The sequence below is a fragment of the Cutibacterium sp. KB22876 genome (assembly GCF_059728865.1).
Map to the genome: position 1 here is coordinate 692,059 of NZ_AP040858.1, position 115,343 is coordinate 807,401.

The 115,343-nt window shown below is 64.9% G+C and carries 85 protein-coding genes, 1 tRNA gene, 3 pseudogenes and 2 riboswitches (2 of these 91 only partly in view); of the genes and pseudogenes, 47 read left to right on the forward strand and 42 right to left on the reverse strand.

The window, feature by feature from the left end; translation table 11 throughout:
• The 3 genes in view from AC6I1W_RS03150 to AC6I1W_RS03160 are tightly spaced (at most 56 nt apart) and all read left to right on the forward strand, a layout consistent with a single transcriptional unit that may run on beyond the window.
• On the forward strand, positions 1–634 hold the 3' end of the coding sequence (locus AC6I1W_RS03150) for an NAD-dependent succinate-semialdehyde dehydrogenase (protein ID WP_065672959.1). It extends 824 nt beyond the left edge of the window; 634 of the gene's 1,458 nt are visible here — the last part of the coding sequence; the start codon falls outside the window, past its left edge; it ends in the stop codon at positions 632–634.
• Between the two features lie 44 nt (positions 635–678).
• Entirely contained in the window at positions 679–1,971 is a 1,293-nt protein-coding gene (locus AC6I1W_RS03155) for a chloride channel protein (RefSeq protein WP_065672960.1), read from the forward strand.
• A gap of 56 nt (positions 1,972–2,027) precedes the next feature.
• Positions 2,028–4,394, forward strand: coding sequence for a glycogen/starch/alpha-glucan phosphorylase (locus tag AC6I1W_RS03160; RefSeq protein ID WP_117188274.1), 2,367 nt, complete (start codon positions 2,028–2,030; stop codon positions 4,392–4,394).
• 118 nt (positions 4,395–4,512) lie between these two features.
• Here the strand turns inward: AC6I1W_RS03160 and AC6I1W_RS03165 are convergent, their stop codons facing one another.
• Positions 4,513–4,905: a hypothetical protein gene (locus AC6I1W_RS03165; RefSeq protein ID WP_065672962.1), complete on the reverse strand. Its 393-nt coding sequence runs from the start codon at positions 4,903–4,905 to the stop codon at positions 4,513–4,515.
• The gene (locus tag AC6I1W_RS03170; protein WP_065673070.1) at positions 4,902–5,525 is read right to left on the reverse strand and encodes a sigma factor-like helix-turn-helix DNA-binding protein; all 624 of its coding nucleotides are present in this window, start codon (positions 5,523–5,525) and stop codon (positions 4,902–4,904) included. Before AC6I1W_RS03170 ends, AC6I1W_RS03165 begins: the two co-directional genes overlap by 4 nt.
• Positions 5,526–5,694: 169 nt before the next feature.
• Between AC6I1W_RS03170 and AC6I1W_RS03175 the strand changes: the two genes are divergently transcribed.
• Positions 5,695–6,822, forward strand: coding sequence for a 6-phosphofructokinase (locus AC6I1W_RS03175; protein ID WP_249361146.1), 1,128 nt, complete (start codon positions 5,695–5,697; stop codon positions 6,820–6,822).
• Positions 6,823–6,872: 50 nt separating this feature from the next.
• On the opposite strand, the gene AC6I1W_RS03180 is transcribed toward AC6I1W_RS03175, so the two are convergent.
• Genes AC6I1W_RS03180 through AC6I1W_RS03190 form a run of 3 tightly spaced genes read right to left on the reverse strand, consistent with a single transcriptional unit; the run spans position 6,873 to position 11,378 of the window.
• A complete protein-coding gene (locus AC6I1W_RS03180; RefSeq protein WP_065672964.1) occupies positions 6,873–7,463 on the reverse strand; it encodes a helix-turn-helix transcriptional regulator in 591 nt (196 codons plus the stop codon).
• Positions 7,460–10,249: a multicopper oxidase domain-containing protein gene (locus AC6I1W_RS03185; protein ID WP_065672965.1), complete on the reverse strand. Its 2,790-nt coding sequence runs from the start codon at positions 10,247–10,249 to the stop codon at positions 7,460–7,462. Before AC6I1W_RS03185 ends, AC6I1W_RS03180 begins: the two co-directional genes overlap by 4 nt.
• Positions 10,242–11,378: a DUF8744 domain-containing protein gene (locus AC6I1W_RS03190; RefSeq protein ID WP_489687018.1), complete on the reverse strand. Its 1,137-nt coding sequence runs from the start codon at positions 11,376–11,378 to the stop codon at positions 10,242–10,244. Before AC6I1W_RS03190 ends, AC6I1W_RS03185 begins: the two co-directional genes overlap by 8 nt.
• A 406-nt stretch (positions 11,379–11,784) precedes the next feature.
• On the opposite strand from AC6I1W_RS03190, the pseudogene aspA reads away from it, so the two are divergent.
• Positions 11,785–13,273 (forward strand): annotated as a pseudogene (aspA, locus tag AC6I1W_RS03195) (aspartate ammonia-lyase).
• A 117-nt stretch (positions 13,274–13,390) separates the two neighbouring features.
• On the opposite strand, the gene AC6I1W_RS03200 reads toward aspA, so the two are convergent.
• Complete coding sequence (locus tag AC6I1W_RS03200; RefSeq protein WP_015583477.1) at positions 13,391–13,672, reverse strand: GNAT family N-acetyltransferase; 282 nt, start codon at positions 13,670–13,672, stop codon at positions 13,391–13,393.
• A 137-nt stretch (positions 13,673–13,809) separates the two neighbouring features.
• On the opposite strand from AC6I1W_RS03200, the gene AC6I1W_RS03205 reads away from it, so the two are divergent.
• A complete protein-coding gene (locus AC6I1W_RS03205; RefSeq protein WP_270236580.1) occupies positions 13,810–15,261 on the forward strand; it encodes a catalase in 1,452 nt (483 codons plus the stop codon).
• A 129-nt stretch (positions 15,262–15,390) separates the two neighbouring features.
• Here AC6I1W_RS03205 and AC6I1W_RS03210 read toward each other — a convergent pair whose 3' ends face one another.
• The 11 genes from AC6I1W_RS03210 to AC6I1W_RS03260 form a co-directional block, all read right to left on the reverse strand.
• The gene (locus AC6I1W_RS03210) at positions 15,391–17,136 is read right to left on the reverse strand and encodes an ABC transporter ATP-binding protein (RefSeq protein ID WP_270236581.1); all 1,746 of its coding nucleotides are present in this window, start codon (positions 17,134–17,136) and stop codon (positions 15,391–15,393) included.
• On the reverse strand, positions 17,133–18,767 hold the full coding sequence (locus AC6I1W_RS03215) for an ABC transporter ATP-binding protein (RefSeq protein ID WP_270236606.1): 1,635 nt from the start codon (positions 18,765–18,767) through the stop codon (positions 17,133–17,135). Before AC6I1W_RS03215 ends, AC6I1W_RS03210 begins: the two co-directional genes overlap by 4 nt.
• A 134-nt stretch (positions 18,768–18,901) precedes the next feature.
• Positions 18,902–19,894: a magnesium chelatase ATPase subunit I gene (locus AC6I1W_RS03220; protein ID WP_221268589.1), complete on the reverse strand. Its 993-nt coding sequence runs from the start codon at positions 19,892–19,894 to the stop codon at positions 18,902–18,904.
• 1 nt (position 19,895) lies between these two features.
• Positions 19,896–21,860 carry a magnesium chelatase subunit D family protein gene (locus tag AC6I1W_RS03225; protein ID WP_270236584.1) on the reverse strand — a complete coding sequence of 655 codons (1,965 nt, stop codon included), beginning with the start codon at positions 21,858–21,860 and terminating at the stop codon, positions 19,896–19,898.
• Positions 21,860–25,768: a cobaltochelatase subunit CobN gene (cobN, locus tag AC6I1W_RS03230; protein WP_065672968.1), complete on the reverse strand. Its 3,909-nt coding sequence runs from the start codon at positions 25,766–25,768 to the stop codon at positions 21,860–21,862. The genes AC6I1W_RS03225 and cobN overlap by 1 nt, the downstream gene beginning before the upstream one ends.
• A complete protein-coding gene (locus AC6I1W_RS03235) occupies positions 25,765–26,865 on the reverse strand; it encodes a radical SAM/SPASM domain-containing protein (RefSeq protein WP_016666686.1) in 1,101 nt (366 codons plus the stop codon). The genes cobN and AC6I1W_RS03235 overlap by 4 nt, the downstream gene beginning before the upstream one ends.
• Positions 26,862–27,848 (reverse strand): ABC transporter ATP-binding protein, encoded by a 987-nt coding sequence (locus AC6I1W_RS03240; protein ID WP_290127160.1) that lies wholly within the window; start codon positions 27,846–27,848, stop codon positions 26,862–26,864. The genes AC6I1W_RS03235 and AC6I1W_RS03240 overlap by 4 nt, the downstream gene beginning before the upstream one ends.
• A gap of 11 nt (positions 27,849–27,859) precedes the next feature.
• Complete coding sequence (locus AC6I1W_RS03245; protein WP_249361144.1) at positions 27,860–28,933, reverse strand: FecCD family ABC transporter permease; 1,074 nt, start codon at positions 28,931–28,933, stop codon at positions 27,860–27,862.
• The gene (locus tag AC6I1W_RS03250) at positions 28,930–30,138 is read right to left on the reverse strand and encodes an ABC transporter substrate-binding protein (protein ID WP_290127081.1); all 1,209 of its coding nucleotides are present in this window, start codon (positions 30,136–30,138) and stop codon (positions 28,930–28,932) included. The genes AC6I1W_RS03245 and AC6I1W_RS03250 overlap by 4 nt, the downstream gene beginning before the upstream one ends.
• A gap of 429 nt (positions 30,139–30,567) precedes the next feature.
• Positions 30,568–31,347 (reverse strand): AIR synthase related protein, encoded by a 780-nt coding sequence (locus AC6I1W_RS03255; protein ID WP_015583469.1) that lies wholly within the window; start codon positions 31,345–31,347, stop codon positions 30,568–30,570.
• Positions 31,348–31,408: 61 nt separating this feature from the next.
• Positions 31,409–33,193, reverse strand: a complete 1,785-nt coding sequence (locus tag AC6I1W_RS03260) for an oleate hydratase (protein WP_004810236.1) — start codon at positions 33,191–33,193, stop codon at positions 31,409–31,411.
• A gap of 181 nt (positions 33,194–33,374) precedes the next feature.
• Positions 33,375–33,469: riboswitch (TPP riboswitch) on the forward strand.
• On the opposite strand from AC6I1W_RS03260, the gene AC6I1W_RS03265 reads away from it, so the two are divergent.
• The 11 genes and pseudogenes from AC6I1W_RS03265 (at position 33,452) to AC6I1W_RS03315 (ending at position 45,913) form a co-directional block, all read left to right on the forward strand.
• On the forward strand, positions 33,452–35,032 hold the full coding sequence (locus tag AC6I1W_RS03265; RefSeq protein WP_004810237.1) for a bifunctional hydroxymethylpyrimidine kinase/phosphomethylpyrimidine kinase: 1,581 nt from the start codon (positions 33,452–33,454) through the stop codon (positions 35,030–35,032). It overlaps the preceding riboswitch by 18 nt.
• A gap of 57 nt (positions 35,033–35,089) precedes the next feature.
• A complete protein-coding gene (locus AC6I1W_RS03270; protein ID WP_004810238.1) occupies positions 35,090–36,445 on the forward strand; it encodes an MFS transporter in 1,356 nt (451 codons plus the stop codon).
• Complete coding sequence (gene thiM / locus AC6I1W_RS03275; RefSeq protein WP_004810239.1) at positions 36,442–37,212, forward strand: hydroxyethylthiazole kinase; 771 nt, start codon at positions 36,442–36,444, stop codon at positions 37,210–37,212. The genes AC6I1W_RS03270 and thiM overlap by 4 nt, the downstream gene beginning before the upstream one ends.
• Positions 37,209–37,862 carry a thiamine phosphate synthase gene (locus AC6I1W_RS03280; protein WP_004810240.1) on the forward strand — a complete coding sequence of 218 codons (654 nt, stop codon included), beginning with the start codon at positions 37,209–37,211 and terminating at the stop codon, positions 37,860–37,862. Before thiM ends, AC6I1W_RS03280 begins: the two co-directional genes overlap by 4 nt.
• A 92-nt stretch (positions 37,863–37,954) precedes the next feature.
• A pseudogene (locus tag AC6I1W_RS03285) lies at positions 37,955–38,147 on the forward strand (hypothetical protein).
• On the forward strand, positions 38,144–38,233 hold the full coding sequence (kdpF, locus tag AC6I1W_RS03290; protein ID WP_015583464.1) for a K(+)-transporting ATPase subunit F: 90 nt from the start codon (positions 38,144–38,146) through the stop codon (positions 38,231–38,233). Before AC6I1W_RS03285 ends, kdpF begins: the two are co-directional and overlap by 4 nt.
• Complete coding sequence (gene kdpA / locus AC6I1W_RS03295) at positions 38,233–39,906, forward strand: potassium-transporting ATPase subunit KdpA (RefSeq protein WP_004810241.1); 1,674 nt, start codon at positions 38,233–38,235, stop codon at positions 39,904–39,906. Before kdpF ends, kdpA begins: the two co-directional genes overlap by 1 nt.
• A gap of 2 nt (positions 39,907–39,908) precedes the next feature.
• The gene (kdpB, locus tag AC6I1W_RS03300) at positions 39,909–42,023 is read left to right on the forward strand and encodes a potassium-transporting ATPase subunit KdpB (RefSeq protein WP_004810242.1); all 2,115 of its coding nucleotides are present in this window, start codon (positions 39,909–39,911) and stop codon (positions 42,021–42,023) included.
• Positions 42,024–42,035: 12 nt separating this feature from the next.
• Positions 42,036–42,641, forward strand: a complete 606-nt coding sequence (gene kdpC, locus AC6I1W_RS03305) for a potassium-transporting ATPase subunit KdpC (protein WP_004810243.1) — start codon at positions 42,036–42,038, stop codon at positions 42,639–42,641.
• Between the two features lie 42 nt (positions 42,642–42,683).
• Positions 42,684–45,215: a sensor histidine kinase gene (locus AC6I1W_RS03310; RefSeq protein WP_004810244.1), complete on the forward strand. Its 2,532-nt coding sequence runs from the start codon at positions 42,684–42,686 to the stop codon at positions 45,213–45,215.
• Positions 45,212–45,913, forward strand: coding sequence for a response regulator transcription factor (locus AC6I1W_RS03315; RefSeq protein ID WP_252908346.1), 702 nt, complete (start codon positions 45,212–45,214; stop codon positions 45,911–45,913). The genes AC6I1W_RS03310 and AC6I1W_RS03315 overlap by 4 nt, the downstream gene beginning before the upstream one ends.
• 84 nt (positions 45,914–45,997) lie before the next feature.
• Here AC6I1W_RS03315 and AC6I1W_RS03320 read toward each other — a convergent pair whose 3' ends face one another.
• From AC6I1W_RS03320 to AC6I1W_RS03335, 4 genes are all read right to left on the reverse strand, one after another.
• Positions 45,998–46,591: a hypothetical protein gene (locus tag AC6I1W_RS03320; RefSeq protein ID WP_065672978.1), complete on the reverse strand. Its 594-nt coding sequence runs from the start codon at positions 46,589–46,591 to the stop codon at positions 45,998–46,000.
• A gap of 386 nt (positions 46,592–46,977) precedes the next feature.
• Positions 46,978–47,050, reverse strand: a tRNA-Ala gene (locus AC6I1W_RS03325).
• Between the two features lie 150 nt (positions 47,051–47,200).
• On the reverse strand, positions 47,201–48,451 hold the full coding sequence (locus AC6I1W_RS03330; protein WP_171048514.1) for a M16 family metallopeptidase: 1,251 nt from the start codon (positions 48,449–48,451) through the stop codon (positions 47,201–47,203).
• Between the two features lie 107 nt (positions 48,452–48,558).
• A complete protein-coding gene (locus tag AC6I1W_RS03335) occupies positions 48,559–49,833 on the reverse strand; it encodes a M16 family metallopeptidase (RefSeq protein WP_065672981.1) in 1,275 nt (424 codons plus the stop codon).
• Positions 49,834–50,036: 203 nt separating this feature from the next.
• On the opposite strand from AC6I1W_RS03335, the gene AC6I1W_RS03340 reads away from it, so the two are divergent.
• From AC6I1W_RS03340 to AC6I1W_RS03360, 5 genes are all read left to right on the forward strand, one after another.
• Complete coding sequence (locus tag AC6I1W_RS03340) at positions 50,037–50,456, forward strand: DUF5318 family protein (RefSeq protein ID WP_036975662.1); 420 nt, start codon at positions 50,037–50,039, stop codon at positions 50,454–50,456.
• Positions 50,449–52,830, forward strand: coding sequence for a transglycosylase domain-containing protein (locus AC6I1W_RS03345; protein ID WP_270237188.1), 2,382 nt, complete (start codon positions 50,449–50,451; stop codon positions 52,828–52,830). Before AC6I1W_RS03340 ends, AC6I1W_RS03345 begins: the two co-directional genes overlap by 8 nt.
• Before the next feature lie 171 nt (positions 52,831–53,001).
• Entirely contained in the window at positions 53,002–54,381 is a 1,380-nt protein-coding gene (locus AC6I1W_RS03350; RefSeq protein ID WP_065673078.1) for a glycosyltransferase family protein, read from the forward strand.
• Positions 54,378–55,565, forward strand: coding sequence for a putative hexosyltransferase (locus AC6I1W_RS03355; RefSeq protein ID WP_065672983.1), 1,188 nt, complete (start codon positions 54,378–54,380; stop codon positions 55,563–55,565). The genes AC6I1W_RS03350 and AC6I1W_RS03355 overlap by 4 nt, the downstream gene beginning before the upstream one ends.
• A complete protein-coding gene (locus AC6I1W_RS03360; RefSeq protein WP_270237187.1) occupies positions 55,553–56,878 on the forward strand; it encodes an O-antigen ligase family protein in 1,326 nt (441 codons plus the stop codon). The genes AC6I1W_RS03355 and AC6I1W_RS03360 overlap by 13 nt, the downstream gene beginning before the upstream one ends.
• Positions 56,879–57,046: 168 nt before the next feature.
• Here AC6I1W_RS03360 and AC6I1W_RS03365 read toward each other — a convergent pair whose 3' ends face one another.
• Entirely contained in the window at positions 57,047–58,285 is a 1,239-nt protein-coding gene (locus AC6I1W_RS03365) for a tyrosine-protein kinase domain-containing protein (RefSeq protein WP_270237186.1), read from the reverse strand.
• 237 nt (positions 58,286–58,522) lie between these two features.
• On the opposite strand from AC6I1W_RS03365, the gene AC6I1W_RS03370 reads away from it, so the two are divergent.
• From AC6I1W_RS03370 to AC6I1W_RS03410, 9 genes are all read left to right on the forward strand, one after another.
• Positions 58,523–59,755: a glycosyltransferase gene (locus tag AC6I1W_RS03370; RefSeq protein WP_270237185.1), complete on the forward strand. Its 1,233-nt coding sequence runs from the start codon at positions 58,523–58,525 to the stop codon at positions 59,753–59,755.
• A complete protein-coding gene (locus AC6I1W_RS03375; RefSeq protein ID WP_065672987.1) occupies positions 59,752–61,089 on the forward strand; it encodes an O-antigen ligase family protein in 1,338 nt (445 codons plus the stop codon). Before AC6I1W_RS03370 ends, AC6I1W_RS03375 begins: the two co-directional genes overlap by 4 nt.
• A 126-nt stretch (positions 61,090–61,215) precedes the next feature.
• A complete protein-coding gene (locus tag AC6I1W_RS03380) occupies positions 61,216–61,833 on the forward strand; it encodes an acyltransferase (RefSeq protein ID WP_270237183.1) in 618 nt (205 codons plus the stop codon).
• A 91-nt stretch (positions 61,834–61,924) separates the two neighbouring features.
• Positions 61,925–63,037 carry a DegT/DnrJ/EryC1/StrS family aminotransferase gene (locus AC6I1W_RS03385; protein WP_015583447.1) on the forward strand — a complete coding sequence of 371 codons (1,113 nt, stop codon included), beginning with the start codon at positions 61,925–61,927 and terminating at the stop codon, positions 63,035–63,037.
• Positions 63,037–64,029, forward strand: coding sequence for a Gfo/Idh/MocA family protein (locus AC6I1W_RS03390; protein ID WP_270237181.1), 993 nt, complete (start codon positions 63,037–63,039; stop codon positions 64,027–64,029). The genes AC6I1W_RS03385 and AC6I1W_RS03390 overlap by 1 nt, the downstream gene beginning before the upstream one ends.
• Positions 64,030–64,136: 107 nt before the next feature.
• Positions 64,137–65,504, forward strand: coding sequence for an O-antigen ligase family protein (locus AC6I1W_RS03395; RefSeq protein WP_270237179.1), 1,368 nt, complete (start codon positions 64,137–64,139; stop codon positions 65,502–65,504).
• Positions 65,505–65,741: 237 nt separating this feature from the next.
• Positions 65,742–67,343 (forward strand): peptide MFS transporter, encoded by a 1,602-nt coding sequence (locus AC6I1W_RS03400; protein ID WP_270237177.1) that lies wholly within the window; start codon positions 65,742–65,744, stop codon positions 67,341–67,343.
• Between the two features lie 294 nt (positions 67,344–67,637).
• Positions 67,638–68,822, forward strand: coding sequence for an FAD-dependent oxidoreductase (locus AC6I1W_RS03405; RefSeq protein WP_493536898.1), 1,185 nt, complete (start codon positions 67,638–67,640; stop codon positions 68,820–68,822).
• Between the two features lie 23 nt (positions 68,823–68,845).
• Positions 68,846–69,646, forward strand: coding sequence for an SDR family NAD(P)-dependent oxidoreductase (locus AC6I1W_RS03410; protein ID WP_270237173.1), 801 nt, complete (start codon positions 68,846–68,848; stop codon positions 69,644–69,646).
• A gap of 74 nt (positions 69,647–69,720) precedes the next feature.
• On the opposite strand, the gene AC6I1W_RS03415 is transcribed toward AC6I1W_RS03410, so the two are convergent.
• The 4 genes from AC6I1W_RS03415 to AC6I1W_RS03430 form a co-directional block, all read right to left on the reverse strand.
• The gene (locus AC6I1W_RS03415) at positions 69,721–69,978 is read right to left on the reverse strand and encodes an HPr family phosphocarrier protein (protein WP_065672993.1); all 258 of its coding nucleotides are present in this window, start codon (positions 69,976–69,978) and stop codon (positions 69,721–69,723) included.
• A gap of 52 nt (positions 69,979–70,030) precedes the next feature.
• The gene (locus AC6I1W_RS03420; protein WP_270237170.1) at positions 70,031–72,037 is read right to left on the reverse strand and encodes a PTS fructose transporter subunit IIABC; all 2,007 of its coding nucleotides are present in this window, start codon (positions 72,035–72,037) and stop codon (positions 70,031–70,033) included.
• Positions 72,038–72,050: 13 nt separating this feature from the next.
• Positions 72,051–73,001, reverse strand: coding sequence for a 1-phosphofructokinase family hexose kinase (locus AC6I1W_RS03425; protein ID WP_270237169.1), 951 nt, complete (start codon positions 72,999–73,001; stop codon positions 72,051–72,053).
• Positions 73,002–73,350: 349 nt separating this feature from the next.
• Entirely contained in the window at positions 73,351–74,112 is a 762-nt protein-coding gene (locus tag AC6I1W_RS03430) for a DeoR/GlpR family DNA-binding transcription regulator (protein ID WP_270237168.1), read from the reverse strand.
• Between the two features lie 162 nt (positions 74,113–74,274).
• Here AC6I1W_RS03430 and AC6I1W_RS03435 point away from each other — a divergent pair, with 162 nt between their 5' ends.
• From AC6I1W_RS03435 to AC6I1W_RS03460, 6 genes are all read left to right on the forward strand, one after another.
• Positions 74,275–75,573 carry a nucleotide sugar dehydrogenase gene (locus tag AC6I1W_RS03435; protein ID WP_493536899.1) on the forward strand — a complete coding sequence of 433 codons (1,299 nt, stop codon included), beginning with the start codon at positions 74,275–74,277 and terminating at the stop codon, positions 75,571–75,573.
• A 2-nt stretch (positions 75,574–75,575) separates the two neighbouring features.
• The gene (locus tag AC6I1W_RS03440; RefSeq protein ID WP_065672997.1) at positions 75,576–76,709 is read left to right on the forward strand and encodes a glycosyltransferase; all 1,134 of its coding nucleotides are present in this window, start codon (positions 75,576–75,578) and stop codon (positions 76,707–76,709) included.
• Positions 76,706–77,950 (forward strand): O-antigen ligase family protein, encoded by a 1,245-nt coding sequence (locus tag AC6I1W_RS03445; protein ID WP_270237166.1) that lies wholly within the window; start codon positions 76,706–76,708, stop codon positions 77,948–77,950. Before AC6I1W_RS03440 ends, AC6I1W_RS03445 begins: the two co-directional genes overlap by 4 nt.
• Positions 77,951–78,011: 61 nt before the next feature.
• A complete protein-coding gene (gene wecB, locus AC6I1W_RS03450) occupies positions 78,012–79,079 on the forward strand; it encodes a non-hydrolyzing UDP-N-acetylglucosamine 2-epimerase (RefSeq protein ID WP_270237164.1) in 1,068 nt (355 codons plus the stop codon).
• Positions 79,079–80,200 (forward strand): glycosyltransferase, encoded by a 1,122-nt coding sequence (locus AC6I1W_RS03455; protein WP_117188196.1) that lies wholly within the window; start codon positions 79,079–79,081, stop codon positions 80,198–80,200. Before wecB ends, AC6I1W_RS03455 begins: the two co-directional genes overlap by 1 nt.
• A gap of 322 nt (positions 80,201–80,522) precedes the next feature.
• Positions 80,523–81,470, forward strand: a complete 948-nt coding sequence (locus AC6I1W_RS03460) for an endonuclease domain-containing protein (RefSeq protein WP_117188194.1) — start codon at positions 80,523–80,525, stop codon at positions 81,468–81,470.
• Between the two features lie 307 nt (positions 81,471–81,777).
• On the opposite strand, the gene AC6I1W_RS03465 is transcribed toward AC6I1W_RS03460, so the two are convergent.
• Positions 81,778–82,074, reverse strand: coding sequence for a hypothetical protein (locus tag AC6I1W_RS03465; protein ID WP_171048497.1), 297 nt, complete (start codon positions 82,072–82,074; stop codon positions 81,778–81,780).
• Complete coding sequence (locus AC6I1W_RS03470) at positions 82,071–83,453, reverse strand: NAD(P)/FAD-dependent oxidoreductase (RefSeq protein ID WP_117188192.1); 1,383 nt, start codon at positions 83,451–83,453, stop codon at positions 82,071–82,073. Before AC6I1W_RS03470 ends, AC6I1W_RS03465 begins: the two co-directional genes overlap by 4 nt.
• A gap of 126 nt (positions 83,454–83,579) precedes the next feature.
• On the opposite strand from AC6I1W_RS03470, the gene AC6I1W_RS03475 reads away from it, so the two are divergent.
• From AC6I1W_RS03475 to AC6I1W_RS03490, 4 genes are all read left to right on the forward strand, one after another.
• The gene (locus AC6I1W_RS03475; RefSeq protein ID WP_065673002.1) at positions 83,580–84,227 is read left to right on the forward strand and encodes an NUDIX hydrolase; all 648 of its coding nucleotides are present in this window, start codon (positions 83,580–83,582) and stop codon (positions 84,225–84,227) included.
• Positions 84,209–86,719 (forward strand): ATP-dependent helicase HrpB, encoded by a 2,511-nt coding sequence (hrpB, locus tag AC6I1W_RS03480; RefSeq protein ID WP_270237156.1) that lies wholly within the window; start codon positions 84,209–84,211, stop codon positions 86,717–86,719. Before AC6I1W_RS03475 ends, hrpB begins: the two co-directional genes overlap by 19 nt.
• Positions 86,720–87,018: 299 nt before the next feature.
• Positions 87,019–87,122, forward strand: a riboswitch (TPP riboswitch).
• Positions 87,123–87,157: 35 nt separating this feature from the next.
• On the forward strand, positions 87,158–87,781 hold the full coding sequence (locus tag AC6I1W_RS03485) for an ECF transporter S component (RefSeq protein ID WP_065673003.1): 624 nt from the start codon (positions 87,158–87,160) through the stop codon (positions 87,779–87,781).
• On the forward strand, positions 87,778–89,880 hold the full coding sequence (locus AC6I1W_RS03490) for an ATP-binding cassette domain-containing protein (protein ID WP_270237154.1): 2,103 nt from the start codon (positions 87,778–87,780) through the stop codon (positions 89,878–89,880). The genes AC6I1W_RS03485 and AC6I1W_RS03490 overlap by 4 nt, the downstream gene beginning before the upstream one ends.
• A gap of 59 nt (positions 89,881–89,939) precedes the next feature.
• Here the strand turns inward: AC6I1W_RS03490 and AC6I1W_RS03495 are convergent, their stop codons facing one another.
• The 4 genes from AC6I1W_RS03495 to AC6I1W_RS03510 all read right to left on the reverse strand — a co-directional run bounded on the left by AC6I1W_RS03495 (position 89,940) and on the right by AC6I1W_RS03510 (position 97,933).
• A complete protein-coding gene (locus tag AC6I1W_RS03495; protein WP_065673005.1) occupies positions 89,940–91,115 on the reverse strand; it encodes a glycosyltransferase family 4 protein in 1,176 nt (391 codons plus the stop codon).
• Positions 91,116–91,444: 329 nt separating this feature from the next.
• Positions 91,445–92,452, reverse strand: coding sequence for a dihydroorotate dehydrogenase-like protein (locus AC6I1W_RS03500; protein ID WP_065673006.1), 1,008 nt, complete (start codon positions 92,450–92,452; stop codon positions 91,445–91,447).
• A gap of 24 nt (positions 92,453–92,476) precedes the next feature.
• Positions 92,477–96,091, reverse strand: a complete 3,615-nt coding sequence (gene nifJ, locus AC6I1W_RS03505; protein ID WP_270237152.1) for a pyruvate:ferredoxin (flavodoxin) oxidoreductase — start codon at positions 96,089–96,091, stop codon at positions 92,477–92,479.
• A 15-nt stretch (positions 96,092–96,106) separates the two neighbouring features.
• Complete coding sequence (locus tag AC6I1W_RS03510) at positions 96,107–97,933, reverse strand: NAD(P)-binding protein (protein ID WP_270237149.1); 1,827 nt, start codon at positions 97,931–97,933, stop codon at positions 96,107–96,109.
• A 249-nt stretch (positions 97,934–98,182) separates the two neighbouring features.
• Between AC6I1W_RS03510 and AC6I1W_RS03515 the strand changes: the two genes are divergently transcribed.
• Complete coding sequence (locus AC6I1W_RS03515; protein ID WP_270237146.1) at positions 98,183–98,500, forward strand: thiamine-binding protein; 318 nt, start codon at positions 98,183–98,185, stop codon at positions 98,498–98,500.
• 30 nt (positions 98,501–98,530) lie between these two features.
• Here AC6I1W_RS03515 and AC6I1W_RS03520 read toward each other — a convergent pair whose 3' ends face one another.
• Positions 98,531–99,196 (reverse strand): FadR/GntR family transcriptional regulator, encoded by a 666-nt coding sequence (locus AC6I1W_RS03520; protein ID WP_270237202.1) that lies wholly within the window; start codon positions 99,194–99,196, stop codon positions 98,531–98,533.
• A 407-nt stretch (positions 99,197–99,603) separates the two neighbouring features.
• On the opposite strand from AC6I1W_RS03520, the gene AC6I1W_RS03525 reads away from it, so the two are divergent.
• From AC6I1W_RS03525 to AC6I1W_RS03540, 4 genes are read left to right on the forward strand one after another with little or no spacing between them, the layout of a single operon-like run.
• The gene (locus AC6I1W_RS03525; protein ID WP_063279454.1) at positions 99,604–101,292 is read left to right on the forward strand and encodes an L-lactate permease; all 1,689 of its coding nucleotides are present in this window, start codon (positions 99,604–99,606) and stop codon (positions 101,290–101,292) included.
• 42 nt (positions 101,293–101,334) lie between these two features.
• Positions 101,335–102,141 (forward strand): (Fe-S)-binding protein, encoded by an 807-nt coding sequence (locus AC6I1W_RS03530; protein ID WP_065673011.1) that lies wholly within the window; start codon positions 101,335–101,337, stop codon positions 102,139–102,141.
• Positions 102,142–102,144: 3 nt separating this feature from the next.
• The gene (locus AC6I1W_RS03535) at positions 102,145–103,680 is read left to right on the forward strand and encodes a LutB/LldF family L-lactate oxidation iron-sulfur protein (RefSeq protein ID WP_063279456.1); all 1,536 of its coding nucleotides are present in this window, start codon (positions 102,145–102,147) and stop codon (positions 103,678–103,680) included.
• The gene (locus AC6I1W_RS03540) at positions 103,677–104,357 is read left to right on the forward strand and encodes a LutC/YkgG family protein (protein ID WP_117188181.1); all 681 of its coding nucleotides are present in this window, start codon (positions 103,677–103,679) and stop codon (positions 104,355–104,357) included. The genes AC6I1W_RS03535 and AC6I1W_RS03540 overlap by 4 nt, the downstream gene beginning before the upstream one ends.
• A 244-nt stretch (positions 104,358–104,601) precedes the next feature.
• Here AC6I1W_RS03540 and AC6I1W_RS03545 read toward each other — a convergent pair whose 3' ends face one another.
• From AC6I1W_RS03545 to AC6I1W_RS03570, 6 genes are all read right to left on the reverse strand, one after another.
• Complete coding sequence (locus tag AC6I1W_RS03545) at positions 104,602–104,799, reverse strand: hypothetical protein (RefSeq protein WP_270237142.1); 198 nt, start codon at positions 104,797–104,799, stop codon at positions 104,602–104,604.
• Between the two features lie 19 nt (positions 104,800–104,818).
• Entirely contained in the window at positions 104,819–105,190 is a 372-nt protein-coding gene (locus tag AC6I1W_RS03550; protein WP_333490140.1) for an MFS transporter, read from the reverse strand.
• A 763-nt stretch (positions 105,191–105,953) separates the two neighbouring features.
• Entirely contained in the window at positions 105,954–107,558 is a 1,605-nt protein-coding gene (cydC, locus tag AC6I1W_RS03555; RefSeq protein ID WP_493536900.1) for a thiol reductant ABC exporter subunit CydC, read from the reverse strand.
• Positions 107,555–109,129: a thiol reductant ABC exporter subunit CydD gene (gene cydD / locus AC6I1W_RS03560; RefSeq protein ID WP_065673014.1), complete on the reverse strand. Its 1,575-nt coding sequence runs from the start codon at positions 109,127–109,129 to the stop codon at positions 107,555–107,557. The genes cydC and cydD overlap by 4 nt, the downstream gene beginning before the upstream one ends.
• 75 nt (positions 109,130–109,204) lie before the next feature.
• Positions 109,205–110,278, reverse strand: coding sequence for a cytochrome d ubiquinol oxidase subunit II (gene cydB, locus AC6I1W_RS03565; protein WP_063279460.1), 1,074 nt, complete (start codon positions 110,276–110,278; stop codon positions 109,205–109,207).
• 13 nt (positions 110,279–110,291) lie between these two features.
• Entirely contained in the window at positions 110,292–111,812 is a 1,521-nt protein-coding gene (locus tag AC6I1W_RS03570; protein WP_016666757.1) for a cytochrome ubiquinol oxidase subunit I, read from the reverse strand.
• Positions 111,813–111,943: 131 nt separating this feature from the next.
• Between AC6I1W_RS03570 and AC6I1W_RS03575 the strand changes: the two genes are divergently transcribed.
• A complete protein-coding gene (locus AC6I1W_RS03575; RefSeq protein WP_016666758.1) occupies positions 111,944–112,507 on the forward strand; it encodes a YdcF family protein in 564 nt (187 codons plus the stop codon).
• 114 nt (positions 112,508–112,621) lie between these two features.
• Here the strand turns inward: AC6I1W_RS03575 and AC6I1W_RS03580 are convergent.
• The 3 genes and pseudogenes from AC6I1W_RS03580 to AC6I1W_RS03590 all read right to left on the reverse strand — a co-directional run.
• A pseudogene (locus AC6I1W_RS03580) lies at positions 112,622–113,602 on the reverse strand (IS481 family transposase).
• A gap of 51 nt (positions 113,603–113,653) precedes the next feature.
• Complete coding sequence (locus tag AC6I1W_RS03585; protein ID WP_063279462.1) at positions 113,654–114,430, reverse strand: MerR family transcriptional regulator; 777 nt, start codon at positions 114,428–114,430, stop codon at positions 113,654–113,656.
• Between the two features lie 13 nt (positions 114,431–114,443).
• Positions 114,444–115,343: the 3' portion of a DUF2268 domain-containing putative Zn-dependent protease gene (locus tag AC6I1W_RS03590; RefSeq protein ID WP_036975676.1), read on the reverse strand. It continues 6 nt past the right edge of the window; 900 of the gene's 906 nt are visible here — the last part of the coding sequence; its start codon lies off the right edge, out of view — the gene reads right to left on this strand; the stop codon is at positions 114,444–114,446.

Here is a 115,343-nt window from a genome sequence, read left to right on the forward strand (position 1 = left end):
GGCCATTGCCGGTGCCAGGGGAGCCAAGATGCGCAACATGGGAGAGGCCTGCATCGCTGCCAACCGGTTCATCGTCCACGAGTCGGTGGCCGAGGAGTTCACCAACCGGATGGTAGAGATGATGTCCGGCCTCACCGTCGGGGATGGCCTGGACGAGAAGTCCGAGGTCGGCCCGATGATCACCGAGAAGGATCGTGAGAAGGTCGACGGCCTGGTTCGTTCCGCGGTCAAGGCCGGTGCGACTGTTCACTGCGGCGGCGAGATCCCTGCGGGCAAGGGCTGGTTCTACCCGCCGACGGTGCTCTCCGGGGTGTCCGCCGATGCCGAGATCATGCAGACCGAGATCTTCGGACCGATCGCCCCGATCACCACCTTCAGCACCGAGGACGAGGCCCTGGCCATCGCCAACTCCGTCCCCGTCGGACTGGCCGGTTACGTCTTCACCGGCGACACCGCCCGAATCCTGCGGATGGGTCAGAAGCTGGAGACCGGCATGATCGGTGCCAATCTCGGTGTCTTCTCCAACGCGGCTGCCCCATTTGGTGGCGTCAAGGAGTCCGGTCTGGGCCGAGAAGGTTCCTACCAGGGCATTGAGGAATTCCTGGAGACGATCTACGTCGCTCTTCCGGCGTGACTCAAAGGACATGATCTCGAGGGTGGGACGGTAGCGTCTGCCGGGTGGGCACCTCACGTCTCCGACTCATCGCCGCCGTCGTCCTGACAGGGCTGGTGTCCGGACTCATCGGTGGCCTCATCGGCGAGCTGTCCCACCTCATCGAGGCCTGTGCCTTCGGTGCTCCCTTCTCCTCCTCGACGACCGGCGTCGGCGGGGTCGTCATGTGGCGACGGTTGGTCGCCCCGATCGCAGGTGCTGTCATCGCGGGCCTGACGTGGTGGTGGTTACGTCCGCGTCCGTTGGGTTCGATCATCTCGGTACGCCAGGCTGTCGACGTCGACTCCCCGAAACGTTTGCGGCCGATCGAAACCATCGTTGACGCCCTGGCCCAGCTCGTCGTCGTCGGGTCGGGAAGCTCCCTGGGCCGAGAGGCCGCGCCTCGTCAAATGGCTGCCCTGGCCGCCCAGGGGTTGTCCGACGGCTTCCGCGTCGACGCCGCGACGAGACGAGTGCTGTTGGCCAGTGCTGCCGGGGCTGGTCTGGCGTCGGTCTACAACGTGCCGGTCGCCGGTGCTCTCTATGCCTTGGAACTGACGGTGCGTCCCAACCTGCGCACCCGGCGTGGTTGGGGACAGGTTGGGATTGCCGTCGTCATCTCGGTGCTCTCGACGGTGACGGCCTGGATCTTCAACCATGATCGGCCCATCTACCGCTCCCCGGTGGCCGAGGTCACCCCTTCCGGTCTGGGATGGATCATCCTCCTCGTCGCAGTAGCCACCCCCATCGGAGCAGGGATGGGCGTGCTCTTCGGGGAGATGAAACGTCGCGTCCCGGTGACCTCCCGACTGTGGTGGACGGTGCCGCTCGGATCGATCGGAGTGACGGCCATCGCTCTCATGGCTCCCGAGGTGGTCGGAAACGGTCAGGTCATCGTCAATCTGGTACTGGCCCACCCCGTCGCCCCGGCCACGTTGGCGATTCTGCTCGTCGGGAAGATCCTCGCCACCACGATGGCTCTGAGGTCCGGCGCTGCCGGCGGTCTGCTCACCCCATCCCTAGCATCCGGTGCTCTCATCGGCACTCTCATCGCGGCAGCGGCGGGAATTGATTCCCCCTCCCAGGTCACGATGATGGCCATCGTGGGAGCCGGTTGTGTGCTGGCAATGACCCAGCGCGCGCCCCTGTTCGCGGCCGCCTTCGCCCTGGAGCTGACCCGTGCCGGGGCACTGGGTGTTCCGGTCGTTGTCGTCGCGGTGCTGCTCGGGTGGGCTGGTTTCGTCCTCATTGGCAAACGCGGGCCGGGGTTCCACGGAGGGATCGGTCGCGCTCCGGAGAATACATCAGGTTCGCGATAGTCTGACCTGGATGTACCAGCCGCCGTGCGGCGATCCTCCCAACCAAGGAAGGGCACATGACTCAGGATCTGGCTTCAGCAATCGCATTCCAGGTGCGATCCACCTCGGGACGCACCGTCACCGCGTCGACCCCCATGGAGGTGTGGCAGGGGCTGTCAGCCTCCGTCGTGGGCCGCATTGCCGACGATTGGGAGGCCACTGACGCCGTCTACAAGGCAGGACGTCAGGAGCACTACTTCTCCGCCGAGTTCCTCATGGGACGAGCCCTGCTCAATAACCTGTCGAACCTCGGCCTGGTCGACGAGACCCGGGAGGCCCTGGCCAGCTTCGGCATCGACCTGTCCCAGGTGCTCGAGCAGGAGCCGGACGCAGCCCTTGGCAACGGTGGCCTCGGTCGTCTGGCCGCCTGCTTCCTCGACTCCTGCGCCACCCTGGAACTGCCCGTTACCGGCTACGGCATCCTCTACCGTTACGGCCTGTTCAAGCAGCTCTTCGACAACGGTTTCCAGACCGAGCACCCGGACCCGTGGATGGAGGAGGGCTACCCCTTCGTCATCCGCCGCGAGGAGCAGCAGCGCATCGTCCGCTACGCCGACATGTGGGTGCGTGCCATCCCCCACGACATGCCGATCACCGGTTACGGAACTCGCAACGTCGGAACCCTGCGGTTGTGGAAGGCCGAGCCGATGGAGCAGTTCGACTACCAGGCCTTCAACTCCCAGCGCTTCACCGACGCCATCGTCGAGCGGGAGCGCACCTCCGACATCTCGCGTGTGCTGTACCCCAACGACACCACCTTCGAGGGCAAGGTGCTGCGGGTCCGTCAGCAGTACTTCTTCTGCTCGGCCTCCCTGCAGGAGATCGTCGACAACTACGTCAAGCACCACGGCGAGGACATGACGGACTTCGCCAAGTACAACTCGATCCAGCTCAACGACACCCATCCTGTGCTGTCCATCCCCGAGCTCATGCGCATCCTGCTCGACGAGCACGGCATGGGCTGGGACGAGGCCTGGGACATCGTCACCCACACCTTCGCCTACACCAACCACACCGTTCTGGCCGAGGCCCTCGAGAAGTGGGAGATGCAGATCTTCGATCGCATTTTCCCGCGCATCTCCGAGATCGTCCGCGAGATCGATCGTCGCTTCCGTGAGGACATGGGCAAGCGCGGCCTCGACGGCCAGACCATCGAGTACATGGCTCCGGTCTCGGGCAACCAGGTGCGGATGGCGTGGATCGCCTGTTATGCCTCCTACTCGATCAACGGTGTCGCCGCCCTGCACACCGAGATCATCAAGCGCGAGACCCTCAAGGAGTGGCACGCGATCTGGCCGGAGCGGTTCAACAACAAGACCAACGGCGTCACGCCGCGTCGCTGGCTCAACCAGTGCAACCCGCGTCTGGCAACCCTGCTGACCGAGGTCACCGGGTCCGACGCCTGGGTCAAGGACCTCTCGGTGCTCGCCAACCACACCGATTCCGTGGACGACTCGGTCTACGACCGCATCAATGAGATCAAGCACGCCAACAAGGTCGACTTCGCGGTCTGGGTGGCCGAGCGCGAAGGCGTCGAGATCGATCCGGATGCCATCTTCGACGTTCAGATCAAGCGTCTGCACGAGTACAAGCGCCAGCTGCTCAACGCCTTCTACGTGCTGGATCTGTACTTCCGTCTCAAGGACGACCCGACCCTCGACGTCCCGAAGCGCGTCTTCGTCTTCGGCGCCAAGGCCGCTCCCGGCTACATCCGTGCCAAGGCGATCATCAAATTCATCAACGAGGTGGCTCGCCTGGTCAACAACGACGAGGACATCAACGGCCGTATCAAGGTCGTCTTCATCCACAACTACAACGTCTCCCCGGCCGAGCACATCATCCCGGCCGCCGACGTCTCCGAGCAGATCTCGATGGCCGGCAAGGAGGCCTCGGGCACCTCGAACATGAAGTTCATGATGAACGGCGCGCTCACCCTGGGCACCCTGGACGGCGCCAACGTCGAGATCCTTGACGCCGTCGGTGACGAGAACGCCTACATCTTCGGTGCCACCGAGGAGGAACTGCCCTCCCTCAAGCGCGGGTACGACCCGCGCTGGCAGTACGAGAACGTGCCTGGTCTCAAGCGAGTCATCGACGCGCTGACCGACGGCACCCTCGACGACAACGGGTCCGGCTGGTTCCACGACCTGCGTCAGAGCCTCATGGAGCCCGGCTGGGAGGGCCCCGACGTCTACTACGTGCTCGGCGACTTCGAGTCCTACCGCACCGTCAAGGACGCCATGGCTGCCGACCACGCCGATGCTCGCGGTTGGGCCCGCAAGGCGTGGGTGAACATCACCAAGTCCGGCCGGTTCTCCTCGGACCGCACCATTCGCGACTACGCCGAGCAGGTGTGGAAGCTGGATCCGGCTCCGATCGACTGAGCGAGCGTCGGCTGACTGACGACGGCGGTAGCCGGGCTGCCCAGGGGTGGCCCGGCTTCTCCATCTCCTCGCGTGTCGAGGCTCGCGCCTCGGGACCCTTGACGTCGGTGAGGGGAGATCAGCGCCACAGGGCCTTGGTGGCCAGGGCCAGCAGGACGGCCCACAAGGCCGATGTCATCGTCCCGATGATGAACTGCTCGATGGCCGCACTGGATTCCTCGTTGGCCTCCTGAGCCCCGGTACCCGGAGTGGGTTGGGATTTCAGTTCGGCATAGCGGGCGAGGGTCTTGACGCCGAGAATGACGGCGATGCCGGCTGGATATCCGGTGAGAATGGCGGTGACGATGCCGAGTCTCTCCAGATAGCCGATCCACAGCCCGCCACGCAGCAGACCCTTGTCACCGTCGGTGTGGATCCCGGCAGCGTGGAAGACCAGGGAGACGACGTACTTCCCGGCCCACACCGCGGTGATGACGACGAGGACGGCCGCGATCCTCATGGCGATGGTCATTGCACATCCCGGGCCAGATCGACGGCGAGTTGGCGAGTCTGCACCAGGTACTCCCAGCGGGCACGGGTGAGACGTTGGCTGACGGCTGAAGTGCTGATACCCAGGGCTCGTGCGGTCTCCTCACTGGTCATGGACAGATCGTAGGACGCGACGATGTCGCGAGAGGCTGGCCGCAGTCCGCGTGCCAGGTCGACGACGACACTGGCCACCTGGGAGAACCGTCGCATGGCGTCGGTCCCGTCAGTGGCCACCTGGACACCTGCGCGACGGCGTCTGCACTCCTCGATGGCCTGACGGGCTTTGACGTATGCCGGTCCGCGTGCAGCTCTCGTGGAATCTGGCAGCGGAGTGACGACCTCGTCATGGGCGAGGCCGATTCGCCACGGCCCGCAACCGGCTGTCCACAGCGCATGGATGAGGGTGGCAGGGTCGGTCGAGAGGGCCTGGACCTCGTCCCCGGACGTGCGTTCTGGTGGAAGGGTCCAGTGTGGCGTGCCGACGCGGTAATCCGTCGGGCTGACGAGGAGTCCCGGGGAGGTGAGGGAGTCCAGGAGAGTGGGGACCTCGTCGTCATGACTGCGGCTTTCGAGCTGATCGGCCAGGATCACCCAGGCGAGCATGATCACGTCTCCCTCGTCAGTACTTGAGGCTAATGCCTCAATTATATCGGTGTTAAGCCATTCAGCTTAATAGTCTGCGGAATCAGGACGGATCCTTGTCTCCGGCAGGCCTGGTGAGGACGCCATCCGTGGGAGGATGGAGCACACCCGACACAGATCAGGAGTCGTCATGTCCAAGAAGAAGAAGGTCGGCATCCTCACCGCTGGTGGTGACTGCCCAGGTCTCAATGCCGCGATCCGTGGATTTGGCAAGGCAGCCATTCGGCAGCACGACATGGAGCTGATCGGTATTCAGGACGGCTTCCTCGGGCTGGCCGAGAATCGGACGATCACCCTGGATCCGCGCGCCCTCTCCGGCATCCTGACGGTCGGCGGAACCATTCTCGGAACCAGCCGTGACAAGGTCAATCGCATGATCATTGATGGTGAGGAAAAGGACATGGTCCCCACCATCGTCGAGAACTACGAGAAGCTCGGACTCGACGCGCTGGTCACCCTGGGTGGCGGTGGTACTTCCAAGAATGCTTACAAGCTTGCCAAGGCCGGGCTCAACGTCCTGCACCTGCCCAAGACCATTGACAACGACATTGTCGGCACCGATGACTCCTTCGGTTTCTCGACGGCCCTCGAGATCGCCACGGAGGCGATCGATCGGCTGCACTCCACCGCCCACTCCCACCACCGCATCATCCTGGCCGAGATCATGGGCCACCGTGCTGGCTGGCTCGCCCTGGGGTCTGGCATCGCCGGCGGCGCCGACGTCATTCTGCTGCCCGAGGTGCCCTACAAGGTTGACTCCATCGTCGAGGCGGTGGAGAGGCGCCGGAAGCAGGGCCTCAACTTCTCCGTGATCGCGGTGGCCGAGGGAGCCCGCGACGAGGCCGACTCCGCTGCGATGGCTGGGGCCCAGGCCCTCGTCGATTCCTCGAAGACCCCAGAGACGAAGGCCGCTGCCAAGAAGGCCAAGAAGGACCTCGAGCACTCGATGCGCGACAACACCCTCAAGCTGGCGACCCAGCTCGAGGAGGCCACCGGGCTGGAATCGCGAGTCTCCATCCTCGGCTACGTGCAGCGCGGCGGCATCCCGTGTGCCCATGACCGGCTGCTCGCCACTCGCCTGGGAACCATGGGAGCCAAGCTCGTCGACGACGGTGAGTTCGGCGTCATGGTGGCTGCCAAGGGCGGGGACACGATGACCGTTCCGCTCAAGGAGGTCGCCGGCAAGGTCAAGTACGTGCCCTCCGACCATCCGTGGGTCGAGGCAGCTCGCGAGGTCGGAACGGGCCTCGGCGACTGAGTTGTGATGCCCCTGGCCTCGGCCAGGGGCATTCGTCTGCCTGCCGTCCTTCAGGCTGCGGTGTGGATCACGCACTTTCCCCCTGGGTTGGCGTCAATGGTTGCCGTCTTCCCCGTCACACCCTCGACGACCCCGCAGTGCAGGGCACAGACCACCTGCGGGTGACCGAGGGCCAGGTCGAGGAAAGGACAGTGTCGAAGCACGATTCCCTCATCCTCGGGGGCGGGGGAGAAGCCCATCTCGTCGAGGACGGCGACGAGGTTGCCGGGGCGATGATGCCCCCAGCGCTGACCGATACGCGTGGCGGTCCCTGCCGGATCGTCGCTGGTGGCAACCTCCTCGACGAGCATCTGGGCCAGCAGTCGGTAGGCACGCGGTCCCTCGTCGTTGACGAGGGTGAAGACGGTGTGGGGTCGGCCCCGAGTGGTCCGGTGCTGGCGGGTGGTCTCCACTCGCCCTTGCTCGACGAGACGATCGAGGTGGAATCGCGCTGTCGAGGGGTGAATCCCCAGGTCAGCTGCCACGTCGGCGCTGGTGGCAGAACCGCCATGCTTCTGCAGGGCGTCCGCGACCTCGTCGATCCTCTTCTCGGATCCCGGGTCTACCAGGCTGGTGTCACTCATGCCGTCACGTTTTCTCATGCTGTCACCTGAATGATGCCCCGGGCTCCGCGCTCCATTTCCACGAAGGAGTGGTTGACGAAGGTGTAATGACCCGGTTCCTCGAAGACCATCTCGACGAAACCACCCTGGGCACTGGACAGGTCGAGAGCCTGGCAGCCACCGCCCTCCGGATTGCCACGCCTGAGGGTGTAGGCGCCCTCCTTGAACACGGTGTCGAACTGGGTGCCGACGACGTGGAAGGAGCAGCCGCGACTCGGGCCGGCTGCCAGCACCCAGATGCGTACCCGCTCACCGACCTTGGCCTTCAGTGGCTCGAAGACGTACTGGTTGGCGTGACCGTTGAACATCGTCAGGTCCGGGGTCTCGTTGGCGATCTTGCCCGTGTCGACCTCGGCCCCGTTGTGCTCGCTGAGGTAGGTCTCCGACTGCACCAGGTAGTACTCGCGATCGGCGCGCGGCAGGTCATGCGGGGGGACGATGACGGCACCGAACATGCCAGCCGCGATGTGGGCCGACATCGGCATGGTGGAGCAGTGGTAGAGCCAGATTCCGGCGCGGTGAAGGGTGAAGTTGTAGTCCAGTTCATGGCCCGGGGCAATGGTGCGCATCACCTCGTCAGGGGAGACGGTACCGGCGTGGAAGTCCAGGGAGTGACCCATCGTCCCCCTGTTGACCAGGTGTATCCGCATCTCGTCGCCGATTCGGGCGTGGATGACCGGCGCCATGTAGCGACCGTTGTAGGTCATGGCGTCGATGGTCGTCCCCGGGGCGATCTCCTGCACGGATTCCTTCGCGGTCAAGGTCATCGTGTGGACGCGTCCGGCCAGCAGCGGGGGGACGACGGCGTCACGGGTCGTGAATCCCTTGCCAGGAGACTCGGTGAGGTCGATCTTGCGGCGAGGATTGGTCGAACCCATGTGGTTGTCGTGTTCGGCACCTCCTGGCATGCCACTGACCTGAACCTTGAGCACCATGCCCATCGACTTGTGGCCGACGATGGTGCACCAGCCTTCGGTCGGACCGGTGATGACCCCGGCCTTGACGGTGGCGTGGGCCCCGGGATCCAGGCGTGGTGAATGGGCGCCATTGGCGAACTGCAGGTCGTGGACCTGGTTGGGGTCCTTGTTGGTGATCTCGACGACGAGCTCGTCACCGGCGGGGACGCTGATGGTGCTCGGGTGGTACTTCATGCCCTCGGCAGTGATGCTGACTGTCGTGGTGTGGCCGGTGGGGGAGACCTTCCCGACCACCGCGGCCGGGCCGTCGGCGTCATCGGCGGGTGCGTTCTGGTCCAGACGGTGACCAACGGCGGCTGCCGTCAGGGCGGTGGCAGCGCCGGCAAAGGCTCCGACGAAGGAGCGGCGATCAGTCGGAGCGGTGGGAGCCGGGTCGACGGTCTTGGGCGTGATGCCGGTGACGGCGGAACTGCTCGGGGCGTCGGATTCGGTGGATGTGGTGGCTGTCGGCTTGGCAGCAGGGGAGACGGCTGCCCTCTCGGGGGAGGCCCCAGGGGTTTCCCCCCTCTCGGCAGGGGTGGCCGCCCGAGCCGCCATCTGGCGTCCCTTCTCCTTGAGCAAGGGGACGCCGGTGCGCACCATCGCTGCGGTGGCAGGCAGGAAGGTGGCCAGTCCGACGACGGCCATCACCATGCCGAGGCGACGAGTCCAGGCGCCCATGGCGAGCACCCACAGCAACAGCCCGGCATTGGTGATGGTGGCTCGCAGCGCGCCGAAGGCGTGCATTTTGGCATTGGTCGCCCGGACGATCTTCGGCCCGCCACCCATGACCATCGGCATGAGATAGCTCATGGCGCCGATGAGGAGCTGGAGCAGGAAACCGACGATGACGGGCACCGAGAGGGTGAAGATGTCGTCAGCCAGCAGCCCGGTGCCCTTGGAAGCGAGTTTCCAGGCCAGCCAGACGAGCCACACCAGCATCCAGCAGATGGCCGCCCCCATGGTGAATCCGGGGAAGTCACGCGGCGGCTTGTGGACGGCACAGGCCACGAGATCTCCGAGCACGATGCAGACGCCGATGATGTGGGCAGTGACGCCGATGGCAGCGAGCCACCACAGCCCGCACAGGGCGCTGACGGTGGTGACGGCGACCGCGGCCATCATGACGTACAGGGAGTACCTGCCGTGGCGATCTTGGGCGGGTTGCATCTTGGTGCGCAGCACGGTTGGCCACAAGGTGATGAGGGTGCCGACGACGGTCAGACCGACGAATCCGAGCAGGTTGAGGGCCTGGTGGGCGACGAGCAGACGGGTTCGCCACGGCTCTACCGGGGAGAAGGCCATGATCGCACCGAGGGTCGCTCCCAGGGGCAGCAGGCAGGCGGCCGCGCAGTAGAACCTCACCGTGGAGTCGAAACGGCCGGGGAGGGCGTGGCGAACCTGATGGCCCAAGTCAAAGGCGTACCAGGTGAGCATCGAGCCGACGATCACCGCTCCTACGACCGTCACCCACGGCCAGTCCGCCACCATGCCGACACAGGTGACGATGATGCCTGCCGTCAGCAGACGGATGCGCAAGACCTGACGACTGCGATCAGCCTCGGTGAGGTTGTTGTGCAGGATCGCCTCGGTGAAGTACTGGCCCCACACCATGATCGAGGTCGTTGCGACGCCTAGGGTGACCATGTGGACCAACAGCCAGCGCGACTGCGGGATCCACCGGTTCACGATCGCCACGATGAGCAGGGCCGCCAGCCACCCGGAGACCGGACGGGACGCCTTGCGGTGCCAGCTGCGCTTGTTCGTGTCCGGCTTGCGGCCGGCCGACGCGGACGTGATCTCAGCCATGGTCCCTCCTGAGGGGGAGTGTCGTGTGTGGGGTTGCAGGCTTCGGGTGGGTGTCGGGTCGACTTCGCGAACGAACATGGGTGGCCACAACGGCCACCAGGGTCAGCAGGCTCAGCACGTTGACGACACCGCCCGCCTGCACCGCGGTGGGACGATTCAAGGCGTCACCGATGCCGATGCGCACCAGCAGGGAGGTCTCCAGGAGGAAGGCCGGCAGCCAGAACCACGTCGTCCAGCTCAGTCTGACGCGTAGTACCGCGGGGAGGATGATCGGGGCGTGGCCGAGGATCATCCCCATCGTGAATCCGAGGAAGACTGAGTGGACGACGGCGTCATAGGCCCGTCCGGTGGTGAGGAGGCCATTGATCGTCCAGATCAGACCAGCCAGACCGAGCCACAGGTAACCGATCATGAGCAACAGGCCAATGTAGGCCGACTGCCCGCCACGCTTCAGTTCGCCGCGGGCGACGTCGTTACGGCACAGCCACACCGCCAGAGCAATGAGGACGAGTCCGAGCAGTCGGTACCCGATCTGGGGGCTGGCGACCGAGACGAAGAGAGCGGCCACGACGGTCAGACACAGAGCTGGGAGGGCGCGATTGCGAGTCATCGTCAGACGGGAGAGTTCCAGCCTCTCGCCGCAGATCGTCAGGATGAGGTAGCAGGCAAGCCATCCGATGACGTCAGGGACGTCGGCCCCTGAGGTGAGCAGAGCGGCTGCACCGGCGGCGCAGAAGGCGCCGGCAATCTGGATGACGGTGGCGTCGTCCTGGTTGCGTTTCCACAGCGGGACATAAATGCCCAGCAGACCGAGCTGTGCCAGGGTGAGCAGGGTCAGGCCGAACCGGGGAGGCGTGAGGGGCACGAGGAGGACGATCACGCCAAGCCCCGAGATCAACGGAACGAGGTAGCCAGGTCTCTTCCCCAGGGCGACTGCCCGTTCCAGGCAGATGACGGTGCCGACGAAGCCGAGCACCATGAGGGGTCCGTGCCAGTCCGACAGCCGTGACGACAGCACCGGGGACCAGACGCCAAGGAGTAACAAGGCGCCGTCAAGGCCCGCCAACAGGGAGATTCCGGCCCCGACCATGAGCCAGGCTCGGCGCGATCCGACGGAGGAAGTGGGCACTGGGGAGTCCTCTTTTCGATGATCGACTCCTCAAAATACTACGTGCGCCGAGGTTTTTTCTACTTGTCCTACCGGGGATGGCAGGAGCAAGCGGGGCTCTCGGGATCATGGTTCAGGGTGTGCAGACATGGTGATCTTGCGCTCGTCGGGAGTCAGGTCGTCCAGCATGCGGAGGGGTGTTAGCATGATATATATTTGGTGTCCATGGAGAGGTGGGCATATCACTACTAATTCTGTGCTAATTTGCGATTTGCGGTTGTGTCATGTTTGAAATGATGACTAATCCATGTATCTGTGTAGTGTCATTTTCCTGACTTGCGTGAAATTAGTTCCTTGCCTTCAATGACTCCAATTATTATATATGGTGTCGAAGGATGGGCATGTGAGTCTAGATAAAAATAATATCGTGGTTAGGAGTAAAGGTGACTGGGGGCGGATCGAAGAGGACCTTCTTGGGAAACGGGAAATCTCGAATCAGTACTACTATGGAATCCATACATTGCGTGCTCTAGAGAATTTCCAAATGTCACGTGGATGCATGAACGACGAGCCTGACTTCATTCGTGGGATGGTTCAGGTGAAGAAGGCAGCAGCTCTGACGAACAAGCAGTTGAAGGTTCTGCCGAGTGATGTCGCTGACGCTATCGTCGCCGCATGCGATGCGATCTTGGATGATGGGCGCTGCATGGACCAATTCCCGACCGATTCCTTCCAAGAAGGAGCGGGAACCTCGATCAACATGAACACCAACGAGGTCATCGCCAACCTGGCTCTCGAAATGTTGGGATACCCGAAGGGTGCCTATGATGTCATCCACCCCAACGATGACGTCAACAAGTCCCAGTCGACCAATGACGCCTACGCCACCGGGTTCCGGCTTGGGGGTGTACGCCCTGCTGGAGGGGCTGAAACGAGCCGTCGCCGACCTTGCAGATAGTTTCGATGCCAAGGCCAAGGAATTTGCCGATGTACTGAAGATGGGACGCACCCAGTTGCAGGATGCTGTTCCCATGACTCTGGGTGAGGAGTTTGACGGGTACGTGCACAACATCCGTGCTGAACTGGACCGGCTTGATGTCGGAAGCGATCTTCTCGTAGAGGTCAACCTGGGCGGCACTGCCATCGGCACTCGGATCAACACCCCAGATGGATATGCCGAACTTGCCGCAGAGAAGCTGGCCAAGGTGACCGGGTACCCGATTCGTCCCTCCACTAACCTCATGGAATCGTCCTACGACAACGGCGCCTACATTGCTGTCCATTCCATCATCAAACGCCTGGCGGCGAAGATCTCCAAGATCTGCAACGATTTGAGACTGCTCTCATCGGGACCAAGGGCTGGGCTCAAGGAAATCAACCTTCCAGAGATGCAGGCAGGATCGTCCATCATGCCGGCCAAGGTGAATCCGGTCATTCCCGAGGTCGTTAACCAGATCTGTTTCAAGGTATTCGGAAACGATGTCACCTTCTGCTTCGCTGTCGAAGCTGGCCAGCTGGAACTCAATGTGATGGAACCGGCTCTGTCACAAGCAATGTTCGAGTCCATCCACCGTCTGATCAATGCCTGTGGCACCTTGCGTAGCAAATGCATTGACGGAATCACTGTAAATGCGGAGCAGTGCCGAAAGCATGTCACCAATTCCATTGGCATTTTGACCTACCTGAACGATGTGATTGGACACCATCAGGGAGATCTCATTGGCGAGGAGGCTGCCCGCACCGGAAAATCAGTTCGTGATGTCGTCCTCAAACGCGCTCTAATCCCCGAGGAAAGGCTGGATGAGATCATGTCGGCCCAGAACTTCCTTCACCCTCGATACTCCGGACGCACTTACGAGCCGAGCGACCGCGGTCTCCCGGAGGATCCCCGGACATTCGTGTCTGAGCGTCGCTGACACGCGATGATGCTCGCAGTCGGATGAATGCCGCCCTTGCACAATCCGTCGAAGTCTCCAGTGTGAGAGCGTGTGGGGGCTGAGTCTTGGAAAAGGCTTGGTCCCACCCACACACCTTTAGATAACGTTCACCGGGTGATCGGGGTGCTTGTCCAGCCATCCCCTGATGAAGGTGCAGTCCGGTCGTACCGTCAGGTTCTGGGAGGCGATGTCGTCGAGGGCAGATCGCGCCAGGGCGCTGCCAACCCCCTTGCCGCCGAAGGCGTCGAAGACCTCGGTGTGAGGCATGACGACAACGTCCCCCTCGCGGCGAAATTCTGCGAATCCGGCGAGCTCACCGTTGATATGAGACTCGTAGCGTGACTGCTGGTCGTTCTTGGTGACGATGACGTCGCTCATACTCCCATCGTCGGGCAACTGCGGCCCTATTGCCAGGGCCTTCGCAGGTGCTTTCACGGATGGCGTCATTTGCTTGGAAGTGACCGTGCCAAGGGGCAATGTGGAAGGAAGCACTCGACCTATCCGGAGAAGTCGTCATGCCCATTGATCCCAGTAAGCCGTCAACCAATACGAACGGTTCCCCCGCGCCCAGCGACGAATACTCCCTGACCGTCGGTGCCGACGGCCCGGTGCTGCTGCACGACGCCCACCTGGTTGACACCTTGGCCCATTTCAACCGCGAGAACATCCCCGAGCGCAAGCCACATGCCAAGGGGTCGGGGGCCTTCGGACACTTCGAGACCACCGCTGACGTCTCGGAGTACACCAAGGCCGGTTTCCTGCAGAGAGGCAAGGAGACCCCGATGCTGGCCCGCTTCTCCACGGTCGCCGGTGAGCTCGGTAGCCCCGACACGTGGCGTGACGTCCGTGGATTCTCGCTGAAGTTCTACACCGACGAAGGTAACTTCGACATGGTTGGCAACAACACCCCGGTGTTCTTCATGCGTGACCCGATGAAGTTCCCCCACTTCATTCGCTCACAGAAGCGCCTGCCAAACTCTGGCCTGCGCAGCCCCAACATGATGTACGACTACTGGAGCCTCTCCCCGGAGTCGGCCCACCAGGTCGCCTACCTCATGGGCCCGCGAGGCATTCCGCTCAGCTACCGCACCATGAACGGCTACTCCTCGCACACCTACTCGTGGGTGAACGCCGAGGGGAAGATCACGTGGGTGAAGTACCACTTCATCAGCGACCAGGGCGTCCACACCATGACCGCCGACCAGGCCAAGGCCGTCGTCGGGGATCACCCGGACATCCACCGCGAGGATCTGTTCAATCACATTGCTGACGGCGACCACCCGTCCTGGACCGTCAAGGTGCAGTTGATGCCCTACGACGATGCCAAGGACTACCGCTTCAACCCCTTCGACATCACCAAGGTGTGGCCACACAAGGACTACCCGCTGCACACCATCGGCAGGTTCACCCTGGACCGCAACCCGGAGAACTTCTTCGCCGAGATCGAGCAGGCGGCCTTCTCCCCGTCCAACACCGTCGAGGGCACCGGCCTCTCGCCCGACCGTATGTTGTTGAGCCGCGCCTTCGCCTACAACGATGCCGCCCGCAACCGTCTGGGCGTCAACTACGAGCAGCTTCCCGTGAACCGTCCGACCGTCGCGACGAATCAGTACGCCTTCGACGGCCAGATGACCTACGAGCATGCCGGATCGGCCCCGACCTACGCCCCGAACTCCTACGGCCGCAACTACGCCAGCGGTTACCGCGCCAGCTCGGAGGCCACCTGGGAGACCGACGGTGAGCTCGTTCGTGCCGCCCAGACCCTGCACGCCGAGGATGATGACTTCGGCCAGGCCCACACCCTGGTCCGTGACGTCTTCTCCGATCAGGAGCGTGACGAGCTGGTGGAGACCCTCGTCGACCTGCTGACGAACTTCGACATGGAGGAGCCGGTCATCGGCAACACCCTGACCTATTGGCGCAATATCGACGCTGGTATCGCTGACAGGGTCGAGTCCACGATGTGATGCCGCTCTGACCCACTCGTGGTCCCCGGGGACCCCCTCTTTCCAGCTGCGCCAGTTTCGGACACCTGCGCCGGGGCTTTTCGCGGTGCGGGTGTCCGAAACTGGCACAGCTGTGTGCCTGAGAGCGGCTCAGTGCTGGCTCGACCACACCTGCCACAGTTTGGCGAAGGGGCCGCTGCCCTCGCGCAGCTGCTCGGGAGGCCCGACCTCCACGATCCGCCCGTCCTCCATGACCGCGACCTCGTCAGCCATGGCCACCTGGGACAGCCGGTGGGCGACCAGCAGGGCCGTCCTTTCCCTGACGACCTCGACGGCGGCCCGGTCGAGGGCAGCCGCGCCCGAGCTTCCGGCTTCGGCCGTTGCCTCATCCAAGATGATGACCTGGGGATCGGCCAGCAAGGCCCGTGCCAGCGCCACCTGTTGGGCTTGGGCCGGGGAGAGCCGGGTTCCCAGTCGTCCCACCAGAGTGTCGACGCCATCGGCCAGATTCCTCACCCATTCGGCACCGACCTGTTCCAGAGCCTCCATGACGGTCTCGCGAACCTGGTCGTCAGGCCAGTTCTCGGCGGTGGCTGGTAACCCGAGAGCCACGTCGTCGAGAAGGCTGCCCGAGAAGGTGTGGATCTCCTGGCTGATGAGCACGGTTCGAGCCTTTCCAGGGGACATGACGACCTGACCAGACCGAGGTTCCAGCAGGCCAGCCACGAGTGCTGCCAGGGTCGACTTGCCAGCGCCGGATTCCCCGACGAGAACCGTGGTGTGCCCGGCAGGGATGTCCAGGCTCACCTCGTGCAGCACGTCCGGACCGTCCTGATAGCCGAAACTCAGCCCCTCCACGTGAACCGACGACGGGCCCTGGTGGGTGTGCTCGACGACGGTCGGTCCCTCGTGACGGGCGTGGATCACACCCACCACCCGCTGCAGACATACCCAGGCAGTCTGCAGGTTGTTGAGGAACATCAGCAGGAACCGCACCGGGGAGAACAGCCTCAGCAGCACCAGGACTGCCGTCGCCGCCGCACCGACGCTGAGCTTGTTGCTGGTGACGAGTAGGTGTCCGGTCCATGCGACGCCGATGGTTGCCACAGCCTCACCGGCCAGCAGCCTGACGACGAGCCTGTTCCCGAGGAACCGTCCGCGGAGGTTCCAGCGGATGGCCTGCCAGGATCCGCCCGCCACCGTCCGAATACGCAGATTCTCCAGCCCAAAGGCCCGCACCACGTCAAGACCGTGGATGGTCGAGAGGATGTGCTGGGACTGGGTTGTCGATGCCCGCCTCTCAGCGCGATACACGGGCGGGGCAGTCCGCAGGAACTCCCGGATGGCCAGGCCGTAGAGCACGGCGGCGAGGAGCACAGGGATGAAGAAGGCCGGATGCAGGCTGGCCAACGCGCCCACTGACACAATCACCATGATCATGGTGTTGACAAGGCGCGGAAGGGCGCCATTCGCCGCGTCGCGTACCGCTTGGACGTCGTCGGACGCTCGTGAGACCAGGTCGGCGGTACCGGCCCGCTCCACCCGCTGCTGGTCCAGCCCCAGGCCGGCTTGGATCATCGACTCCCGCAACCGGGTGACGATGGTCGTGAAGAAGGACGGCGTCAGCGCCTGGGCAGCGCCATTGCAGATTCCCGACCCGATCACCGCGCCGGCCATGACGAGGGCCGGGGAGAGCAGGGACGAGGGCGAACGGTGGGCCCGAGCGGCGTCGATGATCCATCCGGTCGCCACCGGCACAGCCAGGTCCAGCAGGGCTGCCGCCGTGATGACCACGATCGCGCCGACTAGGTACCCGCGCACGCCGCGTGCCGCCCGGTGGACCTCGTGACGAACCTGGTCGGCAGTGGCGAGTGGCAGCCAACGGGGAGTGCTCATGACAGCATCCCCCGGTAGTCCTCGCGGGTCAGCAACTCGCGATGTGGGGCGCGGGCGACTTCGTGGCCGTCGTCGTCGAGCATGACGACCTCATCCATGCAGTCCAACAGGGCCGGGGACGCGGTGGCGATGACGGTGGTGCGTCCCCGCCGCAACTCCTGCAGCCGTTCAGCGATGGTGGCGGTCGTGACGGCGTCGATGCTGGTGGTGGGGTCGATCAGCACCAGACCGTCAGGGGAGTGCAGTAGGGCGCGCGCCAAAGCCAGACGCTGACGCTGACCTCCGGAGACCTGGCGTCCGCCCTCCCCGACCTCGGTCTCCAGACCGCGCGGCAGCGCCTTCGCGACGGTGTCCAGGGCGGCGGCGTCGACGACAGCATCGAGTTTGGCAACCGTCGTCTGGCGATTCAGCACGATGTTAGCCCGCGCGGTGTCGTCGAAGAGTTCCGGGGTGCGTGGAGCCACCAGGACCAGACGACGTCGCTGGGACGGGTTGAGACGACTGGCCGGCACCCCATTGAGCAGGGTTTTCGGCCCGTGATCGATGGCGTCAGCCAGTGCGTCGCAGACGCGCTGCGGGGCGACGATCCCCAGGTGCGTCCCGGCCGGGACGTCCAGACAGAAGTCCGGCTCCTCGACTGGAACCCGTAGCCAGACCGGGCCGTCGCCGGGAGTGGTGCGGGCCCCGTCGTCGGGATGGACCGGCCAGGCCGCCGGGCTGTCACGCAGTTCGCAGAACCTGTCCCCGGAGGCGTTGGCGCTGGATAGTATCGTCGCGGTGTCGACGCCCAGGGCTCGCAGCGGTGGCCCAAGGGTCTGTGCCAGACCCACCACGGTGACGAGCTGCCCGACGCTGATGTGGCCCTTGAGGGTGAGCCACCCGGCCAGCACCGTGAGGGCGGTGATGAACACGCCGACCGAGGCGTTGATGGTGCCGGTGTAGACCCCCTTGATCTGACGGTTGCGCAGGGCGGCCGCCAGCCCCTCCCGACTCGCCACGCGGAATCTTTCGGTGGCGCGGTGCTCGGCCGACAACCCCTGGATGACGCGCAGCCCGCTGGTGAGATCGGCTGCGGACCCGGCCACCGCGGCCTCGGCCCGCCGCTCTCGGCGGGTGCTGCGCTTGACCGGGGCGACCCCCTTGACCGACAACAGGATGAGCAGCGGGACGATGCATACCGTCGCCAGCGCCAACCATCCGTTGATGAGAGCCATCGCGACGAGGGAACCGAGCAGGGTGACGGTGTTGCCGGGGATCGAAGTCAGGGCGATGAAGGCGCGCGACACCGCCCGGACGTCGGTGACGACGACGGCGAGAAGATCACCGGGAAGACGGGACGTCCCACCGATTCCCCCCGGAGCAGTGATCCGATCGAGGGCCTGGACACGAAGATCGTGCTCGGCCAGCCCGGCCCCGACATTGGTCTGCATCCGTACCGTCTGGGCTACCGCGCGGACCACGTAGGCCAGCGCAACCAGGGTCAGCCAGCCGGCAAGGGCAGCACCATTGGCCGCGACCACTCCGTCATCAATGGCTCCGCCGAGGGCCATCGGCATCCCGATGTTGACCAGGCTGACGAAGGCTGAGGCGATCGACCCTGGCAGCAGCCACCGCTTCCCGTCATGAGACATCTGACGCACCACGGCCCGCCCGTCGTGGACCTCGTCGAGGCCGATGAGAGGGACGTCAATGGGCGGCGGGGTCTGTCTGGGGATGTGCGGAAGCCAACTCAGCCTCGGCTGCCAGTGCCGACGGGGAGTACGTATCACGCTGCCCCCGGACCGCCGACTGACTCGAGGGGACGCCGCCTCATGCGGTGCGGCAGGACGAGCCGGGCGGCCTGGGTGAGGTCGTCGGTGATGATCTCAGTGCGTCCGTTCCACGCCGCCAGGGTGCGCGCGGCCCTCACCATCATGATGTCGGCCCGGTGGCCGTCGACATGGGCGTTGATGCAGGTGCGGGCGACCGTCGTGAGGGTCTCGTCGTCGATCTGGACCTCCTTGACGAGCTCGGTGGCCAGTCCGATCCTCTTGCTGGTCTCGTGGCCTTCCTGTTCCCACTTGCGCGAGAGGCCGGTCGGATCGTCCTCGAAGGCCAGACGGCGGCGGATGACCTCGATGCGCTTCTCGGGGTCGTCCTCACCTCCGACGGTGACGCACAGTCCGAACCGGTCGAGCAGTTGGGGACGCAGTTCTCCCTCCTCGGGGTTCATGGTGCCGACCAGGGTGAATCGCGCCGGATGGGTCACGCTGACACCCTCGCGCTCGACGGTGTTGACCCCCATCGCGGCCGAGTCCAGCAGCAGGTCGACGACGTGGTCGTCGAGGAGGTTGACCTCGTCGACGTAGAGGATCGCGCGGTGGGCCGCGGCCAGCAGACCGGGCTCGAAGCGGCGTCGCCCCTCGCGCAGGGCCGTCTCCATGTCGAGGGTTCCGGTGACGCGGTCCTCAGTGGCTCCCACCGGCAGCTCGATCACGGGCACCCGGACGGTGCGCGGCTCGGGCATGGTCTCGGGCAGTCCGAGCTCGGCAGCGTGAACCGGATACTCCTCGGGGGACAGGTGGTAGGCCCCGGGAACCTCCTGGTGCTCCGGGAGCAGGGCCGCCAGGCCACGCACCGCCGTGGACTTCGCGGTTCCTTTCTCGCCGCGGATGAGCACCCCGGACAGATCGGGGCTGATCGAGGCGAGGATGAGGGCCAGCTTCATCTCCTCCTGTCCGACGATGGCGCAGAAGGGGTAGACGGGGCGTTGTGCCATGTCAGCGGTCCTTTCGGGGTTGGGTCGGGTCGAGTTGGGAGACGACGTTCACGAGGTCGTCGGCACGTAGGTCGTCGATGCGCAGGCAGGGTCCGCCCAGGGCCGTCGCGATGTCGTTGGCCCTGGACAGTTGGATGCCGCGGGGGTCCTCAGTATCGATGACGACCCAGCTGAGACGCCGGTCGGCGCCGATCTCGTCCGCCACTTTGAGGGCTTCGTCGGTGGCGCGGGAGTTGGGTTTGCCGTCCAGGCCGACGTTGCTGCGTCCGTCGGTGACGAGCACCAACAGCGGACGCAGACCGGGGTCCTTGAGCAGCAGGGGCCGGACGACCTCGCAGGCCGTTACGAGCCCAGCCGCCAGAGGAGTGCGACCGCCGACGGGAAGCTCGGCCAGGCCGCGTTGGGCCACCTCCACCGAGGAGGTCACCGGGACGAGCACCTCGGCCCGGTCGCGGCGGAAACCGATGAGGCAGACCCGGTCACGCTTGACGTAGGCGTCGAGCAGCAGGGAGAGGATAGCCCCCTTGGAGGCGGTCATCCGGCCCCGTGACCCCATCGACCCGGAGGCGTCGACGACGAGGGTGACGCAGGAGGCCGACCGTCCGGTCCTCACCTTGGCCCGCCAGTCACCCGGCTCGACGTGGACCGCCATCGCGGGACGACTCGGGTCGGCTCGGCGTGACCTCTGGTGCACCGCGGCGGCACGCAGGGTGGCGTCCAGGGCAAGGTCGTCGGGGACGGTCGTGGGGCGGGCCGAGATGTAACGACCGCGTCGATCCTTGCTGCGGGTACGCAGGCGTCGTCCGGAGGCGCGGCGCGCCAGACGATCTTGACCGGGTTCCAGAGGCCGAATGGCGAAAGGATCCCCGACGGCAGCGACCTGTTCCCCGGGGTTGGGTTGTTGGTTCGTCTGGTCGGTCTGGTCATCAGGATCTGCGTGGTCATCGCGTTGTTGATCGTCCTGACTGCCGGGTGGCGGAGCAGCATCCTCGTTCTGAAACCGGTTTTCCACGTCGTCATTGGGATCCCGGTCGGGCTGGTCAGACTGGTGATCAGGTTGGTTGGGCTGTTGGTCCTCGGACTGCTCCTGCTGTTGCGGCTCGGGTGGCCGAGTAGGGGCCGACGGGGTTTCGTCGCGGCGACGATGCCGCAGCACCATCTCGCTGACCGCCAACACGTCGTCCTCGGTGGCGATCCCGCGACCGGCCAGAGCGGCATGAGCGCGGGTGGCCTCGGCCATGACGATGTCGGCCCGGTGACCGGCGACGTGGTTGTGTCGACACAGCGAGCCGATGAGCTCGGTGACGGTGCGGTTCAGCGCGATCTGGTCGACGATGCGCTGCGCCCTGCCGATGGCCGCGGCCTGGCGTTCCTGGTCGTCCTGCCAACGGCGTGCGAACCCACTCGGGTCGGCGTCGTGGTCGAGCCGACGCCGGATGATCTCGGCGCGAGTGTCCGGGTCCGACTCGCCGTGCACCTCGACGCACAGTCCGAACCGGTCCAGCAACTGGGGGCGCAGAGCACCTTCCTCCGGGTTCATGGTCCCGACCAGGACGAATCGGCTGGCCAGGGTGGCCGTCAGGCCCTCCCGCTCCACCCGGAACGTACCGGCGCACGCGTCGATGACGAGGTCGACGAGGTGGTCGTCGAGGAGGTTGACCTCGTCGACGTAGAGCACCCCGCCGTCGACCTCGCTCAGCAGGCCCGGCTGGAGTACTGGCCGGCCCGACGTCAGGGTGGCCTCCAGGTCGAGTCCTCCGACGAGACGATCCTCGGTGGCGCCCAGGGCCAACGTCCTCATCACCTGACTCGGCAGCAGCTCTGCCAGACCACGGACCACCGTCGACTTGGCCGTCCCCTTCTCACCACTGAGGACGACCCCGCCGATACGGGGGTTGACCGCGCACAACAGCAGGGCAAGTTTCGTCTCGTCCTGTCTGACGATGGCGGTGAAAGGGTAGGTCATCAGGCCAACCCCAGCCCGGCCAGGTCGAGCCCACCATCAGCGGTCACGGACGCAGAGCGCGTCGCAGCGGCGGACGGGTGCGGGTCGTCGGAGACCTCCTCGATGGTCCCCTCGATGTCGGCGTAGGTGTCCTGCAACTCCTCGACGGTGCCCGGGTCGGCCTGCCAGATGTTGCGCTGGGCGGCGTCAAGGAGCTTGTCCACGATGTTGTGCAGGGCGTGCGGGTTGACCTCGTGGAACCACTCCTGCATCGCCGGGTCGAGGGCATAACGACGCGCCACCTTCTCCCACAGGCCGTCGTCGACGACGTCGGCGGTGGCGTCCCAGCCGATGAGGATGTCGAGCACCTTGGACAGGTCCCCGGCCCCTTTGTACCCGTGGCGCTGCAGACCCTCGATCCACGACGGGTTGAGGATTCGGGAGCGCAGGATGATCCGGGCCTCCTGCGTGGTGGTGCGTGTGGCGATCCGGGCGGGATCGGAGGAGTCACCCACGAACGACATCGGTGCCTCGCCGCGCACCGTCGTCGCAGCGGCGATGAGCCCGCCGTAGTAGTTGTAGAAGTCGGTGCAGCTGAGCATGTCGTACTCGCGGGTGTCCTCGTTCTTGACGGTGACGTCCATTCGCGACAACGCAGCGGTGAATCTCTCGGTCTCGACGTCCCCGAACACCCCCTCGCCGTAGGCGTGGGAGGAGGCTGCGATGTAGGCCCGTCCCAGATCGGCCTTGTCCTGCCACGCCTTGGTCTCGATGAGTTCCTCCACACCAGCGCCGTATCCGCCGGGTGGGCAACCGAAGACCCGCAGTGTCGCCTTGCGACGAGCCTGCTCGACGTCGATCCCGCGGGCTGCCATGTCGGCGACGTCGGCCTCGACGTGGGCGCGCAACATGTTGTCGTCGTCGGCCTCCGGCAGGGCGGCGACCATCCGGACCGCCCGGTCGACCATCTCGACGAGGTTGGGGAGGGCGTCCCGGAAGAGCCCCGAGATGCGCGGGGAGACGTCGATGCGAGGGCGCCCCAGCTCGACCGGGTCGATGATCTGCAACCCGCTGACAAGGCCCGATGACTCCCAGATCGGACGCACCCCCATGAGGTACAGGATCTCGGCGATGTCGGCCCCGCCGCTGCGCATGTTGGCCGTCCCCCACACCACGACCCCGACGGTGCGCGGCCAGGGCTGGTCGGGGTGGGCCTCGGCGTACCCGGCGAGCAACTGGTCGGCCAGCTCGACCCCTTCCAGCCATCCGGTTGGTGTCGGCATGGCCTCGGGATCCAGGGAGAAGAAATTCCGACCGGTCGGCAGGATGTGGGCGTTACCCCGGCTGGGTGCCCCCGACGGTCCAGGAGACACGAATCCGCCGTCCAGAGCCGTCATGATCGACTCGATCTCGTCCCGGGTGGCGTCCAGACGCGGCATGAGGTCGGTGATGACCCAGGTGAGGGTCTCGACGACATCCCCGCGTTCGGCGCCGAGTTGTTCGAGACTCATCTGGACCGCCAGGTCTCGGGCTTTGTTGGCGTCGAAGCATCCGCCGTGGTGACAGGCGATGACCGGGGCCAGCAGGTCGACACACTGCTGGTGGGCAGCTTCCATGATCCCGCGTCCGGTCAGGCCATCCGGCAGGTCGGCGGTGACGGTGACCGGCTCGCCAGCCTTCGCGCTGACCTCGTCGAGGCTCGTCCCCCAGGTGTCCAGCACCGCTTCCCGCAGGGACGGCACGTGGCCGTTGGACTGACGGGTCAACTGGGCGACGTACTCCACCTCGGCCGCGGCGGGGTCGTCCTGGCCTGCGACGAGCTGTCCGAGCACGTGCAGACCGTCGGAGATCTCGCGGTCCTGCAGCTCGAGCAGGTGGTGATGGACCTTGTCGAGCAGCTCGACGGGGTCGATGTCGACGTCCTCGGGGGCCAGCCCCAGATCAGTGTCCAGACCGGCCTCCACCACGGCGCCCCACACCTGTTCGGCGACGAGACGGGCGCGCTGCGGGCTTTGTGACTCCGCCCCGGCGTGCTCGCGCAGGATCCGGTCGATCTCGGCGGTGGAGTCGTACAGACCGGCCTGACGCATGGGAGGGGTGAGATGGTCGACAAGAGCGGCGGCGCTGCGTCTCTTGGCCTGGGTGCCCTCGCCGGGGTTGTTGATGATGTACGGGTAGATGTTGACCATCCGGTCCAGGGCGAGCTCCGGGTAGCACTCCTCGGACAGGCCTAGTCCCTTGCCGGGAAGCCATTCCAGGCTGCCGTGGGTGCCGACGTGGATGACGGCGTCGGCCTTGAAGACGTCACGGATCCAGCGGTAGTGGGCCAGGTAGTGGTGCGGGGGAGGCAGCACCGGGTCGTGGATGACGGAATCCGTGATGGCCTCGAAGTTCCCGCGCGGCGGTTGGATCGTCAGCAGCACGTTGCCGTCGAGGTGACCGGCGAAGGAGAACTCGTCGTCGTGGACGAAGAGGGTTCCTGGGTGCGGCCCCCAGTTGCGGTCCATGCACTCCCGCACGGACTCCGGCAGTGTCCGGTACCAGGGGCGGGAAGTATCCAGATCGGCGTGGGCCTCGGAGCGGTCGTGCATCTGTTCGGGAGTGAGCCAGCGCTGGTCGCAGGTCAGGCAGGACAGCAGCACCTGGGCGATGTCGTCGGCATGATCGAACTGCTCCGGGACGTCGTACCCCTCATCGGCCATCCGGATGAGCAGTTGGCGCACTGACTCGAAGGTGTCCAGCCCCGTCGCACAGCCGATGCGGTCGTTGCGTGGCGGGTGGTGGTGGAAGACGATCGCGACCTTGCGCTGGTTGGCCGGGGTGCGGGCCAGGCGAGCCCAGGACAGGGCCAGCTCGGCCATCGCCTCGGGGCGTCCCGGGACGGGGATCATGCGAGGGACGACGGCTCCGGTGAGTTCGTCGACCTCGTCGGCTTCCCGGGTAGCGAGGAACTTGGTGATGAGGGCGCCGTCGAACTCCGGTTGGGCGGCCTGGGTGGCGATGTCCATCGACCCCATGCCTTGGGCAGTGGCCTCCCACGCGGCCCGCGGTGCATAGGAGGTGAGGGCATGCAGCACGCTGACGCCCAGGTTCGGGTAGGCGTTGGCATTAGCAGGGACGCCGGCCGTCATCGACATCCCGTGGACGTCGACGAGGGTGTCGATGACCCGGTTGCCCTTCTCGTCGCGTAGCAGGGTCTCCAAGGTCTGGGTCATACCCATGTTCCCGCGCCGAGAGTCGGGCAGACGCAGGCAGAAGAAGGGGACGGTGTTGGCGTCAAGCTCCTCGACGGCCTCGACGAGGGCTCGGATGTGCGCGGTGTCGTGCTCCAGCCAGTAGCTGCGCGGGAAGGTGATCCCGATGGTGGGACGGTCGGGGTTCAGGTGGTGCTGGTAATCGGCCAGGCTCGTGAACAGGCCGTGACGCGGATGCCAGATTCCCTCGGTGGGGGCACGGACGACCTCGGGGACGGGCACGTTCCCATCCGTCACCCGGTCGACGAGAACTCGTAGCGCCGCCTCGATGTTGTCCGGACCGCTCATTCCCAGCAGACTGATGAGCCCCTTCCAAGTGCCGTCGTCGAGGCCGCTGGCCCATTCCTGGGCGGCGAGCAGGCCGTCGTCGTCACCGGAGGTGGGTTGGATGTGGATCCACGGCAGCGACAGTCCGGAGTCGCGACGGTCCTGCCAGGCCTCGACCAGGTCCGACCACGCCGGGCAGGACCCCGTCCCGCCATGGAAACTCAGTACGACGGCGTCACTGCGAGCGGCTGCTCGAGCAAAGGCGCGGGACAGCTCCGGATCGATGAGTTGCTCCTTGGTGCGGCCGAAGAGGGTGACGTCGAGGCCGTCAGCCCTCATCCGTGAGAGCGCCTGGCTGACGAGGGTGAGTTCGCCTCCGGTGGCTGAGAAGAAACACAGGGTGGTCATGATGCGGTCTCCAGACGGGCGAGGGTGTCGTCGATGAGGCAGGTGAGTGGGGTGCGAGCCTGCTCCGGGTCGGCGAGGTTGTTGGCCTCGACACGGGAGGGGCAGTCGCCGGGACAGCGGCCGGCCAGGGCGCAGCGATGGCATGGTCCGCGCAAGGTGTGGACGTCCTGGGAGAAACGGTGTTTGAGGCGGTCCCAGTCAACGTCGTGGACGGTTCCGGCCCGGGATGCCGGGTCCCCGACGGACTGGGAGCAGGGGTAGACGCTGCCGTCCGGGGCCACCGCCATGGATTCCCCGACAGCTGCGTGGCAGTAGGGACGGTTGGACACCGACAGCGGAAGCAGGGTGCGACCGGAGGGGTCGACAGTGGTGGGTGTGTTCGCCGGGGAGCGATGCATAGCAGCCCGGACGGTCTCCAGTTCCCGCCAGACCAGGGGTCTCGCCCGCATCGCGTTGACCTGGGTCAGGCGTCGGTACAGGGCGGTGATCCCTCCGACGACGGCGTCATCGGAGGGGACGAGATCGCCTCTGCCCGCCGCGCTGCCGATCCCCACCAGTGGGTCGAGGCCGAACCCGGTGACATTGGGCAGTCCCCCCAGGGTGACGGCCAGTTCGTCGAGGTGGTCGATGTTGAGGGCCGAGAGCACCGTCGTCACTCGTACCGGGATGTCGGCTCGGGCCAGGGCGAGCAGACCCCGGAAGGTCGGGGCCGCCGAACCGCGGGCTCTCTCCTGCACCTGCGGTGGACCGTCGACGCTCACCCCGACACGCACATTACGGCGTGTGAACATGGCAATGATCTCGTCGTCGAGGCGTGCTGCGTTGGTCTGGATGCCACAGGTGACCCGTCCACCTCGGATGGCCGCAACTCTCTCGGCGACGTGCTCGATGAGGGAGGGCACCAGGGTGGGCTCACCACCGGCCAACTGCACATGGGCTGGCTGGCCGGTCGTACGAACCCCCTCGGCGAGAAGATCCAGGGAGGCATCGGCGACCTCGGTCGGCATCCGGCCGCCCCGGCGATCCCGGCGGTAACAGTAAGGGCAGGCAAGGTCGCAGGCGGCGGTGGGCCACAGCACGAGATAGCGGACGGTCATGACCGGCTGACCTCCTGTTGACGTCCGACGAGGTGATCATGGAGTTGTGACAGGGTTGGCAGGACGCGGTCATCCACCACCCAGCCACCGTTGGCCACGCTCACCGTGACGCTGACGTCCGCAAGGTCCTGGACCACCCGGTATCCGGATCGTGTCAAGGTGTGATGAGCAAGGTCGGCATCCACCCCTGACCCCACGACCCGCGCCGTGGGGCATCCGTCGTCGGACTGCCAGAAGGTGAGGGTGTGGAGGTCGAAGGTGATCCCCTCGGTGCGGAAGGCCTCCTCGAGAGCGCCGGTACGGGCCAGGTCCTCAGGGGCGCCGATCGTCACGTCAGTGCCATGCCCAGCCACCCACAGGGTGTCGGCGTAACGCATCACCGGCTCGATGTCGTGGCTGCACACCACGACGGCGATGTCCCTCGCCGTGCACACCTCGCGCAGCATTCCGAGCAGGGCGATACGGCCCGGCGGATCGAGGAAGGAGGTTGGCTCGTCGAGCAGCAGGATGGACGGCTCCTGAGCCAGTGCCCGAGCTACCATGACCCGCTGACGCTGTCCGTCCGACAATTCGCCAACGAAGTCCCCAGCCAACTCGGTGGCCCCCACCGCCGCCAAGGACTCGTCGATGACGGCCTGGTCATGGGGCCGCAGCCGACCCCCGATTCCGGAATGGGGGTGACGTCCCAGCGAGACGACATCCCTGGAGGTGAGGCGGGCGACCGAGACCCGGTCCGTCAACACCGTGGAGAGGGTCTGGGCGATCTGACGGCGAGACATCTTTGACGTCGGTGTGCCATTGAGGGACACCTCGCCACCCAGAATGGGCTGCAAGCCGGCCACCGACCGCAGCAGGGTTGACTTGCCGGCCCCGTTGGGGCCGACCAGCCCAATCATTCGACCGGCCTCCACCGATCCCGTCACCCCGGACAACACCGTCGTGACGTGGTGGCCCGAGGTGTAGCCGACGGACAAATCCGTCATGGCAAGACCGATCACGTCGCCTCCGCATCCCGATACCAACGGATGAGGATGACCATGACGACTGGAGCGCCGAACACCGCGTTGACGGCGTTGACGGGCAGCACGTCGTCGCCGGGCAACTGCGCCAGGATGTCGGCCATCAACGCAAGGGAACCGCCGGTGAGGATGCATCCGGGCAGCAGATGACGATGATCGGCTGTCCCCAGTACCCCACGCGTCAGATGTGGGATCGCGATGCCCAGGAAACTGATCGGCCCGCAGAACGCGGTGGCGGCACCGGCGAGGATCGCGGTACTGGCCACCAGCAGGGTGCGCACCGCCTTGAGGTTCATTCCCATCGTCTGGGCGTAGCGTTCCCCCAACAACAAGGCGTTGAGTGGCTTGGCGAGCAGCAGGCTGGCCAGGATCATGACCACCATGATCGGCACCATGACTCGTAGGTTCTGCCACGTCACGCCGTGGTAGCTGCCGAACTGCCAGCGGGTGTACTGGGCGATGAGCTCCGGACTGGCTCGCGACAACAGCACGGTGACCCCCGACGACACGAAGTACCCGATCATGACGCCGAGCAGCAGCAGGATCGTCGAGGAGTGGACGAATCGGCCGGCCAGCATGACGATGAACAGCACGACTGCCGCCCCCAGCGCGGCTGCCACCATGATCAACAGATCGGGACCTATGCCCAGTCCGGAGGCGAAGGTTGCCGCACCCGCCGACGACGCCGTGCCGAGCACGACGAGGGCGACGCCGAGGCTGGCACCCGAGGAGATGCCGAGCACATAAGGATCAGCCAGCGGGTTGCGGAACAGGGTCTGCATCTCCAGGCCAGCAATCCCCAGGGCCGCCCCGACCAGCAGGGCGGTGATGGTGCGTGGCTCCCGGACGTCCTGGACGATCGTCAGGGACACCGGGTCGACGCCGGTACCCCCGGTGACGATCGTCATGACGTCACCGATGGGAGTGTTCACCGATCCCAGGGCCAGCCCGGCCATCGCCACCAGGATGAAGATCACCCCGAGGATCGCGAAGCGGACGGGCAGCGGCAGTCCACGCCGCCGTTGCGTCGCCCGGTTTGCTGCGGTCACTTGGTCGGGGCCTTCTTGTAGAAGGTGAACTCATGGTTCGGACTGAGCTCAGGGTGCAGGATGGCGGACAGGTCTGCCAGCACCAGATCAGGACGGACGACGCCGGTCTGCCAGTAGTCGTTGCCGTGCTTCGGGTCGGCACGCAGGACGGCGTTCCAGACGGTGCCGGTGCGTACCGCCTTGAGGGCCTTCATGCGCGGGTCGTCCTTGACGATGGTCGGGATGGAGGCCTTCTGCGACTCATTGATCTGGCCATCGATCCAGAAGTCGGCGTCATGGGCCCTTTTGAGGACCGTCTCGGTGTCCAGCTTCGACGAGACCACGCCGTGGACGTCCTTGAAGACGTACTCACCGCCAGCGTCACGCAGGAACTGGATGGAGTAGTTCTCGTTGGACTTGATGTACCAGACCCCCTTGAACTGGGAGCCGTAGAGCACGATGGGTCGCGTCTTGACCTTGGAGGTGAGCTGGGCCGTCTCGTGGTACTTCTTGGCGATCTCGTCGTACTTCTCATTGGCGACCTTCTCCGCATTGACAAAGAGGGCGTCGTACTTGATCCACTCGGCCCGTCCCAGCGGGGTGTTCTCGAGGAAGTCGGGCTCGGCGACGACCGGTGTGCCCATCTCCCTGACCTTGGCAAACTTGCTGGGGTCGTCGTGGCCGCTGATGATGAACAGATCAGGACGTAGGGCGGCCAGCTTCTCGGTGTTGACCTCAGTGGTGCCGTCCCCGACGCCGAAGTCAGCGACATGAGCGTCCTTGAGGGCCTGACGGGTCTTTGGGTCACCGACCATGTCCACGCTGGCCATTCCGATCACGGCGTCCAGCTTGTTCATCATCTGGAACTTCATCGGCTCGGTCGTTGATCCAAGAGCAACCCTGGTGGTGGGGACGGTGATCTTCTGCGCTTTGGCGAGGTCACCGTTCAGCTTCGGCTGCGGAGCGCCGCACTGCACCAGGACGTACTTGGTCTCCTTGGACGAGGTACTCGACGGGTTCTTGACCGTCACCACCTTGTAGGACTTGTGGTAGGTGACGGTGAGGCCGCGGGCGTCGCTGAAGGTCGCCTTGTCGGGGAAGTAGTCCTTCGAGGAGTCGAAGTCCTTGATGCAGCCGGGCATGCTGTCGCCGGTGTTGGCGGAGGAGGATGTCGTTGGCCTGTCGCCTGAAGTGGTCCTGTCCTCGGAGCCCGAACATCCTGCCAGTGCGAGGCTGGGGGCAACGAGGAGGGTGATGAGGGCCGAGATCCTTCTCGGCGTAGTCTTCGTCTTCGGAGTACTCACGCGGTTCTCCCTGCGGTCATGCCGCAGGACTCACGGTGGCACCCGCGTCGTGTGCCCGGCAGACTCCTACGGCGAGAGTCGTTACTTGCCACTCCGTAGGGAGTCGACCGGACTGAGCTGTGAGGCATCACCGTTGCGCGACAGTGTCGGATTCCCACCGACTTCGCTCACTAAGGAGTACCCCGGACCGAGTCCGATTCGAGGCAATCGCACATTAACACCCCGTGTCAACGGCGGTGAGCAAGGGGTATGACACACGGAGCTGCCAAGAATTGGCCCAAAATCACGATGGTGACGTCACCATCGCGATTTCTTGGCAGCTCCGTGTGGTAATCCTCAGGTATCGAGTCCTCAGGATCCCGATGCGAGCCGACCGATGACCTCCCACGGCCGATGCGGGGCCACCACACCGTGTAGCTCCTCGACGTCGCCCCGATCACAGGCCAGTTCGAGGCAGGTCGAGGGCCCTCCGGAGCGAGCCAGGTCAACCTCCACGTCCCGAAACTCGGCCCGTAACCCCGCGGTGGAGGCGAGCTGTGCGGCCTCCCACGCCACCCCGTGTGAACCCACCGGGACGCAGTCGTGAACCTTCCCGGAGGCCACCAGGTCTCGCACCTCCGCGAGTGGCACGATCTCGCGCCGGCCAGGGGCGACGTCGTCATCAGGGGCCGAGACGGGAGTCCCGACGCAGACCAGCACGTCACCGTCATGGGCCCGGGGGAGTTCTCCCTCTGGCATGACGCCGATGACTGTCACGCCAATCCCGGTCTGGGTCGTCGCGACGTTGTCCTCCGTCGAGCCCGTGACCGCCGTGGGGTCAATCCCGACGGCGGCCGCGCAGCGTCGGAACTCCTCGATCATGGGCTGGGCTGACTCCCAGTCCTGGCACAGGGTGTTGACGAGGACGAGAGGACGCGCACCGGCGCACATCACCTCCAGGAGGGGTACCCGCGCTCCCAGATGAGCGCACCACACCGGGTCAGCTGGGTAGGAGTCGTCAGGACGCGGGCCGATCCCACCGATGGTGTCACAGGCGATGACCAGACGAGAAGCCGGGACATCAGCCACCAGCAGGTCACGCAGCCTCGTGACGGGTAGGGGGGATGAGGGGAGATGGTTCGGGGCGGTCACGGTGTCATTCAACCGCGACCGCCCCGAAGTTGCACTGGAAGGACGTCATGACGTCAGCACGTCACGGCAGGATGTCCTCGTAGTAGGTATTGCGCAGCAGGACCGACAACAGTCGACCACCGGGCAGGTGCCCGTCGTTGAGTGTCTTGGCGGAGGCCAGCAGAGAACGGATGTCGTATTGAGCAGGCCATGTCGGTGGGATGTCGCGGTCGAGGTTGAGCAGCCCGTAGACAGCCATCATGGCGGTACGAGCCGATCCTTCGACGGTGAAGATGCAGTCGTCCGGGGTTTCGACGAACTGGCCCAGGCAGGCCAGGTTGACGCAACCGTCCGGGATGACCTCCGGGCGATCTCCCTTGCCACGAGGCATGAAGAAGGCTGTGATCCACGGCATCGTCGCAATGCGAACCTTGGTGCGAGCCTTGATCTCCTCGAACTGGTCGAGCAGACCGAAGTGATAGCAGTACTCCTTGAGCAGTTCCTCTCCGGTGCACTCCAGCATCGGCTTCTTGACGATGTCGCCCTTCTCGAACGGGTACAGGCCGTAGGCCCAGGCGACGCCCCAGTCCTTCGGCTGATCGTGGAACTGTGGCTGACGGTTCATCGTCAGCGAGATGCACCACGACGAGTCCTCGGCGGTGATGATGCCGCCGGTGACCGTGCGTCCGGACAGTGGATCGTTGCCCGTCAGTTCCCTGATCTTCTGGAGGAATGGATGGTCCTCACCGATGAAGTTGAAGCTGATCGACTGCCACACCGTCTTGTCGGCGTCGCTGCAGAAGACGTCGGGACGACCGAACACGGCGGAACGACGGACCAGGTTGCGCCACAGCTCCCAGCCGGCGACCTCGTCCTTGTTGTAGGGGGCGGGGTGGTCCATGTCGCCGTAGCCGGTGCACTCGGTCAGTGAACCGTTCGTGACGAAGACGAGGTCCTTCGGGGTCATGTCGATGCGATGTTCGCCGCCCTCCTTGTCGCGCCACAGAATGCCTCGGGCGACCTTGCGGTGAGCAGTGATCTCCAGGTCGACGTCGTAGACCAAGGTGTCGTACTGGAACTTCACGCCGCGCTCGGTCAGCCACTTCATGAGCGGGACGACGAAGGAGTCGTACTGGTTGTAGCGGCTGAACCGCAGGCAGGAGAGGTCCGAGAATCCGGGCAGCAGGTGGAGGAAGCGGTGCATGTAGCGCTTGAACTCGGTCAGGGACTGCCACTGCTCGAAGGCGAACATCGTCTTCCACAGTGTGTAGAAGGTGGAGTGCAGGAAGTCTTCGTCGAACCAGTCCTCGATGGACTTGTAGTAAGTGTCGGACTCCTTGGCCAGCAGCAGCTTTAGGACGGCGAGCTGGCCTTTCTTGTTGATGCCCATCTTGTAGGCCGAACGTTTCTGGCCCTGGTTGTTGATGATGCGGCAGTGGTTGACGTTCGGATCGTTCTCGTTGACGATCCGGAACTCGTCCATGACGCTGTAGGGCTCGGGCATCTCGAGGGCCGGGATGTCCTTCATGACGTCCCAGAAGCACTCGAAGTGTTGCTCCATCTCACGACCGCCACGGGCGATGAAGCCCTTCTCGGTGTCGCCGTCGCCGTCGAAGGCGCCGCCGGGCTGGTGGAGCTCCTCGAGGATCGTGATGTTCTCGGCAGGCATCTTGGCGTCACGGATGAGGAAGACGGCTGCCGTCAGTGCAGCGATACCAGAGCCGACCAGGTATGCCTTGCGCTCAGCGATGTCGTCCGGGGGCACCGGGTGGTTCATGGTGTAACGACCGAGGTCGTTGTGAACGAACGAGTTGCCATCCGGGCTGACCGGGAAGCTGCGCTGATAAATCTTTTGGCAGTTCGTCATGATTCACTCCTCATACGACTTCGCCGGAAGTTCTCCGGTGAACTTCGACTAGCCTCACGATAGCGCCGGAAGGGTGTGATGGAATGCCCTCTTTTTGAGACTTTCGTAAGAGTTTTCTTGAGCGTTCTTCGTCGTCGGGACTCGGGGTGCAGTGCCTTGTCGCAGTCGGGTGCCATACTTATCGCTGGACACGGGGTGCGCCGTATCGGCGCTGAGATCACACCCGTGGAACCTGATCTAGTTCGTACTGGCGAAGGGATGTCCGAGATGGCTTCTTCCACCCCCAGAAACCCGTCGCAGGGCTCAGTCCCGCGCGTCCTCTCCATCGCGGGAACGGATCCCTCCGGGGGTGCCGGCACTGCTGCCGACACCAAGTCCATCACCGCGGCCGGTGGGTACGCGATGGCCGTCGTCACCGCCCTGGTTGCCCAGAACACTCAAGGGGTGCGCGCGATCCACACCCCACCCACCGAGTTCCTGAGGCAGCAGTTGGCGGCAGTCAGCGATGACGTGGCGATCGACGCCGTCAAGACCGGCATGCTCGGAACGGTCGAGATCATCGACACGGTCGCCAGATTCCTCGACGAGCACCGCCCGCCCGTTGTCGTCGTCGATCCGGTCATGGTCGCCACCAGCGGAGACCGGCTCCTCGCCCCTGACGCCGAGGCTGCCATGCGCGAGTTCTGTCGCCGGGCAACCGTCGTCACCCCGAACATTCCCGAGCTCGCAGTGCTGTGCGAGACCGGACCGGCGAAGGGCGCCGAGGAAGCCCTGGAACAGGCGCGCGGCTGGGCCAAGGAGACCGGGGTCGCCGTCGTCGTCAAGACCGGCCATCTCGACTCCCGGCGTGTCGACAACATCTGGGTGGGCTCGGAAGGGACGACGTACACCGCGCAGAGCACCCGGGTGGAGACGACGAACACCCACGGCACCGGATGCTCGCTCTCCTCGGCTCTGGCGACCCGGCTGGGTGCAGGGGATGCTCCCGGCGAGGCCCTGGGATGGGTCACCGACTGGTTGCACGAGGCGATTCTGCACGGGTCAGAGCTGAAGGTTGGCCGGGGACACGGTCCGGTCGACCACTCCCACCGGGCACGACGGCTGTCCGCCGATGCCTCGGCGGTGGCTTGGTTCGGGCCGATCGAGCCGCTGGAGTCTCCCAAGGCCCTCGTCGGTTCGGCGGGGTCAGCACCCACTGCTGCGGTGGACCCGGTTGGTCCGTGGACGACGGCCCTGTGGCAGGCCAGCGCGGATCTGGCCCGTCAGATCCAGGGATCGGACTTCGTCGCTGCCCTCGTCGATGGCACCTTAACGGGTCACGCCTTCAACTTCTACCTCGGTCAGGACGCCCGATATCTGGCCTGCTATTCACGAGCCCTGGCCGCTCTGGCTGCTCGCGCCGTCGACCCGCAGGACGCGGCGTGGTGGGCGCAGTCGTCCGAGACCTGCATCGTCGAGGAGGCTGCCCTGCACCGCACCTGGTTGGAGGGACGCGATCAGGCTCCGGCCGGCCCGGTGACGACGGCGTACACGAATTTCCTGCTGGCACACACTCTGGGTGACGACTACGTCGTCGGGGTGGCGTCCGTCCTGCCCTGCTTCTGGCTGTATGCCCAGGTGGGAGCCGGGTTGCCGCAGGTTCCGGAAGGCCATCCCTATGCGTTGTGGCTCGACACCTACCGGGCCCCGGGGTTTGTCGAGGCTACCTCGCACACCCTCGTCGTCGTGGAGAAGGCCTTCGAACAAGCTGGTCCGACTGCTCGGGCACGTGCTGCCCATGCCTATCTGACGGCCTGTCGTCATGAGTTGGAGTTCTTCGACCAGGCGATGCGTGTCTGAGCCGCCATCGCCCCGCTCCAGACCGCACCATCCACACTTGTTCAAGGACTTGCCCTCATGACCACGGCAACATCACTGCCCACCGTTCCGAACACCTCGTCGAAGGGGACGATGCCACCCGAAGGACGGGCCGCTCTGCGGGCCGGCGTCGTCGGCAACTGGATTGACAACATTCACGTCTTCCTACCCCTGACGGCCCTCGCCCCCGCGATGGTGGTGCTCGCCGGCCCCTCGGCCAGCGCCTCCGTCGGCGCCCTCGTCGTCATCGCCATGCTGCTGGGACGTCCCCTCGGCGGGATGATCTTCGGACGGATCTCCGACCGGCTGGGACGCACCCGTACCACCCGCCTGGCCATTGCCGGCACCGCGACCTGCGCCGGGCTCATCGCCGTCATGCCCACCCACCAGCTCATCGGGCCGTGGACGATCGGGCTCATCCTGCTGCTGCGATTCCTGGGCGGGATCTTCGTCGCCGGTGAGTACTCCGCCGCCATCCCGCTGGCGATGGAATGGTCATCTCCCAAGAAACGCGGCTTGGCGTCCGGGGTCATCCTGTCGATGGCTCCCTGGGCCCAGGCGTCAATCGCCTTCGCCGTCGCCGTCATGCTGGCCGCTCTCGGGCCGGACCGCTACGCCGCATGGGGATGGCGCATCCTCTTCGTCATCGGTGCTGCGATGAGCATCGGGATGATCATCTATTATTCCCGGCGGGTCTGCGACGCTCCTCTCCTCCACCGCACCCATGATTCCAGGGATGCCTGGAAGACCCCGACTCCCGGTGTGCGTGAGGTCATCGCCGGGGCGTGGGCGCCGGCCTTCTGGCAGGTCTTCACCCTCATGACGGGGCTGTGGCTGCTCACCGACACCACCGTGCTGATCCTCACCGCGCGACTGCGCACCGACGCCGGGCTGACGGCTACGGCGACCTCCTGGGTGATGGGAGTCGCCTCCGTTGGTCAGGCGATCTTCATGGCGCTGGCCGGGCACTGGTCCACGAGGGTGGGACGACGCCGTCTGCTGGTGTGCTGGGGAATCAGTGCCGCGGTGCTCGGCCCGCTGCTGTGGTGGGGAGCGATCAGTTCCGCATCAGCAGGCAGGGCAGCCGTCTTCGCCGTCGCCCTCCAGGTGGCGACGGTGTCGGCCTACGGTCCCATCTCGGCCTACCTGTCTGAGAGGTTCCCCACCGAGGTGCGCTCCACCGGCTACGGCATGGGGTACAGCCTGTCCCTCATCCTGCCGGCGCTGTACCCGTTCTACCTGCCGGGGCTGGAGGGCGTGTTCGGGCATCTCGGGGCAGTGCTCGTGCTCGTCGTCCTCGGTGGTTTGCTGGTAGTGCTCGGTGCCGTCCTCGGCCCGCGGCTGTCGGGGGCTGACATCGACGCTGACATCGACGAGGTGGCGAGGGTGGCATGACGATTGACGAGGTGGTGGCGGCTGCTCGACGCAATCCGCCCATGGTTCACTGCCTCACCGCGACGGTGAGTATGTCCTTGGTGGCCGATGGCCTGTTGGCGGCGGGGTTGCGTCCGATGATGACGGAGACCCTCGAGGAGGCCCCGGTCGTCGTCACGGCCGCCGACGCCCTGTCGGTCAACCTGGGCACCCTGTCGACCGATGGCATGGTCGGCATCCCCGCCACCGTCGCCGCTCGTCCTGACGGCGTCCCGTGGGTCCTCGACCCGACGGCGATCGGGCTGGCGCCGGTGCGTACCCGGATGGCTCGCGACTTCCTGGACGAGGGACCTGACGTCGTCAAGGGGAATGCCTCCGAGATCCTCGCCCTCGTGGGAGGACGAGGGGGACGCGGAGCCGACTCGGCGGATGCCCCCGAGCACGCCGTCGACGCAGCTGTCGAGGTGGCGCGACGGACCGGGGGAGTCGTCGTGGTGTCGGGGCCGACGGATGTCGTCGTCACCACCGATGGGGTGGCCGAGAAGATCTCCAGAGGCCATCCGTTCATGGCCCGGGTGACCGGGACCGGCTGCCTACTGGGCGCGTTGACCGCGGGGTGCCTGGTGGCCACCGATGATCCGGTGCAGGCCGCCGTGACGGCCGTGACCTGGTTCGACGTCGCCGGTGAGGTCGCGGCGGCCCGTGCCGGCGGACCCGGTACTTTTCGTGTGCAACTGCTCGACGCCCTCGACGAGGTCGCGAGAACCGGAGTGGAGGAGACGAGATGACCCTGGACCTGCGCTGTTACCTGGTGACCTCGGGAACCGACCGTCACACCGTCGAGACGGCTGCGTTGGCTGCTGGGGCAGGCGCCGGCATCGTCCAGGTGAGAGCCAAGACCCTGGCGACCCGAGACCTCTTGTCGCTGGTTCTCCAGGTCGGCGAGGCGGTGCGTCGTGCGAACCCGGAGACGCGGGTTGTCGTCGATGATCGAGCCGACGTCGCCTGGGCGGCGATGCGCGCCCGCGGTAACGTCCACGGGGTGCATCTGGGGGTCGAGGACCTTCCGGTACGTGACGCCAGGGCCATGCTCGGGCCCGACGCCATCGTGGGTTACACCACCGGAACCCTGGACCTGGTGAGGTCGGCCGAGCCCCTCGCGGACGCCCTGGACTACCTGGGTGCCGGGCCTTTCCGACCCACCCCGACGAAGGACTCCGGACGCCCACCGCTGGGGGTGGAGGGGTACCCGGCCCTGGTGCAGGCGAGCTCTCGGCCCGTCGTCGCCATCGGGGACGTCCAGGTTGACGACGTGGCTGCGCTGGCGACAACCGGCATCGCAGGGGTTGCCATGGTGCGCGCCGTGATGGCCGCTGACGATCCCGCCGCGGTGGTCGCGCAGGCCATCGCGGCCTTCGATCGTGGCCGGGAGGGCTGATTCCCCTGAGCCGAACGGTGACGCACGTCACACTTTCTGAACCGTTCGGGACTCGCCTGTTAGCAAATCGTTAGGATCCCGCTCACCCCCGTATGGGATCCGTAGGGGAGCGCGACAACCCGCTTACGACACGATTTCGATGGTTCCTGGTGCCAAAACCGGCACTCCGGAAACCCCGGGTCATCGTCAAGGAGCCTTGTCATGCTGGACGTTATCTGGCTGCTCGGTGTCGTCGTCCTCTTCCTCCTACTCGCCCTGTGCGTGAAGGGGGTCGACGCGCTGTGACCGTCCTCAACATCGTCGCGGCCATTCTCGGCATTGCCGCTGTCGTGTACCTCGTGATCGCCCTCATCCGTCCGGAGCGTTTCTGATGACGTGGTTCTACTTCTTGGCGAGCCTTGCTCTTCTCGCCCTCGCGCTCGGGATCGCCCAGCATCACCTGGGCTCCTACATGGCCCGTGTCTTCACCTCTGACAAGGACACCAAGGTCGAGGCCTTCTGCTACCGCATCATGGGCGTCGACCCCCGTGCCGGACAGACGTGGAAGTCCTACGCCCGCTCGGTGCTGGCCTTCAGCTTCTGCGGTGTCGTCCTCCTCTACGCCCTCCAGCGTCTGCAGTCGTGGCTGCCCTGGTCCATGGACAAGGGGTCGGTGAACCCAGCCGTGGCCTTCAACACCGCGGTCTCCTTCGTCACCAACACCAACTGGCAGGCCTACTCCCCGGAGGCGACCCTGGGGCACTTCGTCCAGCTCGCCGGCCTGTGCGTGCAGAACTTTGTCTCCGCAGCCACCGGCATCGCGGTCGCGATCGCCCTGGTGCGTGGATTCGTCGGACGTGGTGAGCACACCATCGGCAACTTCTGGGTCGATCTCACCCGCACCACCCTTCGCATCCTCATGCCGATCGCCGCTGTGGGAGCCTTCCTGCTCATCGTCGGTGGGGCTGCGCAGAACTTCATCGGCTTCATGCACGTCACCGGCATCGCTGGTGGGGACCAGATCATCCCGGGCGGGCCTGTCGCCTCCCAGGAGGTCATCAAGGAGCTCGGCACCAACGGTGGCGGCTTCTTCAACGGCAACTCATCCCACCCCTTCGAGAACCCCCAGCCGTGGACGAACATGCTGGAGATCTTCCTCATCCTGCTCATCCCATTCTCGCTGCCGCGCACCTTCGGAAAGATGGTCAAGGACGTGCGTCAGGGCCGCGCCATCCTCATCTCAATGATCGTGCTGTTCCTCATCAACCTCTTCGCGATGGCTGCTGCCGAGTTCTCCGGACACGGCACCGCCGGGCGCCTCGCCGGCGCCGCGATGGAGGGCAAGGAGCAGCGCTTCGGCCTGATCCAGTCGGTCCTCTTCGCCAACGCGACGACGATGACCTCCACCGGCGCCGTCAACTCGATGCACGACTCCTACACCGCCATCGGTGGCATGTTCACCATGCTGAACATGATGCTGGGTGAGATCAGCCCTGGCGGCGTCGGATCTGGCCTGTACGGCATGCTCGTCATCGCCGTCATCGCGGTGTTCATCGCTGGACTCCTCGTCGGTCGTACCCCCGAGTACCTCGGCAAGAAGATCGGCCCGCGAGAGATGAAGTTGTCGGCCCTGTACATCCTCGTCATGCCGGCCCTGGTGCTGTGCGGGGTGGCCCTCAGCCTGGCCATCCCCGGTATTCGGGATGGTGTCGTCAACACCTCGATCTCGAACCCGGGTGAGCACGGACTGAGCGAGCTCGTCTACGCCTTCACCTCGGGTGCCAACAACAACGGTTCCGCCTTCGCCGGTCTGGATGCCTCGACGAACTGGCTGTGCGCGGCGATTGGCGTCGCCATGCTGCTCGGTCGCTTCCTGCCGATCATCCTCGCCCTCGCCCTCGCCGGAGCCCTTGCCGAACGCGAGCCTGTCCCGGTCACCGCAGGCACCCTTCCCACCCACAACGCCCTGTTCATCACCCTCGTCGTCTTCACGGCGATCCTCGTCACGGCGCTCGTCTTCTTCCCGGTCCTCACACTGGGACCGCTGGCCGAAGGACTGATCTGATCATGACCGTCATCACCTCGAATTCGCGTTCCCGCGGCCTCACCGGGGCCCAGGTCCGCCAGGCCCTGCCCGGTGCCTTCCGCAAGCTCGACCCGCGTGCCCAGTGGCGCAACCCGGTCATGTTCCTGGTGTGGGTCGGCGCGGCCCTGACGACGATCGTCGCCGTCATGGAGCCGTTCACCCACATCACCGACGGCCGTGTGCCGACCGGATTCTCCGCGGTCATCGCGGTCTGGCTGTGGCTCACCGTGGTCTTCGCCAACCTTGCCGAATCCATCGCCGAGGGCCGCGGCAAGGCCCAGGCCGAGACCCTGAGGAAGACCCGCACCGCCACCAACGCGCTGCGCGTCGATGGTTGGGACGAGAAGAACGATCCCTCGGCCGAGCACACCACGACCACCGAGATCGTCTCCTCGGACCTCAAGTACGGCGACGTCGTCGTCGTGACGGCAGGCCAGACGATCCCCGGAGACGGGGACATCATCTGGGGCATCGCCTCGGTCGACGAGTCGGCCATCACCGGTGAGTCCGCCCCCGTGGTACGTGAGTCCGGCGGCGACCGTTCCGCCGTCACCGGTGGCACGAAGGTGCTCTCCGACCGCATCGTCGTCAAGATCACCTCGAAGCCCGGCCAGTCCTTCGTCGACCGCATGATCGCACTGGTGGAGGGATCCGGACGCCAGAAGACCCCCAACGAGATCGCCCTCAACATCCTGCTGGCGAGCCTGTCGATCGTCTTCGTCATCGTCGCCCTGACCCTGAACCCGATCGCCTCCCTGGCCGCCAGGCCGGTGGGCATCACGGTTCTCGTCGCCCTGTTGGTCTGCCTCATCCCGACCACCATCGGTGCCCTGCTCTCGGCCATCGGTATCGCGGGTATGGACCGCCTGGTGCAGCACAACGTGCTGGCCATGTCGGGCCGAGCCGTCGAGGCCGCCGGTGACGTCACCACCCTGCTGCTCGACAAGACCGGCACCATCACCTACGGAAACCGTCGAGCCAGCGAGTTCATCGCGATGCCCGGCGTCAGTGAGGAGGAGATCCGCGACGTGTCCGCCCGGTCCTCCCTGGCCGACCCGACCCCGGAGGGCACCTCCATCGTCGACCTGGCTCGCGAGCAGGGATTCGACGCCGATGCCTGGGGTGACCAGGGGGAGGTTGTCCCCTTCACCGCTCAGACCAGGATGTCCGGCATCGACCTGCCCGACGGCACCGAGATCCGCAAGGGTGCCGGTTCGGCCGTGCGAGCCTGGCTGACGGAGTCCCACATCGACATGGACATCGACACCCTCGCCCACATGGATCGTCGCGTCGACGCCGTCTCCGAGTCCGGTGGCACCCCGCTCGTCGTCGCAGTGCGCACCCCCGACCATGTCGGCAAGGTCCTCGGCGTCGTCCATCTCAAGGACATCGTCAAGGAAGGCCTGACCGACCGGTTTTCCGAGTTGCGTCGGATGGGCATCCGCACCGTCATGGTGACCGGTGACAACCCGCTGACGGCTGCCGCCATCGCCAAGGAGGCCGGGGTCGACGACTTCCTGGCCGAGGCCACCCCGGAGGACAAGCTCGCCTACATCCGCAAGGAGCAGGAGGGCGGCCGGATGGTCGCAATGACCGGTGACGGCACCAACGACGCCCCGGCCCTGGCCCAGGCGGACGTGGGTGTCGCCATGAACACCGGTACCTCGGCCGCCAAGGAGGCCGGCAACATGGTCGACCTCGACTCCGACCCGACCAAGCTCATCAGCATCGTCGGGATCGGCAAGCAGTTGCTCATCACGCGCGGCGCCCTGACGACCTTCTCCATCGCCAACGACATCGCCAAGTACTTCGCGATCATCCCCGCGATTTTCATGGCGACCTACCCGGGCCTGTCGGCCCTCAACATCATGGGCCTGCACTCCCCGGCGTCTGCGGTGCTCTCGGCGATCATCTTCAACGCGATCATCATCGTCATCCTGGTGCCGCTGGCTCTCAAGGGAGTGTCCTACAAGCCTGCCGGGGCGTCGAAGATTCTCGCCCGGAATCTGCGCATCTATGGCCTGGGCGGAGTTGTCGCGCCATTCATCGGCATCTGGCTGATCGACCTGCTCGTCCGTCTCATTCCCGGTTTCTGATCGGAGCCCATCATGATCATTTCCTCCAGGACTCGTACCCTCCTCGTCGGGCTGCGCTCGATCCTGTTGTTCACCGTCATCGTCGGCGTCGTGTACACCGGCGTCATGACCGGGCTGGGACAGCTCGTCCTTCATCGGCAGGCCAATGGCTCCCAGCTGGAGGTCAACGGCAAGGTGGTCGGCTCGACCCTCATCGGTCAGTCCTTTACCGACAAGGACGGCAAGCCGCTGCCGGAGTACTTCCAGCCGCGCCCGTCGGCCGCCGGTGACAACGGTTACGACGGGTCTTCCTCGGGTGGTTCCAACATGGGGCCTGAGAACCCGGACCTGGCCAAGACCATCAAGGAGCGTCGCAGCCAGGTGGCGACCTTCAACGGGGTGGATGCCGGTAGGGTTCCGGCCGATGCCCTGACGGCGTCGTCCTCTGGTCTGGACCCGCACATCAGCCCCGCCTACGCCGAGATCCAGGTCAGCCGGGTCGCCAAGGCCCGTCACCTCGATCCCAGTGTCGTCCGTGAGATTGTCGCCAACAACACTGACGGACGCCAGCTCGGATTCCTCGGTGCGACTAGGGTCAATGTCGTGACCCTCAATGCCGAACTGGATCGTCAGCACTGACTGACGTGATCAGTTCGTGATCATGGCCTGAAGGAGGACGAGGTGGCTGCTCGGGGACGATTGCGGGTGCTGCTCGGCGCGGCACCGGGCGTCGGCAAGACCTACGCCATGCTCGATGAGGGCAAGCACCTGAGCAAGAGTGGGTCCGACGTCGTCATCGCCGTCGTCGAGACCCACGGCCGGGCAGCCACCGCGGCCATGACTGAGGGGCTGGAGATCGTCCCCCGCCACCTCGTCGAACATCGCGGCATCGAGCTGTCCGAGATGGACCTCGACGGGGTACTCGCCTGCGATCCCGACGTCGCCCTGGTCGACGAGCTGGCCCACACCAACGCGCCCGGGTCGCGTCACGAAAAGCGCTGGCAGGATGTCGAGGAACTGCTGGACGCCGGGATCGATGTCATCTCGACGGTCAACATCCAGCACATCGAGTCGCTCAATGACGTCGTCGAACAGATCACCGGGGTGCCGCAGCGCGAGACCATCCCGGACACCGTGCTGCGCAAGGCCAACCAGGTGGAGGTTGTCGATCTCGCCCCGCAGGCCCTGCGCGATCGGCTCTCGGGCGGCAAGGTGTACCCGGCAGAGCGGATCGACGCCGCCCTGTCCAACTACTTCCGACTGGGCAACCTCACCGCCCTGCGCGAGCTGGCCCTGCTCTGGGTTGCTGACGAGGTAGACCACGCCCTGGCCGATTACCGCAGTGAGCACGGGATCGACTCCCACTGGGAGGCCCGCGAGCGGGTGGTCGTCGCCCTCACCGGTGGACGCGAGGGGGAGACCCTGTTGCGTCGCGGTGCCCGTATCGCCGCTCGAGCCGGGGGCGGTGAACTGTTGGCCGTCCACGTCACCACCGAGGACGGTCTGCGCTCCCCGCACCCGGGTGAACTGGCTCGTCAGCGTGGATTGGTGGACCAGTTGGGAGGGTCCTTCCACCAGCTCGTCGGCGACGACATCCCGGAGACTCTCATCGAGTTCGCGAAGTCGGTCAACGCCACCCAGCTCGTCATCGGGGCGAGTCGGCGTGGGAAGTTGTCGCGGTTGCTGACGGGTCATGACGTCGAGTCCGACATCATTCGGGCTTCGGGTGCCATTGACGTCCACATCGTCAGTCATGGTGCCCAGGCCAAGGGAATCCGGCTGCCACGGATGGGTGGGTCCTTGTCGACTCGTCGCCGCATCGCCGGTTTCGTCGTGCTGGCGGTCTTCGGGCCACTGTTGACCTGGTTGCTGGTGTCGACGCGCAGCCCCGAGGCCCTGACGACGGATGTGCTGACCTATGAGTTTCTGGCTGTCGTGGTGGCCCTGGTCGGCGGTGCCCTGCCGTCCTTCGTCGCGGCTCTGGCCTCGGGTATTGCCCTGGACTACTACTTCACCAAGCCCTTCTACACCGTCACCGTCAACGAGCCGCTGCACATGGTGGCTCTGCTGCTGTACCTGCTCACGGCCGCCCTGGTGAGCTTCGTCGTCGACCGCGCTGCCCGCAAGACCCGGGTGGCACGTCGCGCGGCCGCCGAGTCAGGGCTGCTGGAGTCGGTGGCCGGATCGGTGCTGCACGGTGAGGACGCCGTCGAGTCGTTGTTGTCCAAGGCGACCGAGGCCTTCGGGCTGTCGGGGGCCCGGGTGCTGACCGACGGACGCGTCGTGGCAAGCTCGGGTACGACCAGCGATGAAGTCACCGAGCAGCACATCGACGATCATTCGGTGGTCGAGTTCCACGGGCCTGAGCCGGACGCCTCCGAGCGTCGCCTGCTGTCGGTGATCACCACCCAGTTGGGGACGGCCCTGGACCAGCGGCAACTGGAGGAAACGGCCAAGGCGGTGGAGCCACTGGCCGCCACGGACCGAGTGCGAACGGCCTTGTTGTCGGCGGTGGGACACGACCTTCGTCGGCCCCTTGCGGCCGCGACCGCTGCCGTTTCAGGTCTGCGCAGCGAGGGAGCCGGTCTGTCCGACCAGGATCGTGATGACCTGTTGGAGACCGCCGATGACGCCCTGGGGAAACTGGCCAACCTCGTCACCGACCTGCTCGACGTCTCCCGGCTGCAGTCCGGCGTGCTCGGGGTCTCGGTGATGCCGGTCGACCCGGCCGAGGTCATCATGCCGGCCTTGGATGAGTTGTCCCTGGGGCCGGCGGATGTCGAGATCGATCTGGGAGCCGACGTGCCCGAGATGGTCGCCGATCCGGCCCTATTGCAGCGGGTGGTCGTCAACCTGTTGTCGAATGCGCTGAGATATGAGCCAGCAGGTGGCCGGGTTCGGCTCGCGACAAGCAGTTTCGCCGACCGGGTGGAGATCCGCGTGATCGATCATGGTCCGGGGATTCCGGAGGATCGTCGCGATGACGTCATGGTGCCCTTCCAACGGTTGGGGGACGCCGACTCGACCGTCGGGCTGGGACTGGGGCTGGCCCTCTCGAAGGGTTTCGTCGAGGGGATGGATGGCACCCTCGCGTTGGAGGACACTCCTGGTGGTGGCCTGACGATGGTCATCAGCCTGCCGAGGGTGGGCCATGCGGCGGCTGGCCACGATGATGTGGATCACGATGACATTGAGGAGGGGAGTGCTCGATGAAGATTCTCATTGCTGACGACGACCCGCAGATCCTGCGGGCGCTGCGGATCACCCTGGGGGCGCGCGGATACGAGATCCTGCTGGCCCGCGATGGTCAGCACGCCCTCGAGATGGCTGTCGATCACAAGCCCGACATCATCCTGCTGGATCTCGGCATGCCGCGTCTGGACGGGGTGCAGGTCATCGAGGCGGTGCGGGGGTGGTCCCAGGCGCCGATCCTGGTCATTTCGGGACGGTCGGGGTCGGCGGAGAAGGTGGAGGCCCTCGACGCCGGGGCTGAGGATTACGTCACCAAGCCCTTCTCGATGGATGAGTTGTTGGCGCGGATTCGGGTCCTGACGAGGAGGATTGGCCAGGACGAGGGGGATTCCGAGCCGGTTATCGCTTTCGGGTCGGTGCGGGTTGATCTGACGTCGCACACCGTCACTCGTGACGGGGCCAATGTCCGGTTGACGCCGACGGAGTGGCGGGTGCTCGAGCTGTTGATCCACAACGAGGGTCGGTTGGTGACTCGACAGACGATGCTGAGCCAGGTGTGGGGGTCGGAGCACGTCACCGACACCGGGTATTTGCGGCTGTACATCTCTCAGTTGCGCAAGAAGTTGGAGCCCGAGCCGAGCAACCCGAGGTATCTCATCACCGACGCAGGGATGGGATACCGGTTGGTGCTCGAGCCGGGAACGCCGTTCGCGTCATGAGAACCAGCCATGCAGACGCCGGTCGGCCTGGGCAGGGAGATCAGCTCTGCGGTCTTCGGTCGGGCCCCGCAGTCCGCCCTCTGCTCAAGCGTTTGTCAACCATGCGTAGGCACAAAGCTTGTCGGCGGTGAGGTTGGTGTTCATGACCCAGTGGCACGCGTTGTCGCTCGGGTCATCCGGGCCGAGAGTCTCTGCTTCGTCCGGATGGAGGGAGACGGTCAGCCCAAGTGTAGTGAAGAACGTGGTCGGGCCCAGAAGTTGCCCCAACTGCAGGCGAAGTTGCCGGGCACGGTCTGCGATCGTGGCGGCGAGTATGTCGTGCATCGCATAGTCCAAGTCGTACTCATCATCTTCGTCGTCGACGTCGATCAGGTCGTCGGGCTGCAGGAATGGCCTTTCGGCACCCCAGAGTTCCATGGTCGGCTCGTAGTCGCAGTTACAGCCCGTGTAGACCTCCTGGAACTGCCGCAGCAGGTAGCCTAAACCGGCCAAGGTCAACACGTGCTCGACGTAGTTCGGGTCATCGGTCACAAGGTGGGCTGGCACCAGTCCAGCCTCCGACATACGAGCCCAAGCCCACTTGAGCCAGTCGCACTTATCGTCATAGCTCAACTGGGCGAGCACCGCGTGAGTGATCTCGTCGGGCCAGATGGCCTCTGTCGGCTTGATGCTATTCATGGTCGGTCATCCCTCCGCCTTCCTGGCTCGCGAACGGAGCCTTGTGAACTCGCTCTCGATGGTGTCAGCGGGGTATGACAGTTCTGTGCTGTCCTCGCGGGATGATGGGCGGAACACGGACCCCGACACCGGAATGCTTTCCATCGGAGCTCGCGAGGTCGTGCCCGATCTTTGCAGCAAGTGTGAACCAGCCGTACGACGCATTCTCAACCGCGCCCTGTTCACCCACATCACCATCGACGACGAAGAGAACGCCCCCGACATCCCCGACGAGACCACCGCCAGCGTCCTCGCCCACACCACCATCGATGCCCCGGCCCACGTCACCGCAGAAACAAAACTGCCCCGCCATCAGGCGGGGCAGTTTTCGATTTTCTCTTCTTACGTGGAGCATAGGGGATTCGAACCCCTGACCTACTGCTTGCAAAGCAGCCGCGCTACCAACTGCGCCAATGCCCCGTGGACCCGAACAGTCTAGGGGAACTCAGCCCCTTTCGGCGAGTCGGGTACGGGCGAGTTGCTACACGGAGCTGCCAAAAAGTTGCTTGAAAACCCGATGATGACGTCACCATCTCGGTTTTCTGGCAGTTCCGTGTAGCAACGCGCCACCTACGACAGCACCTCGGTGGGGTTAACGACGACTGCCTCCAACCCACGCTCGGCCAACGCCGGAGCCAGGTCCTCGGCTCGACCACAGATCCCGATCCGCCAGTCGTCGGGGTTGAGAAATTGGCGCCACGCAGTGTTGGCTGACCATTCCTGACCATCCGCCTTCACCGAGGCCACTGCAGCCAGGTGATCGTCGACCCAGGTTGGCGCCAGACCCGCCCGCACCAGAGCAGCCACCTGGTGGGCCACTGAACCGGCGGTGTCGTACTGCAGCGGAGCAATCCCCACCAAGTGGTCACGGGCGGAATCAACCTCGTCGTCACGCAGGTCGTCGTCAGAGGTGAGGATGCTCAAGGCCTCGGCGATGGCGTCGGCACCTACCTCGGTCCGGAAGGACCCGGCGACCGTCGCCACCCCACCGTCAGGCAGTGGGCGCGCCGACATCCCGACTCCATAGGACCAGCCCTTGTCCTCGCGCAGCACTTGGTTGAGCCGCGACCCGAAGGTGCCGCCCAGGGCACCACACGCCACCTTGAGGGCTGCCCATCCAGGGTGGGCCCTCCCCACCGTGGCCTGCTGGATCCGCATGTCGGCCTGCACGGCGTCGGGACGGTCCACGAGGATCACTCGTGGCCCACCGACCCGAGGTGTGGCCGGAACGATCTCCGCCGCTGACCCGGTGGCCGTCCATTGCTCGAACACCGACAGATCGAGGTCCTCGACCCCTTCACCGGCCACCACCAGCACGGCGTCGCTGAGGGTCCAGTGTGCGGTCCAGAACTCCCGGGCAGCTTCGGCATCGAGCTTCTCCACCGATGTCAGAGTGCCAATGGTGGGCAGGGCCGATCGCGACCCTTCCGGCCAGAGGGCACGGGCGGCTGCGAGCCCGGACAAGGCCGATCCACGCTGGCTGGTCTGGGCCAGGGAGGCTCGTGCCATGTCGAGCTGACGGGAGATGTCGGTCTGGGCCAGACTGGTGGTCCGCAACAACTCGACGAAGAGCTCGGCGGCAGCATCGAACCTTGTCACGGGCACGTCGACACCGACGTGGCTGCCGGCCAAACCGGCTGCCCCGTCGTAGCTGGCCCCGATCGACTCCATCGCCTCGGCAAAGGCGGCGTCGGGGTGAGGTGTGGTCGACTCGTCGGCGGTGCGGACGACGAGCCCGGCCAGCCCCTCGAGGCCGGCGGGCTCGGCACTCAAGGGTGCGTCCAACCCGATTTCCATGGTGATGATCTTCTGCCCGGGCATCGGTACGCGCACCACCGTCAGTCCGGTGGACAAGTCATCCACGATGCACGTCGGGAAGGACCACGGCGAGCCTGGCTGCACGTCGGGACGATCGTTGAGGGTCTTCATCACGCCACCTCCTTGTGGACGACGGTCGATGCTTGCTCAGGGGAGAGCCACCGATTCGCGGCCTCGGTGACCTGGTCGGCGGTGATCGCACGCACCCGGTCGAGGTGCGTGTTAACGAGGTTGGCGTCGCCCAACAGGGTCTCGTGCATATTGAGCAGGTCGGCCCGTTCGTCGACGACCGCCAAGGATTCCAACCAGTCCCGTTCCACCTGCGCCCGGGCCCGCTCCAGTTCGGCCTCTCGCGGCCCGCTGGCAGCGAACTCGGCAATGATCTCGTCAACGGCTCCGGTCAGCTCCTCCTCGGGGACTCCCGGCTTGAGGTGGGCCGACACCAAGGCTGCCGAGGACCCCCGGGACAGCCCGAAGTCGTTCATCGCGATGCCGTCGACCAGGTGACGCTCCCGCTCGAGGGTGCGGATGAGACGCGAACTCATCCCGGATCCGATGGCATTGATGGCCATCGTCACGGCGAGGTTGTCAGGATCGGTGATGGGCGGGGTGGCCCAGGATCGGGTCACCGCGGTCCGGGGTACCGGGCGCTCGACGACCACCCGCGGGTTGTCGTGGCGAACTGGTCCCTGGATGCGCGTCGGGAGGTCTCCGGTGGCAGTGGGCGCCGCTCCCAGGTACTTCTCGGCGAGAACGAGACCTTCGTCAGCCTCGACACACCCGGAGATGACGAGAACAGCGTTGTCGGGTCGATACCAGGTGGAATGGAAGGCCGTCACGTCGTCGAGGCAGGCGGCGTCGAGATCGGGCACCGAACCGATGGTCGGATGCCCGTACGGATGCGTCTCCCCGAACCGTCCGTCCAGGAGCAGATCGAGCAGGTCACCATAGGGGGTGTTGTCGTAGCGCTGCCGCTTCTCCTCCTTGACGACCTCCCGCTGGGTGGCGAGGTTCTCCTCGGTGACGGCCAGATGGGCCAACCGCTCGGCCTCCAACCACAACGCCAGCTCCAACGCCCCGGCGGGAACCGTCTCGTAGTAGTTGGTGCGGTCGAAGCTGGTGGACGCATTGGCCGACCCTCCCACCGACTCGACGGTGGCCAGGTGTTCGCTCGACGCGATGCCGCTCGTGGTGCCCGAGAACATCAGGTGCTCGAAGAGGTGGGCGAACCCGAAACGGCCGACCTCCTCGTCGGCCGATCCCACCTGGTACCAGATGTTGACGGCGACACCGGGGGAGGTGGCGTCCGGATTGACGACCACGCGCATCCCGTTGTCGAGGGTCGTGCGGTGTAGCTGGAGGCCTTCTGACATGGGTTCGAGCATAGGGGCAGCCGATGACGCCGTGGGTCGGCTCGTGGTGGCGAAGTGGTTTCTGGGGCTCGGTACCACCACCCTCCGTAGCACTGCCCACGATCATCAACCCGATCACCACAGGCGGGCACAAGGACCCTCAAAATCTCTCCCACAACCCGTTGCGGAACACCACCTGCGCCGATTCGTCCTTATCACGCCGTACCCTGGAGGGTATGCAGACGCAGCGAAACGTGGTGTCCCACGCCCTGCAACGCCGTCACACCTTGGAGGCGTTGCTCAGCCCCCAGGTTGACCTCAACGCCCCCACGGCATGCGACGCCGACCCCATGTTGGTGCGTGCTGCCATGCACCACGGCGAGCCCCTCGACCACGACTGTCCGGTCTGCGAGTCGCCGCGGCTGGTCCTGCTGCGCCATGTCTTCGGCCACCAGCTGGGCCAGTACTCGGGACGCATCCGCACCGTTGACGAACTGGAGGAGATGGAGCACCAGTTCGGTGAGTTCCACGTGTATGAGGTCGAGGTCTGTCCCGACTGCTTGTGGAACCACATCCTCGTCGACTACGTCCTGGGGGATGGTCGACGTCGTCGCCCACCTCGCCATCAGCCGACCGTGGAGGACATCTATGGCTGATCACAAACCTGCCAAGCACCCAGCACACCGGGCCACCCATGCATCGAGCGGTGGCGTCCGGTCGGCGCGCCCCGCGGCCAGACCGAAACACGGACGCCACACCAAGCTGAAGAAGTTCCTGTGGGGCCTGCTGGTGACGATCCTGTCGCTGGCGATCATCGCTGTCATTGGTGTCTTCGTCGCCTATGAACGCACCGAGCTGCCCGACCCCAACCATGACTTCCAGACGAACACCTCGTTCATCTATTACCGCGACGGCAGCCGACTCGGATCCTTCTCGGTGCAGAACCGTCAGTCGATTCCTTACAAAGCGATGCCCAAGGACCTGCGCAACGCTGTCGTTTCAGCCGAGAACCGCACCTTCTGGACGGATCCTGGCATCTCGGTCAAGGGTATGGTGCGCGCCGCATGGGCCATTTCGCGCGGTGGTGAGATGCAGGGTGGCTCGACGATCACCCAGCAGTACATCAAGGTGTTGTACCTGTCCCAGGAACGCACCATGAGCCGCAAGTTTAAGGAGCTCCTCCTCGCGGTGAAGATGGGCAAGGAGGTGTCCAAACAGGACATTCTCGCCGGCTACCTCAACACCATTTACTTCGGTCGTGGAGCTTACGGGGTCCAGGCTGCCGCGAAGGCGTTCTTCTACACTGACGCCTCCAAGCTCACCTTGTCCCAGTCGGCAGTGCTGGCGGCGGTCCTCAACAGCCCTGCCAACTTCGACCCCAAAGGCGGAGTGGCCGCCCGGGAGAGGTTGCTGCAGCGTTACCGCTACGTCCTCGACGGCATGCTCGAGGCCGGAAACATCACCCAGGCCCAGCATGACGAGGCGTATCGGCAGCTGCCGAAGTTCCCGAAGGTCCCCGACTACAACCGGTGGGCTGGAACCGACGGATACCTTATGAAGATGGTCCATGACGAGCTCATCGCGAGGGGATTCTCAGACCAGCAGATCAAGGGTGGCGGGCTCAAGGTGACGACCACCCTCGATCGCAACGACCAGAAGGCAGCGGTTGCCGCCGGCCAGAAGTACAAGAGGATCGCAGGCCGCAACGCAGGCTCCAAGGGGGCGGAGAATCTTCATCCGGCTCTCGCCTCGGTTGACGTCAAGACCGGTGGTGTGTTGGCTATTTACGGTGGTGACGACTACATCTCCAACACTCGTAACTGGGCTCGCACTCCACGTCCGGCGGCGTCGACCTTCAAGACCTATGCGGCTGTGGCTGGGATGCGGCACGGTTTCAGCCTGCGCTCCCGGTTGGAAGGCGACGCCTTCACTCCCGATGGCGACACGACGGAGGTCCGCAACGAGAACAACCGGAACTACGGCACCGTCAGTATGCGGCGAGCCATTGCGAAGTCGATCAACACCGCCTTCGTCGACATGGTCTCGCGGATGAAGGACGGCCCGAAGGACGTTGTCCAGGCCGCCAATGCCGCCGGGGTTCCCAAGGGCACCGGATGGGATCTCAACAACCGCATCGCCCTGGGCACCGCCGAGGTGAGCCCACTGGCCCAGGCCGGCGGCTACGCAACGATCGCGAATGACGGTAAGAAGGCCACCCCTCACGTCGTTGGCAAGGTCGTCGACCAGTCAGGCAAGGTCGTCTACCACGCCCCATCGCCGTCTGAGCAGGCCATCGAGGCTGACATCAGCCACGATGTCAGCTATGCCCTGCAGTCTGTGGTCGAGGAAGGCACCGGTCGAATCGTGGCCGACTTCGACCATCACGTCGCTGGAAAGACGGGTACCTCCGGCGTCGGCGATGGGGTGACGGCTGCCTGGTTCGTCGCCTACACCAAGCAGATCTCGACGGCCGTCATGTTCGTCGCAGGTGACAGCGGTAATGAGAACCTCGACCCCTACGCTCGCGAGGGGGCTACCGGCTTCCATGGCGGCGATTACCCGGCGCGCACTTGGCGCGACTACATGGAGACGGCGATGAAGGGGATGCCTGATGAGTCCTTCGCCGACCCTGATTGGGTGAATCTGTCCGGCAAGCACTACGGCGAGACCAAACGTCCGGAAGTGCCAGTTGAAGAGGATTCTCGGGACACCTCCGACAATTCGGACTCGAACGATCCTGAGTCGCCGGTTGAGTCGTCGGCGCCGGTCCCCACGGCGTCGACGACCCCGAGTTCCAAGCCGTCGCCGACGGCCAGCCAGGAGCCTCCCAAGCCGTCTTCGACGATGACGAGGACTGAGCCGACCCACACCCGGCGCCCGACCCATATCCCTAGACCGACGCACACCTCCAGACCGACGCACACCTCCAGACCGACGCACACCTCCAGACCGACACACACCAGCCATCCCACTTCGGGAGAGACGACGCGCGGCGGACTCCAACCGGGTGGTCCGGGCCACAATGGGTAGCCTGACCACGTGACCATCCCCGATCAGAACGACGACGCCGTGGCGGCCAACAGTCATGCGGTCGCACGCCCGAACGGCGGATCCATGGGTTACGCAGGTCGCCGTGTCCTTGATGTCCCGAGGCGATCCCGCGTATCTCAGCTGGGGCTGGATCGCCGTATTGGTGGGCGTATGGGGCGTCATGCCTGGCCACGCGGCATTTTCTTCGACCCAGGTCCGTGGGCTGTTATGAGCGCGATCGTGGTGTGGTTGCTCACGATATACCGCGTCACTCCGTGCGTGCAGCATGTCGCGTCCAAGACCGTCGATCCGTACCAGCGGCAGTGCTACTCGGACATTCCGACGATCTATCGGTCCTCGGGAATGGGCCACGGCGGATCACTCTTCTCGAACCCCGACGTCGCCCAGACCCCTCTCGTGACTGTTCTCATGGCCTTCTGTCGCCGTGTGGTGTGGGTCTTCGGTGCGGAAGTCTCCCCGAAGGCCACTGACCAGCAGGTTCTCGACGCAGCCAACGCCTATTGGGGAGTCGCCCAGGTTGTGCTCTTCGTGGCTTTCCTGGCCGTCGTCATCTCGGTCATGCTGCTGGGGCGCAGTTCGGACACCGACCTTCCCGTCGACGAGGAGGGCCGTCCCACCCAGGCCCGACGCCGTTCCTGGGACGTCTTCTGGGTGGTGCTGTGCCCAGCGGTCTACCTGGCCGGTCTCATCGACTTCTCCATGGTCCCGGTCGCCCTGGCCACCACGTCGATGCTGGCCTGGTCCCGTCGCCGTCCATGGTTGGCCGGGATCCTCATCGGTCTGGCCTGCGCGGGAAGCCTGCAGGCCGCCGTGGTGGCCTTCGCCGTCCTGGTGTGTTGTCTGCGCGCCACGCGGCTTCCGGAGCTGGGACGATACTTGCTGTCCGGGTTCCTTGTGTTGGTGGCCTGTCATGTCATCGCGTGCTGCCTCAGTCTGACGACCTGGTGGACCTACCTGCGTTCGGCCTTCTGGTCAGGCACTGGTCTGGGCACGATGTGGTACGTCATCCAGGACTCCTCGGGCGGCACGATCCCTGGGATCGGCTGGATCACCGGCGCCTTGACGGTTGGCGGCCTGCTCGGTCTGGCATGGCTGTCGATGACGGTCCCGAGGCGTCCGCGGATCGCACAGGTCGCTTGCATGGCCCTGTTGATCCTCTTCATCACCAACAAGGTGTACTCGCCGCAATGGGTGCTGCTGCTCGTTCCGTTGGCTGCCCTGGCCCGTCCCGATTTCCGCGACTGGGCCGTCCTCATGGTGGGGGAGTGCTTTTACTCCTTGGCCGTCTGGGCCCATCTCGGCGGGCTGTCTCTGCCGGGCGGGTCCGATGCCGACATCGTCTACTGGGCCTCCATCGTGCTGCGCCTGGCCTGTGAGATCTGGTTCGCGTGGGGAGTTGTCGACGACATCCGACGGCCGTGGAATGACGTCGTCAGGGTGGGGTATGCCGACGATCCCACCGGTGGGGTGCTCGACCACGCACCAGACCCAGCGCCCGAAGGTGAACCCGCCGCGGAGGCTGCCCGGTGACGCGCACCGGAGCAATGAGGTCGACGCGAGTCGCGACGTCATTCACTCCCGCCGATGACGGACGCCTGGTGGCCCAGACATGGTTGGGGAGTCGAACGATCCTGTTCATCGTCGCCGTGGTCGGCATGACCGGGTACCACCGCACCTTCTCCCAGGTGACGGGTAACTGGGACGTCCAGCACTTCATGTCTATCGCCCGCAATGGGTACGCCGATCCCCTGGAAATGGCCTTCTTTCCTGGCCTTCCGGCACTGCTCAAGGTTGGCAGCCTCATCGGTCTACCGATGGAGGTCACCGGAGTTCTGCTCGGCCTGGTCGGGTCGGCCTTGGCGGCCTGGGCGCTGTTCCGTATCGGCGGCACGGTCCCGGCGTGTTTGTGGCTGATCGCCCCGACGGCGGTCTTCACCGTCGTCGGGTACACCGAGTCCCCGTTCTGCGCCGCCGCATTCTGGTCCTGGGAGCGTGCCCGAGCCGGGAAATGGTGGCCAGCCGCGTTGCTTGCCGGACTGGCGTGCACCTTCCGAGTGTCGGGGCTCTTCCTTGTCGGTGCCCTGGCCGTGATGGCAGTCCTTGGTGACGGGGACCAGCGCCGTCCCACCAGCCAAGCCGCTCGACGCCGCCGTAATACCGAGATCGTCAATCGGCTTTCGACCCTGCTGGTGCCAGCCGCTGTCCTCGTGGCTTTCGCAGTGTGGCTGCATCGGCTGACAGGGTCGTGGACGGCCTGGTCCCAGGCGCAGACCAAGGGTTGGGGACGCGGTTTCACTACCCCGGTCGAGACACTGCGACACACCTTGCCCGCGACCCGCCCCGAGACCTGGGAAGCCACCTACGGGTCAGGGGCAGCCGGAGTGGCGATCGTGTTTCGGCTCGAGCTGGTCTCGGTCGTCCTGGGTATCCTCGTCTTCATCTACTGCCTGATCCGTCGCCGTTGGGCCTCGGCAGCATGGGTTGGTATCCAAGTCGTGGCCTTCTCGATCGGTTATTGGTACATGAGCGTTAACCGTGCCACTCTGTTGTGGTTCCCGCTCTTCGTCGCGCTGGCTGAGCTCACTCGTGGCCCGTCCAAACCGCCCGGTCTGGTGTTGCTGTGGCGCGGAATCATGGGCATTGTCGTTGTCGTCGATCTCGCCGTCGTGGTGTGGTGGGGCTGGCGATTCTTCACCGGGGGGTGGGCCAGTTGAGGCTCGTATACGCGCGCAAGGTCTGGACTCTCCCGACCCTTGAGAAGATCGTCGTGATTGGCGTCGTGGTCGCGTTGTTCGCGATGCAACTCATCGACACCCGTCATGGTTTGTGGACCCCTTGGACAGTCTCGATTCAGCTTGTCGGGTGCGCCATTCTGACCATCTGTCTGGCCCCAGCGGCATGGCGACGACGCCATTCCATGAGTCGAACTGGCTGGATCTTCATCGTCGAGATCGCGACGGCCCTGGTCTGGGCCCTGATCTCGGCGATGGTGGCCCCGAAAGCCGTCGTGTGGCGGACGACGGTGCCACGCATCCACCAGGTGATGCCACCTGTGACAGCCCTGGTCACCTTGATGGCGGCAGTGGCGACGGTACTTGTCCTGTCACGCCCTGCTCGCCGACTGGCCGCCCTCGGAGGGTCCACCGCGGTGCTTCTCGGAGCTCTCGTGGACTGGCCGGTTCAGGCCTCCATCCACCGCAGTCCCAGGCTTGCCAGCGCGATGGGAGGTTCGGCGGTTCTTCACGTCGCGATCCTCCTGGCGGCCGGTGTCTTCTTCGACGCCTCGAGGGTGACTCGCACGCGTCCGCGACGGCTTGCCCTGGCCATGGTGGGATGTCTTGCCGTCGGCATGACGATCGCCACCGGTTCCCGTGCCGCCCTCATCGAGCTGTTCATCTTCGGCGCCTGGGCGTTGGCAGCCTGGGGACGATACCATCCCCGCATCGTGGGGGGTCTTGCGGCGGCGGGAGCGGCGATGTTGGCCGCCCTCGTCATCTGTGTACCCGCTCTGCAACGTCTGGCCACGTGGACCTCCCCTGCTCGTCTTCATGCCGCTTCGGTCGGATGGAATGCAGTCTCCGGCTCCTGGACGTGCCTGTTTCTCGGCGTGGGATCCGGTCGGGTCTTCCCGTGGTATTCCATCGAGGACAAGTTCATTGCGGCTCCGGGGGCCGGCATCATCGGCACTCCGTTCGGGGTTGCCCTCAATTCTGCCCATTCAGTCTTCGTCGCGGTGCTCACGGAGTTGGGCATCCTGATGTTCCTGGTGCTGTGTGCGTCTGTCGTCCTGGTGTGGGCCAATGCCTGGCATGACGTGCGTCGTCGCTCGGCGTGGGCGGTGACCTCGATGGTTCTGGCTGCCACCACGGCCGCCTGGGTATTCGACACCTACCTGCTGAAGAACTTCGCCGTCTCGACGTGGTGGTGGCTCATTGCCGGTTGTGTGCTGGCCTCTCACGGCTGTGATGGAGAACGGGTTGGTCCGGTGGCAGCCTCGCTGGAAAGCCCCGGCACTGTTGAATCATGAGTTGGTGAATCAGGCATCGGGCACTTCGAGTAGTACTGATTGAGGCTGCACGACGTCGCGATGGCAGCTCCTGACCGCGGCCCTCTGATGAGACGATCCTCTTGTGACAAGGAAAGTGACGGTTGCCGGAAACCGGCAACCGTCACTCAAGAGATCTTCCAGAAGCGCTTACTTCTTGCGAGCCAGCACCACGCCGTCCAGGTGAGCGTGGCACATCGACAGCAGTTCGAGGTGATCGCTGAGCTCACGCCGTGAGGTCACTCCCTCGCCTACGACGACGATCGTCGAGGCGGTCTTGGACGCAACCGTGAGGGAGTCAGAGGCCTCGAACCCTGCAGAGGTGTTGACGATCACGGTGTCGTAGCGGGAGCCCAGTTCGTGCAGCAGGGCCGTCAGCGCCTCACCGTCGAGCAACTCGCCGCCATTATCGGTGGCTGTTCCGGCCGGGACGAAGTCGGCCTCGTCACCCTTGCCGGTGACGAGGACGTCAGCCTCATGAGCCCGACCGGCGAGCAGATCAGACAGCCCCGCGGTGGAACGGTCGAGGCCGCGTGCCCGGGTTGCGCTGCCATGGGCCAGATCGGCGTCGACGAGCACCGTCCTCGTACCGGTGCGGGCCAGGCTGCCAGCGACAGCCGCGGCAATCGCTCCGGCCTGGGTGCGCTCTGAGGTGGGGCACAAAGAGACGGTACGGATGCCGTCACGGGCAGGCATGAAGGAGATGTTGTGGGCCAGCGGGGTGATCTCGCTGGTCGTCGGGGACGCCGAGACTCGCCCCAGAACCGAAGAATCGACAACCTCGGCGACGTTCTCCGGAGTGCGAATTCTGGTGTTCAGGATGGCTCGGACGAAGAGGTAGATGAGACCGACGAGGATGCCGATGAGCACACCGACGATGATGCTCTTGGTGACGGAGCGTTCACTTCCCTGCACCGGGGAGGTGATGACGGTCGCCTTGGAGATGGACAGCACCGGCTTGTTGTTGCTGGCATGCGGCACCTGAGAGACAGCCTTCTTGAGGTCCATGACCATGGTGTCGACGATCCTCTTGGTGTCGTCCTCATCGTCGCCGGAGTAGATGATCTGCAGGAACATCGGGGAAGGGGCCACCTTGATCGCCTGTTCCAACGACTTTGACGACGCCTGGGGGTCCAGGCTGGCACCGAGGGGCTCCAGCACCGCGGCCGAACTGAGGTAGTCGGCATAGGAGGTGACGAGATGGGTGGTGTATTCCGAGGCCGCCGCCGGATTCTGGAAGGCGTCAAAGGCTTCGGACGTGAACAAGACGTCGGCCTCGGCCTCGTAGCTCGCATGGGACATGGCGTAGTGACCGACCCCGGCGACCACTGCGACGATGACGGCGATAATCGCCGATGAGGCCAGGAAATGGCGCGCGTTCCGGAACACTGTACGTAGCTGCATCCAACGACCGATCTGTCAGGGGTGGAGGTGTGTATAGGCTGGAACAACCATAGCCCGTAGGACAACTGAGGAGCATCAGCCATGCAACGATCAGGCGCACTGTCTGGCGTGTCGGGACGCGCACAACATTGGCTTGCGCAGCGGGTTCGCCATGGCCGCCCTTCCCAGGGAGTTTCGGGCCAACCAACCAGCCGACACCATGACACGCCGCTGGTCGTCCTGGTGACGTCCCGGTTTCCCTACGGATCTGCCGAGCAGTTCATTGTCGCGGAATTGCCCCACTGGGCGGGTCGCGGCATCGACATGGTGATCCTGCCGGAGAAGAACGACACACCGAATGTCCAGCCCCGTGATCTTCCTGCAGGCGTCACCCTCGACACCCGCCTGGTGAAGAAGTGGGGAAGCCATGAAGGACGTGTGCTGTCAGTTCTCGATGCCCTGACGTCCGGCGTTTTCTGGCGAGAAATTCGCGATCTCGCCAGTTTGGGTCGTCTGAACCGTTCTCGCTTCGTCTTCGCCCTGCGGTCCTGTGCCCAGATCACCATGGTCCGACGCACCCTGGCCGAACTGTCGAGAGAACACGGCGGGATCGATCTCGTCTACACCTACTGGCTGGCCGTCTCGACAGTGGGTGCTGCGTTGGCGAAGAAGCAGGGGGCAGTGCGCCGTGTGGCGTCTCGGGCTCACAACGCCGATATCTACGAGGATCGTCACCCCCTGCGCCATCATCCCGCGGTGCGCCAGATCGTTGACGAGGTCGACCTGCTGGCCCCGATCGCCGCCGATGGCGCCGAATTCTGTGTTGATCGCTATGGATTTGATGAGAATAACGTGGTCGTCAGCCGGTTGGGTGTCGACATCCCCTCGCGCGAGGAGTGGTGCCGACCCAGCCCGGACGGCGTCTTCACCGTCTTCTCCGTCAGCACCATGACCCCCTTCAAGCGGCTCGACCTGCTCATCGACTCCCTGGCGGATCTGTCCCAGCGATGCGGATCAACCACCCTGCGCTGGGTTCACGCTGGTGAGGGGCGTCTCCATGACGAGCTTGCTGCCCGAGTTTCCGAGAAACTCCAGCCTCGCGGGGTCGAGGTGGAATGGCTGGGCCAGCTCGGACACGACGAGCTCTTCACCTGGTATCGCACCCACCAGGCCGACGTCCTGGTCAACACCAGCTCCTCGGAGGGCATCCCAGTGTCCATGATGGAGGCGATGGTGCGCGGCGTACCGGTCATCGGTACCGATGTGGGCGGGGTTCGTGAGATCCTTCCTCCGGACTGGCTGATGCCGTCCGATCCGTCAGCGTCGGAGGTGGCCGAGTTCATCGCGGCGCGGATGAATGACGCCAAGTCCGACCGGACTCGTCAGGAGGTGGCCCGTTTGGTGGCCGAGAAGTACGACGCCGACCACAACTTCGACGTCTTCGTCGACCGAATGGTGACGGTGGCGCAGGCATGACAACGCTGGCTCAGCGGGCCGATCTTCCGAGCTCCCAGCCTTCCCGGGTCGCAGTGTGGTTCGTGAAGTTCTTCCTCATCCTGCTGCCCTTCGCGTCGGCATGGGCCTCGACGATCACCATCGCCGGTCTGCCTCCGGTGCGGTTGCTGGTCGTCGTCCTGGTACTGGCCGCTCTGGCGGCGCGCCCACGGGTGGAGATCGTCTCCCAGGTCCTCATCGCCGTCGGCATGTTCTGGATCGCGATGGGCCTGTTCCTTGTGAGGGATGCCGCTGGGTTCAAGGAGATCCTGGGAGTTGTCGTCGGCCTGTTGACGATGATTTCGGTGACCCTTGTTGGCCACGGGCTGTCCTGGATCATCCTCATGAGCCGGGCCTGGCTCGGCGGCGTCATCATCGCGATCCTGCCCGGCTTGTTCGAGATTGCTACAGGAAAACACATGCCCAACTACCGGTTGGGTGCCTCGGCCTATGTCCGCAGGACGGCGACCGACATCGCCTCCTTCATGGTCAATCCCAACCTCTTTGCCTACTTCATCACTGCCGGCATGGTTGCCCTCATCGTCGGATGGCAGCTCGAGAAGGGCTGGCTGAAGTGGACGTACTTCATCGTCGCTCTCCTCGTGGCGCCGGTGACCTGGTTCACCGGGTCAAGACTCTGCATGGCAGCCTGTCTGGTGCTGCTGGCCTGGATGTGCGTGCGCTCTCGAGTTCTGACGATGATCGCAGCCATCGGGGTGTGCGTGGGCGCCATTTTCGTCATTGCCGCCGGGATGATTCCCCAACTCATCGACGCCTACAACACCTTCATCGTCAACCTCAACTCGAATTCCGGTCAGACCCGTCTGCACCTGTACCAGAACGCCGGATGGCTGTTCGTGAACACCAAAGGCGTCGGCATTGGACCGGGTCGGTACACGGTGGAAGTGACCGCTGCGCCGTGGCGGACCTACGGCGCCATCGATCCGCACAACGGTTTCACCGAGGTCTTCGTCGGTTACGGCCTGCTCGTCGGCGTGGTCCTCGTTGCCCTGGCCCTGGCTGCTCTCATCGCAGCCATTCGCCGCGCCGGGGGGCATCCCGGCTACACCGAGACGATCCTGCTGCAGGCGGTGGGCGTGAGCCTGCTCCTCTGCCCGGTGCTGGCCATGGCCAACAGTTCGTACCTCAAGGCCCCGGCGGTCTGGTGCCAGATGGCCACCATTGCGCTGTGGTGCCAGTACCTGCTCAGGACCAGCCTCTCTCCGCGCAGATCTGTGAAGTACCATGTCGACGACCGGCGGCTTCCCCGTCGACGCCGAGTTCTGGCTCGAGCCATCTCTGCCGACCAGAAGTGAGCCCCTTCCACATCTGAGGGCCAGTGTCCTGGGACATGTTCGGCCTACTGAGAGCGGGCCTGTCGGCGTCTTGTCCTGGGCGCGAGTACGCTGGACCCGATGCAACCGGCATGAAAGGCGTCCCACATGGGTGAACCACGGATCATCGACACCGCCGATCTGGACGACGGTGTGACCATCGGCGACGGTTCGTCGATCTGGCACCTCTCCCAAGTCCGCAGCGAAGCTGTCCTCGGACGCAACGTCGTGGTGGGCCGTGGTGCCTACATCGGCGAGGGTGTCCGCGTCGGCGACAACTGCAAGATTCAGAATTACGCGCTGGTCTACGAGCCGGCGGAGCTGGAGGACGGGGTCTTCATCGGTCCGGCGGTGGTCCTCACCAATGACCACTTCCCCCGCGCCATCAACCCCGACGGCTCCCTCAAGTCGGCTGACGACTGGGAGCAGGTGGGCGTGATCTGCAAGCGCGGCTGCGCCGTCGGCGCCCGCTCTGTGTGCGTTGCCCCCGTCACCATCGGTGAGTGGGCCACGGTGGCGGCCGGATCGGTCGTCACCAAGGATGTTCCGGCCTATGCCCTGGTGGCTGGTGTACCAGCTCGTCGAGTCAAGTGGGTGGGTCGTTCCGGCTTCCCGCTGGATCCCGACGGGGAGAACAAGTGGATCGACTCGCGAACCGGGGACCGGTTCGTCGAGGATCCCGAGACCGACACGCTGACTCTCGTCAGCGAGGGCGAGCAGGCCTGAGGTCGTCGTCCCCCCAACCCAAGTACCCCTTCGTGGGTGCCACGGCGCCCACAAACCGGACATCGTGTCCGAACAGTTAGGAGCTTTCAACGTGACTGCCCAGTTCATTCCACCTGCCAAGCCGATCCTCGGTGATGACGAGCGCAAGGCCGTCGACGAGGTCATCGCCTCCGGCATGGTCGCCCAGGGCCCCCAGGTCCACGCCTTCGAGGAGGAGTTCTCCTCCCAGGTCGTCGACGGGGTCCATTGCGTGGCCGTCAACTCGGGCACCTCGGCCCTGCACATCGGTCTGCTGGCCTCCGGCATTGGTGAGGGTGACGAGGTGATCGTCCCTTCCTTCACCTTCGCCGCCACCGGCAACTCCGTCGCCCTGTCCGGCGCCAAGCCGGTCTTCGCCGACGTCGACCCGGTGACCTTCAACCTGGATCCGGTCTCCATCGAGGCCTCCATCACCGACAAGACTGCCGCGATCATGCCGGTGCACCTCTACGGGCTGCCGGCCAACATGCCTGAGATCCTCAAGATCGCCGAGAAGCACGGCCTCAGGGTCTTCGAGGACTGCGCCCAGGCTCACGCCGCCAGCATCGACGGCAAGCACGTCGGTACCTTCGGTACCTTCGGCGCCTTCTCCTTCTACCCGACCAAGAACATGACCTCGGGTGAGGGTGGCATGATCACCACCTCCGACCCGGAGGTCGCTCGCGAGGCTGCCATGCTCCGCAACCAGGGCATGGAGAAGCGTTACGCCAACGAGTACGTTGGTCTCAACAACCGCATGACCGACATTCACGCCTCCATCGGTCGTGTTCAGCTCACCAAGCTGGCCGGCTGGACGAAGACCCGTCAGGAGAACGCGGCCTTCCTGTCGAAGAACATCACCGAGGCCGTCACCCCGGTCGTTCCCGAGAGCTACGTGCACGTGTACCACCAGTACACGATCCGTCTCGAGGGAGCCACCGGCGAGGAGCGCGACCGCTTCGTCACCGCCCTCAAGGAGGAGCACCAGGTCGGCTCGGGGGTCTACTACCCGATTCCGAACCACCGTCTGCCCTCGCTGGCCCCGTACGCCCCGGGCCTCGAGCTGCCGAACACCGAGAAGGTTGCCGCAGAGTGCGTCTCGCTGCCGGTTCACCCCTCGTTGTCCCAGGCTGACCTCGAGCGCATCGTCGCCGCTGTCAACGCTTGCGCGAAGGCAGGTGCCTGATGGCGAACCTGCGTGCCGGCATGGTCGGTATCGGCTCGATGGGCAAGAACCACGTCCGTAACCTGCGCGCCATCGACGGGGTCGACCTGGTCGCGATTGCGGACGCCTCCGGCAAGGACCCATTCGGGGTCGCCGGTGACCTGCCCGTCCTGCCCGACGTCGACGCGGTCATCGAGGCTGGAGTCGACTACTGCGTCGTCGCGGCCCCGACCAAGTTCCACGAGGAGATCGGTCTCAAGCTGGCCGAGGCGGGGGTCCACGCCCTCATCGAGAAGCCGCTGGCCTACGACACGGCCGCCGCCACCCGTCTGGCCAAGGCCTTCGAGAGCAAGGGTCTCATTGGTGCCGTCGGTCACATCGAGCGGTACAACCCGGCCCTGCAGTCGCTGCGCAAGCGTCTGGAGAACGGCGACCTCGGCGACCTCTACCAGGTGGCCACCCGTCGTCAGGGTCCGTTCCCGGCCCGTATCGCCGACGTCGGCGTCGTCAAGGACCTCGCCAGCCACGACATCGACCTCACCGCCTGGGTCACCCAGCGTGAGTTCGAGCTGGTTGCCGCCCGTACCATGTTCAAGGCTGGCCGGGACTACGAGGACATGGTCTCGGCGACCTGCCAGCTCTCCGATGGGCTCATGAGCAACCACCTCGTCAACTGGCTGACCCCGACCAAGGAGCGTCGTACCTTCGTGACCGGCGAGAAGGGCATGTTCATCGCGGACACCCTGACCGCTGATCTCACCTTCTACTCCAACGCCAAGGTTGCGACGGTGTGGGACGACATCGCCAACTTCCGTGGCGTTGCCGAGGGTGACGTCACCAGGTTCGCGATCCCGAAGCCCGAGCCGCTGCGCACCGAGCACGAGAACTTCCGTGACGCTGTGCTGGGCAAGGGATCCGACATCGTGACGATGACCCAGGGCGCCAAGGTCGTCCAGGTCTGCGAGGCAATGATCAACTCCGCCGCCTCCGGGGAGTTCGTCAAGATCTCCTGACACATCGGTCATGATCGGGCCGGGCCGTCGAGGCCCGGCCCGATTGCGTTCACCGAGGTGTTCGGCCTGGGTCGAGCGGCCGAGTCTCCAACGGCCTCGAGGGTAGGATGGCTGGCATCTTTGGTCACCACGAATTCCCTCACGGCCTGCGGGCCGTGGCATCGCGCTCGGTAGACCCCGCTCAGTGGTTCAGCGGGGCGGCCGAGGTCGTCGTCGCATGTCTTTTCCTCACGTGTACCTATGTCACGGTGGACCAGCCACTCTTCGACAATGGCGCGTGCCCACTGATGCTCCCGCTCTTCGCGGTGGCTGCCGTGGCGCTGGAAGTGTTGTGCATCGTCAGGGATGCACGGGGGATACCGACTCCGCGGGAGTGGACCCGTCCCCTCACCATCGTGGTGTGCAGTTTCCTGGCACTGCTGGCCTGGGCTGCGGCCTCGATCCCCTTCCATGACCATGTCGTCTATGACTATTCCATGGGGGTCATCAGGGGCCTGCCGCTCTATGCCCTCGTTGTGCCCCTGGCCGAGGCGACGATGACGATTCTCGTCGCTGTCTTTGCCTGCCGACTCATCGTGGTGGAGAACCTCGAGGGAGCGCTGTGGAGACTGTCCGTTCTGATGGCGATCGCGAACCCAATTGGGCTCGTCAACGAATACTCAGCAGGTCATACGACGGGATGGCGGGTTGCCACCAAGCTCGGTGGGGCCGCGATCTGTCACGTGGTGCTGATCCTCGCCGTGGCTGTCGCTGTCGACGCCGTCATCCGGAACCGTCACCGGATCATCTCGAGCGTGGCCGTCGTCAGTCACCTGGCCTGCTTGGCGGTGTCCGGGTCCCGTGCCGGGATCATCTGCCTGGCCCTGTTCATCCTCGGTCTGGTTCTCCTCGGACGCTCTCACCGCAGGAGAAGCCGTGAGCAATGGACCATCCTCGCGGCCCTGGGGATAGTGGTGGCCGGAGTTGCCATTTGGTTCGTCTCGACGGTGCGGACGGGGTCTCTGGTGGATCCGGCGAGGGCGAGGACCTGGGCCTTGGCGGGACACGTGGTCCTCGAGTCACCGGGTCGTTTCCTAATGGGAACCGGCTATGGGACCATCTGGCCGTGGTTCGTCCTTGAGTCCACTTTCATGCCCGGGTCCTCCCATGGGATGCGCCAGACCCTGTACGGCTACAGTCTTCCGCACGCTCACAGCCTGGTCGCCCAGGTGCTGGGGGAGCTCGGGGCGATTGGCCTCATCCTGCTGCTGGTCTCCCTGGGCACTGTCATCGCGGTGTGCATCAAGGGGATTCGCGGACACTTCCCGGTGTTGTGCCTCGGGGTGCTCGCGACGATCCCGGCCTTCCTGATGGACACCTACCTCATCAAGAACTTCCCGATCGCGCTGTTCTGGTGGTTCTCCACGCTGGTCGTCTGCCGGCTCGTGACGACCACGGGGAAGGATGACCGCGAGGAAGTGTCCGTCGACCACTGATTCGCGCGGGAAATTGTGTGCTCAGCCGTGATTCTTTCCGGGGCGAGTCAGCGGATGGTACGGCTGCGTACTAGCCTGAACCCGTAGTCATTACACATTCTCGACGATGACGTCACTAAGCCATGGATACCGGTGCCGCGCCCGGAAAAGGTAGGTTTCCCGGATTGCCGGGAAGGTGCCCAACCTTTCAACCGGACGGACTCGTGATGCCCGGAACATGGGAAAGGAAAAGAAGAGATGTCCCTCGATCCGCTCGACGTAGATGCCGAAGGCGTCACCGCAGCTGGAAGAGCGAGGGGGTTCAGACCCAAGCACTTGGTGACCGGCCCCTCACGCGACGACAAGTCATTCCTTGGTCATCCCGGCGGTCTGCCGTGGATGCTCCAAGTGGAAATGTGGGAGCGGTTCTCCTGGTTCGGGATGCGGGCCATCCTCGTTTACTTCATCACCGACACCTTGGCAAATGGCGGCCTCGGGCTGCCGGTCAATGCCGGTCAGGTGGTGATGGCCTCCTATGGCGCTGCGGTGCTGCTCATGACGATTCCCGGCGGTATCTTCGCCGACCGGATTCTCGGGCCGTGGGTCTCCACCCTGTGGGGCGGTCTCATCATCATGACCGGTCACGTCATCCTGGCGATACCTCAGGTGGTGACGTCGTGGATCGGCCTTGTCTGCATCGCCATCGGTACCGGTTTCATCAAGCCGAATCTGTCGACGGTCGTCGGTGGCCTCTATGACGATGGCGATCCGCGTCGTGACCAAGGCTTCTTGTACTTCTACATGTCGATCAACATCGGCTCCCTCATCGCTCCGCTCATCACCGGTCTGCTCAAGGACCACTACGGGTACCACATCGGATTCATCGCGGCAGCCATCGGTATGGCCCTGGCCCTCGTGGCTTTCATCCATGGTCGTTCCAAGCTGCGCGACTTCGCCTTTGACATTCCCAATCCGCTCGCCCCGGGTGAGGGGCGCCGGATGGTGCTCAGGACCCTGGGAATCATCGCGATTGGTGCTGTGCTCGTCATCGGGTTCAAGGCGTTGCTGGGTGAGTGGACTTCGGCTATCGCTTACTCGCTGTTCACCTTCGCCACCGTGACAGCCCTGGGGTACTTCTTGACGATGTTCCGCTCCTCGAAGGTCACCGAGCGGGAGCGTGGTCACCTGTGGGCCTTCGTCCCGCTGTGGGTGGGGCAGGTGCTCTTCGTCATGATCTTCGAGCAGGCAGCCGGGAAGATGGCCACCTTCGCCAAGGCCAACACCGACGGTCACATCGCCGGTTCCGCCCTTCTCAAGCCGGAGCAGTACCAGATGATCAACCCGGCCGCCGTGCTCATCCTTGCCGGTCTGTTGGGCATGTGGTTCCGAAGGAGGGAGGGGAAGTTCCCCAACACCCCGCAGAAATTCGCGATCTCGGTGTTCATCATCGGGCTGACCGCCCTCATGATGGGATTCGGCTTCCAGAGCTGGCCGGGCGGGGACAAGCTCGCACCGTGGTGGTTCCTGGCCGTCGTCTTCGTCATTCAGACCGTCGCCGAGCTGTTCATGAACCCGATTGGCCTCTCGACGGCCACCAAGCTGGCCCCGAAGAAGTTCGCATCCCAGAACATGACCCTGTGGCTGCTGGCAGCGGCCTGCGGTCAGGGCCTGGCATCGGTGACGATCGAGCGCACGAAGGATCTTGGTGACGTGGTGTTTTACTACGGTCTGGGCATCGTGACGATCGTCGTCGCGGTCGTGCTCTTCGCCATCGCCCCGTGGACCCAGTCGAAGATGGAGGACGTCGATCAGGTGTGCCATGAGGATGCCGGAGTCACCCCGGAATCTGAAGGTCACTGAATCTGAAAGCTACTGATTCGTCGGTAGGGTCCGTCCGGTGGGGCGGGTCCCACGTCGTGTTGGTGGTCCGTGTCGACCCGGTTCTGTGTCGGAGGCACCTTGGCAGAGGTACCTTTACCGTGTGTGGTGATCGGGTTGCTGATAGTTCCTGGTGCTATCCCAGATGGCAGTCGACGGGTTCAGAAACCGATCTTCCACCAGCGTCTTGGCCCGGTGCGAAAGCCAGCCGTGAACCCTCGAAGGGACGCTGAGGGCTGATTAACGTGGTTTGTGTGTGTACGCATCGTTTCGACGATGAACCCAACCTTGGGAGCACACATGATGACGTACCAGTACCTCATCATCGGTGGCGGAATGGCCGCCGACTCAGCCGCCCACGGCATCCGCGAGATTGACAAGGACGGGTCGATCGCCATCCTCAGCGCCGACGTTGATTCGCCGTACCCCCGCCCTGCCCTCAGCAAGAAGCTGTGGACCGATCCCGAGTTCACCTGGGGCAAGACCGATCTCTCCACCGCCGCCGACACCGGCGCCGAGCTGCGCCTCGACACCGAGGTTCTCAGCATCGATCGCGATGCGAAGACCGTCCTGACCGGTTCAGGCCAGGTTTTCGGCTACGAGAAGCTGTTGCTTGTCACCGGCCTGACCCCATCGCGCATCGACGATGACGGAGACGCCGTCCTCTACTACCGATCCGCTCGTGACTACCAGAAACTGCGTGCTTTGGCTCAGCCCGGCCACCGTTTCGTCATCGTCGGTGGCGGATACATCGGAGTCGAGCTTGCGGCCGCCCTAGTCCAGCAGGGCTGCGAGGTCAGCCTCGTCACACCCGACCCGGTCCTGGGCGGTTCCCAGTTCCCGGCCCAGATCGCGTCGGAGTACCAGAAACTCTTCGCCGATGCCGGGGTTCACCTCGTCACCGGGCATCGTGTCTCCTCGGTGCGCAAGCACGAGAACGCCGAAGTCACCTTGGACGACGGCATCATCCTCGAGGCCGACGACGTCGTCGCCGGTCTGGGGGCGACTCCCGTCACCAACCTGGCCGAGGACGCCGGTCTCACCGTCGACAACGGCGTCGTCGTCGACGAGTACCTGCGTACCGACGACCCCGCCATCTGGGCAGCTGGCGACATCGCGAACTACCCGGACCCGGTGCTGGGCCGCACCCGCGTCGAGCACGTCGACAACGCCACCATGATGGGCAAGGCAGCGGGCCGCTCGATGGCCGGTTCGGACGCCCCCTACACCCACACCCCGATGATGTACTCGCAGGTGTTCGGGGTCCGCTGGGAGGCCGTCGGCGCTCTCGACTCCAGCCTTGAGACCACTGCGGTGGAGGTCGGGGACGGCCAGGTCGTCTACTACCTCAAGGACGGAAAGCCGGTCGGCGTCCTGCTCTGGAACCTGCCTGGGCGCACCGACGAGGCTGTCAAGGTGCTTGCCGACCCGCCCGAGGACCTCTCGGACGCCATCAACTGATTTCTACTACAGGAGATAACATCATGGATCTCGGACTCAATGGGCGGGTAGCCCTCATCACCGGTGCCGACTCTGGCATCGGTTGGAACACCGCGAAACTCCTCCTTGCGGAGGGAGCGAAGGTTGCCGTCACCGACCTTGACGCCGACGAGCTCACCAAGGCCGCGAAGGACCTTGATGCGCCCGAGGACCGTCTCGTCGCCTTCCCGGCCGACGTCACCGACGCCGACTCCTTGGCCGAGCTCCACCAACAGGTGAAGGAGGCCTTCGGGCCGATCGACATCCTCGTCCAGTCAGCCGGGGTCACCGGCGCCCAGGGTAAGTTCCACGAGATCGACGAGGAGGGCTGGCGCTCCACCCTCGACATCGACCTCATGGGCCCGGTGCGGGTGCTGCGGGAGTTCATCGCCGACCTGCGCACCGGCGGGTGGGGTCGTGTCGTGCTGCTGGCTTCCGAGGATGGCGTCCAACCCTATGACGACGAGATCCCGTACTGCGCCGCCAAGGCCGGTGTGTTGGCCTTGGTCAAGGGGCTGTCGCGTACCTATGCCCGGGAAGGGTTGCTCGTCAACGCTGTCTCCCCGGCCTTCATCCACACCCCGATGACCGACGCCATGATGACCAAGCGGTCCGAGGAACGTGGCGTCAGCTTCGACGACGCCATCGAGTCCTTCCTCGACGAGGAGCGCCCCTACATGGAGCTCAAGCGCCGCGGAGAGCCCGAGGAGGTGGCTGCCGTCATCGCATTCCTGTGTTCCGACAAGGCATCCTTCGTCAATGGGTCGAACTATCGTGTCGATTCCGGGTCGGTGGCGACGTTCTGACGATCGGGTCCACGTGGAGATGGGCGAAGGCCGCTGTCGTCATGACAGCGGCCCTCGCCGTGTGTGGAGCAGGATCAGGCGTCGAGGTCGGACTCGATGAGATCAGCGATGGTGTTGACGTCATCCTCGTTGTCACCGGCGACCGTGACGGGATCACCCGCGCCAGCACCGAGGGTCATGATGAGGAGCACGGATTTGGCGTCGATCGGCTCGCCTCCTTCTGCGGCCAGGGTGACGGTGGAGCCGAGTTTGGCAGCTTCCTGGGAGATGACTGCGGCGGGACGGGCGTGAAGCCCGACGGAGGATCCGACTTTGACGATTCTGCTGGCCATGATGGTGTCCCTTTCAGGGTTGTGTGTTTCGGTGCGGTTTGGTGTGGATATTTCAGGCGGCGGCCTCGGCCTTGCGCTTGGCTGAGGTCTTGAGGACGGTTACAAGCAAGGCTGCCACGACGGTGCCGACGACGATGGCCAGAATGAACGCCCAGACCCGGTCGATGGCGAAGAAGACGAAGATACCGCCGTGGGGAGCCTTGGACGCCGCGCCCAGTGCCATCGACAGGGCGCCGGTGACGGCTCCGCCGGCCATCATCGAGGGGATGACGCGCAGTGGGTCAGCAGCTGCGAAGGGGATGGCACCTTCGGAGATGAACGAGGCTCCCAGCAACCAGGCAGCGGTGCCGTTCTCGCGCTCTGCCGGTTGGTAGAGGTTCGGACGCAGAGTCGTTGACAGGGCCATCGCCAGGGGCGGGACCATACCGGCTGCCATGACGGCGGCCATCACCTTGAGGGATCCGACGTTGGTGACGGCGAGGTTCGTCGTCGCGAAGAGGTACGCCGCTTTGTTGATGGGGCCGCCCAGGTCGGAGCACATCATGAGGCCCAGGATGATTCCAAGGATGACAGCCGATGCTCCGCTCATACCACCCAGCCAGTTGTTGAGGGCGTTGGTGAGAGCGGCAAGCGGACGGCCGAGCACCACGTACATGAGGCCGCCGGCTATGAGGGACCCGACGAGCGGGATGATGACGACCGGCATGAGACCACGCAGCCAGCGGGGCGGGTTGAGGCGAGTGAACCCATAGGCGACGAGGCCACCGAGCAGACCACCGACGATGGCCCCGATGAATCCTGCCCCGGTGACCCCGGCGACGGCACCAGCCACGAAGCCGGGGGCGATGCCGGGACGATCAGCCAGACCGAAACCGATGTAGCCGGCGAGCGCGGGTAGCAGGAAGCCGAAAGCCGCCTGGCCGACGGCAAAGAGGACCGCGCCGATGTAGGTCATGGTGGCCGATCCACCCAGGGCATGGGCGGTGGGTGCCGGAAGATTGTTGAAGGTGTTGTGGAGGGCGATGTCCATGCCGTCCTTGGCGATCTCGTACCCGCCGAAGAGGAAGCCCAGGGCGATGAGCAAACCACCCGCGGCGACGAACGGGATCATGTAGGAGACGCCCGTCATGAGGGCCTGCTGAATGCGCTTGCCCCAACCGATCTGGGAACCGGCCTGCTCGGGCTCCTGGTGTTCGCCGTGGCCCGCCGGAACACGGTGCGCGTGCGGATCCTTGGCTGCCGCGAGAGCCTCGGCGACCATCTTCTCGGGCTCGTTGACGGCACGCTTCACCCCTGACTCGATGACCGGCTTGCCGGCGAATCGCTCTCGGCCCTTGACACCGACGTCAGTGGCGAAGATGACGGCGTCAGCGGCCTCGATCTCGGATGCGTCGAGGGGCTCGGTGGCGGTGGAACCTTGGGGCTCGACCTTGACGTCAACCCCCATCTTCTTGCCCGCGGCCGTGAGGTAGTCGGCGGCCATGTAGGTGTGGGCGATGCCGGTCGGACAAGCTGTGATGGCGACGACGTGGGTGGTGGGTGTCTGTTCGGGAGCTGTTTCGTCTGTCGCGGCGGCGGTGGCGGGTGCCGGTACAGGCGCGCCCTCCTCTGGTCCGACGACCCCGCCAATGAGGTCGACGACCGTCTGAGCGTCGGGGGCCTGGCGCAGCTGCTCGACGAATTCGGGCTTGACGAGGGCGCGAGCCAACTTTGTGAGGAGCTTCATGTGGTCGGCGCCACCGTTCTCGGAGGCGGCGATCATGAAGACGAGGTCAGCAGGGCCGTCAGGTCCGTTGAAGTCAACTGCGGGGGACAGCCGGGCGAAGCCGAGTGAGGGCTGGGAGACTGCGGCGGAGCGGCAGTGAGGGATAGCGAATCCGCCGGGCATCCCGGTCGGGCTCTTGGACTCACGGTCGAGGGCGTCACGGGTCAGGCCGTCGGCGTCGGCGCGCCCGGCCCTGGCGATGATTCCGGCGACCGAGGTGATGACCTCGGCCTTGGTCGAGCCCAGGTCAGCGTCGAGGGATACCAGTTCTGGGATGAGGAGAGGGGCGTTCATCGGTTCTCCGATCTCACAGATGGGTGAGGCTGACGTGGATGGCGTCGGCCTGGGCAGGGGTCGGCATGGTCGACCCCGGGAGGGCTGCGGCGGCCGTGCCCCAGGCGACGGCGGTGCGCAGACAGTTTTCGGGTTGGTCGCCGCGGGTACGGGCCAGCAGAAATCCGGCTAGGGAGGAGTCCCCGGCGCCAACGGTCGACCTCACCTGGACTGGTTCCGGCCAGGCGTGCCAGGCATCGGTCTCGGTGACGAGTAGGGCCCCCGCGCCGCCGAGGGTGACCAGCACCTCGGCGATGCCGTGCAGGCGCCGGGCGGCAGCGACGACGTCGTGGAAATGGCCTTGCTCGGCGGCAGCCTCCAGGGAGCCGCCGTCGATTCCACAGAGCTGACCGAGCTCGACGGAGTTGGGCTTGACGAGTTCGGGAGCTGACTCGGGGAGTTTCCCGGACAGCTCTTGGAGGGGCTTGTCAGAGGTGTCAACGGCGACCTTGACGCCGGTTTCGTGCAGCCGACGGGTCATGGTGGTGTACCAGTTCGAGGGGACGCCGGGAGGGAGAGACCCGGACAGGACGACCCATTCAGCGTCGGTCGACGTCTCGAGGATGATCTCCTCGACGGCGGTCAGTTCGTCGGGCGTGAGTGCGGCTCCGGGTTGGTTGATCTTGGTTGTGGTGCCGTCGGGTTCGGTGATGGTGAGGTTGGTCCTTGCCGACGCCGAGATCGGGACGGCGACGTGTGGGATCTTGTCGTTGGCGAGGCCGGTGACCAGGCGGTCCTTGGTTCCTGCCGGTATGACGGCGCAGGTGTCGACCCCAGCTCCGCAGAGGACTCGGGAGATGTTGACTCCCTTGCCAGCGGAGACCTCAGTGGAATTGCCGAGTCGGTTCACCTGGCCGCGTTGCAGCGGCCCGGGCAGGGATGCAGTGCGGTCGATGCTCGGGTTGAGGGTGACTGTGACGATCACGGGGGGACTCCTTCGTCGCTTCTCCCAACGGTCCCTCAGATATGAGTGACCCTGCAATGTTGGGATGTGTGACACTCTAAAGCATAAAAGCTGAAAAAGCAACAATAAAACACCAAAACGGACATTTGGTGATGCGGGGCGTCGCGATGACTCGGGGTGACTGTTTGACGGGCTGGTCCGGCGACGGGAGTCGGTGTGGTGATCGGTCTTATGAATGGGGTTGCTGCCACCCGTGGTTGCACGTCCTGACGTCAGCAACCCAAACACCACACACGGTGGAAGTGCGGGCTGGGGGAAGCGTGCGTGCGCAATGGCCGGGAGGCTGAAATGGCCCTGGCTGCGGCCGACCTCAGGCGATGACGATCTCGACGCCAGATTTCTGCAGCATCTCAACCTGGTGTGGGGTTACCCCGGAGTCGGTGATGATGACGTCCACGTCACCCAACTCCGCGAACCGCATTGTTGACTCTGCCCCCATCTTCCGGGAGTCGGCCAACACGACGACGTGGTGGGCGCTTGCGATCATCGCTGTCTTTGTCGCGACCTCATCGGCGTCGGGGGTGGAGAGACCATGGTCCAGGGAGATGCCGTTGGTGCCCATGAAGGCGACGTCAACACGCAGCCGTGAAATGGCATCGACATTCCCGACGGTGGCTTGAGTGGTCGGGCGCAGGCGCCCTCCCAGTAGGTGGACGTCGCATGCACTGCGGGTTGCCATGGTGCTGGCGATCGGCGATGAGTTGGTGAAAACGGTGAAGCGCCTTGTGGGAGGCATGATTGCCGCAAGTCGACCGGTCGTCGATCCAGCGTCGAGGATGATCGATCCGTTGTCAGTCGGCAGGTGGGGCAGCGCAGCCCTGGCTATCTGCTCCTTCTGGCTCACCGCGGAGGAATCACGGGTGTCGAGGGGTTGATCTCCCAGCAGGTCGAACTCGATCGGGATGGCGCCACCGTGGACGCGTCTCAGCATCTTCTGGGTGCACAGTTGATCGAGATCGCGCCGAATGGTCTCCGGGACGACCCCCAGGGAGGCTGACGCATCAGACACTGACACCCGACCGGTCTCGCGGGCGGTGTTTATGAGCCACTTGTGTCTCTCGGCGGGATACACCGGCCCTCCTCAACGAAAAGCCCCCAGCGCAAACAGGCTAAATCCCTAGTCAGACGCATGATGCGGGGATGGCTGTGATGGCGGGAGCATAACACGAAATCATTGCGGCGTTCTGCCCGGTTAGACTGGCGGGGGTATTCGCGAATCCCAAGGAGTTCAGGAATGAAAATTGCCGTCGTCGCCATGGGCAAGATCGGGCTTCCCCTGGCTGTGCAGTTCGCCGAGAAGGGTCACGACGTCATCGGCGTCGACGTGCAGCAGCGCGTCGTGGACGAGATCAACAAGGGCAACGAGCCCTTCCCCGGTGAGGCCTATCTCGACGAGAAGCTGAAGAAACTCGTCCCGGCCGGCAAGCTCGCCGCCACCACTGATTACTCCAAGGCGATTCCGGGCGCCGATGCGATCGTCCTCGTCGTCCCGCTGTTCGTCAACGACGAGACCTGGGAGCCGGACTTCGGCTGGATGGAGGCCGCCACCAAGTCGTTGGCGGAGCATCTCACCCCGGGCACCCTTATCTCCTACGAGACCACTCTGCCGGTCGGCACTACCCGCAACCGCTGGAAGCCGATGATCGAGGAGATCTCCGGCCTGACCGAGGGCAAGGACTTCCACCTCGTCTTCTCCCCGGAACGCGTCCTTACCGGCCGTGTCTTCGCCGACCTGCGTCGCTACCCGAAGCTCGTTGGCGGCCTGAACGACGAGGGCACTGCCAAGGGCATCGAGTTCTACGAGCAGGTCCTCGACTTCGACGATCGTGACGACCTGCCGCGCGACAACGGCGTCTGGGACATGGGCACCGCCGAGGCCGCCGAGATGGCCAAGCTCGCCGAGACCACCTACCGCGACGTCAACATCGGCCTGGCCAACCAGTTCGGCAAGTACGCCGCCGCCAACGGCATCGACGTCTACAAGGTCATCGACGCCTGCAACTCGCAGCCCTACTCCCACATTCACCGTCCCGGCATCGCCGTCGGTGGACACTGCATCCCGGTTTACCCGCGCCTCTACCTGTGGACCGACCCGGACGCCGCCATCGTCCGTACCGCCCGCGAGGCCAACATGACGATGCCGCAGTACTGCGTCGACCAGGCCGCCTCGGTGCTGGGAGACCTGTCCGGCAAGAAGGTCGTTGTCCTCGGTGCCTCCTACCGCGGCAAGGTCAAGGAGACTGCCTTCTCCGGCGTCTTCCCGACCGTCGAGATCCTGGCCAAGGCTGGCGCCGACGTCAGCGTCCACGATCCGATGTTCACCGACGAGGAGCTCGGCAAGTTCGGCTTCAAGGCTTACCACGTCGGCGAGCCCGTCGACGGGGCCCTTCTGCAGGCCGACCATCCCGAGTACGCCGAGCTGACCCCGACCGATCTTCCGGGCATCAAGGTCCTCATCGACGGTCGTCACGTCGTCGACGCGGCCAAGTGGGACGGCGTCGAGGTCATCGTCGTTGGTGACGGGGAGGCCTGAGTATGTCCCTTGCCCGCGTGTGTCACGTCTCGACCGTTCACAACCCCCGCGACGGCCGCATCTTCCGCAAGGAGTGTGCCAGCCTCGCCAAGCGGGGCGCCGATGTCTGGTTCATCGGCGCCCAGGACGGTGACGAGATCGTCGACGGGGTACATGTGGTGGGAATCGGCAAGGCCACCAACCGCATCGACCGTCTGACCCGCCGTCAGGCCAAGGTGTGGAAGGCCCTCGACCGGGTGAACCCCGATCTCGTCCACATCCACGACCCCGAGCTCATTCCGCTGGTACTGGCGTGGAAGAAGCTGCGCGGGCGGGCTGCGGTCTTCGATGCTCACGAGGACCTCGTCGCACAGATCGACGGCAAGGAATACCTGTCACCGAAGATCAAGCCGGTCGCCCGCACGGTCGCCAAGGCCCTGGTCACCATGGCTGACAAGGGGTTCGACGGTGTGGTCGCGGTAACCGACGGGGTTGCCGAGGACTTCGGACACCGCAACCAGAAGTTGGTCCACAACTACCCGCTGCTGTCGAGCTTCGACACCACGGTGGAGGGGGAGAAGGTTCCAGGTCAGATCGTCTACGTCGGCATGCTGTCCAAGGGACGTCAGACCGACAAGATGTTCGACATGATGGCCCTGATGGACGGTGACGCCCGCCTCGTCATCGCCGGTAAGCAGGACCCCGAGGTCGCCTACCTGTTCGATGAGCTCGACAAGCATCCGCGCGTTGACTACCGCGGATCCATCCCGGTTGACGAGGTACCCGGTCTGCTCGCGTCATCGGTCATCGGCCTGGTCTTCCTCGAGCCGCTGCCGAACTACGTCAACTCGCTGCCCACCAAGCTCTTTGAGTACATGGCGGCCGGGATCCCGTTCATCTCGACCGACCTGCCGTTCCTGGTGAACATGCTCGAGAAGTGGGACTGCGGAGTCTTCGTTGACACCTCGAGGGACGCCAAGGCCGCGGCCGAGGCGGCCAAGGAGCTGCTGGCCGACCCGGAGCGCTGCAAGCGTCTCGGGGAGAACGGTCGACGCGCCATCGCCGAGGAGTTCAACTTCGAGGCTGACGTCGACGCCCTCGTCACTGTCGAGGAGCGCGCCCTAAAGCGTCAGGACTCCCAGATCGTCGAGGCATGACCCGGATCCTCACCCGTGTCCTGGTGGCCCTGCTGCCGTTGACGGTGCTCTTCGGCACCTACGCGGCGGTGGGGCCCTTGACGTCCTTCCGGGCGGACGTGGCCGCCCTGGCCGTGATAGCTCTGATCAAGGGGACGTCGTGGCCGCGACAGTGGCCGCTGATCATCTTTGGTCTCGCATGGGTGGTCGTCGGTGTGGTGTCCGGGCTCATGGTGTCCTGGACGCCTGCCTGGGGTGACCTCGCCAACCTCGTCATCGGGTTGGTGCTGGTGTGGGCCTTGTCCAGGGTAAGGAATGACAACACTCTGGCAGACCTGACCCTGGGGTGGGAGGCCGCCATCCTCGTCAGCCTCCCCATTGCTGTGTGGGAGCACCGCACGACGCGCCACCTGGCGCAGTTCATCGACGGTCTGTGGCGGGGCCGACCGCTGGTGTACCCGCTGCCGGGAACCTTCTTCCCGAACCCGAACTACTACGGCCTGTTCCTCGTGCTGGGTCTGGGTCTGATCGCGTGGCACGCCGTCGTCAAGGGCGGTTGGCAACGCTGGTGCCACGTCGTCGTGGCCCTTGCCAGCTTCTACCTGCTGTGGCTGACCGGGTCGAAGCTCTGCCTCATGGGTGCGGTACTGATGGCCATCGGCGCGGCTCTGACGTGGAAATACGGTCGGATCGTCGTCGGTGCGGGAGCCGTGGCCGTCGTTGTACTGGTCCTCGGGCCAGGTCGGGCGACGCTGCTCTCGGCGTGGAATGACGTCATCGCCGTGCTGGTGCAGCATGCCAATCTCGGCTCACGCTCCTGGCCGGTCAGGCTGTCCCTGCTCGGCTTCGGGCTGCACCTCATCGCGACGCACCCGCTGGTCGGGGTCGGACCCGGTGGGTTCGCCCACCTGTCCCGTGACTCCACGGTGTATTCCCTGCACCACAAGACCAATCCCCATAACGGACTCATCCATGTGGCCTCCGACTACGGTATTCTCGTCGCTGCCGTACTCGTCGTGGCATGGGCGTGGGGAATCGTCCGGGCGTTCCAGCGGTGTGCGCATCGCTCGGGACAGACCCGCCATATCGCCAGGCTGTACATCGCGATGATGTTCGCGGTCCCAGTGCTCATGATGGCCAACAGTGTTTTCGTCGGGCCGAACGTCGTTGCTTTGTGGATGGCCGTGCTCGTCCTGCTCGACACCGTGGTCGGGTCGCGACATACCGTGATGGCGCGACGTGCTGTTCGCGAGGAGGCGTGAGTTGACGGCGCTGGACGATAGGCTGGGTCGACGTACGGTACGCGGGCAGGAAGGTTCGTTAATGCGCGTCGTGAGCATCGTCGGGGCTCGTCCCCAGTTCGTGAAGTTGGCCCCGGTGGCCAAGGCCTTCGCGGCCGAGGGAATCGATCACAAGATCATCCACACCGGCCAGCACTACGACGTCAACATGTCCGACTCCTTCTTCATCGAGCTCGGCATCCCGAATCCTGATCTGCACCTGGGTGTCGGTGGCGGCTCCCACGGCCTCATGACCGGTCGCATGCTTGAACAGCTCGATCCGGTGCTTGAGGAGATGGCCCCCGACTGGGTGCTCGTCTACGGCGACACCAACTCGACCATCGCCGGCACCCTCTCGGCGGTGAAGATGCATCTGCCAGTGGCCCATCTCGAGGCCGGTCTGCGTTCCTTCAACCGCCGCATGCCCGAGGAGCACAACCGGGTCCTCACCGACCACGCCGCTGACCTGTGCCTGGCTCCGACCGAGGTGGCCATGGGTCACTTGGCTGACGAGGGGCTGGCTGCCCGATCGGTGCTCGTCGGTGACGTCATGACCGATGTCTGCCTGCAGGTGCGCAACTCCGTCCTTGCCAACCCGCGTCCGGTGCCCGGTGTGAAGGAGGGCGAGGAGTACGTCATGGCGACGATCCATCGCGCCGACAACACCGACGATCCCGAGCGTCTGGCCCACATCCTCGACGCTCTCGGCGGCCTGGATCGCAAGGTCATCCTGCCGGTGCACCCGCGTCTGCGCGCCCGCGCCGAGGCTGACGGCATCACCATCGCTCGCGGGAACCTCACCACCATCGACCCGCTGGCCTACCCCGACATGGTCAATGCCGTCACGAATGCCGCCGGCGTCATCACCGACTCGGGCGGTCTGCAGAAGGAGGCCTTCCTGCTCGGCACCATCTGCACGACGGTACGTACCGAGACCGAATGGGTGGAGACCGTCGAGAACGGCTGGAACGTGCTCGACCCCGACGCCGAGCACCTCGCCGAGTATGCCACCCGTCCGCATCCCGAAGGCGATCCGGGCCACCCCTACGGTGACGGCAAGGCCGCTGCCAACGTCGCCAAGGTGCTGCTCGAGGCCGGCAAGAGGGACTGATGACCGATTCCCCTCGCCTCGGCAGGGTGGTGTCCCTGTCGACGGTGCATCACGGCCACGACAACCGGGTCTTCAACAAGGAAGCGCGGGCGCTGGTCGGGGCCGGCCACGACTATCACCTCGTCATCTCCGCCGAGCGTGACGGGATTGACCAAGGCATCCCGGTCGTCGCATTGCATCGGGAGGAGGGGAGAGCCCGCCGGCTGGTCGTCAGTCAACGCGAGGCGTGGCAGCACCTGCAGGCCCTTCAACCCGAGGTGCTGCACATTCACGACCCCGAGCTCATCCCGTTGGCGCTGCTGTGGGGACGTCGTCACCACTGCAAGGTCATCCACGACGCTCACGAGGACCTCATCGGCCAGGTCGACACGAAGCCGTACCTGGGCAGGGTGACGCGGCCGTTGGCTCGGTTGGCGGCGCGTGGGCTCGTGGGATTGGCCGACCGTGGGGTTGACGCCGTCGTTGCCGCGACCCCGACGGTCGGGGAAAGGTTTCACCACTCCCCGGTGACGGTGGTGCGCAACTATCCCTGGCTGGGTAACTATGACGCGACCCCGGATCCGGTGCTGGGACGGCTGGTGTACGTCGGAGACCTGTCGGAGGAACGCAAACTCTCCTTCATGATCGACGTGACGCGCAGGGCTCGTCAGCGGGTGCCAGGGGCCCACCTGGTGCTGGCCGGACGGGTGCTGCCGCGTTGTCAGGACACCGTTGACCGCGCGGTGGCTGAGGGCTTCGTCGAGCACTTGGGCCTCATTGACCCGACCGAAGTGCCGAAGGTGTTGGCCAGCGGCCAGCTGGGGTTGGTATTTCTCAAACCATTGCCGAACTACGTCGCCTCCCTGCCGACGAAATTGTTCGAATACATGGCCTCGCAGGTACCGTTCGCGGCATCCGACTTCCCGGCATGGCGGGAGATGTTCGACGGCTATGGTGCCGGGATCTTCGTCGACACCGAGGATGTCGCCGCGACCGCTGATGCCGTCGGCGCGCTGCTTGCCGATCCGACGCGTTGCCACGAGATGGGCCAGGCGGGACGTCGGGCCGTCGAGTCGGGGCTGAACTTCGAGTCCCAGGCTGAGGCGCTGACGGGGCTGGTTTCTCGCCTGCTCGAGGGCTGATTACTCGGGAGCGAGCGCGTGGCTGGGGCTACCGGCGTACGTCGGACCTTCCCCACCATTGATTCCGTAACCTGACCAACCCTGGCCCCAAGGTCCAACCTACCCCGTGCCCGCTTCTCCCTCAGTTCTTCCCCGCCCGGGGACCCACCTTGTCCCATTCCTGTGGTGATTGGGGTGATGCACATGCGGTGAACCATCTCACCTGGCGAGGGTCGGGTTCAGAAGACGGTTTTCCACAGAAGCCTTGGCTACCCCGACCGGAGTTGTCCACAGAATTGAAATTGCCTGGCAGAAATCGCGGGTCCCGCCGACAAATTGGGGTGTGAGGAACCTTCAAGAACGACTCGATCACCGCGGCGTTGCCCGCATCCACCGTCACAGCTACATCCGAGGCCAGGCCGACCGGGCGGTAGCCCGAGGAGACGCCGTCCGCATCCTGCCAGGAGTGGTTGCTGCGACAGCCCTTGCCAGAGACCCCAAGACCATCCTTCGCGCGCTGCTGTTGTGGCACCGCGACGCCGTGATCGTCGGAAAGACCGCTCTCCTGCTGCTCGGGATGACCGCTCCTGGCGCCAACAGGCCCATGGACTTCCGAACCATCAATGAAGTGGAGGCCTTTTCCTCAACCCGCCGGTTGGTCCGACCGGGTATTCGGGTACGTCGCTGGCACGTGCCGCACCGGTTCGTGACCGAGCGGGAGCGGGTTCGGATTGCCACCGCTGAGGTATCGGTCCTCGTCCTCGCCATTCAGGGAGAATGGGAGTGGGTCTGCGAGGCCCTGCGACAACGTCTCGTGACTCCCGAATCCTGTCGTCGGGCACGCAAGGGCCTTACTGGCCGATACCCAAAGGCCGAGGTCGATGCCGCATTGGCTGACATCCTCCTGGCTGCATGGTCAATCCCGGAACTGGAGATGAGCAGGGTCCTTCGCGCCACCGGGATCACCGGTCACAAGCCCAACCACAAGGTCCGGGTGGGAGATCGTCATTACTACCTGGACCAAGCCTTCGAGGCCGAGAAGGTCGCCTTGGAGATTGATGGCCGGTCAGTTCACGGCACCGCCAAGGGTTATGAGGAGACGATGATGAGGTCGGCTCATCTGGACCGTCATGGCTGGAAGGTGCTCCACGTCACCCCGACGATGTTCCGAAAGACCCCGAGATTCGTCCTGGACTGGCTCGCCTCCCACCTGCATCGGCGGCATCGGCCAAGAACCATGTTCAGTGAATCCGTCCTGCGGCAGATCATGGGCGGTGTCGCGCCAGCCTGAGGCTCGCGGATCCAACCTCGTAACGGCGGAGAAGGGTAGCCCTACCCCCTGATGGGTCTTGATTCGTCCCGTTCGCTGACCCATGCGTCCCCAGCCAGACCGTCGCGTTGTCCCGCTGTGGAAAATGGGGTTTCGATGAACCCATCTGCAACGTGGCGCTGCACCACCGACCATCAGGAACCCCATTGCCACAGGAGGGGAACGCTCATCACGTGGCTCGAGGCACGGGAGCGAGGGACCCAGACTCACCGAGCCTACAAATAACGGTGGGGCAACGCTCTCGCGTCACCCCACCGTCAGTGAATTGTCACTTGTAGGAGTAGAAGGCCGGGGCGGTCGACACACGCCCGGTGCCACCCATTGGGGTGGCGTGGCCGTCGGCTCGCGGATCGCGACGGCGAGCCTTCCGTCCGCCGGCAGGCTTGCGTTTGGACAGGTTCTCGAACAAGGACGGATCGTGGGATCCCGTCTTCGTGTCCTTGGGTCCCTTGCGCACTGCCACCAGTGCGATCCCGACGACGGCGACTGCAGCCACCGCGATGGCAATCAGGGGTCCCCTGTCGATCTCCTCAGGATTGATCTCGAGCTTGCTCATGCGCATCACTTCTTCCCGTCGATGGGCTTGGCGCCCTTCTCGTCATCGTCGCGAAGAGCGTTTTTGTTCTTGTCTTCCTTGCCTTCCTCGGTGAGGACATCGCCGACGATGGCTCCGGCCTCGCGATGGAACGCAATGTAACGAGCGCCGAGGTTGATCATGGCCTGCAGACGGTTACGACCGCCCAACAGGGTGTAAATGTGCACCATCACCCAGGTCAGCCATGCGCTGATACCGGTGAACTTCAGCTTCTCGGACAGCTGGACGACGGCTGAGTTGCGGCCGATTGTCGCCATGGTGCCCTTGTCCTGGTACTCGAATTTCTCCAGCGGCTCGCCGAGTTCGAGGTGGACGATCTGACGGGCGACGCACTCGCCGCCCTGGATGGCGGGCTGAGCCAGCTGAGGCTTGGGGTCCTCGGTGTTGATGGCACCGTCGCCGACGGCGAAGATGCGATCGTGACCATTGACGCGGAGAGTGCCATCGGTGGCGATACGGCCGCCGCGACCCTGCTCGAACCCCCAGTCGGAAACGGACTTGTGGGCACCGACGCCAGCAGCCCAGATGACCATGTCCGCAGGAAGCGTCTGACCGTCCTTGAGGAGCACCGAATCCTCGCGTACCTCGGCGATGGCGGTCTTGGTGCGCACGTCCACGCCGCGCTTCTGCAGCTGGCGACGGGTGTAGTGGCGTAGAGCCGGGTCGAAGGGCATGAGGAGGTGGTCAGCCATCTCGACGAGGGTGACGTGGACGCGGTCGGTGGATACGTCCGGGAAGATTGCCGGGATGCCGATCGACTTCATCTCGGCCAGGGTGCCGGCCATCTCGACGCCGGTCGGGCCGCCACCAACGATGATGACGTCGAAGGTCTTGTCACGCTGGGTGTCGAGGTCCTCGAGGTAGGTGAAGATGGCGTCGCGTGCGCGCAGCGAGGATGCGCGGGTGTAGATGGTGTACGAGTGCTCGGCGGCACCGGGGGTACCGAAGAAGTTGGCTCCGACGCCCTGGGACAGGATGAGGTAGTCGTACGAGATCGGGTCGCCGTTGTCGACGTTGACGATGCGGTTCTCGGTGTCGACGTCGGTCACAGAGGCACGACGGAAGTGGGTGCGAGAACCGTTCTGAGCGGCGAAGGAACGCAGGCGGTAGGTGACGTCACCTGGGTTCAGACCACCGGTCGCGACCTGGTACAGCAGCGGCTGGAATGTGGTGTAGGGGTTGCGGTCAATGAGGGTGACGTCGCACCCTGCTTCGGCAGTCTTCTCAGCGGCCGCCAAGCCACCGAAACCAGCACCAACGATCACGACTCGAGGCTTGGAGTCCGCCAGAACCGGTCTGCGACCCAGGCCCGGCAGGCCAATGTCCGACAACAGGGTATTGATGTCCATCTGATCCTCCGAATGATGGTGATACATACTGATTGTCCCAAAAATGTGCTGTATTTCGCAATAACGCGAGCCCCATGGGTAGGTCGGGGCCGGGCACTGCAGCTTGCAGCGTGACAGGCTTGGACCATGCCACATCTCCACACCCAGCCACATGGACACGACGTCACGATCAGCGCGTGGATCCTGAGAAGGTTTCCATCCGACAGCCCACGTGGCTGGCAGTGGAAGGCCCTCGTGCACAAGCACCGCAAGATGAATTTGTGGATTCAACCGGGCGGACACGTCGAGCACACCGAGAACCCCTGGCAGGCCCTTGCTCACGAGCTCCACGAGGAAGCTGGCTACCACATTGACCAGTTGAGCGTCCTACAGCCATGGAATCGGGTTCCTGACGGGGTTCATGACCTCATGCACCCGACGCCGGTGCTTCTCAACACCCACAGCCCCTACCCAGGGCACTTCCACTCCGACATCGTCATGGCGATGGTTGCTGATGGTGATCCGGCGGAGAAACCGCGTCCTGGCGAGTCTCTGGAGCTTCAGTGGGTCAGCCCTGACGAGTTCGCCGCGCTCCCGGGGGCCGAGCCCGATGCCGTCATGATCATGACGATGATCGTCGAGCGGGTGGCCGATTCCTGGATTCCTATCCGGGCGACGGACTGGTCGCTGGAAGATGCCCCCACGGAGGCAATGACGAACCGCACGGTCGCCGAGGCCACTGCTCCTGATCCCCTGGACGAGAGGGAGACCCAGGGGTGGGGGACGGCCCAGTGACGCGGAGTCTCGACCTCGACGCAATAGGCTCCGGGCATCCGGTTGCCGATCATTGCGACGAGATCACCACAGCCCTGGATGTTGGGAGGGCGGTCATCGTCGCCCCACCGGGCACCGGCAAGACGACCTTCGTCCCGCCGCTGGTCGCATCGCGGTGTTCGGGTCGGGTCATCGTCACCCAGCCACGACGGGTGGCAGCCAGAGCCGCCGCACGCCGACTTTCCACACTCACCCGGACCCGCCCCGGCGAGTTCGCCTCCCACGCCGTGCGCGGGGAGTCGACGACAACCCGCGACACCAGGGTTGAGTTCGTGACGACCGGGATTCTCCTTCGCCGCCTGATGCGCGATCCTGACCTGACAGGGGTTGATGCCGTCGTCCTCGACGAGGTCCATGAGCGTCATCTCGATGCCGACCTAGCCGTCGCGATGGTGTGCGAGGTGGCCCAGCTGCGCGAGGACCTCACGGTGGTGGCGATGTCGGCCACCGTCGACAGCTCCGGGTGGGCGAGCCTCCTCGGTACGGACGAGCCGGTACCGGTCGTCGAGGTGTCATCGGCCCTGCATCAGCTCCAGATCGAGTGGGCCCCAGCCTCGGGATCCCCTGTGGATTCTCGGGGTGTGACTCCCGAGTTCCTCAGTCACCTTGGCAGTGTCACCGTCGAGGCCCTCGATCACCACCCAGATGGTTCGGCGCTGGTCTTCGTGCCGGGGGCGCGCGAGGTCGACCACGTCGTCGCGGATCTGCGCTCCCGGCTCGATGGCGTGGAAATCGTCGGGCTGTCAGGGTCGATGTCGGCGCGTGAGCAGGATCGTGCCTTGTCAGACCCAGGTGATGTGCGCCGTGTCATCGTCTCGACGGCGGTTGCGGAATCCTCCCTGACGGTGCCGGGGGTGAGGCTCGTCGTCGATTCGGGTCTGTCCCGGGAACCGCGCCTGGATCGTGATCGCGGCATGACGGGCCTGGTGACAGTCCGGGAATCTCGAGCCTCGGCAATTCAGCGTGCCGGACGTGCAGCTCGTCTCGGCCTTGGCGTCGCGGTGCGGAGCCTGCGGCCCCAGGACTGGTCTGGGATGGATGCTGACCCGGCCCCCGAGGTTGATCATGCCGACCTTGTGGCACCGCTGCTGGCGCTGGCCGTTTGGGGCTCTCCTCGTGGCGAAGGCATGGCCCTACCAACCCCATTGCCACAGGACCGGGTGGCCGAGGCCGAGGAGGAACTGCGTGACCTAGGTGCTGTTGACGCTGACGGTCGAGTCACCGACAGAGGGCGTCAGCTCGCGACGGTTCCGGTCGACCCGCGTCTAGCAAGGGCCCTGGTCGACGGCGCGCCGATTGTCGGGTCTCGTCGCTGCGCCGAGATCGTCGCCATGCTCGGCCTCGACGACGGACAGGTCGACCTCGTCGGGCAGTGGCGCCAGTTGCGGACTGGTCGTCACCCCGATGGGAGGGTGTGGCGTCGCGAGGCTGACCGGCTTTCGCGTCTCACTGACGATTTCCCCGACACCAACATCACCGACGATGATGCCGTCGCCACGGTCGTCTCCCTGGCTCGCCCAGGTTGGATCGCTCGCAGCCGTGGTGAGGGGTCATCGTCCTATCTGTTGGCTTGTGGCACTGGGGTTGAACTGCCCCGCAACTGCCCACCCGGGTTGCTCGGGCAGCCCTGGTTGGCCGTTGCCCGAACCTCTCGCGTCACGAGCGGCGCCCTCATCCGGGCAGCGGTCCCGCTGGCGGAATCGGCGGCTCTGGATGCCGGTGCGGCGATGCTCGCGACCGAGACCACGGTCACCTGGAATGGCGGCAAGGCTCGCGGTCGGCGCGTTTCGCGGCTTGGTGCCATCGAGTTGTCGTGCACCCCGGTCCGGCCAGGGCGTGATGAAGCCCGTCGAGCGGTGCTGGAAGAAGTGAGATCCCGCGGGCTCGAGGTTATAGGCCTGACGAAGAACGGTGAGTCCCTGAGGAGTCGGCTCGCCCTGGCCCACCGGGTACTCGGAGACCCCTGGCCTGACGTCAGTGATGAGGCTCTGCTCTCTCGCGCCGAGGAATGGCTCGACTTGGATGGCCTGGCCGCAGGGCAGGGGAGTGACGCCACCTCTGGCCTACGCAGGATGCTGGGGTGGCAGGAATCGGCACGTCTTGACGAGGCCCTCCCCGAGACGATCACGGTCCCCAGCGGGTCGCGAATCCGCGTTGACTACCCGGAACCCGGCAGTGACGCCGCTCCGGTGCTCGCGGTGAAGCTCCAGGAGTGTTTCGGGTGGACCGACGGCCCGATGATCTGTGACGGCCGCGTGAAGGTGGTGCTCCATCTGTTGTCCCCAGCCCGACGTCCGTTGGCCGTCACAGACGATCTCGCCAGTTTCTGGGCCAACGTCTACCCCTCAGTGCGAGCGGAGAATCGTGGACGTTATTCCAAACATCCCTGGCCCGAGGACCCACTGACGGCCATGCCCACGAAGCGCACGAATCGGGCGTTGGGGCATAGCTGACGGCGGGCCAAGTCCAGCACCCACGCTGAGTCCGGGAGTTGAGGACTTGTTTCCAAGCAACGTGTCCCTTCCCGTCCCGGTCTACCCGCAACCTTGTGGAGATCGGGGTTCTGATGGCGAAAGCTGCTACGGGAGATGGCACGACGGGGGTCCATGACCCCGATTTCCACCAGGAGGCGGAATACCCGACATCGTCGAGGTCCGGGTGACGGGCCCCGCCCGACGATTTCCGAGCCCTGCGCAAGGATCGCCGAACCCGTTGTGGGTGGAGACTTCCCGCCAACCGCGACTACGATGGCTCTCAACGACAGGGGAGCATCGTCGGATGCTGAGAGTGGGCACCGCCCAGACCCTCGAACCTGAACCGGTTAGGACCGGCGTAGGGAGTCGGGCTCTTCGCGCATGTGCGCCCCCTTCCGAAGGGACGGAAGGATTTCCATGACCAACGACAAACCTGCCATGCGGTACCGCACCATTGACATCGTCACCCCAGTGATGATCGCGGTGGCCTTCGGTGTCATCTTCCTCGGTTACGGCGCTCTCTACAGCCTCCTCAAGCCGGTGTCCTCGGTGTATGTGCCAGCCGAGGGCATTCTCACCGGCATCTGGTTCCTACCCGCCCTCATCGCCGGCCTCGTCGTCCGCAAACCGGGCGCTGCCCTTCTCGCAGAGATTCTTGCTGCATGTATCGAGGCGGCTCTGGGAGGCCCATGGGGTCCAGGCACCATCATCTCCGGAGTCATCCAGGCTCTGCCGATGGAGCTGTGTCTGCTCATCGTCGCCTATCGCAAGGCTGGACCGAAGCTCGCCATGGTCGCCGGAGCTCTCACCGGTATCGCTGAGGGTATCTACGAACGTATTTCCTATTACCCGATGTTCCGTTTCGGGGACACCGTCGTTTACCTCATCCTCATGGTCGTCTCCGGAGCCCTGCTCGGCGGTCTGCTGGCGTGGGGTATCGTCCGCGGCCTGGCGGCCGCTGGTGCCCTCAACCCCTTCGCGGTTTCTCGTGAACTGCGTGGCGGAAAGCGGAGTACGGCGTCGGCGCGGAATCTGTCATGACTGACGTCTTGGCCTGTAATGACCAGGCTGACGACGTTTCCGCTCGTCGGGCGGTGCCTGTGGATGTCGAGGGGTTGACTGTCGGCGTCCCGGGCCGCGACGCCCCCATCCTCGGGCCCATCGACCTCCACCTGCCTGCTGGCGCAAGGGTGCTTGTCACAGGGCCTTCGGGCGCTGGCAAAACGACCCTGCTGCACGCCGTCGGAGGGTTGCTGGAGGAGGAGAGTCACGATCTGACGGGCCAAGTGAGTACGTGGGGCAACGACAACGTCGGTCTGCTGCAGCAGGAGCCGATCCACTCCGTCGTTGCCGCGACCTGTGGACGTGACATCGCCTTTGGTCCGGAGAATCATCGCGTTCCCCGCGAGGAGATCTGGCCGATCGTCGAGGATTCCCGACGCCGTGCCCGGTTCACCATTCCCTGTGGCCACTCCACCACGAAGATGTCGGGCGGGCAGATGCAGCGTCTCGTCATCGCCGGAATCCTGGCCACCGACCCCGGGCTGCTCCTCCTCGACGAGCCGGTCTCGATGCTCGACGAGGAATCGGCCAGCGCGATTCGAGACGAGGTCGCCATGATGGCCCACGACCGGACGGTTTTCGTCGTCGACCACCATCCGGACCAGTGGCGTGGGATCCTCGACCAGGTTGTCGAGTTGACCGATCACGGCACCCTCAAACGGATCTGGGATTTCGAGGACTACCTCGACTCGCGCGAGCCCACCGAAGTGCCGTGGCACCCCGCTACTCCCGGCGAGGCAGTCGCTCGGGCCGTCGCTCTCGATGCTCACCGTCCGCAGTCTGACGACGTGCTGCTTCGTGGCGTCGAGATGTCGGCCCGACGCGGTTACGTCACGGTCCTGTCAGGGCCCAGCGGGGTCGGCAAGTCCACCCTGCTGAGGCTGCTGGCCGGGCTTGACGACCCTGCCGCCGGCGAGCTCGCCCTCCCCGAGCCCGGGCACACCGCCTGGGTGCCGCAGAACCCGGAGAACTACCTCGTCGCCCGCACAGCTGCTGACGAGCTCTTCGCCTCGCCGATGGTTCCTGAGAACGCTGATCTGCGCGACCTCGTCAGGACCTTCGGGCTCAAGCCGATCCTCGACTCCCACCCCATGACCTGTTCGGGCGGGGAGAAGAGGCGCCTTGCCATCGCGGCGGCACTCGCTCAGAAACCCGACCTGCTGCTCCTCGACGAGCCGACCGTCGGCCTCGACGACGACCGCGGTGCCAGTGTCCTGACGGCCATCCGCGCCGCGGCGGACTCCGGGGTTGCCGTCGTCGTCTCTTCCCACGACCCCCAGGTCATCGAGATGGCTGACGAGGTCGTTGACGTCGCCTCGTACCGCGATCCGGATCCTACCCCGGAAGAGAACCCCCAGGGGAAGCCGGCATTCCTGACGAAGATCAACCCTCTCGTCGTCCTCCTTATCGCCGTCGCAGGCATTGTCGGGTCCCTCTTCGTGCGATCTCCGCTCAGCGGCGCCATCGGGCTCATTCCGGCCGTCGCCATGGCTCCGATGTGTTCCCGCCGCGTCAAACCCTTGGCGGTTCGGACAGTTCCGGTCGTCATCGCCGCGGTGATGTTGGTCTGGACGACCCTGTTGCTCCACAGCGGGTTCACGAACCCAGCGGTGTGGAGCGAGGCGACCCGTCAGGGGCTGAGGATCCTCGTCTTCGTCCTGCCGGGCGCACTGGCCTCTGCCGCGGCCGATCCCACCCGCTTCGGCGACGCCCTGGCACAGCAGACCCACCTTCCGCAGCGCCCGGTGGTGGCGTCGGTGGCAGGTGTGATCCGGATGGGGCACCTGGGCGACCAGTGGCGCGTCCAGTCCGATGTGCGCCGCCTGCGCGGGATGGGGCCGGCGTACTCCCTGTCATCCCGGGTCAAGTACCTGTCCTCGATGACATTCGCGATGGTGCTGTACGCCATGAGGTCGTCGGAGGTGCTCAGCCGGGCCATGGACTCTCGCGGTTTCGCGACGGCGACTCGGCGTACCTACGCCGTCGAGTCGCGCTGGCGAACACGAGACCTGTGGGGAGTCGCGTTGGCCGTCCTCGTCATCGCTGTCCCTGCCATTGCAGCGGCACTGCTGGGGTGACGGACTCCAACGACGCAGAGCGGCTGGGGACTGCCCACCCCAGCCGCTCGTTTCCGACGTCAGCGGTACAGCGCCTTTTCCAGCACCGTCTCGAGCTTGTCGACCGATGCTTGTAGGGAGTACTTGTTCGTCATGAGCTCGCGGGCCCGCTCGTGCCAACGCTTCATGGTGGACTCGTCGGCGTCACGCACCCGCTCGATACCAGAGACGAGCTCGGTCGGATCGACGCAGGCGCCCACCTCGTCGTCACTGATGACGTCGCGGATCGGCACCTTGGCATTCGAGACGACGGCCAGCCCGGCTGCCATGTAGTCGTAGAGCTTGTTGGGGCTCATGCCCTTGTCGAAGACCGACTGCGGGGAGACGGTGTGCAAGCCGACGTCACAGGCCGAGAGGATGCGCACCAGCTCGGACTTGGGTACTTGGTCGTGGAACTTGACGTTCGTCAGTCCCAGCTTCTTCACCTCGTCGATGGCCCACTGCTTGCGAGCTCCAGCGCCGACGAGGAGGAAGTTGACGTCCGGGAGGCGACGGGCCGCGTCGACGATGAGGTCCAGCCCGACGTAGTTGGCATGGGTGCCGGAGAACACCGCGGTGAATCCCTCGATGCCGAACTCCTTGCGCAGGTCCTCGCGGGACTCGTTGACCTCGTACTCGGCCAGGTCGGCGCCATTGGGGACGACGGTGACCTTGTCGACGTTGATGCCGAGCTCGCGGAAGTGGTCCTCCCAGCCTTTCGTCACGACGACGATCTGGCGGGCACGGGCGTAGATGGTCTTTTCCAGCCCCTGGAGCACCTTGTGGAGGGCCGATCCCTCTTTGAGGGCGCCGCCGGAGACTAGCGACTCCGGCCACAGGTCGCGCACCTCGACGACGAAGGGCTTGCGACGCAGAGCGGCGACGACCATGCCAGCGGCCGGGGCCAAGATCTGGGGGGAGGAGGCGAAGATGACGTCGGCCGGGCGTACCAGAGTCCGGGCACCGGCACCGGCGGCGAAGGCGATCCAGCCGAGGACACGCTTGGCCCCGTTGCCCTTGTACTCCGGGATCGGGACGAGGGTGTAACGCGGGTCGTCGACGGTCATCCTCTCACCAGAGGTGTGGTTGATGTTGGCGGCGTAGAAGTGGGGCTGCCAGCCGCGCAACCGCGAGAACATGTCGAAGGTGCGGGTGATGCCACCCGACCCCGGTGGGAAGGCGTAGTGGTTGATCACGCTGACCTTGCGTTGGGGCATCGTTCCTCCTGGACGTCTCGTGCGGACAACCTTACCGGGCGTTCACCCACGTTCCCTGTCATGCTCGTTCCGCCCGTGACTGTTGTCGCCGGCCACGATCATGTCACGACGACATATGGCCTCGTCAGATGGGGTCTGACGGCAAAGTGGGTGACACCCGATGCCCCTGTGGTAATTGCGGTTGCGACCCGGGGGATTGCTATGTGAGGTGGCAGCTGGCCTTGTCATCACCCCGATCACCACACGAGTGCGGGGGCGACGACGAGGGATGGCACAGAATGAGGGGCCGGTGGACACCGCCACCGGCCCCTCAGCCGTGAATTCGCGAATCAGGATCCGTAGGTCGTCTTGGCCTTCTCAAGGGCCGCGACGTAACCGTTGCGCTCGTACTCGGCGGTCGAGGCGTCGGCCGGGATGGCGAGCGTGCCGCGCAGCTTGTCGAGGTCGAGCTCCTTGCGCTGCAGATAGGACTCAAGTCCCTTTTGCAGTTCGGCCGCATATCCGGCACCGTGGCGCACCAGCGCCGAAGTGGTCATGACGACGTCAGCGCCGGCAAGAAGGTACTTGACGACATCGTCGGCGGTCTCGACACCCGACGATGCAGCCAACGAGGCATTGATACGACCCGACAGGGCGGCGATCCACGTCAGCGGCAGGCGGGCGTCAGCCGGGGAGGACAGCCACACACCGGGCTCGACCTGCATCTTCTCGATGTTGATGTCGGGCTGCAGGAAGCGGTTGAACATCACCAAGGCGTCGGCCCCGGCGGCGTCCAGACGGGTGGTCATGTTGCCCAGGGCCGTGAAGAACGGCGAGAGTTTGACGGCCACCGGGACGGTCACGGCGTCCTTGACTGCCTGGACGATCTCGACGTGACGGTCTTCGACCTCCTCGGCGGACTGCTCGAGGTCACCGGGCACCATGTAGATGTTGCATTCGATGCCCGCGGCGCCGGCATCCTGCATCCGCTTTGCGGTGTCGACCCAACCACCGTTCGTCGCGCCGTTCAGCGAGGCGATGACGGGGATGTCGACGGCATTGGCGCTGGCCTCCAGATGGGTGAGGTAGCGCTCGGTGATACCGCCCTCGTTGCTGGCCACGGTCGGGAAGAAGCTCAGCGACTCGGCGAACGAGTCCATGTACTCCAACTCGATCTCGGCCTGTCGGGCCTCCTCATGCCTCACCTGCTCCTCGAACAGGGAGTACATGACGATGGCTCCGACTCCGGCGTCGGCAAGGGCCTTGACCCCGTCGACCTTCTGCTGGATGGGGCCGGCCGAGGCCACCAGTGGTGACCTCAGGGTGAGCCCCATGTACCTGGTGTGAAGATCACTCATGAAACGTCATTCCTTCGTGGGCTGTCAGGCGCGGTTGGATGAAGCGGCGAACTGGGACATACGGGCATCGACGGCGAAGTCCTCGGCAGTACGGGAAGCCATCTCGGCGTACTCGGCATAACGACGCTCCACCTGGCGCTGACCCAGATCCAGCATACGTTCGGCCTCCTCCGGGTGGGCCTTGGCCAGCATCCGGTAACGCAGCTCCAGCTTGGTGTACTCCCGCCACGTCTTGTCGGGCTTGGAGGAGTCGAGCAGGAACGGGTTGCGTCCCTCATCGGCCAACACCGGGTTGTACCTCATCAGCGGCCAGTGTCCACAGTGGACGGCCTTGTACTGCTGATCGAGGCCGTTGCGCAGGTCGTAGCCGTGGGCGATGCAGTGGCTGTAGGCGATGACGAGACTCGGGCCCGGGTAGGCCTCCGCCTCGCGGAAGGCCCGCAGGGTCTGCTGCGGATCGGCTCCCAGAGCGACGCGAGCCACGTACACCGATCCATAGGCGATGGCCTGCATGGCCATGTCCTTCTTGGCGGTCGGCTTGCCGGCGGACGCGAACTTCGCGACGGCACCCAGCGGGGTCGACTTCGACGCCTGGCCACCGGTGTTGGAGTACACCTCGGTGTCGAGAACCAGAACGTTGACGTCGCGTCCGGAGGCGAGCACGTGGTCAACGCCGCCCGAACCGATGTCGTAGGCCCAACCGTCACCACCAATGATCCACACCGAGCGACGCAGTAGGTGATCGGCGACGCTCATGAGGTCGCGCACCGCCGGGGTCTGTTCCATGTCGGAGAGCTTGTCCTGCAGCTGCTTGACCCGACGCTGCTGACGCTGCAGGTCGTGCTCGGTGAGCTGTGGGGCGTGCAGCAGGTCGTCGACGAACTCAGGGTCGAGCTGGTCGGAGACCTCTTGGAGCCGACGCCTGGCCAGGTCGGTCTGGACGTTGGCGGCCATCCGCATGCCCAGGCCGAACTCGGCGTTGTCCTCGAACAGGGAGTTCGACCATGCCGGGCCACGGCCCTGGGCGTTCTTGCCCCACGGGGTCGTCGGCAGGTTACCGCCGTAGATGGAGGAACAGCCGGTGGCGTTGGCCACCTCGGCGCGGTCGCCGAAGAGCTGGGTGATGAGCTTGACGTACGGCGTCTCGCCACAACCCGAGCAGGCTCCGGAGAACTCGAAGAGCGGCTGTAGGAACTGGGTGCCTCGCACGGTGGCGAAGTCGACACGGGAGCGGTCGTTGACCGGGATGGTCTCGAAGAACCTCACGTTCTCGCGCTGGACCGTCTTGTCGAGATGCTCCTCGAGGTTGATAGCCTTGCGGTCGGGCTCGCTCACCGGGTGGGCCGGGCAGGCCTCGACGCACAGGCCGCAGCCGGTGCACTGGTCGGGGACGATTTGCAGGGTGTAACGGGACTCCGGTAGACCCGCGGCGTTGAGCTCGGCGGACTGGAAGGACTCCGGGGCTCCCTCGAGTTGGGACTGTGAGCAGTACTTGGCGCGGATGACGCCGTGCGGGCAGACGAAGGCGCAGTTACCGCACTGGATACAGGCCTCGGGCTCCCAGGTCGCGATGACGTCGGACAGCGTCCTCTGCTCGTACTTGGTGGTTCCTGCGGGGTAGGTGCCGTCGTCGGGCAAGGCCGAGACAGGCAGCAGGTCGCCGAATCCCTCGATCATGCGGGCGGTGACGTTCTTGACGAACTCCGGGGAGTCCTCGCGCACGGCCGGGATGAGGCTGTGGTTGGCGGTCATCCGCTCAGGCACCTTGACCTGGTGCAGATGCTCCAGGGAGGCGTCGACGGCAGCGTGGTTCATCTCGACGATCTGCTGAGACTTCTTGCCGTAGGTCTTCTGGATCGAGTCCTTGATCTTGGCGATCGCCTCGTCCTTGGGCAGCACACCCGAGATCGCGAAGAAGCAGGTCTGCAGGATGGTGTTGGTGCGGTTGCGCAGACCGACCTTGCGGGCCACGGACAGGGCGTCGATGGTCCACAGGTCGAGGTGCTTCTCGAGGACCTGACGCTGCATGGTGTCAGGCAGCTTGTCCCACACCTCGTCGGCGTCATAGGGGGAGTTCAGCAGGACGGTGGTGCCCTCGCGAGCCATCGTCAGGACGTCGATGGACTCCAGGATTCCCCAAGCGTGGATACCGATGAATCCGGCCTGGCTGATGAGGTAAGGGGCCTCGACCGGGTCGGGTCCGAAGCGCAGGTGGGAGGTCGTCTTCGATCCGGACTTCTTGGAGTCGTAGACGAAGTAGCCCTGGGCGTAGGTGTTGGGGTCCGAGCCGAGAATCTTGATGGTGTTCTTGTTTGCGCCGACGGTGCCGTCAGAACCCATGCCGTAGAAGACGGCACGGATGGTCTTGGGATCCTCGATGTCGAGGGGCTCCCAGGGCAGGGACAGGCCGGTGACGTCGTCCTCGATGCCGATGGTGAAGCGGGGACGCGGCCGCTCCAGCTCCAGCTCGGCGGCGATGCCGGCGACCATGCCGGGGGTGAACTCCTTCGAAGAGATGCCGTAGCGCCCGCCCGAGACGATCGGCATGTTGTTGCGGGTGCCACGGGAGTGGGCCTCGGACAGGGCGGCCAGCACGTCGAGGAAGAGGGGCTCGCCGTTGGAGCCGGGTTCCTTGGTGCGGTCCAGGACGGCGACGGTGCGGGCCGTCTCCGGGATGGCCCTGACGATCTCGGCGGCCGGGAGGGGACGGAACAGGTGCAGCTCGACGAGGCCGAGCTTGTGCCCCTGGGCGTTGAGACGGTTGATGGCGTGCTCGATGGTGCGGGCACCGGAGCCCATGCAGACCATGACCTCGGTGGCCTCGGGATCGCCGTGGTACTCGACGAGGTGGTACTGGCGACCGACGACCTGGGCGAACTCGTCCATGAGGGACTGGACGATGCCCGGCACGCTCTCGTAGTACTTGTTCGCGGCCTCGCGGGCCTGGAAGTGGGTGTCGGGGTTCTGGGCGGTGCCACGGATGAACGGGTGGGCCGGGGACAGGGCGCGCTCCCGGTGGGCGTGGACAAGGTCGTCAGTGATGAAGTGACGAATGTCGTCGTCCGACAGCATCTCGAGGACGTTGAGCTCGTGGGAGGTGCGGAAGCCCTCGAAGAAGTGCATGAAGGGCACCCGGGAGTGCATCGTCGCGGCTTGGGCGATGAGGGCCAGGTCGTGGCATTCCTGTACCGTCGAGGAGCATAGCATGGCGAATCCGGTCTGACGACAAGCCATGACGTCCTGGTGATCACCGAAGATCGACAGGCCTTGGGCAGCCAGCGACCGGGCGGCCACGTGGAAGACCGTGCTGGTGAGCTCACCGGCGATCTTGTACATGTTCGGGATCATGAGGAGCAGGCCCTGGGAGGCCGTGAAGGTGGTGCTCAGGGCGCCACCCTGCAGAGCGCCGTGCATGGCGCCGGCGGCGCCACCCTCGGACTGCATCTCCATGACGGTGGGGGTGTCGCCCCAGATGTTCTTCCGTCCAGCGGCGGACCACTCGTCGGCGGTCTCGGCCATCGGGGAGGACGGGGTGATGGGGTAGATCGAGCACAGCTCGTTGCAGCGATAGGCGACCGAGGCGGCGGCGGTGTTGCCGTCGGCAATGGTGCGGACGCGGGAGTCGGAGCTAGTTGCCATGGTCAGTCCTCCTTCTCAGTTCTCGGAGTCGACGGTGAACTTCATCGAAGCTGACCGTTGTGGATTGGGTTCAGGACGCACTGCCCATCCGGGGGTGGGGTTGCCGGACCCCTGCACGGTTGTCGGATCGGTGCCTTCGGGGATCATCTCGATGGCATGGACCGGGCACTGGTCAAAGCAGGTGGCGCATCCAGTGCATTTGTCGTAGTCGAATTCGTAGCGGTGGCCCTTGCCGAGCTTGATGATGGCGTCCTCGGGACAGGAGCCGTAGCAGCCGTCACACTCGAAGCAGTTTCCGCAGGACAGGCATCGTCCGGCTTCGAAGTGGGCCTGCTCGTCGTCGAGACCGCCGACGACCTCGTCGAATCCGACACGCTGGGTCGGGTCGAGCTCGGGCTGGTGACGACGCAGGTGGTCACCGAAGTACCACAGGTTGAGGTCGTTGAAACCGACCGTGGTGTTCTTGGGGGCCGGATAGCCGGACTCGCGGTTGAGCCACAGATGGATCTGGCGGGCGGCACGCTTGCCGTGGCCGACACCGATCGTCACGGTGCGCTCGGAGGGGACGGTGTCGCCACCGGCGAAGATACCGGGAACATCGGTCATGAGGGTCGAGGGGTTGACGTCGACGACGTCGTTGCGGAATCGCATGCCGGGCATCTTGTGCAGGAAGCCGGTGTCGGCGTCCTGTCCGACGGCCAGGATGACGGTGTCGGCCTCGAGCTTCTCGTAACGTCCGGTGCCGCGCGGCTTGCCGTTCTCGTCGAGTTCCATGACCTCGACTGTCAGGTCGTCACCGACGTCGGTGATGGTGCGCAGCCAGTTCATCTGGACGCCCTCGCGCTCCGCCTCCTCACGCTCCTCGGCGTGGGCCGGCATCTGCTCGGCGGTGCGGCGGTAGACGACGATGGACTCCTCGGCACCCAGTCGCTTGGCCACCCGAGCGGCGTCCATGGCGGTGTTGCCGCCACCGTAGACGGCCACGCGACGACCGATGAGGGGCTTCTCGCCAGCGGCGACGTTGTGCAGGAAGCTGACTGCGTCGACCATGCGGGAGGCATCCACGGTCGGGATGTCGACGCGCTTGGACAGGTGGGCACCGATGGCCACGAAGACGGCGTCGAAGCGTCCCTTCGCCTTCTCCTCCATGAGGTCGTTGACGGGGTGATTGAGGACGATCTTGATGCCGAGATCGGTGAGACGCTCGATCTCGGCATCCAGGACCTCGCGGGGTAGCCGGTATTCCGGGATGCCGTAGCGCATCATGCCGCCGACCTTGTCGCCGGCGTCGTGAATCTCGACGTCGTGGCCGAGCATGGCCAGGTGGTAGGCGGCGGACAGGCCGGCGGGGCCGGCTCCGATGATGAGGACGCGGTGTCCGGAGGCATCGACGGGCTTGATGAACTTCCAGCCCTTCTCGATGGCGAGGTCGCCGAGGTAACGCTCGACGGAGTGAATGGACACGGCGCCGTCGAGGTCGGCGCGGTTGCAGGCCACCTCGCAGGGGTGGTAGCAGACACGACCGTGGATGGCAGGGAAGGGGTTGTCGGCAGTGAGCTGACGCCATGCCTTCTCCTCCTCATGGGCCTTGATGAGACGCAACCATTCCTGGATGTTCTCGCCCGCCGGGCAACCGGCATTACAGGGAGGGAGCATGTCGAGGTAGACGGGTCTGCGGGTGCGGGTCGGGGTAACGCGACCTGTCGTGCGGGCGAGGTCAGGACGTGCGGCGATGTCCTGGTTCTCCCTGATGACGTACCCGTTCTGGTCGTCGGTGACGGTCGTGTCACTCGTCGTGGTCTCGGCGCTCATACCTGGCTCTTCCTGTTGGAAATGCGGCATTTTGGATCGTGAATGTGGGGTTCACAAGCGAACCTGCAATCGATGTTAGACCACGTATGAAAGGTCGTGCACGGCAGGGTATGAGGAATGAGATTTGGTGCAGGAATGTTTTCCTAAACCTTGGGGCAATGACGTAATAACGCACGTTTGGCGTATCGAAAATTGATGGTGTTCACGCTCTGCAGTGCTCGGTGTGGTGTTCCCGACGAGGTTGGCTGGGTGGTGGGTGAACGGTGCAAGACTGGGGGCATGATCGTTGCCTTCAGTCTTGTACCCAGCGGTGGCCGAGCTTCGCGGGAGGACGGTGGGGTCTCCGATGCCGTGGCTGCTGCCGTCCGCGTCGTCCACGATTCCGGTTTGCCCAACCACACCTCGTCCATGTTCACCGAGATCGAGGGCTCGTGGGACGAGGTCATGGGCGTCGTCAAGGAAGCTACCGAAGCGGTTGCCCAGTACGGCACTAGAGTGTCGCTGGTGCTCAAGGCCGACATCCGCCCGGGACGCACTGGGGAGATGGACGCCAAGCTCGAGCGCCTGCAGGCTCAGCTCGACAAGCAGCAGGGCTGAGGACACTTGCCGGGTGGGACTGGCTTGGCGTCAGTCCCGTCCGAGCAGCAGGGTCTCGTAGGCGTTGCGAATGTGCGCCTCGGTGACCTCGGCCGCCCGAACCGGGTCGCCGTTCTCGATCGCGGTGAGCATCTCCTCGTGGTCGCAGACGAGGCCGTCACGCCAGTTGTCCCACCCGATGAGGGAATGCTCTGCCTCCAGGATGGGCAGGTGCACCGCTTCGCGGATGGCCATCGTCAGGTTGCTCATGAGGCGGTTGTCCCCAGCCTCGGCGAGGGCGACGTGGAAAGCGGTGTCGAGGGCGTTGAAGGAATCCGGCTGCATGGCGTCGTGCATTTGCCCGAGCAGGTCGGTGGCTCGTGCCAGCGGTCCGGGGGCGCGGACTTTTGCTGCCGCAGCGCAGGCCGCCATCTCCAGGGCCACGCGGGTTTCGGTGAGGTCGGCGAAGGAGACGACGTCGAGGGCCAGTTGCAGACGAAGGATGCGGCCCATGGCGTCGGAGGGGTGGGCGTCGACGCGGGTTCCGTTGCCTCGGCCGGTGCCTGAGGTCAGAATTCCCAGGGCCTCCAGGGCTCGAATGGCTTCCCGGACGGCTCCCCGACTGACGCCCAGAGAGGCGGCGAGTTCGCGCTCCGGGGGCAGGCGCGAACCATTGACCCAGGTCCCGGTGAGGATCTCGTCATCGATGTGATGCATGACGACCGAGAATCCGCGGGATCTCGTATCAGTGTCAGAGCCTGATTCTGGGTGCGACTCTGACACCCAGTGTCCGGGATGTGCGCCTGGCTGGCTGGCGTCCGCGTCGCGGGTCTGTGTCATGGCTGAGATCCTCATCGGTGAGTCGCTTCATTGTCACCGAACATGCATGGTATGCCCAACAACTTTGTGAAGCGGGTTGAGTACATGAAAGGGCCCTGAAAAGGGTCCAAAATTAGGCAACCCTCATTTGTTGCACAGATGGTTGATCGTCCGTTCGCCAATTGAACGGGAGTTCTTGACGTTTGTAAGTAATGGTCCTACCGTACTATTGGTCGGACCAAGTCGGCCCGACCTTGCCGACGGTTCGCCGACCGGAGGCAATGGTTGAACAACGGAGTTCTTCGATGGTTCTTCTCCAGACCTTCACCCCATCGGCCAACCCGCTGGGGTCGCAGTGGCTCTCGGCCCTCCTTGCCGTGCTGCCGGTGCTGGCCATGCTCATCACTCTTGGTGCGCTGCGCTGGAAGGCGCATCTGGCTGGCCTCTTCTCGTGGGGCGTCGCCCTCATCGTGGCAATCACCGCATTCCACATGCCGATCGGTATGGCAATCTCCTCGAGTGCTCAGGGATTCCTCTACGGTCTGTTCCCGATCTCGTGGATTCTGCTGGGCGCCATCTGGATGTACCAGGTGACGGTCATCTCCGGTCGTTTCGACGACCTGCGCCGCACCTTCTTCCTCATCAGTGACGATCCGCGCGTCCTCGGCATCCTCATCGCCTTCTGCTTCGGCGGTCTGCTCGAGGCCCTTGCTGGATTCGGCGCCCCGGTCGCCATCGCGGCTGCCATGTTGATCGCCATTGGCTTTGGCAAGCTTCGCGGTGCCGTCACCGCCCTGGTCGCCAACACCGTCCCGGTGGCCTTCGGTGCCGTCGGTCTGCCGGTGCTCATGGCTGCCAAGACCGGCGGCTTGGACGTCTCGATGGTTGCCCCGGTGTCCGCCCGTATCTGCGCGGTTCTCTGCCTCGTCGTCCCCTTCCTCATGCTGGCCATCATGGACGGCCGCAAGGGTGTGCGTGAGTGCTGGCCCTTTGGCCTGTTCGTCGGCATCGTCTTCGGCGTCACTAAGATCATCGTCGGTGGCACCCCGGTCTATAACCTGACCGAGATCTTCGCCGCAGTCGTCACCGTCGCCCTCTCTCTGCTCTTCCTCAAGGCCTGGAAGCCGAAGGGTGGCCGCGAGGCCGCCGAGCGCATCGGCATCCCGATGGACCCGGCCGTCGAGACCGAGCCCGTGGAGGCTCAGGAGGTAGACACCTCCGACCTCACCGGCAACCGCATCTTCATGGCTCTGGTGCCCTACATCCTCGTCATCGTGGTCTTCGGCATCGCCGCCATCCCGGCCGTCAAGGAGGGCCTCAAGACTGCCGACACCAAGATGGCCTGGCCTGGCCTGTCCGGCCTCATGACCACTGGTGGCAAGGCATCGGCCCACCAGTCCTACACCTGGCAGTGGCTGTCCCAGCCGGGCTTCCTGCTGGCCGTCGTCGCTATCCTCGTCGGCCTTATCTACAAGGTGTCCCTCTCCGACGTCTTCAAGGAGCTGTGGGTCAACACCAAGAAGATGAAGTTCTCGATGCTGACCATCGGCCTGGTCGTCGCCCTCGCCTATGTCATGGGTGACTCCGGCCAGACCCTGGCCCTCGGTATGTTCATTGCTGGCGCTGGAGCGCTCTATCCGTTCCTCGCCCCCATCCTTGGCTGGATCGGCACCTACGTCACCGGATCTGACACCTCCGCCAACATCCTGTTCTCCGGCCTGCAGAGCAGCGTCGGTCAGCAGATCGGCGCCGGCTCTCACCTCGGTGTCGAGGGCATGCGTCACCTGCTGGTCGGTGCCGGTGCCTCCGGTGGTGTCGTCGGTAAGATGATCTCCCCGCAGTCGCTGACCATCGCGGCCACCGCGATCGGCCTGGCTGGCGGCGAGTCGGTCATCCTGCGCAAGGTCTTCAAGTTCTCGATCATCCTGCTCGTCCTGATGTGCATCATCGTCGGCCTCATGTCGACCCCGGTGCTCGGATGGATGGTCCCCTGATTCTGCTGACGGTTGACACCGCCTGGCATCCGTTCATCCTCAATGGAGGTCACCATGACAACCACTACGAGCCCTGGTACCAGGGCTGCCTCGCCCGGCTTGCCGGGGGCGGGCATCACCGTCGGGCTGTTCATCACGTGCATCAATGACGTGATGTTCCCCCAGACTGGCGTGGCCGTCACCACCCTGCTGGAACGTCTGGGCTGCAAGGTCGAGTTCCCGCGGGAGCAGACCTGCTGCGGCCAGATGACGACCAACACCGGTTACTTCGACGAGGGCATTCCCACCGTCCGTCAGTATGTGCGGGCCTTCGGGGATTACGACTACGTGGTCGCCCCGTCGGGATCCTGTGTCGCTGCCGTCCGCGACCAGCACCCGATGCTCGCCGAGCACGCCGGCGACTCCGGACTGCTCAAGGAGGTCGAGCACACCAGCCAGACCACCTACGACCTGCCGGAGTTCCTCGTCGACATCCTCGGGGTCACCGACGTCGGCGCGTACTTCCCGCACCGAGTGACGTACCACCCGTCCTGCCACGGCAAGCGTCTGCTCAAGCTGGGAGATCGTCCCTACCAGCTGCTCAAGAACGTCCGCGGCATGACCCTGGTCGACCTGCCGATGGCCGAGCAGTGCTGCGGGTTCGGGGGAACCTTCTGCATCAAGAACCCCGACATGAGCGCGGCAATGGCCAGCGACAAGGCTCGCCACGTTCGTGAGACGGAGGCTGAGTACGTCGTCGCCGGCGACAACTCCTGCCTCATGAACATCGGTGGTGTGCTGTCCCGTCAGAACTCGGGCGTGAAGCCGATTCACATCGCCGAAATCCTCGCCAACACTGAGGAGGACTGACCCATGAGCACCGAACTACGTCGCGTCACCTACGGAAATCACGGTGTCGCCCGGCTGACCCCGGCCCCCGACAAGCCCGGTACGTACATGGGTATGCCGAAGTTCTCGAAGGCCGCCAAGAATGAGCTGAATCTGTCGGTGCAGCGCAAGAACATGCGCAATGCCACCACGACGATTCGCAACAAGCGCGCCCTGCGCGTCTCCGAGTCCCCGGACTGGGAGGATCTGCGCAACGCCGCGGAGGCCATCAAGAACCGTGTCGGCCGTCACCTGGATCATTACCTGATCGAGGCTGAGAAGAACCTCACCGCCAACGGCGTCCACGTCCACTGGGCCCGTGACGGCGAGGAGGCCAACCGCATCGTCGCCCAGATCGCCAAGGAGAAGGGGGTCGACGAGGTCGTCAAGATCAAGTCGATCACCACCCAGGAGACCGACCTCAACGAGTACCTCGAGGAGCAGGGCATTGCGACCTGGGAAACTGACCTGGCCGAGCTCATCGTGCAGCTCGGACATGACCGTCCCTCCCACATCGTGGTGCCGGCCATTCACCGCAATCGTGCCGAGGTCCGCGAGATCTTCCTCCATGAGATGAAGAACTACGGTCGTCCAGCACCCGAGGACATCTCGGAAAACCCGCCGGAGCTGGCCAACGCTGCTCGTCTGCACCTGCGCGAGAAGTTCCTGCGTGCCGAGATGGCGGTTTCGGGCGGCAACTTCGTCCTTGCCGACACCGGTTCGCTGGTGATCGTCGAGTCCGAGGGCAACGGCCGTATGTGCCTGACCCTGCCCGACACCCTGGTGTCCGTCGTCGGCATCGAGAAGGTGTTGCCGAGTTTCGACGACCTCGAGGTCTTCCTCAAGCTGCTGCCGCGCTCGGCCACCGGTGAGCGGATGAACCCGTACAACTCGGTGTGGAGCGGCGTGACCGAGGGTGACGGTCCGCAGGAGCAGCATGTCATCTTCCTCGACAACGGCCGTACCAACGTCCTGGCCGACACCCTCGGCCGTGAGGTGCTGCGGTGCATCCGTTGCGCCTCCTGCATCAACATCTGCCCGGTGTACGAGCGGGCCGGCGGTCACGCCTACGGCTCGGTCTACCCCGGACCGATCGGTGCGGTGCTCAACCCGCAGCTGCGTGGCGTCGAACACCCGGTTGATCGTGGTCTGCCGTACGCCTGTTCCCTGTGCGGCGCCTGCAACGAGGTCTGCCCGGTGAAGATTCCCTTCACCGACATCCTCCTCGAGCTGCGCAACAAGGTCGTCAAGTCCGAAAAGGCCGACAAGGTCCCGCAGGACTACGAGGTTGCCGGCGAGATGGGGCTTATGAAGACCGCGTCGTGGGCGTTCAGTGACTACAAGCACTTCGAGGCTATCCAGGTCGGCTCGCGCGGCGTGGGACGTGTCCTGCGCGGAAAGAAGATGGGACCGGTTCCGGTGCCGGTGGCCGAGCGGTGGCTGAAGTACCGCGACGTCGATGCGCCGCCGACCGACACGTTCCGTACCTGGTGGAAGAAGAACAGGGAGGAAAAGCGATGACCACCATCAGCACTGATCCGGTGGCGCGTACCGAGATCCTTGCCCGGATTCGTCGCGCCAGCTCGGACATCACCAATTCCGACCCGGTCGCTGATGTGCCGGTCGAGTGGGAGTACGGCACCGGCATCGAGATGGACGACGTCGTCGGAACCTTCGTCGAGAAGGTTATCGACTACAAGGCCACCGTCGTGCGGGTTCAGGGGGCTGACGTTCCCAAGGCCGTCGTTGAGGGGCTCAAGGTCACCGGCGCCGAGCACAGCGCCGTCGTGCCGGTTGGGCTGGACGAATCCTGGGTCGAGGCGATCAAGGGAGCCGGTATCGACGCCCGCGTCGACGAGCCCCAGTTGTCCAAGGAGGAGCTCAACGACACCGACGCCGTCGTCACCGCCTCGGCGGCTGGAATCGCCGACACCGGTTCGATCGTCCTGACTCACGTCGAGGACCAGGGACGTCGGGCCATTACCCTCGTTCCGGACCGCCACGTGTGTGTCATCAAGGCCAGCCAGGTCGTCTCCGACGTCCCGGAGGCCATACAGATCGTCAAGCCCGCGGTTCACGATGGTCACCCGTTGACCTTCATCTCTGGTGGCTCGGCGACCTCCGACATTGAGTTGGCACGTGTCGATGGCGTGCATGGGCCCCGTCAGCTCTACGTCATCGTCGTGGACGATCAGTGATTCGGACCCTGGCGTGATGAGGCACGCCAGGTAGTTCACACGCGTCCAGGCCAGGCGGTCCCGGTTTGACCGGGGCCGCCTGGTTGTGTGTCGGCGTGTGGTGATGCGGGTTCTGCGTGCCGGTGGTGCCATCTCTCGTGGCACGGGTCCGTGTCAGGAGCGCGAATACCACACGGGGGTGGGAGCAGGGCAGGGCCGTGGGGTGGGGGCGTATTGCGTGCGGGGCTGGCGGGAGGTGCTTGCGTCAATGAGAGTCCGAGCTTCTACTACGTGCGGTGGCAACATGAATGGCCCCTGACGCGAGGCCGATCACAGCGAACGGGATGTAGATCCACCAGTGCGTGCCGTGGGTGAGCGCATCGGTGATTTTGACGACGATGAAACCGGCGACAAGCCAGCCGACCAAGGCCAGGAAGGCGTTGCGCAAAGAGTGTTGAGACATGGTGATGAATATCCTTAGACTAGAATAGGCAGCCGCTGACAGTGTCACCAACGCGGACCCAGCCGTGTGCGTCGGAGCGGTACCAAGCCCAGCCAGCTCCCGCAGCACAGAGCACAATGGCCCCCGGTCCGACCTTCTTCGCGAGGAACTTCCCCGCTTTGAGTCCCTTTGGGGCCATTACCTTGACGCCTGACCAACTCTTGCCAACGACCCATCCAGCTTTCGAGCCAAGCCACTTGGCTGCGCTGGCGACCTTCGATCCGCCATGCTTGATTGCGGACCAGATTTCCGACCACGATGGGTCGGCGACGATTGGATAGGTGTAGCCACCGCTTCTGTGATCAACGACCTGGGTGAGCTTATTACCATGGATCTCGTAATGCGTTGGCACAGGCCGGCCGATTGCGTCGCGAGCCCATGCACGCTCGACGTGCCCAACTTGAACGAGTTCGTCGTTCGAATCCGCATAAAACAGATCAGCGCCGCCATGCCCGTCGCTGCTGATCCGAGTGATGTCGTGGAAGGTGTAGGAGAACGTTTGAGGAGCGCTCTCAGTCAGGAGGATTGAGTGGACTGCTGCTTCACCTTCAGCAGGGCTGGTGATAGCTAGTGTAAAGTTATCCGATCTGGCACCGTCGCCGAGAGTTGCGACTGTGCTATCGCTGCTCCTTGTGACGGTGCTGGAGGACCCGGGTAGGGAAACTGAGAAAGACTCATTGTTTGAGAAGTGAGTAATTGAATTACCGCTGTTAGAGGCACGAACTTCAGTACGTTCGGTGTCCTGAGCTGTTGATGTAGTCGTAGGACTATCACTAACGAACTCTCGGTATGTTGTTGGTGCGACACTGGCGGAGGCGGCTGCACTGCGGGTGAGTGCTGCACTGTCGTCTGCACTGAGGGAGGTTGTGGAATGTGCAGAGGCAGGTGCGGCTGTTGCGAGGAGGCAGACAGTAGTGAGATAGACGAAGGGGATCTGAAGAGAGGGCCGTATGGACGACATAGCCGAAATCATAACGTGGAGGGTGTCACAATTAAGTAACGACTATGTAGATTCCAGATTTAGTCTCATTTGTGCTGAAGGTCGCCACTGCAGCTGATTCGTGAGGCTGAGTGACGTTCGTCGTTGGCGGTCCCTGGCGAGTTTGCTGTGTAAGTTAGCCCACGTCCCACACCCGATCGCACCGGGCCATGACAGCGGGGTCGTGGGTGATGACAAGTTTGGCGGCTTTGGGGGTGGACGCCCACAGGTCATCCATGATGGCGGTGGCCGTCTCGACGTCGAGGTGCTCACTCGGTTCGTCGAGGATGAGGACATCATGGGCCGAAGGGTCTTCGGATGTGTCGTGGTTGACGAGCACCCTAGCCAAGGCGAGCCTTTGTGCCTCGCCACCGGACAAGGTTCCGCCGTCTTCGGCCACGACCCTTTCCGGCGGGATGGTCAATCCGGCTCGGCCCAAGGCCGTGACGACCTCCGACTCGGTGGCGTCCCTGCACCCGATGCGCACGTTCTCGCTGATCGAGGTCGCGAAGACATGAGCGTTCTGGGCTAGGTATCGCACCCGTCCGGTCGTCGTCACGGAACCGGCCAGCGGCGGGATGAGTCCCATGATGGTTGCGGCGAGGGTCGTCTTGCCGATACCCGACCGCCCGACGACGGCCACCGACTCCCCGGCAGCAACCGTCAGATTCACATCGGACAGCACGGGGTGGGCACCCGGCCACCCGACCGTCAATCCGTCGATGACGAGGGAGGGCTCCTCCTCAGATGCCCCGGCGGTGGGGGAGTCTCCTGTCCCGACTTGCGGGGCATCCAACACCTCGACGACCCGCAGTAGTGCTGCCTTGGCCCGGGTGTGGGTCTGGGCAGCTCCGGTGAAGGCACCGAACACCTCGTGGAGGGCCAGCGGGGTCAGGACCAGCACAGCCAGCGTCCGTCCCCCAATCCGGCCGTCCGCAACCGCATTGCCACCGATCCACAGAGCGGAGACGACGGCCAGACCGGCTGCCAGGATCTGTCCGGCCGTGCCGAGCCCGCGTCCCCAGGCTGTCTTGCGCTCTGCCGCTCGCAGCCGGGAGTCGACCTCCAATACATCGGCCAGGATCGCGTCCTGGGCTCCGTAAGCCACCAGATCAGGGGCGCAATGGGCCAACTCGCGAGTGCGGTCGGCCAACTGACCACGCAGCGGCACCAAGGAGGAGTCGGCAGCCCGGGACAGGCGTTGGGTGATCGCCGGCATGACGACGGCCGCCAGTAGGGCCGACAGCAGTAGGACCGCAGCCGAAGCCAATGAGAACCGGGCCAGCAGGACCGTCGTGCCAATGATGACGAGGCTTGACGCGCACGCCGGCACGATCACTCGCACGACCATGTCCAACACCGCGTCGACGTCGGCAGTAACCCGCACTAGCAGGTCACCCCGGCGACGTCCCAGCAGGGTGGTGCGCGACAGCCGGTCGTAGACCCGCATCCGTAGCGCCCCCTGCATCCGTAGGGCTAGGTCATGGCCGATGAGACGTTCGGCGTAGCGGAACACTCCTCGGGAGATACCGAAGAACCGCACCCCGACAGCCGCGGCCTCCAGATACAGCACTGGCGGCATCTCCGCGGCCCGTGACAGCAACCATGCCGAGACACCCATGAGGGCCACCGATGCGCCCGATGCGCAAGCGGCGAGCACGGTGGAGAGCACGAGCAACCAACGGCCGCGCGGGACGTCCTTGAGGAGAGTCGTGAGTAGTTGGATGGTTCGCGTGCTCATGCGGCCACCTCCGCCGAGAGCTCGACGACCGTGTCAGCTGCCTCGATGACGTTGCGACGATGGGTCACGACGAGCACTGACGCTCCCGAGGCTCGCACCGCGTCAAGGACCGTGGCCTCGGTGGTGGCATCGAGACCTGCGGTTGGCTCGTCGAGGACTAGCAAACCGGCCCCGGCCTGTTCGACTCTGACCAGGGCACGTGCCAGGGCGACGCGACGTCGCTCGCCGGCCGACAAACCCTCGGCGTCGTCGTCAACCCGCTTGTCCAGCGGGATGGACACGGCACCACAACGATTCAGGGCATCGCGAAGCACGGCGTCGGGGGCTTCTGGGTATCCCAGCTGTACATTCTGCGCCACCGTCCCGGCCATCATTGCGGGAGCCTGGGGCACATAGGCCAACTGACGACGCCACGCCTGCCAGACGGACTCGTTGGCTCCGACCAATTCCACATCGCCACACCGGATCGACCCGGAATCGGGGTCGATGAATCCCAACAGGCATGACAGGGCGGTCGTCTTGCCACCACCGGAGTGTCCGACCAGGGCGACGAGGTTCCCTGGATCAATCCGCAGGGACAACCCATCCGGCGCTGGGCGATCGGCGCCCTCGTAGGTGTGAGTCAACCCACTGACGACCACCGGAACATCCCTCGGTGAGGGCATGTCGACGTCGCCGTCGTAATCCATCGGTCGTCCCGACTCGATGAGACCGAAGGACACCTCGGCAGCGGCCATCCCGTCGGCGGCGTCGTGGAAGAGGGCGCCCACCTGCCGCACCGGCAGGAAGACCTCGGGGGCGAGGATGAGGATGAACAGGGAGGTGTGCAGATCCATGCCACCGGCAGCCACCCGGAAACCGACGGTGACGGCCACCAAGGCCACCGACAGGGTCGCCAGCAACTCGAGGGCGAAGGAGGACAGGAAGCTGATGCGCAGGGTGCGCATCGTCTCGTCGCGGTTGGCCGCCTCGGTGCGGCGCAGGCCCTCGAGCTGGGCGCGAGCCCGTCCGAAGACCTGCAGGGTGGGCAGGCCGGCGACCAGGTCGGCGAAGTGGTTGGCGAGTCGGGTGGCGACCTTGAACCGTTTCGCCACGGCCGCCTCAGTGCGCCAACCGATGAGGGCCATGAAGAGGGGGATGAGGGGGATCGTCACGACGACGATGATCAGGCTCTTGATGTCCTGAAAGCCGATTGCGGTGGCCAACACCACCGGAACGATGACGGCCAGCACGAGCTGCGGCAGATACTTCGAGTAGTACCCGTCCAGGGCGTCAAGACCCGTCGTCACCAGATTGATGAGGGTTCCCGACGGCATCGTCGCATCGGTGGGACGCGACAATCTGGCGCTCAGGATGTCGCGTCGCAATTGCGACTTGACTGACGCTGAAGCTCGATGAGCCAGGGATTCTTGCAGCCAGGCGAGGCAAGCTCGACCACAGAACACCGCGGCGAGCAGCCCGCACCACATCGCCACGCCGTCGAGATGATGGGTGGCGAAGACCGACGAGACACCACGGGACAGCAACCAGGCCTGTGCGAGGATGAGCACGGCCGTGGCCACGCCCACCACGCACAGACCTGCGAGGAAGGGAAGAGTGGCCCGCGCCCGGCGAACCAGGCGCGGGTCGAGCGGAGCCGCCACGGATCAGGCGGCCACCGCAGTGTCCGGAATGGCCTCGCGGGTGAGGCGCTTGCGGAACACCCAGTAGCTCCAGATCTGGTAGGCCAGCACGATCGGCACGAAGATGCAGGCGCTGATCGTCATGATCTTCAGGGTGTACGGCGTCGACGAGGCGATCCACATGTCGAAGGGGATCCCCGACGGGCGATAGCCGAGATTGCCGTACATGGCGATCATGGAGGCAACGATCATGAGGGCGATACCCAGACCGGTGCACAGGAAGGCCAAGCCCTCGCGTCCCTTGGCGACGACGGTCGAACCGGCAGCCAGCAGCACGACGACGAGCAGGCCGAGGATCCAGGTCAGCACCTGGCGTCCGTCGTTGGTGACGTACATGATGTTGAACATCAGGGCCCACACCAGAGCAACGGCGGTCGCGATCCACCCCAGCTTGGCCGAAGTCTTGCGAGCCCGGTCGTGCATGTCACCCAGCGTCTTGAGGGCGACGAAGTTGGCCCCGTGGGCGCAGAAAAGCACCACGAACAGGATGCCGCCGATGAGGGCGAACGGGGTGAACAGGCCCCAGAAGGAGGTTGTCACCAGCGGGGCGACGCCACCGTCAGGAGTCGGGTGCGGACCGACGGCCAGGCCGCGGACGAAGTTCGCGAAGCCGACGCCGAGCACCAAGGTGGGCAGGAAGGATCCGATGGTGGCCATCCAGTCAAAGGTGTTGCGCCACTTCGAGGACGGGTGCTTCGAGCGGTACTCGAAGGAGACACCACGGATGATGAGGCCGAGCAGCACCAGCAGCAGCGGCAGGTAGAGGCCGGAGAACATCGTCGCGTACCAGCCGGGGAAAGCCGCGAAGGTGGCACCACCAGCGGTGAGTAGCCACACCTCGTTGCCGTCCCAGGTCGGGCCGATGGTGTTGACCATGAGGCGACGGTCCTTGTCGTCACGTCCCATGAAGGGAAGCAGCATGGCGACACCGAAGTCGAAGCCTTCGAGGAAGAAGAATCCAACCCACAGGACGGTGATCAGGATGAACCAGACGATCGTCAGGGGCGAATGAGCAGCAGTTTCAAGCACAGGAAGCATGTCGGTGACCTCCTCAGTATGCGAAGGACAGCGGAGTGTCCTCGCCCTCGACAGCAGGTTGACGACGTTCTGGCAGTTCAGGCAGGCCCTTCTTGAGGGTCTTCCAGAACAGACTCACCTCGACGACGGCCAGGAGACCATAGACGACGGTGTAGGCGATGGTCGAGAAGAGCACGCTGCCGGCGGAGACACCGGGGGAGACAGCCGCCGTGGTGGGTAGCACACCCGCGACGATCCAGGGCTGCCGTCCCATCTCGGAGAAGATCCAGCCGAAGGAGTTGCCGAACAGCGGCAACAGCGGCAGGCAGATCATGACGAAGGTCAGCCAGCCGTGCGGCTTCGGGTTGCGGTCACCGCGCATCGCGATGAGCATGATGAGGCCGACGAGGCCGCCGATCATGCCGAGGGTGATCATGATGCGGAAGGTCCAGTAGGAAACCGGGATGTTCGGCTCCAACTTGATACCGTTGGCGTCGATCTTCTGGCGCAGCGCATCCTGGTAGGAGGACTGCAGAGAGGTCTGCGTCCCGTCCTTGCGGTGGTAGGTGTACTCATGAACCTGGTAGTTCTTGAGCTCGTTGATGCCCTTGATCTCTGAACCCCACTTGCCGTTGCCGAGGAAGCCGAGCATGCCGGGGATCTTGATGGCCCACACCTCTTCGGAGCCGTCCTGGTTGCCGATGGTCAGCACCGAGAAGTCCGAGGTCGTCTCGTAGGCGCCTTCGGCAGCGGCCATCTTCATGGGCTGGGCGTCGGTCATGACCTTGCCCTGGTAGTCACCGCTCAGCACGATGCCGACGCAGGCGACGATGAGGACCCAGGCGCCGAACTTCGAGGCCCAACGCCAGGTGCGCACGGTCTCGGCCTCCTCGGCGTCAGAAATCTGAGAGGTGGCGCGACCCCTGGCGACCTTGGCCAGGTGCCAGAAGGCGATTGCGGCGATGAGGGCACCTGCGACCATGTAGGACGCGGAAATCTGGTGAAGGAAGGTTGCCTTGAAGACCGGGTTGGTGAGAACGGCACCGAAATCGGTCAACTCGGCGCGATGGGTGGCGGGGTTGTATGTGGCACCCACGGGGTTCTGCATCCACGAGTTGGCCGCGAGGATGAACACCGCGGAAACCATGGTGCCAAGGGCGGTCAGGTAGATGCAGGCCAGGTGGACTCCCTTGGGGAGCTTGTCCCACCCGAAGATCCACAGGCCGATGAAGGTCGACTCCATGAAGAAGGCGAGGAGGGCCTCGAGGGCCAGCGGGGCGCCGAAGATGTCGCCGACGAATCGCGAGTACTCCGACCAGTTCATACCGAACTGGAACTCCTGCACGATTCCGGTGACGACGCCGAGGGCGAAGTTGATGAGGAAGAGCTTGCCGTAGAACTTGGTCAGGCGAAGATAACGGTCGTTACGGGTCTTGAGCCACACCGTCTGCATCACTGCCACGAGCATCGACAGCGCGATCGTGATCGGGACGAAGAAGAAGTGGTAGACCGTCGTGATCCCGAATTGCCATCGGGCGATCAGTTGGGCATCCATGGCGCGCACCCTACTATTCGGCGGCCCAGGTTTTGGCGCTCAGGGTCGCGTTGCGCCAAAACGGATGAAAATCCTGTACCAACGTCCGTCGTCACGGCGGTGCTGGTCGATGATTTGCCCGATGGGTGAAAATGGGTAGCGTGAGTCGATCGGGTCGTCGGTGGTGGCCTGTCGTCGTTGGGGTGCTTGTCCTGCTCGTGGTCGCGGAGGTGCCGCTGGCAATCGGGGTCCTTCGGCCACGCCTCGAGCCGGTCCCGAGGAGGACTGACGTTGTCTACGCCATCGGACCGGCGGATTTCCACATGGCCCAGGCCCGTAACCTCATGCGCCGTACGGGGGCCTCGACACTCGTCGTGACCATCAGCGTCGACCCGAGGACCGGCGAGGAGTACCGCAAGGATTTCTGCGACCCGTCCCCCCATTGGAAGGTCATCTGCCTGGTGCCCGACCCGTACACCACCCGAGGTGAGGCGGCGACCCTGCGTGACCTGGCGGCGCGTCATCACTGGTCCGACGCCGTGGTGCTCACCGATCCCCCGCACGTCACACGCACGCGCATGTGGATGGACAGGTGTGCGGCGATCCCCGTCACCGTCGTCGAGTCGACGGACCGGGCCTCCCGGCACGTCAACCTTCGGAAGGTCGCCTACCAGTCGGCTGGATGGGTCGTGGGACAGGTGCAGAGCTGTCCGTGAACCGGTCGCCGCGGCGGAGCCTGCCCATGATGACGATTGAAGCGTCAATCAGCCGGGCTTCCCGATCGGAGGATCCCATGTCCGCGACTCCACGCATCGGCATCATCCTCGGTTTCACCTGCCCCGGTCGCGTCCGTGACTGGTGCCCTGACTGGAGATATTGGTCAATCGTGAGAAGGGAGGCTGGTTCCCGCAAGCTGTGTGGGGCCGATGATGGTTGTCGAAATGCAACCAGCCATGAAGCTCGCCGCGCCGTTCGGTCTCGGAGGTATAGCAGCGGATGGAGGCCCAGCCGTCAGCCAGAGTGCGGTGAAAGGGCCCCACCTTTCCATTGGTCTGCGGCCGACACAGCCTGGTGGGCTTGTGCTTGATGCCGAACTCTGCGCAGGTGTCTCACCACAGGTGTGAACGATAGACGCCACCGTTGTCCGACAGGCCCCGCTCGACGGCGACACCTCCGGTGTTGAACCACTCGACCGCCCTCACCAGCACAGCGATCGCAGTTACAGCAGTTTCATCATCGTAGACCTCGGCATAGCCGACACGGGAGTGACCGCCGATCACAGTGTGAACGAAAGCCCCGCCCATCAACGGATCCCGGTACTTGTTGCGGGGCTTGCGCGGTGCGGCCACCCGATTCTTCTCGCCCTGGCGCCGGCCGACGTAGCGCCATCCCCCGCCCTCAAAGATGCTGCCGAGCTTCTCCACATCACCGTGCAACATCACCCCAGGGCAGTCATGCTCGTAGCACCGCACCAGCTCACCCGTTGTCCGGTCGACATGCGACAGACGGTTCAAGTGGGCGTCTGTCAGGATCCGGTGGACCGTCGACGGGGCGATCCTGAGCTGGCACGCGAGCTGCACCGGCCCCTCACGCAGACGAAGCCGCAGGCCGACACAGGCCGGGCGGTCTGCGGGCTGGTCTTGTTCGGCAAGCGGTGCGGCCGGGATGACCTGTCCTGCATGGACTGCCCGGTAGTGGTTGGCCCAACGCTTCACGGTCGGCCAGGAAACCTGGAACCGGGCAGCGACCTCACCGACCAGCCAGCCGTCCTCGACGACGAGACGAGCGACGAGCAGGCGGCGGCGCGGCATTGGCGTGGGACATGTGCAAGCTTTCTGGACGAGCCCCGCGCTCGCCCAGGCTCACTTCGGGTAGTGCTCGTCGGTGTAGCGGTGCAGTGCCTGGGCGGCGAACGCGGCGGCTTCGGCGCCGCCGAAGGCGGGATGGAAGTCAGAGCTGGTGGCGTAGAGGTTGGCCATGCCGTGGAGCATGGCGCGTGTCTTGGCGGTGTCCCCCACATGGGCGGGGGTGCCGGGGATCTGGGCGAACCAGGCTGTGTGAACCGCTGCGTGGTCTTGGGCGGTCGTGTCTGTTGGGGCGATTCCTTGGTCATACAGCTCGCCCCAACGAGCCAGGAGCCCTTCGGCGTCGGCCTGGAACTGTCGTTGCTGGTCGATGCTCTTGGCGTGCCACCAGCGGTTCGACTGCTCAAACACCTCGCGGCCCCACCGCTGGGCGACCTCGTCCTCGTAACGGTCGTTGAACCCTTCGAGCACCATGTCCACCCGGGGCTGTCGACCTGCGCGACGCATCACCAAGGTGTGCTCGACCGCAGCGATGCGCCTCGCAAGGGCATCCTGGTCCCGGCGTAGCCGGGTCAGGTGAGCTTCGAGAGCTTCGACTTCGACACCATGGTCAGCCTCGTCAGCCAGCACCGCCTTGATGTCGGTCAGGGACAGGCCGGCATTACGCAGCAGCAGGATCCGTTGGAGTCGCGCGACTGCGGTGGGTCCGTAGTGGCGGTAGCCGTTGGCGCCGATCCGGTCCGGGACCAGGAGACCGATCTGGTGGTAGTGGCGCAGGGCCCGTGGGCTGATGCCAGCCCGGTCCGCGAGTTCGCGGACAGTCCACTCCACCATCGCGCTCCTCCTGTCAGCACTTGTGTCGCGGCAGGCCCAATTGTGGCAGGGCGACGTCGAGGATCTCGGAAGCCGGCGTGGTGACACACTCGGCTGCCTTGCGGCCGGTCGCTTCCAGGTAAGCCTGGGCAATGCGGGCCCCGGCCGCGTATCCAGCGCCGGTGGGCAGTCCGACCGGCGTGGAACCGAACAGGCGAGCGCTCGCGTCGCCGAGGACCCAGGCGGCGAAGTCTTGCATTCCTGTCACGTCCAGACCCTTGACGACCTTGCGCAGAACGTCGTCGCTGCGGCGGGTGTGATCGGTGACGAAGTGCGTGTAGCCGCGCCGTCCATAGGACTGGGCAGCGAACAGGTCGGCCAGCCCCTCCGCGACGACGTGCTCCCCAACCGTGACGGTCTGCGGGTTCCACACGATGCCACCGGGCGAGTAGCGCACGTTGTGGTGAAGCTCGTGCAGCGCGATCGCTTCCAGCCGGTCGACGACCTCGTCCGTGGGCCAGACCGTGATCGCGATGTAGCCACTGATACCGCCGAAGGCCGACAGGCCACGGATCTCATCCACGAAGTGCCGATTGGTGGGATCACCCAGGACCAGCAGCACCGTCAGGTCGGGAATCGTCGCCCCAGGACAGGCCGTCCCCAAGTCCTGAGTGCCCTGCGTGAGGGACTGCTCTATGCGGCCCCAAGCGTCGGCCTGCTCCAACCGGTGGAGGGCATCGACCATTTCCTGGCGCGGAGCACCCGACCCGAAGCCGAAGTTCTGCCCGTGAACTGCGGCCATGTCGGGACCACCAGGAATGAAGAAGTACATGCCGGCCATCGGCTCCCACAACCGGCGTGCCGCCTCCGGCCACTGGCCAGGGGAGCTGTGGAGCATGGCGCGCATGCCTGCGGCGCTGTCGAGCATCGTGAT

Coding starts and splice junctions, on each gene's coding strand:
- AC6I1W_RS03220 (WP_221268589.1), bottom strand. CDS start 19,894: ATGGCACAACGCCCCGTCTACCCCTTCTGCGCCATCGTCGGACAGGAG.
- kdpB (WP_004810242.1), top strand. CDS start 39,909: ATGACCGTCATCACCTCGAATTCGCGTTCCCGCGGCCTCACCGGGGCC.
- AC6I1W_RS03540 (WP_117188181.1), top strand. CDS start 103,677: ATGACCACCATCAGCACTGATCCGGTGGCGCGTACCGAGATCCTTGCC.
- AC6I1W_RS03315 (WP_252908346.1), top strand. CDS start 45,212: ATGAAGATTCTCATTGCTGACGACGACCCGCAGATCCTGCGGGCGCTG.
- AC6I1W_RS03225 (WP_270236584.1), bottom strand. CDS start 21,860: ATGACCTACCCTTTCACCGCCATCGTCAGACAGGACGAGACGAAACTT.
- AC6I1W_RS03435 (WP_493536899.1), top strand. CDS start 74,275: ATGAAAATTGCCGTCGTCGCCATGGGCAAGATCGGGCTTCCCCTGGCT.
- AC6I1W_RS03160 (WP_117188274.1), top strand. CDS start 2,028: ATGACTCAGGATCTGGCTTCAGCAATCGCATTCCAGGTGCGATCCACC.
- AC6I1W_RS03420 (WP_270237170.1), bottom strand. CDS start 72,037: ATGAACGCCCCTCTCCTCATCCCAGAACTGGTATCCCTCGACGCTGAC.
- AC6I1W_RS03240 (WP_290127160.1), bottom strand. CDS start 27,848: ATGACGGATTTGTCCGTCGGCTACACCTCGGGCCACCACGTCACGACG.
- cydB (WP_063279460.1), bottom strand. CDS start 110,278: ATGCTTCCTGTGCTTGAAACTGCTGCTCATTCGCCCCTGACGATCGTC.
- AC6I1W_RS03515 (WP_270237146.1), top strand. CDS start 98,183: ATGATCGTTGCCTTCAGTCTTGTACCCAGCGGTGGCCGAGCTTCGCGG.
- AC6I1W_RS03210 (WP_270236581.1), bottom strand. CDS start 17,136: ATGAGCACTCCCCGTTGGCTGCCACTCGCCACTGCCGACCAGGTTCGT.
- AC6I1W_RS03280 (WP_004810240.1), top strand. CDS start 37,209: ATGACCCTGGACCTGCGCTGTTACCTGGTGACCTCGGGAACCGACCGT.
- AC6I1W_RS03410 (WP_270237173.1), top strand. CDS start 68,846: ATGGATCTCGGACTCAATGGGCGGGTAGCCCTCATCACCGGTGCCGAC.
- AC6I1W_RS03520 (WP_270237202.1), bottom strand. CDS start 99,196: ATGCATCACATCGATGACGAGATCCTCACCGGGACCTGGGTCAATGGT.
- AC6I1W_RS03585 (WP_063279462.1), bottom strand. CDS start 114,430: ATGGTGGAGTGGACTGTCCGCGAACTCGCGGACCGGGCTGGCATCAGC.
- AC6I1W_RS03395 (WP_270237179.1), top strand. CDS start 64,137: ATGGCTGGCATCTTTGGTCACCACGAATTCCCTCACGGCCTGCGGGCC.
- AC6I1W_RS03200 (WP_015583477.1), bottom strand. CDS start 13,672: ATGAGCGACGTCATCGTCACCAAGAACGACCAGCAGTCACGCTACGAG.
- AC6I1W_RS03495 (WP_065673005.1), bottom strand. CDS start 91,115: ATGCCCCAACGCAAGGTCAGCGTGATCAACCACTACGCCTTCCCACCG.
- AC6I1W_RS03510 (WP_270237149.1), bottom strand. CDS start 97,933: ATGCCGCATTTCCAACAGGAAGAGCCAGGTATGAGCGCCGAGACCACG.
- cydC (WP_493536900.1), bottom strand. CDS start 107,558: ATGAGCACGCGAACCATCCAACTACTCACGACTCTCCTCAAGGACGTC.
- AC6I1W_RS03270 (WP_004810238.1), top strand. CDS start 35,090: ATGACCACGGCAACATCACTGCCCACCGTTCCGAACACCTCGTCGAAG.
- AC6I1W_RS03180 (WP_065672964.1), bottom strand. CDS start 7,463: ATGAGAAAACGTGACGGCATGAGTGACACCAGCCTGGTAGACCCGGGA.
- AC6I1W_RS03535 (WP_063279456.1), top strand. CDS start 102,145: ATGAGCACCGAACTACGTCGCGTCACCTACGGAAATCACGGTGTCGCC.
- AC6I1W_RS03575 (WP_016666758.1), top strand. CDS start 111,944: ATGGGTAGCGTGAGTCGATCGGGTCGTCGGTGGTGGCCTGTCGTCGTT.
- AC6I1W_RS03345 (WP_270237188.1), top strand. CDS start 50,449: ATGGCTGATCACAAACCTGCCAAGCACCCAGCACACCGGGCCACCCAT.
- AC6I1W_RS03455 (WP_117188196.1), top strand. CDS start 79,079: ATGACCGATTCCCCTCGCCTCGGCAGGGTGGTGTCCCTGTCGACGGTG.
- AC6I1W_RS03470 (WP_117188192.1), bottom strand. CDS start 83,453: ATGGACATCAATACCCTGTTGTCGGACATTGGCCTGCCGGGCCTGGGT.
- thiM (WP_004810239.1), top strand. CDS start 36,442: ATGACGATTGACGAGGTGGTGGCGGCTGCTCGACGCAATCCGCCCATG.
- AC6I1W_RS03375 (WP_065672987.1), top strand. CDS start 59,752: ATGACAACGCTGGCTCAGCGGGCCGATCTTCCGAGCTCCCAGCCTTCC.
- AC6I1W_RS03215 (WP_270236606.1), bottom strand. CDS start 18,767: ATGTCTCATGACGGGAAGCGGTGGCTGCTGCCAGGGTCGATCGCCTCA.
- AC6I1W_RS03500 (WP_065673006.1), bottom strand. CDS start 92,452: ATGAGTGATCTTCACACCAGGTACATGGGGCTCACCCTGAGGTCACCA.
- AC6I1W_RS03445 (WP_270237166.1), top strand. CDS start 76,706: ATGACCCGGATCCTCACCCGTGTCCTGGTGGCCCTGCTGCCGTTGACG.
- AC6I1W_RS03185 (WP_065672965.1), bottom strand. CDS start 10,249: ATGGCTGAGATCACGTCCGCGTCGGCCGGCCGCAAGCCGGACACGAAC.
- AC6I1W_RS03440 (WP_065672997.1), top strand. CDS start 75,576: ATGTCCCTTGCCCGCGTGTGTCACGTCTCGACCGTTCACAACCCCCGC.
- AC6I1W_RS03265 (WP_004810237.1), top strand. CDS start 33,452: ATGTCCGAGATGGCTTCTTCCACCCCCAGAAACCCGTCGCAGGGCTCA.
- AC6I1W_RS03545 (WP_270237142.1), bottom strand. CDS start 104,799: ATGTCTCAACACTCTTTGCGCAACGCCTTCCTGGCCTTGGTCGGCTGG.
- cobN (WP_065672968.1), bottom strand. CDS start 25,768: ATGACCACCCTGTGTTTCTTCTCAGCCACCGGAGGCGAACTCACCCTC.
- AC6I1W_RS03485 (WP_065673003.1), top strand. CDS start 87,158: ATGACCAACGACAAACCTGCCATGCGGTACCGCACCATTGACATCGTC.
- AC6I1W_RS03475 (WP_065673002.1), top strand. CDS start 83,580: ATGCCACATCTCCACACCCAGCCACATGGACACGACGTCACGATCAGC.
- AC6I1W_RS03335 (WP_065672981.1), bottom strand. CDS start 49,833: ATGCTCGAACCCATGTCAGAAGGCCTCCAGCTACACCGCACGACCCTC.
- AC6I1W_RS03205 (WP_270236580.1), top strand. CDS start 13,810: ATGCCCATTGATCCCAGTAAGCCGTCAACCAATACGAACGGTTCCCCC.
- AC6I1W_RS03530 (WP_065673011.1), top strand. CDS start 101,335: ATGGAGGTCACCATGACAACCACTACGAGCCCTGGTACCAGGGCTGCC.
- AC6I1W_RS03570 (WP_016666757.1), bottom strand. CDS start 111,812: ATGGATGCCCAACTGATCGCCCGATGGCAATTCGGGATCACGACGGTC.
- AC6I1W_RS03165 (WP_065672962.1), bottom strand. CDS start 4,905: ATGACCATCGCCATGAGGATCGCGGCCGTCCTCGTCGTCATCACCGCG.
- AC6I1W_RS03260 (WP_004810236.1), bottom strand. CDS start 33,193: ATGACGAACTGCCAAAAGATTTATCAGCGCAGCTTCCCGGTCAGCCCG.
- AC6I1W_RS03175 (WP_249361146.1), top strand. CDS start 5,695: ATGTCCAAGAAGAAGAAGGTCGGCATCCTCACCGCTGGTGGTGACTGC.
- AC6I1W_RS03340 (WP_036975662.1), top strand. CDS start 50,037: ATGCAGACGCAGCGAAACGTGGTGTCCCACGCCCTGCAACGCCGTCAC.
- AC6I1W_RS03405 (WP_493536898.1), top strand. CDS start 67,638: ATGAACCCAACCTTGGGAGCACACATGATGACGTACCAGTACCTCATC.
- AC6I1W_RS03390 (WP_270237181.1), top strand. CDS start 63,037: ATGGCGAACCTGCGTGCCGGCATGGTCGGTATCGGCTCGATGGGCAAG.
- kdpA (WP_004810241.1), top strand. CDS start 38,233: ATGACGTGGTTCTACTTCTTGGCGAGCCTTGCTCTTCTCGCCCTCGCG.
- AC6I1W_RS03525 (WP_063279454.1), top strand. CDS start 99,604: ATGGTTCTTCTCCAGACCTTCACCCCATCGGCCAACCCGCTGGGGTCG.
- AC6I1W_RS03235 (WP_016666686.1), bottom strand. CDS start 26,865: ATGACCGTCCGCTATCTCGTGCTGTGGCCCACCGCCGCCTGCGACCTT.
- kdpC (WP_004810243.1), top strand. CDS start 42,036: ATGATCATTTCCTCCAGGACTCGTACCCTCCTCGTCGGGCTGCGCTCG.
- AC6I1W_RS03380 (WP_270237183.1), top strand. CDS start 61,216: ATGGGTGAACCACGGATCATCGACACCGCCGATCTGGACGACGGTGTG.
- AC6I1W_RS03170 (WP_065673070.1), bottom strand. CDS start 5,525: ATGCTCGCCTGGGTGATCCTGGCCGATCAGCTCGAAAGCCGCAGTCAT.
- AC6I1W_RS03330 (WP_171048514.1), bottom strand. CDS start 48,451: ATGCCCGGGCAGAAGATCATCACCATGGAAATCGGGTTGGACGCACCC.
- wecB (WP_270237164.1), top strand. CDS start 78,012: ATGCGCGTCGTGAGCATCGTCGGGGCTCGTCCCCAGTTCGTGAAGTTG.
- AC6I1W_RS03415 (WP_065672993.1), bottom strand. CDS start 69,978: ATGGCCAGCAGAATCGTCAAAGTCGGATCCTCCGTCGGGCTTCACGCC.
- AC6I1W_RS03350 (WP_065673078.1), top strand. CDS start 53,002: ATGGGGCGTCATGCCTGGCCACGCGGCATTTTCTTCGACCCAGGTCCG.
- AC6I1W_RS03400 (WP_270237177.1), top strand. CDS start 65,742: ATGTCCCTCGATCCGCTCGACGTAGATGCCGAAGGCGTCACCGCAGCT.
- nifJ (WP_270237152.1), bottom strand. CDS start 96,091: ATGGCAACTAGCTCCGACTCCCGCGTCCGCACCATTGCCGACGGCAAC.
- AC6I1W_RS03320 (WP_065672978.1), bottom strand. CDS start 46,591: ATGAATAGCATCAAGCCGACAGAGGCCATCTGGCCCGACGAGATCACT.
- AC6I1W_RS03490 (WP_270237154.1), top strand. CDS start 87,778: ATGACTGACGTCTTGGCCTGTAATGACCAGGCTGACGACGTTTCCGCT.